Here is a 111,249-nt window from a genome sequence, read left to right as displayed (position 1 = left end):
GTCGACGATCAGGATGTGGGGGGCATCATCTGTGATGCCGGAATCTGCGTTTTCGTTCATTCATCCTCGCTCGCGGCCGTTCCGGTACCTTCCGGTTTCCGGGTCGGACCGGCTTCGCGTTGTGCCGCGGACAGCATGGCGATCTGGGTTTTTGCGTCCTCGGTCGCCATGGCCAGCAGAAACTTCGCGATTTCCTCCTCCGCGCAGCCCGACCGCTCCAATGCCGCCACTATGCGGCGAGACTGTGGCTCCCGCAGTTCGCGGATCAGCGTCTTTCCGGTGTCCGTCAGGTAGAGTTCGCGTTGCCGGCGATCCTCCGGCCCCGGCTTCTGCGCCACGTGGCCGGCATCCACCAACTGCTTGAGAACCCGGGCAAGGCTCTGCTTGGTGATCTTCAGGAGATCGAGAAGTTCGGCGACGGTCAGGCCGGGTTTGCGGTCCACGAAATGCAGCACCCGGTGATGCGCGCGCCCGAAGCCGATTTCGCCGAGGATCGTGTCCGGATCGGAGATGAAGTCCCGATAGGCGAAGAACAGGAGCTCGATCAGTTCGGATGCGGGAAGGGGGTCGGTTTTCGGTTTCATCGCGGAAGTTGGCCGGAGGGAACGGGAAGGCATCGTTATATGTCAGCTATGTTGACATAAATTGCAACGACGAGTAATTTCTTTCAAGGGTGCGGCATGTACCGCGCAGCATTTGAAAAGAACCGCGATCCGGTTTTTCATGGTTGTTGCGCCCAAACGGGTTCATACTGTCCCTCAAAACAAGACGCAAAACAAAAGATCACGGCGGAAGAACGGAGTTTCCCATGGCTGGAGTGCCTTTTGATCAGCTGGACGGCCATATCTGGATGAATGGCGAATTCGTGCCGTGGAAGGACGCCAAGATTCACGTCCTGACCCATGGCCTGCATTATGCGAGCGCGGTGTTCGAGGGCGAACGTGCCTATGGCGGCGAGATTTTCAAGCTGACCGAGCACACAGAGCGGCTGCATGAATCGGCCCGGCTGCTCGGTTTCAAGATTCCCTATTCGGTCGAGGAGATCGACCAGGCCTGTATCGACCTGCTGCACAAGCAGGGCTTTACCGATGCCTATGTTCGTCCGATCGCCTGGCGCGGTTCGGAGATGATGGGCGTGTCGGCGCAGCAGAACCGCATCAATCTGGCGATCGCGATCTGGCAGTGGCCGTCCTATTTCGACCCGGCCCAGAAATTGAAGGGCATCCGCCTCGACCTCGCCGAGTATCGCCGTCCCGACCCGCGCACGGCGCCGTCGAAATCCAAGGCGGCGGGCCTTTACATGATCTGCACGCTGTCCAAGCATGCGGCCGAGGCGAAGGGCTATGCCGATGCGCTGATGCTCGACTGGCGCGGCCAGGTCGCGGAGGCGACGGGCGCCAATGTGTTCTTCGTCAAGGACGGCGTGATCCACACGCCGACACCGGACTGTTTCCTCGACGGGATCACCCGGCGCACGGTGATCGGCCTCGCCAGGAAACGCGGCTACGAGGTGGTGGAACGCGTGATCATGCCGGAAGAGATGGAAGGCTTCGAACAGTGCTTCCTCACCGGCACGGCGGCGGAAGTCACGCCGGTTTCGGAGATCGGGCCGTACTCATTCGAGGTCGGCGAGATCGCGTCCACGTTGATGAACGACTATACCGAAGCGGTTCATCCGCGCGCGGAAGCCGCGGAATAAATCCGACGGATCGGCGGCAAGGTATCAGGGGCGGCTCGAGTGGCCGCCCTTTTCCATTGGCCTTGAAGTTGCGGCGGATAAGTCGCAGGTAGCGGGCACGACAATCCGGAAACGAGGAAATTCCCATGGCGGCGACGCTCAACGCGCTGATCATCCCGGTCACCGCATTCCAGCAGAACTGCACTGTGCTGTTCGATTCGGAGACAAAGCACGGCGTCGTGGTCGATCCGGGCGGGGACGTCGATCATATCCGCGAGGCGCTGGACAAGAACGGCATCACGGTCGATGCGATCTGGCTGACGCATGGCCATATCGACCATGCCGGCGGCGCGATGGATCTCAAGGAGGCTCTGGGTGTCGAGATCATCGGTCCGCACAAGGACGACAAGATGCTGCTTGACGGACTGGAGGCCCAGGCGCGCATGTTCGGCCTCGATGACAAGGTCCGCAACGTGACGCCGGACCGCTGGCTGGAGGAGGGCGAGACGGTCTCTTTCGCCGGGCACGAGTTCGAGGTGCTGCATTGCCCCGGTCACGCGCCGGGCCATGTCGTCTTCTACAACCGGACGGCGGGTTTCGCCCATGTCGGCGACGTGCTGTTTCGCGGTTCGATCGGCCGGACTGACCTGCCGGGCGGCGACCACGCGACGCTGATCGCGTCGATCAAGACCAAGCTGTTTCCGCTGGGCGACAATATCGGATTCATCTGCGGGCACGGGCCGGGCGGCCAGATCGGCGAGGAACGGAAAACCAACCCGTTCCTGACCTGAAGGTCTTCGGTTGCTGGCGCCGTCTTGTGGCGCGGAAGCGGCCGATCCGATAGCCGTCTAATTAATTTTGATATTTGGCATTATTCATGCGCTTTACGTAAAGTAACGTGCTAGCGTCGCCATGTTGGCGGGGGGCTTTCTTCCACATCGTTGCTCCGTCGGTATCGGCGGCTAGGTTCGGGCCAAATCCGGGTTCTAGCCGCCTTTGAAGGCCGGGAGCATGGGCCGTGCGGCGCATTCGCCGCCGAACGCCCAACTCGAATGACAAAGGCCCGGCAGCGGATGCCGGCCGGGCCTTTCCTTTAACGTCCCTGGAGGTCACTTGGGGACGCAGAAATGATCCAGCCCGTCATAGCCGCGATAGGTGCCGGTCTTCGGGTTGAACGAGCGGTAGCGCTCGTCGCACCATTCGTACCAGCCGACCGTCCAGGGCTCGAGCGAGGACTCGTAGGTGATGACGTTCGGTCCGCGGGACGGTGCGGGCGGGTAGGCGTCCGGCGCGACATAGTGATCGCGCGGGGCCGGATTATTGGCTTCCGACAGCGCGCCGGCGATGATCGCGATACCGGCGATGCCGAGGATCGCGGCGGCCGCCGCATCGCCATTGTCGCGATGGACCGGGCGGGGATTGTGCCATCCGCCGCGCGGGCCGCAGATGCGCTTGCCGTGGCGATAAACGCAATTGTTGCCGCGGCGATCGTAATGGCGCGCCGAATTGCCCTTGTGCCAGCCATCGGCAGCGGCGGGCGCTGCGGCGAGCGGCGAAAGCGCGGCGGTCGCGAGCGTTCCCGCGGCGATCAGGGATTTCAGCGCTGATGTCTTGAATGTCCGTTTCATGTTTTCTGCTCCGTTCGCGTCGTTCCCAACCGGGGTGTGCCCATCCTGGCGGCCCGGTTTTCCGGCGGGCGGTCATACGACGCCCGAACACGTGACGCCGATAATGGCGCGGCCAAGCTGAACGCAGCCTGAACGGCCCTTCACGGTTGCTTTCGGCGCGCCGCCGGGACGCGGCCAAGCAAAAGGCGCGAACCGGTGACCGGTCCGCGCCTTGCAAGACTGTTCCGCAAAGACGGCGATTTTACGCCGTCGATGTCGGACTATTCAGCGAGCTGAAGATTGACGGCCTTCGGGCCCTTGCCGCGACGATCCGGCTCGGTGTCGAAGGAAACTTTCTGGTTTTCGGTCAGGGACATCAGGCCCGAGGCCTGCAGAGCGGAGATGTGGACAAAGATGTCCGCGCCGCCGTCGTCCGGCTTGATGAAGCCGAAGCCCTTGTCATTGTTGAAGAATTTCACAGTACCAGTCTGTGCCATTGAATCGGATCCTTTTCCGTTCGCATAAGCGGCTGCCCATTCTGCCGCGTAAAAATCGCCGCACGCATCATGCGGGCGGTCAGGGCAGGCAGTTCTCGAATGCATGGAAAGGAACCAGTTCTCGCGCCGCCCTTTCAGGAGGCGCCCGGCTTGTTCTTCAGCGTGCCGGTGCGCGGTATTTCCGACTTCCGTTGTTCGCAAATTGCCCGAACGGAAAAATCGTTGCGTCATCCGGGTCCGGAAGTAAAGCAAAACTTTTGTGAAGTGGGCCGTGAAACGGTTGCATATTCTCGCATATATGCACGCGTCAGCCGTGACAGAACGGGCGAAGCATCCTAGAGTTCGGTCTCAAATCGGGAGACGGCGATGCGTAATCCGGCGGGCGTTTTGAGGAGTGTGGTCATGGCTGCGGCGGTGGCGACAGCCGCGCTGGCATTGGCCGGATGCGAGGCGACGGTCGCGCCGCAACCCGCCGATCCGCAATATTGCCCGAAGGTCTACCAACCGGTCTGCGCGCGGCGCGGGGCGGAACGCAAAACGTTCCCGAATGCCTGCGTGGCGAGCACCGAGGGCTACGACGCCTTTTCGCCGGGCGCCTGCGAACAGCCCAAGCCGGACCGTATCTGCCCGCAGATCTACCAGCCGGTCTGCGCGGTGCGCGCGGGGCAGTATTCGACCTATTCAAACGACTGCGTTGCCGGCGCCGAGGGCGCGCGGGTGGTGAAGCCCGGCCCGTGCTGACCGGGCAGCGTGGAGGATATCGTGACCGGGAGGACAACATGATCAGGACTCTGCTTTTCGCCGCCGTTGCCATGGTGCTCGGCTATACGGCGCGCGGCCAGGCAGAGGAATTGAAGGTGGGCATCGCGCGCGACATGCCGAGCGTGATGGTGGAGACCGCCGATGGTCCGGTCGAGATCAGCCGCATCCAGGACCAGGATCACGAGATCACCGGCGATTTCGCCAAGACCTCGCGCGCCTGCCCGCCCTTCTGCATCCAGCCGATGACGCCGGCCGAGGGCGTGACGACGATCGGCGAACTCGAACTGATCGCCATGCTGAAGGATCCGGAGGCGCTGGTGGTCGACAGCCGCACGGTCGACTGGTTCGCGGGCGGGTCGATCCCCGGCGCGATCAGCCTGCCCTATACGCAGGTGGGCGACCGGCTTTCCGATCTTGGGTGCGAGCCGGATTTCGACGGCTGGGACTGCACGAACGCCAGGCGCGTTGCGCTGTTCTGCAACGGGCTGTGGTGCGGCCAGTCGCCGACGGCGATCCGGGCGATGATCGCGGCCGGCTATCCCGCCGAGCGGATCTTCTATTATCGCGGCGGCATGCAGAGCTGGCGGGTGCTGGGATTGACGGTGACCGGCGGGGAAGGCTGACGGCGGACAGGCGGGCCGTTTTCAAGCCGACCGCATGGCGCTATGATGGGTTTTCGCCGCCCCCGGAACCCTTGCAGGAGGGACGCATGGTGGAAAGCCCGGTCAAGAACCCGAAAACCACGACAAAGCCCAAGGTCGAGCGGCCGAAGCTGCACAAGGTCATCCTGATCAATGACGACTACACGCCGCGCGACTTCGTCTGCATGGTGCTCAAGGCCGAATTCGGCATGGGCGAGGACCGCGCCTACAAGGTGATGATCACCGCGCACCAGCGCGGCGTCTGCGTCGTCGCGGTTTATCAGCGCGACGTTGCGGAAACCAAGGCGAAGCGGGCCAGCGAATACGGCCAGAAATACGGCTATCCGCTGATGTTCACCACCGAACCGGAAGAGTGAGCGGCTACGGGGCTTATTGGATCAGGTCCAGGATCAGGTGGTGGATGGGCCCGTTGCGGGCCATTTCGGCTTCCTCGAAGGCGCGGTTGCGGGCCTTGTAGCGGGCATAGGCCTGCTTGAGCGGGGTCTGGATCGACTGGCGGATCGCCTTGCAACCGGGATCGTTCTCCTGCCGGAAACCGACGGTCGTGTCGTAGATCTCCTGCGCCATGGCGCGGATGTATTCGCCATGCACGGCCTCGTGGGCGCGAATGCCGGCGATGAAGACGCGCCAGCGCGCGGCGACGGCGGGTGGCAGATTTCCGGAGGGCTGTGGCAGAGTATAGGTGATGGTCAGGAACGGCCGGGCGGCGGCTAGGACGCAGGCGGTTCCCTCGCGGACATAATCGCGGCCCCATTTGAGATCGAAGGTGGTGTGGGCGATGGCGCGGGCAACGCCGACTTTCGGGCCGCGCTCGCCGATGGAAGCGTAGAGCGCGCGACCGGTCGCGCCGGAGACAGCATAGGCGTTCACGACCTCCTTGCCCCGAATATCCGCCTGCGCGGACAGGGCGGGAAGGAGCAGCAATAGAATAAGGCCGAGGCGTTTCGTCATGCAGGGTCTCTCTCGCCGGCGCAAAACCGGCCTTGCTCGCCACCTTTACCGAATGGCGCATGCGGTCAACCCCGGGCGGAATGTCAGGCCGCTCGCGAATTTTTACCGTTGGTTGTTTATTGTGATAGGATGCACGCAGAGCGCGCGATGACGCGCGCCGTTTTCAAAGATTGGATATTCAATGCAGATTCCCGAGTGGATGAAACCCGCGCTGACCGGCGCGGCGGCTGGAGCGATCGCGCTCGCGATTGTCGGCTTCGGCTTTGCCGGCTGGGTTACGGGCGGTACGGCACAGGAAATGTCCGACAAGGCCGCGCGCGACGCCGGCGTGCAGGTGGTCGCATCGATCTGCGTCAACCAGTTCGCCGCCGCACCGAATGCCAACATGCAATTGGCCAAGCTGAAGGAAGCCAAGGCCTGGGACCGCGACGACTTCATCGAAGAGGGCGGATGGTCGACCGTGGCCGGTGTCGACGAGGGTGTCCGGGGTGTCGCGGCCGAATGCGCCAAGCAGCTCGCCGCCATGGACACGCTGCCTTCCGAGGCCCCGATGGTTCCGAACGCCGACAACAGCTGACCCGACGCGGAACTCACAAAAGCCCGGCATCTCGCCGGGCTGTTTTTTTGTCCCATCCTTAAGCTTCGCTTCGCTCGCTGATGGGCCCCTGGTTGTCCCATCCTTAAGCTTCAAGTTTTCTCCTTCGTAAGCGGCAAGCCGCTGTCCGGCAGGTTCGCTGATGGGACGCCCCTCTATTCTTGCCACCTCGATCCGTCAGGCCTGCGGTTTCTCGTCCTCCAGGACGCCATCCTTCTCCCGCATGCCGATCTCGATGCGGTCGGGGGCGTTGGCGAGGAGGGCGAGGAGGAGGTCGCTCATGGTGGAGGCGGGGGCGGTCCCGAAATCGGCCTCGAAGGCATAGCCGGCCTCCGTCACCTCGGGCGTGGTGGCCGTGTGGATGACGTGCTGCAACTCGATATTGTCCTCCGCCTCCTCGTCGCCGAAGGCGCGGCGGTGCCAGTCGGTGAAGAGCCGCGTGGCGAGCGGGTCCCAGTCGCCGGCAACGCGCAGCTCGGCATAATCCCATGCAAAGGGCGCGACGACGATCTCGGTGGGGCCGAGCGTGAAGGAAAATGTGTCAAAGCGGATCTCGCGCGGCGCGGTGAAGGATTCCAGCTTGCCGGTCTCCAGCGAGGCGTAGTCGGCCCGGTAGGGCAGCCGCAGCGGACCCTCGGTCGCGATGTCGCCCTCGGAGTCGAGCAGAACCGGCTCGACCACATGCGTCTCCTCGGAAAAACCGGCCACGGTTTCCGAAAACTGCGCGACATAGATCTCGCGCACGGCTTCCACGATCTCGACGAATTGCGGGGGGAGGGTGTCCATGGAGTGGAAGTAGGTCGATGGAGAGGGGAGTGCAAGGCAGGGCGGCGCGTCCCTTGCGCGCGCCCTTGCCCGCCTGTCCTGTTACTGGACCGTGACCGTGCCCTTCATGCTCGAATGGAAATTGCACGTGTAGTCGATCGCGCCGGCGGACGCGACCGTCACCGAGGCGGAGTCGCCCTTGTTGAGGCGGCCGGTGTCGAAGCTGCCGTCGCCCGCCGTGGCGGTGTGCGGCGCGCCGTCCTCGTTGACGAAGGTGATCGTGTCGCCGGCGGCAACGGTGATCGCGGCCGGCTGGAAGGCGAAGCCGCTGATGGTGACCGTGTGGTCGGCGGCAAGCGCCGCGCCGGCGGGCAGCATGGCGAGGCAGGCGAGAGCGACGGCGAAACTGGCAATGCGGTTTGTCATGGGGGCGTCTCCTGTTGTGACGGCGGCGAGACTACAGCGGAAACGGGCAGGGGTGCCATAGGGGAAACTTTGGCGGGCGGCGGGTGTCCGGACAGGCCGGCGCAGGCGTATAGGCGCGCGTATTCGGCTCCGTGCCCTGGGCGCGAAGACGGATCAAGCGGCAGCGCCATAGGTGCGGGGATCACGACGTGTCGAGCCGCCGGGCATTGAGCGCCATCGTGTGGCACTCACGAAGAATATCGTCGATTTCCTGAGAGGGTCGCCGGCAGTGGCCCGGCGGGCGGCCGAGGCGGAGCGGTCGTCTATGTCTTTGGTACCCGCCCTGTGTCTGCTTTGAAGCCAGGGACGTCAACGCGCGCCGCGCCTCGTGGCGGGCGAGCCGTTTCGCGTGGCCATCGAGATCGTCCAGCGCGCGTTTGAGCGCCAGCACGCGGCGGCAGATGCCGGTGGCGTTCACATCCTCGTCCGGATCGGCCGGGGCGACACCCTCCTCCGGGAAGGGGCGAAGACCCTCCCATCGCAGCGTGTCGAAGCGGCGGGGCGGGTCGGTCAGGCAAAAGGCGGGTCTGCGGGGCATCGCGGCGCGCGGCCTGGCGGCGTCTTCGTCTCGTGGCGCGGGACCCTCTTTTTCCGGGCGGGGCTTCGGGGCCTCGATGTCGAGCCTGCTCGCGGCGACGACGATCAGCCGACGGACGGCGGATTCGGCCGGGCGCAACAGCCGCATGATCCGCCGCCAGACCCGGCGCGGCACCTCATCCGCGCCGCCCCCGTCCAGCCCGGCCATGAAGAACAGCGTCGTCACGATGCGCAGAAGCGCCGTGCGGTTGCGCGTGATCGCCGGGGTCCAGCCGAGGGGTTGCGGGTGCGTCATCCGGGGGAGGGTAAGGGTGGGTGGCGGGCGGTGGATGGGATTTTTGGGTGGAGGGGCGGATCGGTTTCAGGCTATGCCTGATCATATCGGGCAACATTTTGGCGACCGAGTTTGGCATGACCGGTTTAGTTTGCTAATAATACTACAGGGCACCGGCTTATCCCCCGCGGTTTTGAGTTTATTAAGATGGACTACCGATGAGATCACTACGGCAAATGAGGGACGAGGTCGCGATCCTTATAAGTTCCGAGAGGTGTGACAATTCGATAATTGAACTTATGTATAATGGCGATCACTTCTTCCTGCACGAGGATGCTCTCTGGGATTACAAGGGGGAAATCGGGTTAAAGAAATTAAACAAATCTGATGATGACTACAAATATAAAATATGCGATTTAGTAAAAGATATAGTTTCTTTTTTCAACACCGAGGGCGGGTATATTATATTTGGAGTCGATGACTCTAGTAAAAAAATAATTGGTCTTTCTGAAGAATTTCCTCTTGATGATATTTGTTCGCGTTTAAAAACTGACACAAATGAGGAAATTCCATTTACTTACTATAAGCAAACGGTAAAAGATTTTTTGTTAGGTGTACTGTTTATACCTCCAAGGGTTGCTAATCAGGCGCCAATAGCTTTTAAAGCAAATTCTAAAAAATCATCGAAAGGTAGAAATTGTTATAAACAAAATGATATATATTACCGGAATGGCGATTCATCGGAGCCTGCAATTGGTGATGCGCTCATGCGGCTTGTCTCAGGGCAAAAAATTGGATCAATCGCAAAGATAGTAGATCACAATCTTCCAGTTAGAGACAAAAGTTTTACACAGTTTATCGGGCGTAGGGCGGAGTTAGATAAACTTTGGAGATGGTTACTAGACACCTTTAACAATACAAGACTTGTTGCTGGCGTTGGAGGTGTCGGGAAGACGACACTTGTTAGAGAATTTGTAGAAGAAGTAGTAAATCAATCGCCTGGAAATATCGAAAGGATTATTTGGCTAAGTGCAAAAAAGAATAATTTTGACGCTTTTTATAATAGTCTATATTCTATAGAAAGCTCATATGAAAACAGGTTTTCAAGCGAAAATGATCTTTATAAAAAAATACTGATATCATGCGGATATATAGAATCTGATTTCGATGAAGAGTGGAGTAGGTCAAGGTACTTAATTGAACTAAATGCAGCTTTAAATGTTACTCCTAGTCTAGTTGTTGTTGATGATTTGGACTCTCTTGAGCACGATACTCAGCTAGATATATTTTCTAATTTAAGTTTGGTGTTTCATGGTCTTTCTATTTCGGGTGGAAACTCGTCGCGTTGTATTGCGACGGCCAGATTACGTTTGGGGGCGTCTGTATCTCAATATCATGAACTGCGAGGTTTTTCAGAAGGTGATTTTTATGCCTTCTTAAAACATGCGTATAATCAATATAATATTAAATTTGAGCTTACACGGGGATCGAAATTATTTAAGAATTTTCACAGATTTTCTCTTGGATCGCCGTTATTCTCGAGCTCGATATTGCGTTTGGTTGCAGGGGGTGTGGCTTTAGATAAAGCGCTGAATTACTGGGAAAACGCAGAAGGCGAGGATGTAAGAGATTTCGCATTCAAGAAAGAGATAGATCAACTCGCGCCGGGACAATTGAGGGTTCTATATGCGTTATTACTACTTAGCCCCTGTTCTCTAGAAGAGCTTGTAGCGGTGACGGGGATTGCGGAGCGAACAATGGTCACCGAAATAGGTAGGTTGTCTGACTATCACCTTCTCGAAAGAGATCCGAGTGTGACGTCAGGAGGGCGAGAGTTTTCCGCTCCTAGCAACTCAAGCCTCCTCTATGATCTTGTAAAGCCGAAAATCGATGATCCCCGTCGTATCGAAAAAAGATCGAAGGAAATTCGCGCGGAGAAGCGAGCGAGGGTCGAAGAAGTAAGCATTGCCATTGGTAGAATCGTTTCTTTTTGGAAGTTGGAAGAGTATGAGAAAGCGTTCGAATACATTGATAAATTAAAGAGTAAATCGGGGGCGGCCGGTCTTCAGCGCGACCTTGAGTGTATGTATGGGCGTGCTTGCCTTAGGTTATCTCCGCCTGAATTGGACAAAGCCGATGCTGCTTTCCGCCGTGCTCGGGAGAAGTCATGTGACCGAGTAGAATTGCTTCCACTTTGGATCGAGTGCCGACAGCTTAAAGGTGATTGGGCTGGGGTTATCGAACTTTGTGAAAAAGCTCTAGATGAAAAAATAGATGCTCAAAGATTTGCGGATATTGGTCATGCGTATTTCAATCTTGGTACCGACCGGTATTCTGCCGGTGAAATTCAAGGGGCGGTCGATACATACGTGAAAGGCGGCCAAGTTCTGAATGCGGCAATAGGTGCACACGAACTCAGTGACTATTTTCAATCTGTGAATACACGACGAAAAGAATGCTTTATTGAAGCTATTCGTATCGCGCAGGAAAATAGCCATGGCTTAAAAGATGTGCTTAATGTTTATGAGATTGCTTGGTCTGCTTTCGAATGTTTTGTTAGAAATCCTTATGTGCTTAATATATTGGCGGACTCAAGTGTTAAATGGGGTGAGTTTGTTACAAAAATCAGAAAAACATCGAAGGGGGATTTTTCAAAGATAGATACATTGGTTGGGCGTCAAAGTAACGTTTTAGAAATACTAGAGAATCATGATTGGTCATATAGAGATCTTATCTTAAAGACTCGTATTTCGGTTGAAAAGCTTATTGGTTATCGGGAAATCATGCACGATGCCCTGAATGATTCATTGTGAATTATTTAAGCAAAGCATAGTTGCAGTTGCAGAAATATAGACCAACCACGATGTCGTTTCGCTAGTATTTGGGAAAATCCGAGGGCGACTCTGCAGGAGGTTGCTTTTGCGGTCTTCTTGGCTTGCAGGCGCGTTCGTCGGCTTTCGGACCTGAAATCGATTCACTGTATTAATTTGACCCGCTTAGCAAGCCGGTCCTTATCCTCGTAGCAGCCGACGCCGACCCTATAGCGCAGCGCGGCGACGTGCTCTGGTGTGCTCCATTTAATGAAGAGCATCTCCATTCTCCGTCATCCTCGGGCTTGACCCGAGGATCCACGGCCAGGAGGCGCGGAGCCGTATGGCAGGCAACGGCTGCATCATTGACCTAGACAACGATGGCAGGCTGGAACGGTCTTTATCTGGTTCCAGATATGCGAGTCCCTCAGCCGTGGATCCTCGGGTCAAGCCCGAGGATGACGGAGGTAGGGGGCGAGGACCATGGAGGCGGGGAGAGTCGGAGGATGACGACCTAGTTCGATGGCTTGGCTCATCGCGGGCTTCGGGCGAGGGGCGGCTGTTCTGCGCTTATTGCGCATTGCCCCTCTCTTGTGATTTCCAAGGACTTGGCAAGCCAAGCCCAGGAAATCACTTTCTCCCCCACAAGGGGGGAGATAGGGAGCTACCGCCCCGGCCTTCCCGTCTTGCCCGGCTTGCGCTTGCGGGCGCGTTCGTCGGCGGGGTCTTCGTAGGAGCCGACGCCGATCTTGTGGCGCTTGATGGGTTTGGCGTTGTTGTCATCCCCCATTGACGGCACCTCGCCGGGTTTTTGTGGCTGCTTGCCCGTGCCCACGGGCTTCTCGGTGCGGCCGACGGTCATTTCGTCGAGGGTGTTCTTGCGGAAGTAGCTGACGCCGTCCGATCCCATTTCGTCTAGGTCGGGTTTTCGGAAGTTCGAGGGTGGCGCGTCTGTCTCAGGAATGGGTCCCCGGGATGAACCCGGGGATGACGGCGGCGGGGTGGAGGCGCGCTTGCCGCCCTTTGGGCGGGAGGCGGCTTCCTTGCGGGATGCCTTGGTGTTCTCGATGCCGGTGTCGCGCGCCAGGGCGTCGTCCATGACGGCGAGCTCGGTTTCGCGCAGGCGCTTGATCTCGTCGCGGAGGCGCGCGGCGGTTTCGAAGTCGAGGTCGGCGGCGGCGTCGCGCATCTGGGTTTCCAGCGCCTTGATGTGCGCCTCCAGATTGTTGCCGATGAGCGCGCCCTGGTCCTTCGCCCCACCCTTTGCCCCGGTGATGTCGGCGCGGACATGGTCGCGCTCGTAGACCGAGTCGAGAATGTCGGCGATGTTGGCCTTGACCGATTGCGGCGTGATGCCGTGTTCCTCGTTATAGGCGAGCTGCTTCTCGCGGCGGCGCGTGGTCTCCTCCATGGCGCGTTCCATGGAGCCGGTGATGTGGTCGGCATAGAGGATGACCTTGCCGTCGACATTGCGCGCGGCGCGGCCGATGGTCTGCACCAGCGAGGTCTCGGAGCGCAGGAAGCCCTCCTTGTCGGCGTCGAGAATGGCGACGAAGCCGCATTCGGGAATGTCGAGGCCCTCGCGCAGCAGGTTGATGCCGACCAGCACGTCGAAGGCACCGAGGCGCAGGTCGCGGATGATCTCGATGCGCTCCAGCGTGTCGATGTCGGAGTGCATGTAGCGGACCTTGACGCCCTGCTCGTGCAGATATTCCGTCAGGTCCTCGGCCATGCGCTTGGTGAGCACGGTGACCAGCGTGCGGTAGCCGGCCCGGGTGGTCTGGTGGATCTCGTCGAGCACGTCGTCGACCTGGGTCTTGGCGCCGCGCACCTCGACAGGCGGGTCGATCAGGCCGGTGGGGCGGATGACCTGCTCGGCGAAGACGCCGCCGGACTGCTCCAGCTCCCAGTTGCCCGGCGTGGCGGAGACGGCCACAGTTTGCGGGCGCATGGCGTCCCATTCCTCGAAGCGCAGCGGGCGGTTGTCCATGCAGGAGGGCAGGCGGAAGCCGTATTCGGCCAGCGTCGCCTTGCGGCGGAAGTCGCCGCGATACATGCCGCCGATCTGCGGAATGGTGACGTGGCTCTCGTCGATGAAGACGATGGCGTTGTCGGGGACATATTCGAACAGGGTGGGCGGCGGCTCGCCGGGATTGCGGCCGGTCAGGTAGCGCGAATAGTTCTCGATGCCGGCGCAGGAGCCGGTGGCTTCCAGCATTTCGAGGTCGTATTGCGTGCGCTGTTCGAGGCGCTGCGCCTCCAGCAGGCGGCCGGCCTTGTTGAGCTCCTCGAGGCGCTGCTTCAGCTCTTCCTTGATCGACTTGGTCGCCTGGTTGAGCGTCGGGCGCGGGGTGACATAGTGCGAGTTGGCGTAGATCTTCACGCTTTTCAGCGAGTCGTTCTTCTTTCCCGTCAGCGGGTCGAACTCGTCGATCGACTCGATCTCGTCGCCGAACAGCGAGATGCGCCAGGCGCGGTCCTCAAGGTGGGCGGGGAAGATGTCGATCGTGTCGCCCTTCACGCGGAAGGTGCCGCGCACGAAATTGATGTCGGCGCGCTTGTATTGCTGGGCGACGAGATCGGCGAGGAGCTGGCGCTGGTCGATGCGGTCGCCGATCGACATCTGGAAGGTCATCGCCGTGTAGGTCTCGACCGAGCCGATACCGTAGATGCAGGAAACCGAGGCGACGATGATGACGTCGTCGCGTTCGAGAAGGGCGCGCGTCGCCGAGTGGCGCATGCGGTCGATCTGCTCGTTGATCGAGGATTCCTTCTCGATATAGGTGTCCGTGCGCGGGACGTAGGCCTCCGGCTGGTAGTAGTCGTAATAGGAGACGAAATACTCGACCGCGTTGTCCGGGAAGAAGGACTTGAACTCGCCATAGAGCTGGGCGGCCAGCGTCTTGTTGGGCGCGAGGATGAGCGCCGGGCGCTGCGTCTCCTCGATGACCTTCGCCATGGTGAAGGTCTTGCCGGAGCCGGTGACGCCGAGCAGGGTCTGTGTGCGGTCGTCGTCCCTGAGGCCGGAGACGAGATCGCGAATCGCGGTCGGCTGGTCGCCCGCCGGCTCGTAGGCCGACTTCATGACGATCTCGATGCCGCCCTCGGATTTCTCCGGCCGCTCGGGGCGGTGCGGCACCCACATCTGGCCGTCCTTGAACAGCGGATTGCCCGAATCGATCAGCGCCTTGAGGGATTCCACCGTGGCGGTGACGCCGGTGGTGGAGGCGAGCTGCGTGGCTTCCTCCAGGCTGACATCGAGGCCGGCGACCGGGTTGAGGCCGGCCGCGGCGCGCTCGCGCGGATCGTTGGTGCCGCCGATGGAGACGCCGCCGCCGGTGCGCTTGTCGCCGACCGTGTAGGTGCGGTCCTGTTTGTTTTTACCTCGCGAAGGCTCGGACGGCCGGTCGGCCTTGCGGCCCTTCGGGCCGGGACGTTCGCTACCGCCATCCGCCTTTTCGGAGGCTGCCGCATTCTCCGCCCTGCGGCGGTGCTTGCCGGCCTTGGAGCGGATCTCGCGGGTTTCCTGCGCGCGGGCGTCGCGCTCGGCTTCGGCTTCGAGCTGCTTCACCCAGTCCTCGACGCTGCCGCCGAGCGGCGCGCCCTCGAATTCCGCCTGAGGCGCTTCCTCGAAGCCGGAAGGCTTGCCCGTTTTCTTCTCTTGTCTGGCCATGGGGCCAATATGGGAAATGGCGTGCGCGATGGGAAGGGGAAAACGGGAACATCGTGCCGGGATGCTGACAGCAGGGTGTCAGGAGGCGCGGGATTGCGGCTGACGCAAAGGAACCGAACGGCCGCGCCGCCGTTGCGTTCAGGATGACACACACGCAAACCGTCGAAACCGCCCACGGGCGCGAGGCGCGCGCCACGCGCGACGGCCTTCGCAGCCGGCTCGATCCAAATCACACCCATCCGCCGCTCGCCGTGCTCTGGTCGATCGTGGCCGGAAGCGTGCTGGTGTTCGCGCTGACGGCTGTCGCGGTGCGCAATGGCTGGACGGACTCCTTCGACCGGAGCATCCTGCTTTCGCTGCGCGACGCGTCCGATCCCTCAGACGCGTGGGGGCCGGCATGGTTCGAGGAGACGGCCGCGGAGCTGACCGCGCTGGGCGGCTATCCGATCCTCGTGACGGTGTCGGTGCTGACGCTGAGCGTGCTGGCGCTGATGCGCAACTGGGCGGCGGCGCTGTTTCTCGCCATTGGCCTGAGCGGCGGCGCGGCGCTGTCCTCCGTGCTGAAGCTCGGTTTCGAGCGCGCGCGGCCCGACCTCGTCGACCATATGGACCGGACCTTCACGTCGAGCTTCCCCAGCGCGCATGCGATGGTGGGAATGCTGTTCTACCTGACGCTGGCGGCGGTGGCCGTGCGGTTCGTTCCGCGTCATTCCGTGCGCGTCTTCATGGTCTGCGCCGCCTTCGCGATCGCCATCGTCATCGGGTCGAGCCGGGTCTATCTCGGTGTCCACTGGCCGAGCGACGTGCTCGCCGGTTGGTCGCTGGGCGTCGGCTGGGCGAGCCTCTGCTGGCTCGCGGCACATTATCTCTCGCGCAGACGCGGCGACCGCGACGCGCTCGGCCATTCCAGGACATGACAGGAGCGCCCGTGCACAAGGCCAAGCCATGGATCGAACCGCTCGCGCGCATGGGCTATGCGGCGCGGGCGCTCGTCTATCTGATCATCGGCGTTTTCGCCTTCCTTTCGGCCGTCGGCAGCGTCGAGAAGAAAGGGTCGCGGGACGCGTTGCGGACCCTCTTCGAGCAGCCTTTCGGCGAGATCATCGTCTGGCTCATGGTGGCCGGGCTGGCCGGCTATGTCGCGTGGCGGGCGGTGCAGGCGCTTCTCGACACGGACGGACACGGCATCGGGCCGAAGGGGCTGGCGATCCGCGCCGGACTGCTGGTCAGCGCCTTCACCTACGCCACCATCGCGATCTATGCGCTGTCCCTGCTCGGCGTCTTCGCGGGCGGTTCCGGCGGCGGGGGGAGCGGATCGACGGTCGCGGATTTCGTCGATGGCGCGATCGGGCAGAGAAGCGTCTCGCTCGGGCTCGCCATCGTGGTGTTCGGCGTTGCCTGCGCACATTTCTGGAAGGCCTTCAAAAGGAAATATGCCGACCGGTTCGATGCCGGGCCGCAGGCGATGGCGATCATCGATCCGATCTCGATCGTCGGCCTGACGGCGCGGGGTTTCGTGTTCGCGGTGATTTCCTTCCTGTTCCTGCTGCGTTTCGTGAATGCGGAGGATTCCGGGGAGCATCCGGGTCTGGAGGAGGCGCTGTCCTACGTGCAGTCGCTCCCCGGCGGCGCATGGCTGCTCGCCGCGACGGGCGCGGGGCTCGTCGCGTTCGCCGCCTATTCGGCAATCGAGGCGCGCTGGCGGAGAATCCGCATCAATTCGGCGGTCTAGCGCCGTTCAGGATGGATTGAATCAGGCCCTGTATCTCTGCGGCCAGCGGACGCCGGAAATCATCAGCACGGCGAGTGTCGCCAGAAGCAGGCCGGCGAGCTGGATCGGGCCCAGCGTCTCGCCGAACAGAAAGTAGGCAATGACCGAGGTGACGGCGGGGACGAGATAGAACAGGCCCGAAACGCTCGCCACCGCACTCTGGCGGATCAGCAGCATCAGCAGAGAGATCGCGCCGATCGACAGGACCAGAACCAGCCAGGACAGCGCGAAGATGAATTTCGGTGTCCAGTGGATAATGCGCGTTTCCAGCATCAGCGATCCGGCGCCGACCAGCAGCAACGCGCCGGCATATTGCCAGACCGTGCCGACGACGAGATCGGTGCCGGTGGCGAAGCGCTTCTGGTAGATCGTGCCGGCGGTGATGCCGAGCAGGGCACAGGCGCAAGCGGCGACGGTGGCCGGGGTAATGCCGCTGTTAGCCTCCATCGCGCTGGCGAGACCCGGTTCGAGGATGAGCACCGCGCCGGCAAGGCCCAGCGCCAGTCCCGTCCAGTGGCGGGCCGAAAGTTTCTCGCCGAGAAGCGGCGCGGACAAAAGCGATGTCAGGACCGGCTGCAGCGAGACGATCAGCGCGGCGACGCCCGCAGGCATGCCGAGGCGGATCGCCCAGAAGACGCCGCCGAGATAGGCGCCGTGGATCAGCATGCCGACGACGACGGCATGTCCCCGCTCGTTCCATCCGCGCGCCCGGCGGCCCGAGACGACCAGCACCGGGGCCAGCAGGGCAAGGACGATCAGGAAGCGCAGCGCCAGAAAGGTGAACGGCTCGGCATCGTCGGCGCCGAGTTTCGAGCCGATGAAGCCGGTCGACCACAACAGCACGAAGACGACGGGCGCGATGCGCATGAGCATGGGACAGGATCCGGATTCGGGAGCATGCCGGAACGCCGGCGCTGCTGGCGGGTCTATTCGGCGCGACGAGGGGCGTCAATCGGGGGGACAGTCGGCATGCCCCGCATACCCGCTTCCTTGTGGGGCAATTCTTGAGGGGCGGCGTTATATCGGTGTTAAGGATATTCCGAGCGGCGCGGCGGGCGACTACAAGAATTAACACTATGGCAAGCGTCCCGACCCCAATCTGCCCGAAACGAACCGGGGATGTTTATGGACGGAATAGCGGCTTGTTCGGCTTTCCTTCAAGGGCTCGGTGTGGTCGCGTTCGCGGTCAGGCTGCATGAATTGGCCCTTACGCGCTGCACGTCGCAGCGGGCGGAAGTCTTTGCGACGTCCATGACCTTCGCGCTGGGCGCGGCGGTCTCGATGACGTTTCCCCTGCATTTCACGCCCGGCATCACCTTCGATCTTCGCCATGTCTTTCTCGTGCTCGCCGCGCCCTTCGGCGGATGGCCGGCGGTGCTGGCGACGGCCGGAACGGCCGGGTTCCTGCGCTTCCTGCAGGGCGGCATCGGCATGGAGGCGGGATTCGCGGGGATCGCCATTTCCGCGATGGTCAGTCTCGTCATCGCACATTTTCACGCCAAGCGGCGCGGATACAGCTTCGTCGGGCTTTCGGTGATCGGTCTCGCGTCATCGCTTTCCCTGATCAGCCTGTTCCTGCTGCCGATGCCCCTCGCGATCGAGGTGTTCCAGCGCGTGGCGCTGCCGTTTATCGGGGTGAATTTCGTCGGCGTGCTGGTTTCCGCCGAGTCGCTGAACAAGATCCGGCTGCAGCTGCATCGCGAGAAGGCGCTGGTACGCGACACGTCGATCGATCCGCTGACCGGGCTGTCGAACCGCCGTGTCTTCGACGCCAGGGGGCCGGAGCTTGCCGAAAGCGGTATCCAGGACAAGGGCCGCTACGCGATCATGATCATCGACATCGACCGCTTCAAGTCGATCAACGACACGTTCGGCCATGCCAATGGCGACAAGGTTCTCAAGGACGTCTCACGCATCATCTCCGACTATGCCCGCGAGGACGATCTCGTCGTGCGCTATGGCGGCGAGGAGATCGCGCTGGTGCTGCCGGGATGCGACGAACAACGCACGGCGGTGATCGCGGACCGTATCCGGGAAGGGATCGAGAGCAACACGATCGAGGTGAGCGGCATCAATCTCAAGGTGACGGTCAGCATCGGATATGTGGTTGTCGAGGAAACCGGCAAGGGCTTCTGGGCCGCCTTCGAGGAGGCCGATACCGCGCTCTACCGCGCCAAGAACGCCGGCCGAAACCGTGTCGAGCAGGCCAAGGGCAACGAACTGGCCGCCTGAGCGGCCGGTGCCTTTTCAGCGGGCCCGAAGGCGTGAACGGGCGCCAAAGCGGTGCTGTGACGGAGTGCACATCGCCCGGCGGGGCAGGCGGGTAGTTTCATGGTCAAGGAGGCGGTGACAGGGATCACCGTAGAGCACCATGACAAACACCAACGTTACTTTCGGAACTTTCACCTACGAATCCTCAACCCGCCGCTCGGCTGCCGAAGCCAGGGGCCTGCGCCGCGCCGTTGCGCTGGCCGCCGCCGCTGCCACGCTGTTCGCCGCAACGGCGCTGTTCTCGGCGACCCAGCCCTCCGCCATGCCTCTCGAGGCCGAAGCGGACGGCTCCTACCTCGTCGCCTATGCCGAACCGGAGCAGAACCGTTTCGGCGTTCTCGACGGGGTGTTCGGCGACGACAATCACGAGATGAACGATGCCTGGATGGGCATGGAAGTGATCAGCGCGGACGGGATCATGCTTGGCTACGTTTCCGACGCCTTCGTCAATCCGGACGGCTCGATCGACGAACTGGTCGTCACGCCTTCCGGCAACGACAGCCCGTTTTTTGCTCCGGTTTACCTCCCGGCGCGCTACGCCGAACTGGGACCGGACGCCGTCCGCATCTCGCTCGGCACGACCCGCGCCGTGGCCACGCTGACGCCGGCAAACGATCTCGCCTACCTTCCGCTGTAAGCCGGGACCCGGAAAACATCGCCGTTAACCGCGCGTTAACGGCGTTTTCGAAAGGCTTGTTTACCGCCCCCGCTTACCATTCGTTCGGGACAAACCGGATGGATGGACACAATGCGAAGGACCCCTTTGGCGGGACTGGCCGCCTTGACCGTGTGCAGCGCGCTGCTGAGCGGCTGCCTCATGCCCGACCTGCTGGTTCCCTATGCGGACCCGTCGCCGACAGCGGCGGTGCCGGTCGCGCAGGTCGATGCGCCTCAACCGGTGGTGCAGACGCAACAGGCCATGGCGCAGCCGCAGCAGGCGATGGCACAGCCGGTCTTCGGCTTTCCGAATGTCACGAAACCGCTGTTCGGCGGCGGGGCCGGGAACTTCATGCCGGCCGAGGAAGTGCAGTGCCGCCAGCAGTTGAAGCGCCTCGGCGTGAGCTTCCGCGACATCCCGCGTATCCGTGATTCCGAATCCTGCGGCATCGACTATCCCGTCGAGGTGAGGTCGCTCGGCCGTACGATCGCGCTCAAGCCGGCGGCGAAGCTCAATTGCGCCATGGCCGTCGAAGCCGCGCTGTGGGCGCAGCGCGATCTCGCGCCGGCTGCGCGCACGCGCTACCTCTCGGGTATCGCCGAAGTGCGCCAGATGTCCTCCTATTCCTGCCGCAAGATCGCCGGGTCGCGTTCCATGTCGGAACACTCCAAGGGCAATGCGCTGGATATCGGCGCGATCAAGCTGAAGAACGGCAGGCTGATCTCCGTGCACCGGCCGGGGCCCTTCGCCTTCCGCGAGCGCAGCTTCCTGCGCAAGGTGCGCGGCGAGGCCTGCGGGCGTTTCGGCACGGTGCTGGGTCCCGGCTACAACCGCGCCCATGCCGATCATTTCCATCTCGACCTGAAGCAACGCCGCAGCGTGGCCTGCCACTGACAGATCCGGCCACGGGCCGAACCGGAAAAGGCAACATGACGGATTTCGCGCAGCCATATCCCGACGCGGTCGAAGACGAACGGCCGGCGCGGGCCGCGCCGACGGGCGCAATCGGCGCGGACATCGTTCCGGCGCGGCGCTTTCTCTATCCCGCTTTCGCGGCGCTGGTTGTCCTGAAGCTGGTCAATGTGTTCCTCGCCGTGCCGTTGGCCGACGAGGGCTATTACTGGCTGTGGGGCAAGTTTCCGGACTGGTCCTATTACGATCATCCGCCGCTCGGCGGCTGGGTGAACGGGGCGGCCAGCGCGATCTTCGGCGACGGGCTTCTCGGCATCAGGCTGGCGACGCTGGTCAGTTTCGCGGTGACGATGGCGGTTCTGGCCTGGTGGACGCGGCGGCTGACGCCCGCAATGCGCGGCCCGGACGCGCTGCTGGCGGCCGCCTGCGTGTGGCTCGCCTCGCCGTGGCTGATGAATTTCCAGTCGATCGCCTTTCACGACCATTTGCTGATCTGTTTCGGGGTGCTTGCTGCGCATTTCCTCGGCCTTTTCGTGCTGTCGATGGACGCGGCCGAGGGGCCCCGGTTCCGCTGGCTCTATGCGGGCTGTGTGGCGGTCGGGCTGGCAGGGCTGTCGAAATATAGCGGTGTCTTCATCGGACTTTCCTTCGCGGCCTGGGTGATCGCGACGCCGAAAGGGCGCGGGCTTCTGAAAAGCCCGCATCTGTGGGCCGGCGGGGCGCTCGCCGTCGCGATGCAGGCGCCGGTGATCTACTGGAACGAGGTCAATAACTGGCCGTCCTTCCAGTACAATCTGCATGACCGGATCGGCGACACGCATCATGCCACCGCCGCCGAACGCATCTTCTCCTTTTCCAAGAATTACGTGCTGCTGTTCTCGCCGGTGCTGTTCGTGGCGCTGATGCGCTTCGTCTTCGGGCGGCGCGTCGACGGACCGGCGGCGGCGCTGCAGGGGATCGGCCGGTTCGGTTTCGCGATCCCGACCATCGTGTTCCTGGCGCTCGGGTTTTCGACATCCGTCCTCTATTACTGGAACGTCGTGTCGCTGGTCTTCTTCCTGCCGGTGGCGCTGCTGTTCATGCGCTCGGCGATGGAAGTGCGGCTGCATGTGTTCTGGGGCATCGCGTTCTCGGCGATGGCGCTGTTCAACTCCACCTTCTTTCCGCTGACGCTGATCACCGGCCGGTCGGTCAGCGATTTCAACATCTCGCACGGCCTGCCGGAAATCGCGGCGATCGTCGAGGAGGAGGAACAGCGGCTCGGCGCGGATATGGTGCTGACGACGGACTACCGGACCGCGTCGCTGCTGGCGCTGACGACGAAGCGCACCGATATCGCCTCGCTCGGCAAGCGCGAGGACATGTGGGATTTCTGGTGGGACCCGTCTCTCCACAAGGGCGAGGACGCCGTGGTGCTGGCCTATGACCGGTTCCCGGAGACGGAGCTGATCGACAAGGTGTTCGAGCGCACCGAGGTGATCCGCGAATTCACGATCGTCCGCCATGGCTACGAGATCCAGCGCTACTGGCTGGTTCATGCGCAAAACTACTCGGGCGAGGGACCGCAATAGGCATGGCGACGGATATCGGATACGGCAGCGCAGGCGTGCCCCGGCGGCGGGGCGGCGCGGTGTTTGCCAAGCACGACCTGCATGCGGTTCTGCCGCGCGGAGGCGTTCTCGCCGTCGTGCTTGCCGTGCTGATTGCGATGAAGGTGGCCGCACTGCTGTTTGCGATGCCGCTTCCCGACGAAGGCTATTACTGGCTGTGGGGGCAGCATCCCGGCTGGTCCTATTACGACCATCCGCCGCTCGGCGGCTGGCTGCACGCGCTGACAAGCTTCCTGTTCGGCGACGGGATCGTTCCGGCCCGGCTCGCCACGCTGCCGACATTCGCCGGAACGCTCGCCATCCTCTGGTACTGGTGCGGGCGGCTGACGCCGCCCTTCCTGCGGATGCGGGCCTTCCTGACCGGCGTCGCCATCTGGCTCGCCTCGCCGCTGATGCTGGTCTATCAAAGCCTCGCGATCCACGATCACCTGCTGATCGTCTTTTCGCTGGCGGCGCTGCATTTCTTCGTCCTGTTCGCCGAAAGCCGGGACATCGGCCGGCCGCGCTATGCGCTGCTCTATCTTTGCGCCGTCGCGCTCGGTTTCGCGGCGCTGTCGAAATACAACGCCGTCTTCGTGGCGGCGGGACTTGCGGTCTGGATCCTGTCGCGGCGCGACCGGGCGAGATGGCTGGCCGACAAGCACCTCTGGCTGGCGGCGCTGGTGACCGTCGCGATGCTGGCGCCGGTGATCGGGTGGAACTGGAGCCATGGCTGGCCGTCCTTCCGGTTCTACGCGCATGACCGGATCGGCTTCGAGGCGACGACGCCCGGCGCGCATCTCTACCGCTTCACGATGCAGAGCCTGCTCGTGGTTTCGCCGGTGCTGATGTTCGCGATGCTGCGTTTTCTCATACGCGGCGCGGAGGGAATCGGAGCCGCGTTGCGGGGGCCGGCCGTGGCCGTGTTCCTAACCGGCACGCTTGCCTGGTACGCGCTCTGTTTCGTGACGCCGGTGGCGCATTACTGGAACGTGACGTCCTACCTGCTGCCTCTGGCCATCGCGCCGTTCCTGCTGCGCAGCGCGATGGAGTTTCGGCTGCATGTCCTGTGGGGCGTGCTCTATGGCGGCTCTTTGCTGTTCACCTCGACGGTGATGCCGGTCGTAACGCTGACCCAGCCGCCGGGCCGTCACGACGAGAATATCCTGTTCGCCGCGCCGGCGATGCTGGACGAACTGGAGGCGGCGGAGGCGGAATACGCGCCGGACATGCTGGTGACGACGGACTATCTGGCCGCGTCACTCCTGTCGCTGCACGGGCAGCGCACGGATATCGTGCATCTGGGACCGCGCCGCGACATGTGGGATTTCTGGTTCGATCCGGCGGCGCACAAGGGCGAGGACGCGCTGGTGATCGCCTATGACGCCTTTCCGGAAACGGAGCTGATCGACACGGTTTTCGAGCGCACCGAAACGGTGGCGACCTTCGCGGTCGAGCGTTTCGGCACCGAGATCATGCGCTACCGGCTGATCCGTGCCGAGAATTATTCGGGCGCGGGGCCGCAATAGTCATGGGCGAGGCGCGAACCCGGCAGTGGCTCGAAGCCGGCCGTTTCTCCGGCGCGGGCGTGGCGGCGCGGCAACCGGGCCTCGACGCCGTTTTGCCGACGACGCGCTGGCTCGTTGTGCTGCTTCTGCCGCTTCTGGCATTGAAAGGCGTGCAGGTGTTCGCTGCGGCGCCGACTGCCGACGAGGCCTATTACTGGCTCTGGGGCCAGCATCTCGACTGGTCCTATTACGATCATCCGCCGCTGGCCGCATGGCTGCAGGGGCTTTCGGCCTCTCTGTTCGGATGGAACCTGTTCGCCTTGCGTGCGACGACCCTTCTGAGCTTTGCCGGAAGCCTGTGGATCCTGTGGTTCTGGTCGAGGCGGCTCGCCGGCCGCGAAGATGCACCACGCGCCTTCCTCGCCGGCCTGGTCGTGTGGTTGTCGATGCCGATCCTGATGCGCTTCCAGTCGCTTGCGCACCAGGATCACCTGCTGATCTTCTTCGGGCTTGTGGCGGCGCATTTCTGGGCGCTGTTCATCGAGGGGCTTGGCGACGGCAAAAGGATCTGGCGGTTTTATTACGCGGGTTGCGTGGCGCTCGGGCTTGCGGGGCTGACGAAATACAACGCCGTCTTCATCGGGCTCGGCTTCGCCGTCTGGGTGGTGGTTTCTGCGAAAGGCCGCCCGTTGCTGGCTTCGCCGCATCTGTGGGCGGGCGCTGCGCTGTCGATGGCGATGCAGGCGCCGGTGATCGCCTGGAACGTGGCGCATGACTGGCCGAGTTTTCACTACAATCTGGAAAGCCGGATCGGTCAGTCGGTCCATGGCGGTTTCGCCGGCAATCTGCGCGACTTCGTGATCTCCTCTTCCATGATGCTGTCGCCGGTCATCGTCCTGGCGCTGGTACGTTTCGGGACGGGCAGCGGCGCGATCCGCACACCGTTCGAGGCTGTCGGGCGCTGGGTTCTGGTCGTCTCGACGGCGGTGTTCGTGTTGCTGTGCGCCTCCAACACGATCCTGTCCTACTGGAACCTGACGGCCTATCTCTTCGCGCTGCCGGTGATGGTCTTCTTCCTGCGCAGCCGCGCCGAATTCTCCATTCACGCCCTTTTCGGCATCGGCATGAGCGCCTGGATCGTGCTCGGACAGGTCGTCTACCCGTCCTACAAGCTCAATGGCGGTGACTTGCGCGACAACGACATCTCCTTCGGGCTGGAGGAAATCGCGGCGATCGTCGCGGAGGAAGAGCGGTTCATCGGCGTCGACATGGTCATGACGACGGACTACCGCACCGCGTCGCTGCTTTCCTTCGCCGGCAAGCGGACAGACGTCCTGAAGATCGGATTGCGCAACGACCAGTTCGATTTCTGGTGGAACCCGGCCGACTACAAGGGCAGGGACGCGCTGGTTCTGGTCGACGATTATCTGCCGGAAGACGAACTCGTGACCGCCGTCTTCGAGCGGGTGACGACCGTGCGCGAATTCACGATCGAGCGCTTCGGCCTGCCGATCCACAGCTACCGTCTGGTACTGGCGGAGAACTACTCAGGCGAAGGGCCGCACTGACCGCATCGGGTGCCGCCGGGTTACGTTGTCAGGACGCCCGAATCGCGACTATGTCGGGGTGCTTCCAAGGCGCGACCCATTTCGGGGCGCCGATAAACCCAAGAAAGGATCACCCCATGAAGCGCATTTCGCTCGCGCTCGCGTTCCTGCTTTCCGCAGCCGCGCCCGCCTTCGCCCATCTCAATCCCGACGAGCACGGCTCGTTCTCCGCCGGCTTCTCGCATCCGATGTTCGGCGCCGATCACATCCTTGCCATGGTCGCCGTCGGATTGTGGGCGTGGATGATCGGCGGGAGGGCGATCTGGATTGTACCTGCCGCATTCGTCGGCACGATGCTTGTGGGCTTCGCGCTGGCGCTTGCCGGTGTTCCGCTGCCCTTCGTCGAGCCGGCAATCCTCGCCTCGGTCGTCGCGCTTGGACTTCTGGTCGCCGTCGCGGTGAAGCTGCCGGCCGGTCCGGCCGCTGTCGTGGTCGGCGTTTTCGCGTTGTTTCATGGCCATGCGCATGGCGGTGAAATCGGCACGGCGGGCGAATTGGGCTATGCGGCGGGTTTCGCGATCGCCACGGCGATCCTGCATGCGATCGGCCTCGGGCTCGGTTTCGCTTTGTCGCGTATCTTCGGCGAAAGCGACCGCCGCGCCCATTTGCTGGCCCGAGTGCTGGGCGGCCTGACGGCAGTCAGCGGGCTCTATCTGATGGCCGGCTGATCCCGACCGGAGACCTCTCAAAGACGCGCCGGCGGCAATCGCCGGTGCGTTTTAGATTTGAAGGGCGCATTTCAGTTCGCAACGGAATCAGGATGCGCTGCTTCTCGCCTTCGGCTCGAACGCGAAATATCTCGATCCAGACGTGAATTGCGCTACAGGCCGGCGGCCTTGCGGAGCGCCCTGTTGATGCGGTCCTGCCAGCCCGGACCCTGGTCCTGGAAATGTTCCAGCACATCGTGGTCGATGCGCAGGGTTACGCTCTCCCGCGCGGCTGGAACCGCAGTCTTTCGCGGCTCTTCCGTCGCTTCGGAAGGTTTCTTGGTCGCAGCTTTGAACAGCGCCTCCGCCTTGTCTCGGGCGCTGGAAGTGCGGCGCGGTGAATAGGCCATGTCGGTTTGCCCCGTTAGATCGCAACGCGAATCACGCGTCTTATTATTGCATGATTGTCGCGGAATGTTCCGACGCTTCGTCGTCGGCGGCTGTCGATCCACATTGTTTCGCCAAAATGGCGCAATTCCGGCGGGTGGGAAATTTTTCGGCCCGCCGCCTTGACCCTGTCGCAAGGGCGGCCTTAACACCGTCCGCTTCGGGGCCATTGGCCCGCTTCCCTGAAACCGACACGAAGAGCTTCTTTCATGAAGACGACCGCGATTGGCGTGGATTTCGGCACGTCCAACAGCACGGCTGCATTCGTCGATGGCGTGGAGCCGGTTCTTGTGCCGCTCGAGGATGGCCGGTTCGACCTGCCGAGCGCGGTGTTCTTCGATTTCGAGACCGGTTCGCGGAAATACGGCCGTAGCGCCATCGACGGCTATGTGGGCGACGCCGAGGGGCGGTTCATGCGGGCGCTGAAGAGCATCCTTGGAACCAGCCTCGAGGACGACTCGACCTATATCGCGGGCAAGCGCGTCGCCTTTTCCGACATCATCGCCGGTTTCATCCGGTCGATCAAAACCACGGCGGAGGAGTTTCGCGGAACGGAGATCGATACGGTCGTCGCCGGACGGCCGGTCCATTTCGTCGATGACGACAGCAAGGCCGACAGGCAGGCGGAGCAGACGCTCGAACGGATCTTCCATGCCGCCGGGTTCCGGGACGTCGCGTTCCAATACGAGCCGATTGCCGCCGCGCTCGACTACGAGCAGACGGTGGAACGCGAAGAAATCGCGCTGATCGCCGATCTCGGCGGCGGCACGTCGGATTTCTCGGTGGTGCGGATTTCACCGTCCGGACGGACGCGGACAGACAGGGGCGACGACATATTGGCGACCGGCGGTGTCCATGTCGGCGGCACCGATCTGGACCGGCTGGCGAATTTGAGGAAGGTGATGCCGGAACTGGGGCTCGACAGCCGCCTCCGGCGGGATTTCGGCGACGGGCTGATCACCATCCCGCGTCACGTCTTCGTCTCGCTCAGCACATGGCAGCGAATCCATCTCCTCTACGACCGGGCAATCCTGCGCGAGGTGAAGGATTATCTCAGGCTGTCGAACAGCCCGCACCTGATCGAACGTCTGCAGCATGTGCTGGAGGAGCGTCTCGGGCACAAGCTGGCGCTGGAGGTCGAGGCGGCGAAGATCGGGCTGACCGATGCGCCGACAGCGCGGATCGGGCTCGATGTGATCGAGAACGGCTTGGGCGTGGAAATCGACCGGGCCGAGTTCGACGCCATCATTGCCGCCGAAACGCGCGCGATCCGGCGCGCGCTGGACGGGACGCTCGCGGATGCCGGGCTGGGGCCGGAGGCTGTCTCCGCGATCTTCCTGACCGGCGGCACGACGGCGGTGCCGGTCGTGCGGCAAGCCCTGCTCGAAGCGGTGCCGCAGGCGGCGGTCGTCGAGGGCGACCGGTTCGGCAGCGTGGGCATCGGGCTGGCGCTGGAGGCCAGGCGGCGCTTCGGCTAGGAAGTCTCTTCCAGGCGTTTCGATCAGGGCCGGTTCGCCCGAAGGCCATCGTCGAAGAGGCGCAGGACTTCCTTGATCATCGCTTTTTGCCGCTTCGCGGAAATCGCGAACAGGCCGCGATGAAGGATCAACCCGTCGAGCATGGAGGCAAGCGCGCGTCCGAGGCTGGCGGGATCATGATGCGGGGCGATCTCGCCCTTGTCCTGCAGTCCGGCGATCCGGGCCGCGAAATGACGGCCCAGCCGGTCGAAGAAGCTCTCGACCCTGGTGGCGAAGGTCTGCGAAGCGAAGCTCGGGCCGAAAATCTCGAAGAAGACCGGTATGAACTGCGCGTGTTCGGCGGGGATGTCGGCGAGGCTTCGCAACGATTCCAGGAAGTCGTCCAGCGTGGCGCATTCGCCGTCATCCATCCAACGCTGCGACAAGGCGGTGAAATGGCGATCCGCCATCGCCTCGGTCATTGCTTCCTTGCTTTTGAAATAGAGGTAGAGCGTGCCCTTGCCGAGCCCTGCTTCAAGCGCGACGTCGCCAATCGTTGCGGCGTGGTATCCCTTGCGCGCGAAGGTTCGCATCGCCGCATCGAGGATCGTGTCCTGCATAAGCTGGCGGTCGACGATCTTGGGCATCTGCGCTTACCTTTTTTCTCGGCTCACTCAAAGAGCCTTTCGACAAAGGCTTAATTCTGACTTGCGGGTCATGCAAGGATATGTTTATGACCGGCTGGTCAGTCATAATAAAGGAGGCGGCCATGTCGCAAGTTCATTCGATGGCGGGACGCGCATTTGACGAAGGCGCGGGCAAACGTGCCTCGACGCTTCTTCTCATCCTTGTCGCAAGTTTTATTACGCTGGTGCCGGGCGGACCGGTCGAAACCCGCGACTTTTCCCATCTCGGCGGCGCCGTCTTCTGGGGTTTCAACGTCTTCCTGATCGCGCTCGGCCTCGCCGCGATCGGGGCGGGCATTGTGTTGCGCCGGGGCTCCCGGCTGGCGGCGCGGATCGCGATCGCCGTATCGTGGGGCTACATCTTCGTGGTGCTGCTCGATCTCGGGCACGTGTTTCCGGTGTCGCCCGATCCGATACCGCTGCTGCTCGGACTTATCGAGATCCTCGACGCGATCCTCGCCGGCTATGTCATGGTCCTGGCGCATCGCGCGCTCGGCGACATCTGAAGCGGCTCAGGCGGGAAGCCGGGCCTCGGCGTTCTTCCAGAATTCCAGCAGCAGTTCTGCCGTGCGCTCCGGTTCCGAGCGATGCGGCGGGTCGAAATGGTGGCGGTCCTCGAAGATCTCGATGGTGAAATCGGGGAAGATCTTCGCGGCGCGTTCCTGGATACGCAGATACATTGACGGGTTGGAACGGGCGCCGCGCATGTAGAGCACGGGGCAGGCAAGGCTGCGCAGCGCGTCGAGGTCGAGGCTATGGTTCCGGCAGGCCGGGCCGATCGCGAAAATGCCGGCCGGGCGGTGCTCCATCCACGCGGGCGGGTCGCCCTGCGGCGGGGCAGGAAGTTCGACATCATCGGCGACGTTGAGCCGGGCAAATGCGGCAAGCGATTGTGCGTAGGGCAGGTCTTCCGTCGCGCGGATCGCGTCGCGCACGGCGATCTCGTCGTCCGTCTGGCCCTCATTGCCGAGCCAGGCGGGTTCCATCAGGACGAGGCTTGCGAGGCGGTCCGGATGCTGCGCCGCGAAGGCGGTGGAAATCGCGCCGCCGCCGGAAAACCCGCCGAGATGGAAACGGTCCAGCCCGGCATCGTCGGCCGTTCGCAGAATGGCGTCGATCTCCATGTCGAAGCTGTAATCGGGCGGCGGTGCGCCCTTGTCGTAAATGGCGAGGTCGCGCGTGATCACGGATGCCGCGCCGCCGAATGCCGGCAGCAGATACCGGTAGGTGATCTTGGCAGGCGTGATTATGCCGGGCAGGAGGATGGCGGTGTGGTTCATGACCGGCTTCGCCTAGCGTGGGATCGGGGTCGGCTTGCCCTCGGCGTCGAGCGCGACCATGACGAAGCGCGCGTCGGTGACCTTTTCCATGACATGCGACAGGTAGCGCTGCGCCCAGGCCTCGATCAGCAGGATCATCGAGGTGCGGCCGATCTTCTCGACCTCGGTGTAGACGCACAGCGTGTCGCCGACCTTCACCGGCATGGCGAAGGACATCTCGTTGACCGCGGCGGTCACGATACGCCCGCCTGCCACCTCGGCACCGCGAATGCCGGAGGCCAAATCCATCTGCGCCATCACCCAGCCGCCGAAAATGTCGCCGGCGGCGTTGGTGTCGCCCGGCATGGCAAGCGTTCTGAGTGTCAGTTCCCCGCGCGGGGCGGCAGTCTCGTCGACCATGGCGGCGCAATTCCTTTCAGCAAATCCCGAGGGCCACTTGAAGGCCAAAAGCCGCCCGGACGCAACAGCCGGGCCACACGCGGTTTTCACCCCGCGCGCGATGTGATTAGCTTATTACGTTACGTAATTTGGAGGCGTGCATGGCAGATCGGAAAGCGCTCGGCATCGTCGGCGGAACGGGAATGCTCGGAGGCGCGATCGCGCGGCGGCTGCTTTCGAGCGGGTATGTCGCTCCCGATTCGCTCGTGGTGTCCAACCGGTCCGGCCTGCCTGCGGGGCTCGAAACCTGGCCCGGCGTCGGCGCGGTCGCGAGCAATCAGGTTCTGGCCGATGCCTGCGACACGATCCTGCTGGCGGTGCCGCCCGCGCAAGCCGGGTCGCTCGGGATGAATGCCGCCGACACGCTGGTGATATCGGTGATGGCCGGCGTCAGCCGGGCGCAATTGTCCGATTTCACCGGTTCGTCGCGTGTCGTGAGGGCGATGAGCAGCCCCGCGGCGGAACATGGTCTGGCCTATTCGCCCTGGATCGGTTCTGACGCCGTCACGGAAGCGGATCGCGCGACGGTCGGCGGATTGCTGTCCGCTTGCGGCGCCAGCGATGCGGTCGCCGACGAAGGCCAGATCGAGTGCTTCACGGCGTTGACCGGACCGGTGCCGGGATTCGTGGCGCTGTTCGCGGACGCCATGGTCTCCTATGCGGTCCGGTCCGGGATCGAGCCCGACATCGCGCTGAAGGCGATCCGGCAGCTTTTCCTGTCGGGCGGCACGATGCTGCACGATGGCGGAAAGACGCCGCACGATCATGTTCAGGAGATGATCGATTATGCCGGGACGACCGCGGCGGGGCTTGTCGCGATGCGCGACGCCGGCCTGGTGGACCTCGTGCATGACGGTCTCGATATGGCTGTGCGCAAGACCCGATCGATGGCATGATTTTCCGTCAGCATCACAAAGCCGACAGACGATGTCGCCGCAAATAAGGACGGCGGGACCGGGCGGGCACTAGCGTTTCCGGACGTTCAACCGGATTTGCCTCCATGCCAGAGACCATTCGAGCGGCGGTTTGCCGCGACTTCAATGCGCCGCTGTCGATCGAGAGCGTGACGCTCGCCGATCCCGGGCCGGGCGAGGTGAAGGTGGCGGTGAAAGCCTGCGCCATCTGTCATTCCGACATCATCTTCGCCGAGGGCGGCTGGGGCGGCGAATTGCCGATGGTCCTCGGTCACGAGGCGGCCGGTGTCGTGGAAACGGTGGGCGCGGGCGTGAAGGGCGTGCAGCCCGGCGACCACGCCGTGGTGACGCTGATCCGCTCCTGCGGCCAGTGCCCCTATTGCGCGGGCGGCGACCAGGTGTTGTGCGAGGAGGTGTTTCCGCTCGACCGGCGCTCCCCGATTGCGACGCAGGGCGGCGCGCCGCTCGTGCACGGGCTGCGCACCGGCGCGTTCGCCGAAAAGGTGGTGGTGGAAAAAAGCCAGATCGCGGTGATCCCGAAGGATATCGCCTTCGATGCCGCCTCGCTGCTCGCCTGCGGCGTGATCACCGGTTTCGGGGCGGTCACCAACACGGCGCGGATTCCGGCCGGGGCCAATGTCGCGGTGATCGGCTGCGGTGGGGTCGGGCTGAACGCGGTGCAGGGCGCGCTGGCCGCCGGTGCGCGGATCATCGCGGCGATCGATCTTGCCGACGACAAGCTCGACGCCGCGAAGCGCTTCGGCGCGACGCTGGCGCTCAACCCGGCGCATGGCGATGTCCGCGACATCCTGATGACGGCGACGGGCGGGCGCGGCGTCGATTATGTCTTCGTTACGGTCGGCGCGAAATCCGCGATCGACGGCGCGTCGCAATACATCACCAAGAACGGCTCGATCGTCATCGTCGGCATGCCGCCGTCGGGCGTGATGGGCGAATTCGATCCGGGGCTGCTGGCCGCCTGGAACCAGCGCATCATCGGCTCCAAGATGGGCTCTGCGCGGGTATCGCGCGATATCCCCTATCTGGTCTCGCTCTACAAGGCGGGACGCCTGAAGCTGGACGAGCTGGTGACCGGTCGGTTCGCGCTCGACGACATCAACGCGGCGATCGACAGCACGAAGCGTGGCGAAGCGCTGCGCAATGTGGTGGTGTTCTAGTCGGTCGTCATTACCGGCGCATTCGCGCAGCGGAGGATTTCATGCAGATCAAGGACGTCGAGACCTTCATCGTCGGGACGCCGGAGGGCGCGGCGGGCGGGCGGTATTTTCTGTTCGTCAAGCTGACGAGCGACGGTGGCGTGACCGGCTGGGGCGAGGCCTATGGGGCGACCTTCGGGCCGAAGGTGATGGCGGCGGCGATCGAGGATGTCGCCGCGCGGCATCTCGCCGGCCACGATCCGCACGACATCGAAGCGTTCTTCCGGCGCTGCTATTCGTCCGGTTTCACGCAGCGGCCGGACCTTTCGATGATGGCGTGCTATTCGGCGCTGGAGATGGCCTGCTGGGACATCGTCGGCAAGGAGGCGGGCAAGCCGGTCCATGCGCTGATCGGCGGGCGTGTGCACGAGGCGTTGCGCTCCTACACCTATCTCTACCCTGCCGACGGGCCGATCTATCCTGACGAGGCGAGCGGGAAGACTGTCTACAACGATCCGGACCTCGCGGCGGAGAACGCGGTCCATTGGGTGGAGCAGGGCTTCACGGCGGTGAAATTCGATCCGGCCGGGCCGTATACGATCCATGATCCGCACCAGCCGCTGCTGACCGATATCGAGCGCTCCGCCGCGATGATGAAAGCGGTGCGCGAGGCTGTCGGCACGCGGGCCGACATATTGTTCGGCACGCATGGCCAGTTCACTCCGTCGGGCGCGGCGCGGATGGCGAGGGCGATCGAGGCCTGCGATCCGCTGTGGTTCGAGGAGCCGGTGCCCCCGGACATGCCGGAGGCGATGGCGGAATTCGCGGCGAAGACCTCGATCCCGGTGGCGACCGGCGAACGGCTGACGACGAAATACGAATTCCAGCGGCTGCTGGCGCTTGGGGCGGCGCAGATCGTCCAGCCCAATTGCGGCCGGTCCGGCGGTATCTGGGAAACGAAAAAGATCGCGGCCATCGCGGAGGTGCATCACGCTCTTGTCGCGCCGCATTGTTATTGCGGGCCGGTGGTCGCCGCCGCGAATATCCAGCTTGCCGCCTCGACTCCGAATTTCCTGATCCTGGAAGCGATCAAGGACTGGGGCGGGTTTCACGCCGAGTTGCTGAAAGTCCCGCTGAAGGTCGAGAACGGCTACACGGTGATCCCGGACACGCCGGGTCTCGGCGTCGAGATCGACGAGGCGGTCGCGCGCGCCAATCCGTATGAGGGAACGCATCTGCATCTGGGCATGGCGGAGACGCCGGTTCAGCCCTGAGCGTGACAGGGCGGTCGTCCCCGGGCGATATTGACGTAAACGCAAAGGAGCGGACCATGTCCGAACTCATTACGATCGGATACGGCGACGATGCCGGATTCGCGGTGATCGAGGCCGAGAAGATCCCGGGCGTGCCATGTGCGGTGGCGCATGGGGTTGTCGAAGTCTGGCCGCTGGTTCAGGGAGACGAATGATGGTTCCTCCGGTCAATCTCGTGGACAAACTGTCGCAGTTTACCGAGCACTGGTCGCCGAAGATCGTCGGCGGGTTCAACGGCCATGACCTGATGGTGGTGAAGGCGAAGGGCGAGTTCGTCTGGCACTCGCATCCCGACACGGACGATTTCTTCCTCGTCCTGAAAGGGCGGCTTCGCATCGAGATGCGGGACGGTAGCGTAACGCTGGGCCCGGGGGAGCTTTTCGTCGTGCCGAAAGGGGTGGAGCACCGCCCGGTGGCGGAGGAGGAGACCGAAATCCTCATCATCGAACCGGCGGGGACGCCGAATACGGGCGATCCCGAAACAGCGGTAACGAAAACGTCGATCTGAACGAAACGGCCGGACACGGGGTCCGGCCGGTCGTGGCGAAGCGCGGGGTCAGTCCGCGAACACGATCTCGGTGATTTCGCCCGAATTGTCGTCGACGACGATGTTGACGAGATCGCCTTCGGTGATCGAGGAATAGTCGACGCCTTCGGCGACGATCAGGGTCTCGCCGTCATCGAGGGTTACTGCGTTGGCATCATAATCGACGGCTTCGACGACGGCCTGCATTTCGGCGGCATGAAGGGAGACGGTCGCGGCAAGCGTCGCGACCATGGCGATGAGAGCTTTTCTCATTTCGGTTTTCCGTGAAAACAAACCCGGTCTCAGGAGGCACGTCGATGTGGACGGCGCTGCCGGGCCAAAAAGTCACTAGCGCTGTTCGGAGCGCTTTGCAATTGAATTTACGTTTGAAAACAGTGGCTTGAAAAAGTCTCGAATTCGCCGCGAAAACGCCGCGATCGATATCGCGGTCCGGCCGAAGACGGGATGGCGACGCCCGGCAGGAGGCGCGCCATCCCTGCTGGCGGACCGGAGAGGGACCGGCCGGCCGGGCGCCTACATCGCGGTCTTTTCGACCGACGTCAGCACCGTGGTGCCGTCTTCGTAAACGACCTTGATCGCATCGCCGGGCGCCAGCGCGGCGAGATCGACATCATCGGCGGCGGTCCAAGTGGAGCCGTCCTGAAGCACAATGGTGCGGGTCTCGGCGTCGACGCTGGCAATGACGCCCTCGCCTTCGCCGGCGAACGACGCGAATGCTGTCGCCGTCATGGCGACGCCGGCGAGAATGGCTGTGACGATTTTCTTCATGCTCGGGATCCTTTCCCATTTCTGTTGGCTTTGTCGCCGCGACCGATCCGGGCTGGTAGGGAGGGGGGCTTGGATCAAACCGCGGCGACGGGCCGAACTAGACGCCGGAAGTGACCGAATTCAAATCACGAAGCGTGTCGATAAATAACTGAAAACAATGACATAATCGGGCCGTATTGCCCGAATTCAGCCACAGTCGGCGCATCCGCACCGTCCTGTCCCAGAACGAGCGGCACCTGGCGCGGTGAAATTGTGGCGCGCGGGCATCCGTCCTTCCTTCCGACGGGGCTTCGAGCGGTCACGCGGCACACGGCGACCGGTCGATTTGATCGCGGTTACACTTGGTGAGAAGCGCTGTCGCGGCCGGTCTGCGCCACGCAGGCGGGCATCCCGGAGGATCAGGCATGTTCTTCGGAGAAACCGGCAGGCAGTTTCGGCGACGGATCGCTAGCTCCGTACTGTCCCAAGACGACACGTGGACACAGGAGACAAGCATGACCACCGAAACGAAAATCGCCCTGATCACCGGCGGCAGCCGGGGGCTGGGCCGCAACACCGCGATCCATCTCGCCCGCAAGGGTATCGATTGCGTCGTGACCTACAATTCCTCTCGCGAACAGGCCGAGAGCGCCGTCGCGGAGATCGAGGCGCTCGGGCGGAAAGCCGTCGCGCTGCAACTCGACACGTCGGATATTTCCCGTTTTCCCGGTTTCATCGACGCCTTGAAGGCGGCGCTTGGGGAGATCTGGGGCCGCGACACGATCGACATCCTCGTCAACAATGCCGGGACCGGGTCGCACAATCCGATCGCGGAGACGACGGAGGCCGAATTCGACGCGCTGATGAACGTCCATGTGAAGGGTGTCTTCTTTCTCACCCAGGCCCTGCTGCCGCTGATGGTGGATGGCGGACGGATCGTCAATATCTCGTCCGGTCTGGCGCGTTTCGCCCTGCCGGGCTACGGCGCCTATGCAACGATGAAGGGGGCCGTGGAGGTGTTCACGCGCTACCTCGCGCTCGAGCTGGGACCGCGCGGCATCGCCGTCAACACGGTAGCGCCGGGCGCGATCGAGACGGATTTCGGGGGCGGTGCGGTACGCGACAATCCGCAGGTCAACCAGATGGTCGCATCGACGACGGCGATGGGCCGTGCCGGCCTGCCGGACGACATCGGCGGCGCGATATCGAGCCTGATCGCCGCCGAGAATGGCTGGATGACCGGTCAGCGCATCGAGGTGTCCGGCGGGCAGTTGTTGTAATCGCAAAGGGGCGGGCGGCTCAGGCCGCCCGTTTCGGCGTTCGCATCATCGGGACGATTTCGACGGAGAGCATGGCGACGAAGATCAGCGCGCAGCCGGCGAAACCGGCCGGGCCGATGCGCTCGCCGAGAAGAAGCGCGCCGAAGAACGCGGCAAACAGCGCCTCCGAGGACATGAAGATCGCCGCCTGCGGCGCGGTGGTGTGACGCTGGGCGATCGCCTGCAGCGTGAAGGCGAGGCCGCCGGACAGAACGCCGGCAAAGAGAATCTCGCCGGCCGACTCCCGGATCATCGACAGTCCGACCGGTTCGATGGCGAATGCCAGCGCGGTGCCGGCGACACCGCAGACGAAGAACTGGGTGCAGGCAAGCTGCAGCGGCCGCGCGCCGGAGACGAAGCGGCCCAGAAACTGGACATGGCAGGCCCAGAGACCGGCGCACAGGATCGTCCACCAGTCGCCGGCCGTAAGGCCCGTCGGCTTGCCGCCGGACAACAGCCAGATGCCGCCGAGCGCGAGCAGTGCCGCCGGCCAGATCACGGGATGCGGCCAGAAGCGCCACAGAACGACACCGAGTATCGGCGTGAGCACGACATAGAGCCCGGTGAGGAAGCCCGAATTGGTGACGCTTGTCGTCAGAAGCCCGACCTGCTGGGCGGCGAGCGACGAGAACAGCAGCATGCCGAGCAGCGAATAGCGTTTCCACTGGCCAGCGTCCGGCAGGAGTGGCGCCTTCGCACGGCGTGCTTCCAGCGCCGCGAATGGCAGGACCGCGAGCGCGGCGGCGAGGAACCGTATGCCGGTGAACAGCACAGGTCCCATGGTTTCCATCGCGGTCGCCTGCGCGACGAATCCACCGCCCCAGATCGCGCCGGTTATCAGGAGCAGGAGGTTGGCTGTGGCGCGGTTCATGGGATTGTCACGAGATGATGCGGATACGCGCAAACACGCGAATCCGGGCAAGAAACGGTAAACCAGAATTTGCTAGCGTGTGGCGAATGGCGACGCAATTGTCCAAATATATCTCGCGACGGGTGCGGATTCTGATCCTCACCGTGATGCTTGCAGGACTGTTCCTGGCCGCTGCCGATTTCGTTCATCGGCAGATCGCGACCACTTTCAAGCACCAGAGCGTGGCCGCTCTCGCCGAGAGCACGCTGGCCCGCGCCGAGATCGCAACCGATTACGCGGTCATCAGGCTTGGCGAACTTTACGAGAAGGGGCATGTCGACTGCAGCACCGAAGCCATGGTGGCGCTCAACGACGCCGTCTTCCGCTCCGGGTCGATCACGGACATCCTCACGGCGCGCAACGGCAGCGTGTGCTCTGTCGCCACGCACAGCCAGACGCTGACACGCAACTATTTCAATCCGATCGACGGCTTGCAGGCCCGCAATTCGAGTATCGTGCTCAATCCGCTGCGTCTGGACGGTACCCCGGCGCTGGCCGTGTCCTGGTTTTTCGACGAGACGACCTCGGCGGCGGCGCTGGTGAACACCGAGGCGATGTTTTTCGACGTATTGCCGCCGGTCTTGCGCGAGAACGGGGCAGTCCGGCTGTCGTTGAACAACGGGCGAACGATCGGCAAATTCGAAGGCACGCGCTGGGAAATCGGCGGCGCGACCGAGATGTTCGAGGTGCGATCGCAGCGATATCCGTTCACGGTTCGCATTCATGTGCCGATCGTGTTGCTGGAGGCGCTGAACGCACAGCGCAATCCGGCGACGCTGGCCGTGGAATCCGTGCTCGCCATCGTCCTTGCCTATCTGATCGCGCGCGGACTGATGTCGCCCTCCAATATTTCGAGCAGGATCGGGAGCGCTTTGTCGCGTGGCGAGATCGTGCCGCACTTCCAGCCGATCTACGACATCGAAAGCGGCGAAATGACGGGCTTCGAGGTGCTCGCGCGCTGGCCGCAGCCGGACGGCTCCTTCGTGTCACCGTCGGTCTTCGTGCCGATGATCGAGACCGGCGGCCATTCCGACCTTCTGCTCGAAACGCTCGTGTTCCAGACCGCCGAGGCGATGGGAGATCTCATCGAAGAGGCTCCGAACCTGACGTTCTCGTTCAACGCATCGCCTTCGCAGGTCGTCGACGAGGCTTTCGCGAACCGGTTCGCCAATCTGCTGCGCCGGGCGCGACTGGAACCGTCATGCGTGGTGATCGAAATCACCGAACGCGAAGAGATCGGCGACGTGCGCACAGCGCGTCGGCGCATCGAGGCCTTGCGGGTGAATGGCGTGGTCATCGCCATCGACGATGCGGGGACAGGCCATAACGGCCTCGTCGCCATCCAGGGGCTCGGCGCCGCGATCCTGAAGATCGACAAGTTCTTCGTCGACGGTATCGAACTCGACCCGCGCGCCGGTACGATGGTGCGGATGCTGGTGAGCATGGCGCGGGAATACGGCATGAAGGTCGTCGCGGAGGGTATCGAGACGGGCGAACAGCTCAGTGCGCTCAGCAAGATCGGCGTCGACGCCGTTCAGGGTTATTTCCTGTCGCGGCCACTCGATGCAGATGCCGCCAAATCCGAATATGCACGCCACCAGGCGATCCTGCTCGGCACCCGAATGTCGGGTTCCGAACCCGGCGCCGCGCAGGCGGATATGCCGGAGCGCGAGGCGATCTCCGCATAGACAAAACGTCGCTCCGGCCTTTTCCGGGAGCGGGGGCTGCTATAGGTATGGCTCGTCAAACGCGGTTCGAAAAAGGATATCCATGCGAGCGTATTCCCGGAACGGTTTGCGGCCCCGACTTGGGCGCGCGCTGTTTGCCGTTCTTCTTGTCGCCGGATGGGCGGCGATCGCGGGCACGGCATCCGCAAGCCAGTTCAAGCGCATTCGCGACATATCGGTGAGCTGCACGGACGGGCTGACCTGCGACGTGTCGGCCTACAACGCGCAATCGGAAGTCTACACGGTGATTTTCCGGCGCACGGCGCGGCCGGAAGCGCCGGTGCGCCTCGTTCTCGGCGTGCGTGAGACGCTGACCGCAGGGTCGAGCGTCGGCATATCCATTGACGGGCGGACCGTGCTGCAAATCCCGGTATCCGACCTTTCGTACCGGGCAGCCGTCTACGAGTATATTTTCGACGACGAGGAGCAGATATCCGCACTGATCGCGGAGGCGAAAGCCGGGCGCGAATTGCGGGTCACCTATCGTTCGCGCGGCCTCGACACAGGCTCGTCCTTCTCGCTGTCCGGCTTCGTTGCCGGGCTGATTTTCATGGACGAGGTGCAGGGGCGCGTCGGGCGCGAAGACGCCATCCAGGCCGAGGGTGCCGCTCCGGGCGATCAGGGCGCGCCGGTGCGCGCGATCGCGGCGATATCCGATCTCCCGTTCCAGCTGCGCGGCGAGTTCCGCGACAGTCCGGACGCCGCATGCGGCGCGATGGACGATGAGCTTTTCGCAAATCTCGGCGGCTTCGAGGCGCATTCCGGCGGCGATACATGGCTGATCGGCCTGCCCTGCGGCATGGGCGGCGCCTACAACCAGCCCTACGCCTTCTGGGAACGGATCGGTTCGAGCCTGCGCATGGTTCCGTTGCCGGTGATGACGGAGGAAGGCCCCTCGACCGACAACGTGGCCTGGAACATCTCCTGGGATCAGGACAAGCAGGAACTGTCCGGCTTCTTCAAGGGGCGCGGGCTTGGCGATTGCGGCGTCTACAACCGCTGGACATGGCGCGAGTGGACGAAGGGCCATGTCTTCATTCTCACGGAATCGCGCGCAAAGGGCGATTGCGACGGCGACCCGGCGGGCGGACCGGAAAACTGGCCGGCACTCTGGCCGCCGGAGTGACTTAGCGGTCGATCCGCGAGACGATGGCTTCGAGGCGTTTGCGGTTGTTGCCGACGTCCGATTTGCCGAGCTGGGCGCGGGCATAGGCGACGAGGCCGGTGCGCCCGTCGCCGAGCGGGACGGCCTCGAAGGAATTCGTGTCCGGAAAGCGCAGCGCCTCGGTATAGGTGACGAAACGGGCCTGTGCGGGGTCGCCACCATCGTCGACGCGCTCCGCGACAGGGGCGATTTCATCCATCGCCGCCACGATCCTCTCGATCAGTTCACCGGGCGGCATGGCATATTCGGGAAGCTCCCGGTCGACCGGCACGCCTTCGCAAAGGCCGGGGGTGCAGAACAGGGCGTCATTGGGTTGTTCGGAGCGGGCCGGCGCCGAACGGTCGAACTGGCCGAGATCCGGATCGCCGGCGACAAGCCGCCATGTCTCGGCGCGGCCGTAGACAAGGAAGAACGCGACAAGAATGGCGACGAGCGCCGCGAAAGCTATCAGAATGGTCAGCATTATCTTGCGCACGCGTCAGTCGCGGGTGACCCGGACGATCGCGCCCGGATCCTCGTCGGTCAATAGATAGATCGATCCGTCCGGCGCGACGGTGACATCTCGGACGCGGCCGAACGCGCCCTCCAGCAAGCGCTCCTCGCCGGTGATCGCGCCGCTTTCGTCGCGGTCGAGGTGGACGAGCATCCGGTATTTCAGCGCGCCGACCAGAAGGTCGCCATTCCATTCGGGAAACATTTCACCCTGATAGACCGCCATGCCGGACGGCGCGATGGAGGGATCCCAGTAATATTGCGGCTGTTCGTAGCCGGGGGCCTCGGTTCCGACACCGATCTCGGCGCCGGAATAGTGGCGGCCGTAGGAAATCACGGGCCAGCCGTAATTCTTGCCGGCTTCGGGCCGGTTGATCTCGTCGCCGCCACGCGCGCCGTGTTCGACGGTCCACAATGCGCCGGTTTGCGGATCGAGCGCCGCGCCCTGCAGGTTGCGGTGGCCTTTCGACCAGATTTCCGGCGCGGCGGCTTCATCGCCGGCATAGGGGTTGTCTTCGGGTATCGAGCCGTCGCGATTGACGCGGAGTACGGCGCCGGCGTGGTCGGAGAGATCCTGCGCGCGTTCGGACTCGCCGCGGTCGCCGGTCGTCACGAAGACCGTGCCGTCGCCGGCAAAGACGATGCGGGAGCCGAAGTGGTGGCCGGTGCCGGTTTTCTTCGCCATCGAGAAGATCGTCTCGACGCCGGAGAGGCGCGGGGCGGGGCTGTCCCAGTCTTCCAGGACCGCGCGGCCCAATGCGGTGCCGGCGCCACCCGGTCCCGGTTCGGAGAAGGTGAAATAGACCTCGGCGGTATCGGCGAAATCCGGGGCGAGGGCGATATCGAGAAGCCCGCCCTGTCCCTCGGCCGCGATCTCCGGCAGGCCGGTGGCCGGTTCGGACAGTTCGCCGTCGCGTGCGATGCGCAAACGGCCCTCGCGTTCGGTCACGAGCAATGCGCCGTCGGGCAGGATGTCCATGCCCCAGGGATGCGACAGACCGTCGGCGACCACCGTGGCGGAGATATCGACCTTGTCGGTCTTTTCGACGTGGGTGTCAGCGGCGGCCGGAAAGACGGCCACCGCAAGAGCAAAAAGGGTTACTGGCAAACGGTAATGGGTCATACCGGATTACTTAGGTAGGCAATCCGGCGAGCCAAGGGTGGTTTCACCAGGAACGGCGTCTGCGCTCGGTTTCCGATATCTCGCGGGCGAGGCTTCGGAACATCAGCGCGCTGACGCCGGCCATGGTGGCGAGCGCCGCGCTCATCAGCGCAATCAGCAGGAAACGATGATGGCGCTCGGCCGACAGCGCGACCGCTTTCGTGCTCGGCGAGGCCTCGCTGCGGATCTCGACGAAATTGCGTGCCGTCGCTGATGTCGCCGTGCCGATCTCGTCGCGCAGCAATGGGCGGACGGCCGATGCGGCATTCGTTGCGGCGGCGGTTTCGGACTGCGGCGCCTGGTGCATGACCGGCGCCTTCTTCTCCCATGTCATCGGGGCGTAGCGCAGCGCGTCCGGGAAGTCTCCGGCCTGAGCGGCCGCGCCGAGACCGAGAATGGCGACGACATTGGCGAGAACCAGCACCGCCATCAAAAGCGCGGTTGATCTGAGCGAATGGCTCCTGCTCTGGAGGCTCGATTTGCGAAGTGCCGTAAACATGTCGTGTCCTCTCCGGTCCCGCTTGCGAACGCGATTGCGTGCGCCATCGCAAATTCGGCTGGGATTCGGGCCGGTTCACGGAGACAAATGGGCGGCCACCGGGAGATTTTGTGGCAATTTGAAGAAATCGATTAACGAAACCTTTATGCCGCGCCCGGGACGAAGGCGAGCGGCACATGGCCGGGCTCGGCCGCGATCCGGTCCAGCCACGCATTGACGGCGGGAAAGCGCTGCATATCGAAGCCGCCCTTTTCGGCACTGTGCGTGTAGCCGTAGAGCGAGATGTCGGCGACGGTCGGCGCGTCGCCGGTCAGGAACGGCGTTTTCTCGAGTTGGGCTTCCATGATCGACAGGGCGCGGTTTCCGCTTTCAAGCAGCGGGTCGAGCCTGTCCGGCGTGCGCAGATGGGCGCGTTGCGGATAGGTGAGGATGGCGGCCCGAACGGCGATGCTGGTCTCGTGGCTGTTCTGCTCGAAGAACATCCACTGGTGGCAGAGGGCCTGCTCGTAGGCGTCGTCCGGCAGGAAGCGCGTGCCGCGTGCGAGATAGAGGAGAATGGCGTTGGATTCGGCGATCAGGCGGCCGTCTTCCAGCTTCAGCAGCGGCAGCTTGCCGGCCGGGTTGAGTGCGCGGAACGCATCGCTGTCGGTCAGGCCGCTGCCGTATTCGCCGCCGATATGGTCGTAGGGCGTTCCGAGGAAGGCGAGCAGAAGGCGCACCTTGTAAGAGTTGCCGGAGCTCGGCATCGAATAAAGCGTCAGCATCTCTATGTCTTTCAGCGGAAGGTCTTGACCATCCGGACAGCGGGGGCTTCGGGCTGCGGCCGGAACTGGGCGATCCAGTTGGAGAAATCCGTACTCACGATGCGTGGCGCGGCGAGGGCGTAGCCCTGGACCATGGGCGCGCCCGTGCTTTCGGCCGGGCCGATTTCCCACAGGGCCTCAAGGCCTTCGAGGACGGAATGGATGCCTTGCTTGTGGAACTCGGAAACCATCATGCGCAGCGTCGCGGCGCCCGCCGGATTGGACAGAAGTCTTTTGACCATGCGTCCGTCGAACTTGACGATGTCGGGCGCGATGGCCGCGATGCGCTGCTGGCGCGAGGCGCGGGTTCCAAAATCATCGACGGCCAGCATGTAGCCGCGGGCGCGCAGTTCATAGGCGAAATGGGTGAGCGCGGCGTTGTTCTGCGTCTCCGCTTCGGTGATTTCGCAAACGACGTCGGCCGGCGAAATCCCGGCGGCGCGCAATTCCGCGCCGAGGGTGCGCAGGGCCGCCTCGAAGCGGGCGGGATGCTCTGGAATACGCGGGTCGAAATTCAGGAACAGTCGCCGCTCGGAGGACGGGATATGACAGGCGTTGCGGATGTGCAGGCTGCGCAGTTGCGGTTCCAGCGCCTCGAAGGCCGGCTTGTCGAGCGACGTGAAGAAGGTGTCGGTGAGCACCGGGTTGCCATCGCGCGACACGCGCAGCAGCGCTTCGCAGGCGATGGGTGCGAGGCGGCCCTTCTCGAATCGGAAGATCGGCTGAAACGCGGTGCGCAGGACATGACCGGCATAATCGCCGACCCATGTTCCGTCCGGACTTTTCTCGATGCGAAACTCCGGCGTTTCCGGCAAGGCTTCCGTCTCCTTCGTCCACCACGCCCGAAATTGCCCCCGAAGCGATGAATTTATGGTTAACGAAGGGTTAGCGCGTTTGCGAAGCCGCCGCAACGCTTGCGAATTTTCGATCAATAGCGCAGATAGCACGCGCGATGCGGAACCGGACCGCACAACATCCCAGGAGACATCGAAATGGCCTTCCTCGCCGACACCCTTTCCCGCGTGAAACCCTCCGCCACGATCGCCGTGGCCCAAAAGGCACGGGAACTGAAGGCCCAGGGCCGGGACGTGATCAGCCTCGGCGCGGGCGAACCCGATTTCGATACGCCGGACAACATCAAGAAAGCGGCGATCGAGGCGATCAATCGCGGCGAGACGAAATATACGCCGGTCTCGGGCATCCCGGATTTGCGCAAGGCGATCGCGGCGAAGTTCAAGCGCGAGAACGGCCTCGACTACGAGTGGACGCAGACCATCGTCGGCACCGGCGGCAAGCAGATCCTGTTCAACGCGCTGATGGCGACGATGAACCCGGGCGACGAGGTGGTGATCCCGGCGCCGTTCTGGGTTTCCTACCCGGAAATGGTGCTGCTGTGCGGCGGCACGCCGGTCCCTGCGCCGACGACGCTGGAAAACCAGTTCAAGCTGACTGCCGAGGCGCTCGAGGCAGCGATCACGCCGAAGACCAAATGGCTGATCTTCAACTCGCCCTCGAACCCGTCGGGCGCGGCCTATAACCGCGACGAGATGAAGGCGATCACCGACGTTCTGATGCGCCATCCCCATGTCTGGCTGCTGACCGACGACATGTACGAGCACCTCGTCTACGACGATTTCGAGTTCGTCACGCCGGCGCAGGTCGAGCCGGGGCTGATGGACCGCACGCTGACCATGAACGGCGTGTCGAAGGCCTATGCGATGACCGGCTGGCGGATCGGCTATGCGGCCGGGCCGATGGAGATCATCAAGGCGATGGACATGATCCAGAGCCAGCAGACATCGGGCGCCTGCTCGATCGCGCAGTGGGCCTCCGTCGAGGCGCTGAACGGACCGCAGGATTTCATCGCGCGGAACAAGGCGATCTTCCAGGGCCGCCGCGACCTCGTGGTCTCGATGCTCAACCAGGCCTCCGGCATCGAATGCCCGACGCCGGAAGGCGCGTTCTATGTCTATCCGTCGGTTGCCGGCCTGATGGGCAAGGAAGCGCCGTCGGGCAAGGTGATGCAGAACGACCAGGACTTCGTGACGGAACTGCTGGAAAGCGAAGGCGTGGCGGCCGTGCATGGCGAGCCGTTCGGCCTCGGCCCGAATTTCCGAATCTCCTATGCGACGTCGGAAGAGCTGCTCGAGGACGCCTGCGGCCGCATCCAGCGATTCTGCGCGAACTGCCGTTAATTTGTGCAATTCGCCGGCGTAACTGCGCGCCGGCGTATTTTTCGTGCCTTTTTCTTGCCGTTGAGGAACGATTGTTGCCGATTTGCACTGGAGTCTTTGCGATTTAACCGTTTATAAACTCGCAGGTCATGCATGCGAGAGGGCGGATGCGACGTATGAGGCGGGTACGAAACAGTGTGGCGGCGGGACGATTGGTCCTGCTTTTGACGCCGGCCGTCCTTGCAGGCGCACCTGCCGCGGCCGACGAAGCGTCCTATAACAATGCATTCGACCTGCGGGTCACCGACATCGGCAGCCGGACGGCGCTCGACCGGTTCGTGGTCGAAGCGGTCAATCAGGGGCAGTACGACCAGGCGCTATCGACGCTGGAAGAAGTGATTCTGCGCAATCCCGCCGATATCGGCGCGCGTATCGCGCTGGCCCGGATCTACTACCAGATTTCCTCTTACGATCTCGCCGCGGCCCATATCGAGCAGGCATTGCTGACGGCCGGCTGGGAAGCTTTCGAGAAGGAGATCGAGGCGCTCAAGGCCAAGATCGACCGCGCGCAGTCGGGCTGGGAGTATATTTTCACGATTTCGGGCGGTGTCGATTACAAGAATGTCACCGAAACGGTCGACACGTTTCTCGGTCCGGACAAGAACGATGGGTCTGGAACCGTCCCCTATGGTTCGATCAGCGGCGTCGTGATCCGGGATCTGTACACCGCATCGAGCGACGAGATCCGGTTCGGCGGCATGATCCGGTACATCCGCAATGTCGGCGATCCCGATTTCGACAACAATTACGACCAGTTCGATCAGTTCAAGGGACGCGCCTACACGACCTATTCGAAGGGCCTGCCGGATATCGTCGATACGTTGAGGGTGGACCTGACGGCCTATGCCGAATTCGACCGGCAGAACAGTATCCGCCAGATCAACACCTACGGGGCCAAGGCTCAGATATCGGTGCGGCCCAGCGTGGAAAGCCAGTTGTGGGCGTTCGTCGATTACGGCTGGCTCGGCAGTTCGCAGAATTATTACACCGATCATCGCCTGACCTATGGTGTGCAGGGCGAATATCGCATCGCCGCCGGCATCGCGCTCGGCCTCTATGCGAACGGTTATTACGAATGGGGGACATCGCCGGAAGCCTTCGATTTCATAAGCGATTTCGACTTCGAAACCAGCGGCTATGAAGTCGGCGCTTCCGTGTCGCATCTTTTGTGGGTGTTCGAGGACGGGCGTAGCTGGGTGCATGAGGGCGGTGTGCGCTACACCAACGGCGAGGTTCTCGACTACGCTTCGCTTGTCGACTTCTTCGCCAATGCGAGCCTCGTCGACCGGGAGGCCTGGGAGGTGTTCTGGAATCACACCGTGCAGGTTCGCACAGACACGATCCTCGATTTCGGCGTCTATTACGGCGAGGCGGACTACACGAACTCGACGGTTAGCTTCGATCGCAGTAGCGCGTATTGGGGCGTCAAGGGCGGTCTGACCTTCCAGATCAATTGAGGGCGAACAGATGCTCGGAACAACCAAATATCTTCTGGCCGGCGCGGTCTGCATGGTCTCGGTCGCGAGCGCGCAGGCCCAGGACGTCGGAACCATGACGATGGAACAGTCCACGGTCATGCGCGGCGGCGCGCGGGTCACCGATGGTACGGGCATTGCGCTCGGCGACCAGCTGGCGGCAAACGCCACCGGTTCCGGCGTTATCGTTTTCAAGGACGAATCGACGGCCCGGATGGGCCCGAACGCGGTTCTGACCATCGATGAGTTCGTCTACGATCCGTCGCGCCGCAACGGTACGATCCGGTTGCGGCAGACGAACGGTCTCGCGCGCATCTATGGCGGGCAGATCTCCAAGCGCGGACGCTCCGAGGTCCGCACTCCGCATATCGTTCTCGTCGTGCGCGGCGGTATCGTCGACACCTATGTCGACGAGGGCGACGGCAATGGCAACAATGGCGAGACGATCACTACGCTGCGTGGTGGTATCATGAAATGCACGGTCGGCGACGAGACGCGTACGGTGACCAATCCCGGCATGTCCTGCGTCAGCGACGGAGAGACACTGACCATCACGCGCAACACACAGTCGGGCGGGCAATTGGTGCCGCCGGCCGGACAGGGCGGCGGGACCTCTTCGGGCGGCAACTACGACCAGGCGAATTGTGCCAGCGCGAATGCAAGCGCCTCATGCAAATCGGATAATGGGGGGCTTCCGCGACCGGGCACAAACACCCAGGGCAGAGATCCGCTGGGGGGAGGCGCGTCGGGCGGCGGCAGGGACGATTGCGACCCCGAATATGACGAGTGTTATATCATTACTTACTGATCGAGAAACACGGCTGGTCGGTCCTGTTTCAGGTTGGCCCGTCGACTCCGAACGCGTGGCATGGCTGAAAGAAAATCCACACGGCCCCGAAATGCCACGCTGAGCCGGCTTCTTGCGTCCTTTGCAGCCTTGTCAGCGATCATGGTTGCGGGGCATGTCGCGCTCAACGACACGTTTTCCACGCTTCGCGAAAAAACCTACGATCTTTATCAGGCGTCCGCGCCAATCCCTCTCGATTTCTCTCAGGTCGCTGTGGTGACAATCGACGAGGCGAGCCTGCGCGCTTACGGGCGATGGCCGTGGCCGCGCCGGCAGGTGGCAGAAGTGGTCGATGCGATCACGCAGAGCGGTGTCGCGGCGGTCGGTCTCGACCTCTTCTTCTCGGAACCGCAGGGCGGGCCGGATGGTGACGCCAGCGACGCGGCGCTTGCCGAGGCGCTGCTGCGCGCACCGTCGGTGCTCGCCATGTCGCTCGACCCGAATGCCGGGCCGCTCGACATCGAGAGCAAGGCGGGGTGGACGGTGGTCGGGCTCGATCCGAATGCGGCGGCCGCGGTGCAGGGCGGCATCGCGCCGCTGCCGGCATTTGCCGACGCATCGGCCGGTCTCGGCATCGTGCGCACGCTTCCCGGGCGTGACGGCGTGATCCGCCACGTGCCGCTGGTCTGGGCGGAGACACGTGACGGAACCGACGTGAGGCTGTGGCCGACGCTTGCCCTGGATCTGCTGCGGGTCGCGCAGGGCGAGGCGAGCTACACGCTGCGGCTGGAGGGCGTGGCGACCGACGCGGTGCGCGCGGGCGGTGCCACCGTGCCGCTCGGCGAGGACGGACGCATTCGCATCGTCGATACGACTGTGCGCGTGCCGCATGTCTCGGCGAAGGACCTGCTCGAAAACGGCCCGTCGGACGCGCTTGCCGGACGGGTCGTAGTGCTTGCGGTCGATGTCGCCGGCGTCGACCAATATCACCTGACCGCACGCGGCGGGCACCGGCTTGGCGCCGACATCCATGCCCTGCTGCTGGCGCAAATGCTGAACGGCCGCTACCTGTTCGAGGCGCCGCATGCCCGCTGGATCGAGCGTGGCCTGTTTGTGGGCGGGGCGCTGGCGCTGCTGATCATCCTGACCGCCTTTTCGCGGCGGCCGTTCCTCGCCGTTTTGTTTTCCGGCCCTGTCATTCTTGCGCCGGTGGCCGTCGGGGCGGTCGCTTACGCTTCGCGCAACCTGCTGCTCGACGGTGTCCAGCCGGCGGCCGGATTGCTGATCATGGGCGCGGCGGGCGGATATATGCTCTACCGCGAGGCCGAGCGGCGGCGCGGCGTGCTGCAGAAACAGTTCTCGCAGTTCCTGTCGCCGGAAGTGGTCAAGCGCCTTGCCGAGACCGATACGGCCGCGGCCCTGAAGGTCGAGGACCGCGAGATCACGGCCATGCTCGTCGACATGCGCGGCTTCACGGCGATGTCCGGCCAGCTCGGCGCGGAAAAGGCCGTCACCGTGGTAAACCACTTCCTCGCAATCGCCAGCCGCGAGATCTTCGCGCGGGAAGGCACCGTGGACAAGTTCATGGGCGATGCGGTGCTGGCCTTCTGGAACGCACCGCTGGAGGTGTCCGACCATGCCGACCGGGCGATCGATTGCGCGCAGGCGATCATCGCGTCCGTCGCGGCCTCCAACCCGCAACTCGAGGCGCAGGGCCTGCCGGCGATCGAATGCGTTGCGGCGATCGAGTCCGGCGTCTGCTCCGTCGGCAATATGGGGACCGAACAGCGTGTCGACTACACCGCGATCGGCCCGACCATCAACACGACCTCCCGGCTGGAGGGCGAGACAAAGAAAATGGGCCAGAAAATGCTGATCGGCCCGACGGCGGCGGGGCTTTCGAAACGCGGGCTCACGGCGCTGGGCGAGGTGGAGCTGCGCGGCGTGGAAGGTCCGGTAACCGTCTATGGCCCGACCGCCGCCTGACTGGTCATGCCTGCCGCACAAGGGTCTGGCGGGCGGTCCGTTTCATTGCTTCGACATAGTCTTTCTGCGTCCAGCCGCACTGGCGAACGAGCTGTTCCCAGTTGCGCACCGACAGAAGCGTCCACAGCAGGTCCGTCGCGCGTTCGCCCGGATGGTCCGGTGACAGAACGCCATCGCGTTCGAGCGCCCTGACGGCGGCCTCGCATCCTTCGCGCACGGCCTGCATGCGGCTTTCCCAGGCGTGGCGGGCTTCCGCGTCGGTCTCCTGCATGGCCATCAGCGCCCTTCCGACACCGTAGATCTCGGGGATGTAGTTACCCCAGGCCTCGATGAACGCGTCGAGGCGTTCGACGCCGCCGGTTGCGGCGCGGCTCGCGGCGAGCCGGGCATCGACGTTCTTGACCGCATCGACATGCAGGGTCGTCGCGACCAGCAGTTCGGCCCTTTTTGGAAAATGGAGATACAGCGCCTGGCGGCTGATGCCGGCGGCGCGGGCGATATCCGACATACGGACCTCGCCGCCAGTGCCGGATTCCAGAAGTTTCCAGGCGGAATCGAGGATGCGGGTTCTCGTATCGGGTTTTTCACTTGACATGGTGTCAAGGTAACTCTAATTGACGCCATGTCAACTTGACACGGTGTCAAGCTTGGAAAAATCCGGAAAGGACAGGATCATGAAAGTCATCGTCTTCGGAGCCACCGGCACGATCGGAAGGCTCGCCGTCGAAACCATGTTGAAGGAGGGGCACGAGGTCACGGCCTTTGCCCGTCGGCCGGGATCGCTTGGGATCGACGATCCGAAACTGGGGTTGTTCGCGGGCAACGCGCTGGATCCGGCCTCGGTATCGGATGCGGTGCGCGGTCATGATGCGGTGGTGATCACGCTGGGCGCGGGAATGTCGCGCAGAAGCGTGATCCGTTCGCAGGGCACGATGAACGTCATTCAGGCGATGCATGCGCATGGCGTGCGCCGGCTGATCTGCCAGTCGACGCTGGGCGCGCATGAGAGCTGGAGCAACCTGAACTTCTTCTGGAAACGGATCATGTTCGGCCTGCTGCTGCGGCCGGTCTTCCTCGATCACGAACTGCAGGAAAAGCTGGTGCGCGCCAGCGGGCTCGACTGGACCATCGTGCGCCCGAGCGCTTTCGCGGACGGTCCGGCGCGAGGCGGTTTCCGGGAGAATTTCGGCCCGGAGCTGCGCTCGCTGAAACTGACGATCCCGCGCGCCGATATCGCTGCATTCCTCACCCGGCAGCTTTGCGACGCGACCTATATGCGCCGCGCCGTCGGCATCTCCAACTGACGTCAACCACAGGAAAGGACAGAACAATGTTCGAACAGATCATTCCCTGGGTGCTCGCGGCGGCGTCGGTCGCCACGGGGCTCGTCGCGGGCGTCTTCCTGACGTTTTCGGACTTCGTGATGCGTTCGCTTGTCGCTTCGGCACCAGTGGCCGGCATGGAGGCGATGCAGGAGATCAACCGCAAGGTCTACCGCTCGGTTTTCATGGTGCTGCTGCTCGGCATGGTGCCGGTCTCGCTCGCCATCGCGGCTTATGGCGCGGTTTCGGCCACCGGCGCGGCGGGTGCCTGGCTGGTCGCCGGCGCGGCGCTTTACATTCTCGGCGTTTTCGCAGTGACCGCGGCCGGCAATGTGCCGATGAACAAGCGTCTCGACGCGCTGGAACTGACGGAGAGTGCGGGGTTTGGATACTGGGCCCATTACGGGCAGCGCTGGACGGCTCTGAACCATTTTCGCACCGCAGGGTCCGCAGGCGCCGCGATTTGCTACCTCGTTGGAGCGATGCTGCTTGCAGGCAATGCCGCATGATCCCTGCCTCATCGACGATGAAAAAGGCGCCTCTTCGGTTTCGAATGGGCGCTTTGTTTCGTTGAATGGACGCTAGGTCGGTCGCCGAATTTCCGCTACGCTCATCAGCCAACCAAGGAGTTCCATGATGACCACAGAAAACGGCCGTTGCCTGTGCGGAATGGTTTCTTATGCCGTCTCAACCGAACCGATGCGGGTGACCTTTTGTCATTGCAGGTTCTGTCAGCGGGGCACGGGAGGCGCCTATCTCGTCGAACCGATCTTCGACAAGGACGCATTTGCCGTGACCTCCGGAAAGCCGAGGACCTATGATCATCGTTCCGAGGGCAGCGGCAAGATAGTCCATATCCATTTCTGCGAGAATTGCGGGACGAAGCTGTTCATGACCTTCGAGCGGTTTCCCGCTGTCGCCGGCGTGTTTGGCGGCACATTCGACAATCCGAACTGGTTCGAGCGCTCACCCGAAAATGCCAAGCACATATTCCTCGACGTGGCGCAGGTCGGCACCGTCATACCGGCCGGCTTCAACACATTCGGCGAACACGCGGCGACCAATGACGGATCACCGATCGAGCCATTGGTCTTCGAATGCCATCACGTGATCGGCGAGGCGTGACCGCGCTCTATCGCAGATAGAGCGTCGAGCCCTCGACCTTCGAAATCTTCGGCCGGTAATTTTCCGGATCATACATCGATGCGACATTGACCCGGTGTTCGCCCTGCGTGGAGATGTTGGCGGGCTGGGTTGTGTAGTGGCCGTCGCGGATGGACATCATCAGGCCGGTGCGGCCTTCCTCGATCAGGTGGACGGCCATGGTGCCGAAATTCTTGGCGACGGTCAGGTCAACGGCGTCCGGCGGGCCGGAGCGCAGCAGATAACCGAGATTCTGGATCATCATGTCGGTGCCGGTCAGATCCTTGAGGCTGACGCCGATATGTTCACCGATGCCGCCGAGTTTCTTGTGGCCATAGGCGTCGGCCTCGCCCTTCTCGATGATACGGCCGCCGCTCTCCATCGCGCCTTCGGAGACGATGCAGACCGTGTAATTGGAGGGGTTGGCCGCGCGGTCGCGCGACAGCAATTCGGCCAGCCGCTCCATCTCGAACGGAACCTCGGCGATGAGCGTGCGGTCCGCGTCGGAGAGGTAACCGGCGCCGAGCGCCGACATGCCGCAATTGCGGCCGAACATCTCGACGATCAGGAAACGCTCATGGCTTCCCGCCGTGGTGCGCAGATTGGCGATCATCTCGACGGAGCGGGTGACGCAGGTGGAAAAGCCGATGCAGTAGTCGGTGCCGAAGACGTCATTGTCCATGGTCTTCGGGATGCACATGGTCGGCGCGCCGCGCTCGTGCAGTTCGGCGGCGTAGGAGAGCGTGTCGTCGCCGCCGATCGCGATCAGGACATCGATCTTCAGCGCATCGATCACCGACAGGACATGATCGGTCGCGTCGACATAGCCCTCATCGGCGTGCGGGGCCGTCTTCTTCACGTGGCCGGGCAGATCGGCGGCCTTCATGCGCGACGGACGGGTGCGCGACGAATGCAGGATCGTGCCGCCCGAGCGGTTGATCGACCGCACGAATTCCGGCGTCAGTTCCTGCCGGTGGGCGGCGGTGGCTTCGAGATCGAGCGGATCGGTCTCGACGGGACCGGCCCAGCCGCAGCGGAAGCCGGTGACTGTCCAGCCGCGGGCGAACGCCTCGTTCACCACGGCCTTGATGGCGGAGTTCAAGCCCGGAACGTCTCCGCCGCCGGTCAGGATACCCAGATGCATGTCGACCTCCTCGTTTCGTGACCGCAATGTTAGAGCAAGTCAGGTTGTCTTTAAATCGATTTGTTTTGCCTTTTTCAAACCGCTCTTGCGTTCGAGGTCAAAATCAGGGCACGATGGATTTTTGTGCAGTGCGACACCAGGGTTTGCGGGACGGATGATCGCTGTCAATTCGCAGTTGCGGGCGCGATTGGTGTCGCTCGTCAAGGAAATCTATCCGGACGAGGATGCCGCGCATCTGGCGCGGAGGATCATCGAGGCCTTCTGGCCCGACGGTCGCGGGCCGCGTCAACGCGTCCGTCCGCCGGGCAACACGTTGTGGTCGCAGAAGGACTCCGTGGTCATCACCTATGGCAACACGGTGATCGACGGCCAGCACAAGCCGCTCGACCTGCTGCACGATTTCCTTCGCCGCTATCTCGCCGACGCGATCACCGGCGTTCACATCCTGCCGTTCTTTCCCTTCACCTCGGATGACGGCTTCGCGGTCACCGATTACGAGCAGGTGAATTCTGCGCTCGGCGACTGGGCCGACGTGAACCGCATCGGCGAGCATTTCCGGCTGATGTCGGATCTCGTGCTCAACCACATGTCGGCGCAGTCGAAGTGGTTCAACGAATATCTGCAGGGCCACGAGCCCTATGACCGCTATTTCTTCGAGGCGTCGCCCGAGGACGATCTCCGCAGCGTGGTGCGTCCGCGCGCCCATGACCTGCTGCGCGAGGTCGAAACGCCGAACGGCAAGCGCCATGTCTGGTGCACCTTCTCCTATGACCAGATCGACCTGAATTACGCCAACCCGGACGTGCTGGTCGACATGATCCGGATCATGCGCCTGCATGTGGCCAATGGCGTGCGCATCGTTCGGCTCGATGCTGTCGCCTTCGTCTGGAAGGAAATCGGCACGAGTTGCATCCATCTGCCGCAGACCCATGCCATCGTGCGGCTGATGCGGCTGTTGTGCGACTATGCCGAGGAACGCATCGTGCTCCTGACGGAGACGAATGTGCCGAATGCCGAGAACCTCTCCTATTTCGGCAACCGCAACGAGGCGCATGCGATCTACAATTTCTCGCTGCCGCCTTTGATGCTGCATGCGCTGCTGAACGGCACCTCGCGCTATCTCAACACCTGGCAGATGGCGATGCCGCCGGCGCAGCTTGGCTGTGCCTATCTGAATTTCAGCGCCTCGCATGACGGGATCGGCATGCGGCCGGCGGAGGGCCTGTTGTCCGAGGACGAGATCGACAGCGTGATCGCCACGGTGCAGCGTTTCGGCGGTCTGGTCTCGATGCGCGCCATGCCTGACGGGACGCGCCGGGCCTACGAACTCAACATCGCCTATTACGAGGCGATGAAGGGAACGGTCGACGGGCCCGACGAATGGCAGTTCGAACGGTTCATCGCCAGCCAGACCATCATGATGGGATTGGAAGGCATTCCGGCATTCTACGTGCATTCGCTGCTGGGCACCGGCAACGACCACGAGGGCGTGGAAAAGACCGGGCACAATAGGGCGATCAACCGGAAGCGCTGGGATTACGAGGAATTGCGCGGCCTGCTGGACGATCCGGACACGACGCATGCGCGCGTGCTGGCGGAACTGAAGCGCCGGATTATCCTGCGCGCGGGCCAGTCGGCGTTCCATCCGAATGCGACGCAGTTCACGCTGCAATTCGGTGACAAGCTGTTCGGCTTCTGGCGCCAGAGCCTCGACCGCGACCAGTCGATCTTCGCGATCCACAATGTCACCAACGAGGAAATCTCCATCCCGGCGGTGTCGATCAACCTGATCACCGGCATGGCATGGAAGGACCTGCTGTCGGGCGAGGCGATCGACCCCGCGCGCGGTGACATCATCTTCGCGCCCTATCAGTGCCGGTGGATCTCGAACCGGGGATAGGCCTCAGGCGAGAACCGCGAAGGCTTCCCACGGCGCGAGATGCATCGTGCCCGCGACCCGGTCGCGTGGCGTGTGGTTGAAAACGACACATTCTCCCGAAGTCTCCAGGTCCGGCGGAACCGCAAACTCCGTCGGTTCGCCGGAGAAATTGCAGACGACGACAAGGCGCGTGTCATCAAGACGCCGCTCGAAGACGAACAATCGAGGATCGTCTTCGAGGAAGGGGATGTAGTCGCCCAGAGATATGACCTTGTGGCTCTGCCGAAGAGCGATCAGCGTGCGGTAGTGCGCCAGAACGGATTTCTCGTCGCCGATCTGCGCCTCGACATTGATCGTCGCGTGGTTCGCGTTCACCTCGATCCACGGAACACCGGCCGTGAAGCCGGCGTTCTTTGCCGCGGTCCATTGCATCGGCGTGCGGGCGTTGTCGCGGCCATTGGCGGCGGCGCCGGCCAGAAAGGCCTTCGGGTCTCCGCCTGCCGCAACCGTTTCCTCGTAGTGATTCAACGTTTCGACATCGCGATACTGGTCGATCGCGGTGAAACCGGCATTCGTCATGCCGATTTCCTCGCCCTGATAGACATAGGGTGTGCCGCGCATCAGGTGGTTGACCGTGGCGAGCGCCGTGGCCGACTCGCGCCAGTGGTCCGTGGCATCGCCGTAGCGCGATACGGCACGGGGCAGGTCGTGGTTCGAGATGAACAGCGAGTTCCAGCCATCGGATGCGAGTGCGCGCTGCCAATCGTTCAGGGCCTTCTTGAAGACCACGAGATCGAAGGGTTTCGGATCCCATTTGCCCGCTTCGCCCCAGAAGCAGGTGACATGCTGGAACTGGAAGACCATGGACAATTCGTTGCTGGAGCGGCCCGAAAAGAGGACGCCCATTTCAGGTGTCGCTTCCCAGGTCTCTCCGACGGCGAGCACGTTGCGACCCGCCAGCGTTTCCCGGTGCATTTCCTTCAGATAGTCGTGCAGGCGCGGGCCGTTGTTGAGGATCTGACGGTCGGGCTCCTTGCCGATCAGGTCGATCACGTCCATCCGAAAGCCGGCGATGCCGCGGTCGAGCCACCAGTTCATCATGGCGTATATCTCGGCGCGCAGGTCCGGATTTTCCCAGTTGAGATCCGGCTGGCCCGGCGCGAACAGATGCAGATAGTACTGGCCGGTCGCTTCGTCCAACGCCCAGGCGGACCCTCCGAAATAGGAGCGTAGCGTGTTGGGCGGGCCGCCATCGGGGGCGGGGTCGCGCCAGATATAGTAGTCGCGTTTCGGGCTTTCGCGGGAGGACCGCGCCTCGGCAAACCATTCGTGGTCGCTGGAGGTGTGATTGACCACGAGATCCATGACGATGCCGATACGGCGCTGAGCGGCCGCGGCGATCAGCCTGTCCATGTCGGCCAGCGTGCCGAATTCCGGCGCTATGTCGCGATAATCGGCGATGTCATAGCCATTGTCCTCCATCGGCGATGTGTAGACCGGGGACAGCCAGATCGCGCCGATGCCGAGATCCGCGAGATAATCGAGTTTCGAGATGATGCCCGGGATGTCGCCGATCCCGTCTGCGTTCGAGTCGCAGAAGCTGCGCGGATAGATCTGATAGATGGCGGATGACTTCCACCAATCCGGATCGTCGCGGTAGGGTTTGCGTGTCATGAGGGTCCTTTGGCGATGCCGGGGACGAAACGCGTCGGTCTGGAACTGTGTCGGCGGCCTCAGCCGAATTCCGCGTCGTCCGCCTTCACAGCCTCGACGAGGTCGCGCATCAGGTCGGGGTCGGCGGCCTGGACGCGGCTCCAGTTGGGAATGAAGGGCGTTTCCATCGGATTGTCGAGGAAGGTCTGGCCGGCCTCGACGATGTTGGAGGCAAAGAGCTCGACGGCGCGTTCCTCCGTATGGCGGTCGATGTGGAGACCGTTCATGCGGGCGTCGTTGTAATAGGCCTCGATCATGTCCAGCGCCTCGCGGTAGTAGGTCGCCTTGATGGTGCGGAAGGTCTCCTGGCTGAAGATCGTGCCGTCGGTGGCGAGCTTGCGGTACAGCGCCTTGCAGATGTCGATCGACATGCGCGACAGGCCCTTTTGCGGGTCTTCCTGCGACAGCGGCTGGTGCTTGTGATCGTAGGCGTCGGCGATCTCCACCTGGCAGACGAGGCGGGTCGACAGATTGCGCCAGACTTCCGACAGGACGCCGATCTCCAGCCCCCAGTCGGATGGAATGCGGATATCCGGCAGGATCGCCGTGCGCATGGCGAACTCGCCGGCGAGCGGGTAACGGAAGGCGGCGAGATAGGTCAGGTAGTCGCGATGGCCGACGGTCTTGGCCAGCGACAGCAGCAGCGGTGTGACCAGCAGCCGGTTGACCCGGCCGTTCATCTTGCCGCCGGCATAGCGCGCGTAGAAACCCTTGCAGAAGAGGTAGGAAAAGGCCGGGTTGGCGACGGGATAGATCAGCCGCGCCAGCATTTCGCGCGAATAGGTGACGATGTCGCAGTCATGCAGCGCGACAACGTCGGAATCGCGCCGCGCGAGCGTGTAGCCGATGCAGTACCAGACATTGCGTCCCTTGCCGGGCTCCTCCGGCGAAAGGCCGGCTTCCTTGAGCCTTGTGTCGATCGCCTTGAGGCGCGGGCCGTCGTTCCAAAGGATTGAATGCGGCTGCGGCAGGACCGAGAAGAACTCGCGGGCGTGGCGGTATTCCGCCTCGTTGGCGCGGTCGAGGCCGATGACGATGTTGGAGATGAAGCGCGCGCCGGAGAGTTCCTCGACAATATTGGCAAGCGCCGGGCCTTCCAGTTCAGAAAACAGGGACGGCAGGATCAGGGTGATCTTGCGGTGTGCCGACAGAACCTCCAGTTCGCGTTCCAGCGTGCCGGTATTGTCGGCGCGAAGATTGTGAAGCGTGGCCACGTGGCCGTTCTGGTGAAAGTCCGCCATGTCGTTATCGCGCTCCGCTGGATGTCCGCATCTCATCAATTATCCGCAGAACGGATTCGTTCCAACCGGTCGGACCGGATTTTGCGGTGCGGCGAATTCGTCCTTCGGCCTCGCCCGACAGCGCGGGAAGCGCCGCGCCGTGCGGATTTGTTACGATCACGCCGATATCCGCCGTTTCGAGCATTTCGATGTCGTTCGGCGCATCGCCCAGCGCGATCATGCGCGGGAGGTCGCCGTCCGATGCGTAGCGGCTCGCGATCTCGCGCATGCGCGCGGCCTTGGTGGCGCCGAAGGAGAGGGTGAGGTAGCGGCCGCCCTGACGCGCCGTGATGCCGCTTTTTTCAAGTTCGGCCTCGAACCGGGCGCGCCCGGCCTCGGTGCCCGTCCACAGGCCCGGTTCGGAGAAGCGCCGTGCGGCGGCCTTTTTCGCGGCGTCGGGCGCGAGCCCCGTCCGCGCGGCCACGTCTTCGACGGACCAGTCGGAAAAGCCGGTATAGGCGTCGCGCAGATCGGCGGGCAGGGCGTCGAGCGCGGTGCGCAGCCGGCGATGGACAGTGTCGTCGTCCTCTCCTCCATCCTGTCCTTCGGGTTCGAGGATGCCGGCGCCGTTTTCGACGATCGCGGGGCAATGCGCGAAGCCCATCTCTGCGCGCAGATCGGCGATTTCGGCAGCGGTCTTCGAACTGGCGAGGACAAGCGGGATGCCGAGATTTGCGAGTTCGCTGAGCGCGGGGCGGGCGGGATCGAAGGAATAGGTCTCGTGGTCGAGCAGCGTGCCGTCGAGATCGGAAAAAACGATAAGCTGCGGTGCGGAGTGGGCAGGCATGCGCCGTGGACCGGTCATGCTTCTTGTTACCGTGCCGCCGAATGACGGGAAAGCGCTTATTCGCGAAACGCAGACGAAAGGGAACCGTCAGGCCTCTCGCCGTGTTATGCGTGGCGTGTGGACCGCATGGCGGTGACCGACGCAAGGCCGGACCATCCGGGTCCGGCGACAGGAGAACGATCTTGAAAATCCATAATTGCCCTGTCTGCGGGGAATTGATCGCCTTCGAGAGCCTTTTTTGCGGCTGTGGAGCGGCGGTCGCCTTCGATCCCGACGCCGACCTCTTCGTGCCGCTGTCGGCGGGTTGCGCCAACAGGGACAAGATCTCTTGCAATTGGGCGGTTCCCTCCGACGGCGCGCTTTGCCGGTCCTGCGAGATGACGACGGTGATCCCGGACACGTTCCAAGGCGAGAACAGCGCATTGTGGGCCGAAAGCGAACATGCGAAGCGCTGGGTGCTTGCCAATCTCGCGCGCTGGGGCTGGTTCACCTCGTCGGATGACGGCCCGAGACCGGAGTTTCATCTTCTTTCGGAAAGCACCACGCATGGCAGCGTTCCCGTCACGATGGGACATGCGGACGGGGTGGTGACGATCAATGTCGCGGAGGCCGACGAAGTCGAGCGCTCGCAAAGGCGCTCCGATCTCGGCGAAAGGCTGCGCACGATGATCGGCCATTACCGCCACGAACTCGGTCATTTCTTCTTCTTCAAGCGGCTCGCCCCGCAATATGGCTTCACCGAGCGGTTCCGAATGCTGTTCGGCGACGAAACGATGGACTATTCGGAGGCGCTCGAGCGGCATTATCGCGATGGGCCGCCGTCGGACTGGAACCAGAACCATGTCAGCCCCTATGCGTCGAGCCATCCCCACGAGGACTGGGCCGAGACCTTTGCGCATCTGCTGCATCTGACCGACATCACCGACAGTTTCGCGGCTGCGGGCCTCTCGAACCGGGACGTCACGGGCCCGGATTACGACGCCTATGATGAGTCCGATTCCGAGCGGCTGATCACGATTGGCGCGGGGCTCGGCATCGCGCTCAATCACGTCAATCGCTCGATAGGGCTCCAGGATATCTATCCCTTCGTGCTCACACCGGTCATCCGCGAGAAACTGGCCTTCGTCCACCGCTGGATGCGGGGCAACGCGGCCTAGAGCCTGCCGTCTGCGCCAGGGCGATCAAAGGTTGCGCGTCCGGTCAGTCCGCTTCCTTGTCCGGGGCCGTCTCCGGCTCGCGCGGGTTGAAGGCGATGAACAGTCCGTGGAACGCCAGGGCCGAGATGGCGAGAAACAGAACGCCCCAGAAGGTCTGGCCGGTCATCAGTTCGACCCCGGCCCAGAGCGCCGGCGCGACGACCACCGCGATCCTGATCCAGAGCGGCTTGAAAAACGGGTCGTTGAAATCGAAAAACTTCAGAATGCTTTTTCTCCTTGCGGACGGCGAATGACTCATCGCGGTACGTCGCGCAACCATAATGGTCTTCGGCGATCCTTGAAACCGGCGTTTGGTTCCGTGGCGGCAAATCGCTGCCCAAAGCTTGGCAGTATCGAGATCGGCCGCTTTTTCGAAGAATTTCGTGGACTTGGGCAAGGAACATGGCCGTAATGACTTGCCGAACCGGGCGACTCACCTAATCTGGCCGTCCGAAATTCATTGAGGAGAAATGCATGCCCCACAAGTTCAAGATCGTGGAACGCAAAGGGGGCCAGTTCGGCGTCCAGTTCCTGTACAACTCCGAGATCATGGTCTGGTCTGAGAGCTACAAGTCGAAGTCGAGCGCCCAGAACTGCATCGACTCGATGAAGAAGAACACGCCGGGCGCACCGATCGTCGACCTGACGAAAGAGGAGGAAGGCTCCGGCTATCGTTGGGAAATCGCCGGCTCGAAGGACGGGCAGTTCTACAACCGCTTCGTTGCCTCGAATGGCGAAACGATGGTGCGGTCGGAAACCTATACCGACAAGCGCAACGCGATTGGCTGCGCGGAAAGCGTCTCGAAGAACAGCCCGGATGCGGCTGTCGAAGACGAGAGCTGAGCGGAACCGTTTGCGGCCCGGTTTAGCCGGGCCGCTCCTCCTTTAGCGCAGGGCCGCTTCGATATTGCCGCCATCGACCGTCATGACATGCGCGGTGGTCCGCTCTGCGCGGGCCAGTGCGACGAAGGCGTCTGCCACGTGGCGCGCCTCGACCTCGGCGTGAAGCAGGTTCCCGGCCATATAGTCGTCCACGCTCACGCCGCGCGCCTCGGCGCGCTTGACGATGAAATCGTCGGTCAGGAGACCGGAGCGGATCCTGTCAGCATTGACGCCGTTGACCCGGACGCCTTCCGATCCCAGTTCCAAAGCGAGTTGCCGCACCAGAAAGAAGGTCGCGGCCTTCGGCAGACCGTAGGCGCCGAAGCCCTTTCCCGGATTGACCGCCTGCTTGGAGACGTTGAACAGCAACTGCCCGCCCGCGCCCTGCGTGCGAAACACATCGACGGCGGCGCGCGCGAGCGCGAAGTGCGAGAAGAAATTGAGTTCGAAGCTGCGCCGGAACTCCGCCTCGTCGAGATCGCAGATCATGCCCTGAAGCGCCGCGCCGGCATTGGACACGACGATATCGAGCCCGCCGAACCGCCCGGCCGTGCGGGCAACCGCATCGGCAGGCCCGTTCGTCGATGTCAGGTCAACCTGGACGGGGAAGGCGGAGCCGCCGAGCGTGGCGACGGCCTTGTCCAGCGCCTCGGCGCTGTAGTCCACGAGGGCGATGTCGGCACCGAGATCGGCAAAGGCCTTCGCCGTGGCGAGGCCGATAGCGCCGCCGCCGCCCGTAACCATCACGACCCGTCCGCCGAAGGCTTTCGGTTTCGATTTCGCCAGCTTGGCCTGTTCCAGCGACCAGTATTCCATGTCGAAGAGGTCGTCCGTCTCGATCGGGTGGAAACCTCCTGCCGCCTCGCCAAGCGTCATGACCTCGACGGTCTGCTCGGCGATGTCGGCGGCCGCGGCGGCCGCGGCCGCATCCTTTCCGATGCCCGCGATGCCGGCGCCTTCGATCCAGGCGACGTTGGGCGAGGGGTCGAGCATGGTCTTGCCGCCGCCGATGCGCTTCGACTGGCTGGAGAAATAGGCCTTGTAGGCGTCCGTGTATTCGGCCACCGCCGCCGCGATGGCGATGGCGTTGGCGTCGAGCCGGTCCTGCCTGAGAACCAGCGGGCGGCCCTTGGTGCGGATGACATGGTCGGGCGACGCGACGCCGCGCCCGGACAGTTCGGCCAGATCGCCGCGTTCCAGGAACTCGGCGATCGTGGCGCTCGTGCGCAAATCGACCACCGGCAGGGCGGTGCCCGCGCCGGCATGGTCGCGCCGCGCCGCGCCGATCGCGCCGCGCAGCGTGGGCAGGACGTCCGCCGTCGCCGGACGATTGCGTCCGACCGTGCAGGAAAAGGTGCGTCCGCCGGTCCGCCCGGCGAGCCATTCCTCGACCCGGTTGGTGTGGTCGATGACCCGGTCGTAGCTTTCCTTCGCCGTCTCGCCAAAGGTGAAATGGCCGTGGTTGAGCAGCACCATGCATTCGACGGACGGATCGGCCTCGAAGATTTCGGCGGCCTTCTTCGCCAGTGCGAAGCCCGGCATGATGTAGGGAACGATGGCAGCCTTTTCGCCGAAGATCTCGCGGATGGCGTCCTCGGCTTCGGGAAGGTTGGCGAGGGCGAGAAAGGCGGTGGCGTGGGTGTGATCGACGAAGGTATGCGGCAGATAGGCATGCAGAAGCGTTTCGACGGACGGATTGGGCGCGGAGGAATCGAGCAGGTTCGAGCGCTGGATATTGACCATGTCCTCGTCGGAGAGGCTGTCGAGGGTGCGCAGCCGCATCAGCGGGTCCATCGCGACGCCCGGCAGGCCGGGGGCCTCGATTGTGTCGAGATCCCAGCCGCTTCCCTTGACGTGGAGGACCCGGATTTCATCGCCGTGGATGTTGCGGCGGGTCACCTTGACCGAGGTGTTGCCGCCGCCATGCATGACGAGATCGGGGTCGGAGCCGATGAGGCGGGAGGAATAGACCCTGAGGGCAAGCGCCTGGTCGGCGGGCGTATCGCTCGCGACCGCCGTGAATTGCGATGCCTTTTCGTCATTCCACAGATTGTGCCGCATGATGTTTCGTCCTCCTCGGTCAGCGATCCTTTTTGACAAATGTCAGCGCCATATGTCAAATATTGAAAAAGCGAGGTTTTGACGATGCCGTCGATATCGACAAGAAGGGCTTCGGGGCAGATCAGCGGCGAGGATATCGTGGTCGAGGCCGCATGGCTCTACTACCATGACGGCCTGAACCAGAACGAGATCGCCAACCGCCTCAAAGTGTCGCGCGCGACGGTGGTCAACTACCTGCAGGAAGCGCGCGAGCGCGGCTTCATCCACATCTCGCTTGCGCCGGAAGCCTTCACCAATCATCGCCTGGCCTGCGAATTGTGCAGCGTCTTCGGGCTGCGCGCGGCCTATGTCCTGCCGGACGGAACCGGCGGGCCTGACGAGCAGTTCGCGCGGGTGACGCGCGGCGCCGCCGACTGGCTGCCCTCCCTCGTCGCGCCGGGGGATCGGCTCGGTGTCGCCTGGGGCAAGACCATCTACGACATCGCCGAGAATATCGAGGAAGTGGTCATTCCCGGCCTGACGGTGCTGCAGCTGGTCGGATCGATGTCGACGCCCTACGGCTTTTCCGCCGAGGTGTGTTCCTCCAATGTCGCGCGCAAGCTTGGCGCGAAATGCCTCAACCTGCATGTGCCGGCCGTGTTGAGCGCGGCGGAGGTGGCGACGGTGCTGCGCAAGGAGCCGATCATCGCGGCGCAGCTCGAGGCGACGCGGACCTGCAACAAGTCGCTGTTCGCGGTCGGGTCCTGCGACCATGACAGCCATATCGTCTCCAGCGGGGTCTCCACGCCGGAGGAACTGGACTGGTATGTCGATCACGGCGCGGCCGGGGTTTTGTGCGGCCGGTTCATCGATGCGGCGGGCAATCCGCTGCCCGGCCCTCTCGACGAGCGTATGATGGGCGTCGACCTCGAAGACCTGCGCGGCAAGGAAATGGGTATGCTCGTGTCGCTCGGCGAGGAAAAGGTTGTGCCGATGATCTCCGCGATCCGTGGCGGCTATGTCACGCATCTGGTGACTGGGCAGAGCGCGGCGCGCCGCCTGCTCGACATGGCGGCGGCCGAAGCCGCCTGACGCGCGATCAGGCGGCCGTCGTCTGACGTTCCGGGAACAGGCCGAGGAGACCTTCGCGGCTTGCCGCCGCAACGCCGCGCTCTGTGATCAGCCCGGTTACGAGGCGCGCGGGCGTGACGTCGAAGGCCGGGTTCTCGCCCGGCGTGCCGTCGGGCGAAATCTGCACCGAGGTGACCGAGCCGTCCTCCAGCTTGCCGAAGACCCGGGTGACCTCGCTTTCGTGGCGGTTCTCGATCGGGATTTCCTTGACGCCGTCATCCACGGTCCAGTCGATCGTGGTCGAGGGCAGGGCGACGTAGAAGGGGATGCCGTTGTCCCGGGCGGCAAGCGCCTTCAGATAGGTGCCGATCTTGTTGCAGACGTCGCCGCGCGCGGTGGTCCGGTCGGTGCCCACGATGACGAGATCGACCTGGCCGTGCTGCATCAGGTGGCCGCCGGCATTGTCGACCACGAGATGGTGCGGGATGCCGTGGCTGTTGAGTTCCCACGCGGTCAATTGGGCACCCTGGTTGCGCGGGCGCGTCTCGTCCACCCAGACATGAACCGGAATACCCGCCTCGACGGCATGGTAGATCGGCGAGGTCGCGGTGCCCCAGTCGACGGTCGCAACCCAGCCGGCGTTGCAGTGGGTGAGGATGTTGACGGGCTCGCCCGGTTTCTTGGTCTTCGCGATCTCGCGGATGATCTCGAGACCGTGCACGCCGATCATGCGGTTCGTCTCGACATCCTCGTCGGCGATTTCGCCCGCGCGCTTCATGGCGAGCGCGGGCCGATCGGCTTCGGGCGTGCCGCGCAGCCTTTCGCGCATGTCGTCGAGCGCCCAGCGCAGGTTGATGGCGGTCGGGCGGGTCTCGTGCAGCACGTCCCACGCATTGTCGAGCGAGGCGTCGGAAGCGTCGCGCGCCATCTCGACCGCCACGCCATAGGCGGCCGTCGCGCCGATCAGCGGCGCGCCGCGCACCCACATGTCGCGGATGGCGACCGCGAATTCGTCCAGCGATTTCAGCGGCACGACGTGGAAGTTGTGCGGCAGCCAGCGCTGATCGAGGATCATCACCTCGCCCGTGTCGGCGTCGCGCCAGATCGCGCGGTAATGCGTGCCGTCAACCTTCATCGTCCGTCTCCCTCGTCGATTGCGCGCGCCATGGCGATCACCGCGTCCATGCCGGCGAAGCCGGCCCGGTTCACGGCCAGGTGCCGTCCGAGCCTCAGCGCCTTCGTTTCGCATGCGGCGCGCAGCGCCGTGTCCTCGATCTCGTCAAGCTCGGCGATATGCGCGAGCCCGAGGATGCGGCGGTGCATTTCAACACCGGCGAAGCCAAGCAGGTCGCAGAAAATCTCGTGCAGGAGTTCCTGCAGCGCCTGTTCGGCGGCGAAGCCCTGGCCCTGATCCTCGTAGAGCGCCGCGGGATAGAGCATGCCGTTGCGTTCGGTGCGCCACAGGGTCGAGAACTCCTCGCGGAACGTCTCCCAGGTCTCCGCGACGACGTCGAGAAGCCAGTCCTTGTAGTCGGACCGCGCCGCCTCGTCGGCGATATGGCCGGGCATGGCGTAATAGGCCATCAGGTAGTTGCCGATCAGCATCCCGACATCGAAGCCCAGCGGTCCGTAGAAGGCGAATTCCGGGTCGATCACCCGCACCTCGTCGGCGGTCACCATTGCCGAGCCGGTATGCAGGTCGCCGTGGCAAAGCGTTTCCGAGCGCGCGGCAAAGGCGCGCTTGAGATGCTGGGCGGCGATTTTCAGGTCGATGTCGGCGCGCAGTTCCGCGACGATTCCGTCGAGTTCCGGGGTATGGCGGTTCAGTTCCGCGTCGAAATAGGGATCGGTGAAAACGAGGTTCTCGGTGATGTCGCAGAGTTCGACATTGCCGGCGAAGAGCGCGACATCAGCCTTGCGGTCGGGCGCCGACATGGAAAGGTCGGAGCCGCGAAAGGCGGTGCGCGCGGCGAAAGCGCCGAGCACCTTGCCGAGATCCTTCACCTTCTCGCCGGCCATCATCTGCTGGCGCAGGATGATGTGCGGGTGAAGGCGCTCCATGACGATGAGCGCCTGCTCCTCGTCGAAGTGGAAGATTTCCGGCACGCTGCCCGGGTCGCGCGCGGCCTGGCGGGTCAGCGCGTGATATTCGAAGAAGGCGCGCTTCAACGGCAGCGGCCAGCTGTCGCCGACGAGGCGCACATAGGGCAGGGCCTGCTTGACGATGACGCTGTCGCCGCCGCCCTCGACGATGAAGACGAGGTTGAGATTGCCGTCGCCAACCTCGCGGACGGTCCATGATGACGGGTCGGTTCCGAGCCGGTCCGTAATCGCTCCGATCTGCGCCAGCCTGCCGCCAAGCGTCTCGGGTGTGAGGGGTTCGTATTGCGAGCCCATCGCGTGCATTCCTCCCATTTCCCGGCGGCCGAAGCGCGCCTTTTGACCACAGCGTGAAGTCAATTCATGCAGTTGTCAATATCCATTGACTTTTGTCATGTAGCCTGTTTTCATCGTCTCGGGAGGAGACAATGCAAGAAGCCGCATGCCGTATCGACAGGGTCGAGAAAGCCTTTGGGGACAACCGCGTCCTGAAAGATATCACGCTCGATCTGCCGGCAGGAACCGTGACCGTGCTCATGGGCGCGAACGGCGCCGGCAAGTCGACCCTCGTCAAGATTCTCAGCGGCGTGCATTCCAAGGACAGCGGGACGATCCGGCTGAGCGGTTCGGAATTCCGCCCGGAGACACCTGCCGATGCGATCCGCGCCGGCATCGTCACAGTGCATCAGAACATCAATGACGGCGTGATCCCCGACCTCGATGTCGCCTCCAATCTCATGATCGACCGGCTGGCCGAGAATTCCTACGGTTTCCTGCTGAAACGGTCGAAACTGTTCAAGGCGGCGGAGGACATTGCGCGGCGCATGGACCTGCCGGTCAATGTGCGCCGACCGGTTTCCGACTACAGCATCGCGGACCGGCAGTTGATCGCCATCGCGCGCGCGCTGTCGCATGATCCCAAGCTTCTGATCCTCGACGAGCCGACCTCGTCGCTCTCCGCCTCGGAGGCGGAAAGGCTGTTCAGCTATATCGAGCGGATGCGCGCCGAGGGCGTGGCCGTGCTCTACATCTCGCACCGCATGTCCGACATCCGCCGCATCGCGGACCGGATCGTCTCGATGCGCGACGGCGAGATCTCCGGCGTGTTCGAGGGCGAGAACCTGGACTATGAAGGCGCGGTGAACGCGATGCTGGGGCATCGCATGACCGATGTCGGCATCGTCGTCCCCGAGCAAGGAAAGGCCGTTGCCGAACTGAGCGATATCCGGCTTATCCCGACGGCGAAGAGTTTCTCGCTGACGCTGCGCGAAAACGAGATCGTCGTGGTCACCGGGCTGCTCGGCAGCGGCAAGACGGCGCTGGCGCAGGCGCTTTTCGGCCTGCATCCGGTCCATGCCGGGTCAATTCGCCTCGACGGGCAGGCGTATCGGCCGAAATCGCCGGGCGAGGCGGTCGCGCGGGGCGTATTCATGTCGCCGAAGGATCGCGCCAACAACGCGGTCATCCGCGACTTCGACATCACCCGCAACATGACGGTGCCTTTCCTGCGCCGCTATGCCGGGCTGTCCTTCGTCAATCGCGGCGCGGAGCGGGCGAAGGCGCGGGATATGATCGACGCGCTGTCGATCGTCTGCCAGAGCGAGCGCGACGACATCTCGACGCTTTCCGGCGGCAACCAGCAGAAGGTGATGCTGGCGCGCTGGCTCGCGCAGCAATGCCGGCTGCTGGTGCTCGACGAACCGTTTCAGGGCGTCGACATTCGCGCCCGGCGCGACATCGGCCACAAGATCCGAGAGACGGCGGGCAATCGCGCGACGCTGGTGATGGTGGCCGAGTTGGACGAGGCTCTGGAAATCGCCGACCGCATCATCGTGTTCTCCGAACACGCCGTCGTGGCGGAGTTCCGCAACGAGAACGTCAACCCGAACGACATCCTGACCGCGGTCGCCGGTTTCGCGGCCGCAAACCAGACTGTGCAGGCCGCATGACCATGACATTGAACGAGAAGGACGCAACCGTGGCGCAGGAGGGCAAGCCGGCCCGCAAGGACGGCGCACAGTCGAGGAACGCCATCGATTTCGCCATCCGTTTCGGCTTCATCGGTCTGCTGGTCGGGCTGGTGATCTTCTTCAGCCTTGCCGCCGACGGCTTCTCGAGCCCGCGCAGCGCGGTCTTCATCTTCCAGTCGGTGGCGATCACCGGCATCCTCGCGCTTGGCGTGACGTTTACGCTGGTCGTCGGCGGGTTCGACCTGTCCATCGGTTCGGTCGCCACCTCGTCGATGATGCTGTCGGCCTATGTGATGGTGGTGCTCGAACAGTCGGCCTTTGTCGCCATCGTCGCCTGTCTCGTCATGGGCGCGGTCATCGGCTTCATCAACGGCGTGCTGATCGTCAAGACGAAGGTGCCGGACCTGCTGGCGACGCTCGGCATGATGTTCCTGCTGGTCGGGTTGCAGCGCATTCCGACCGAAGGCCGCTCCATCGCGACCGGCATGACGCTGCCGGACGGCTCGACGGCCAACGGCACCTTCTCGCCCTTCTTCCTGCAGATGGGCCGGCACCGCTTCGATCTCGTGCTGGAAAATCTCCTGCCGATCTCGGTCGTGTTCCTGCTGGTCATCGGGGTCCTCGTGTGGGGCTTCCTCGAACTGACCCGGCATGGGCGACTGATGTATGCGATCGGCTCGAACGAACGCGCGGCGAGCCTGACGGGCACCAATGTCAACGCCTACAAGATCGTCGCCTACATGTTTTCCGGCGTGCTCGCCTCGGTGGGCGGCATGCTGCTTGCCGCGCGGCTCGGCCGCGGCGACATCGCGTCGGGCACGAACCTGCTGCTGGACGCGGTGGCGGCGGCGCTGATCGGTTTCGCGGTGCTGGGCGCGGCCAAGCCGAACGCCTTCGGAACCGCGATGGGCGCGCTGTTCGTCGGGATCCTGCTGCAGGGCCTGACCATGATGAATGCGCCTTATTACACGCAGGATTTCGTCAAGGGCGCGGTGCTCGTGGTCGCCCTGGTCTTCACCTTTTCGCTGTCCGGCCGGAAAGCCGGAGGGCACTAACACGCAGTCAAATATCAACGGGAGGAAATGACATGAAAATCATCCGCAGAACCGCCATGGCCATGATGGCCGGGCTGACTGTCGCCGCGACCGGGCTTTCGGTCCGCGCGGCGGACATGCCCGCGCCGCTCGACAATCCGGGCGAGGTGAAGATCGCGCTGGTGCGTTATCTTTCGACCGGCGACTTCTTCCAGGCTTATCTGTCGGGCGTCGAGTCCCAGGCCGAGGCGCTGGGTGTCGATCTGCGCGTCTTCGACAGCCGCCAGGACGCAGCACTCCAGGCCGACATGGTCGACCAGGCAATCGCGCTCGGCGTTGACGGCATCGTCATCCAGCACGGCCTGACCGAATCCATGAAGGAAGCGGCTCAGCGCGCCGTCGATGCGGGCATCAAGGTCGTCGCCTTCGACGTGAATGTCGAGAACGAGGCGATCCCGCAGATCGAGCAGTCGGACTACCTGCTCGGCAAGCTGGCGCTGGAGCAGGCCATCAAGGACAACGGCACCGAGTGGGAAGCCGGCTATGTCTATGTTCCGGGTATCGCGCCGCTCGACCGTCGCCACGTCGCCTGGGAAGAAGTGAAGGAAGCCAATCCGGGTATCGTCGAAGTCGCCCAGATGGGGACCCTGGACAACCCGATCGCCAACTCCAACGCCAACCAGGCTCGCTCCGTGCTGCAGGCCAATCCGGGCATCTCGGTGTTTTTCGCGCCTTATGACGAGTTCGCCAAGGGCGTGAAGATCGCCGTCGACGAGGCGGGTCTCTCGCAGGACGTGAAAATCTATTCGGCAGACGTCTCGACCGCCGACATCTCCGCGATGCGCGAGCCGGACAGCGCCTGGGCCGCGACCGTGGCGACGAACCCCGCCGTCGTGGGCGAGGTTTCCGTGCGCGCGCTCGCCATCATGCTGACGGGCGGCGATCCGGGCGCACAGGTCGTGGTTCCGCCGACGCTGATCACGCAGGATTTCCTCAACGAGAACGACATCAAGAACATGCAGGATCTTTCGGCCAAGATGCCGCAGTTCGCCCATGCGGATGTCGCCATGACCGACTGGATGCCGCTGCCGGCGCGCTGAGCCGGCAAAGGCACCGAGGACGAAAAGAAAAGGGGCCGCCATCGTGCGGCCCTTTGCACGAAGGAGGCGAGACACATGCTGAAAACCATCGATCCGCGCATCACGCCCGATCTCATGGATTGCCTGATGCGGATGGGACATGGCGACGAAATCGTCATCGTCGATGCGAACTACCCGGCCGAGTCCACGGCGGTGCATACCGTCCATGGCGCGGTGGTGCGGTTGCCCGCCATCGATGCGCCGGAGGCGATACGGCTGATCACCGGGCTGATGCCGCTGGACGGCTTTACCGATTATTGCGCGCTGCGCATGGAGATCGACAATTCACCCGACGAGCTTGGCGACGTGCATCGCGAGGCGCTGGCGGTCATCGACAGCGAGAAGCCGGAGGGCTCGGCGGTCAAGGGAATCGAGCGGCAGGATTTCTACCAGCATGCGCGCACGGCCTATGCCGTCGTCGCCACGACCGAGGCGCGCCCGTTTGGCTGTTTCGTGCTGCGCAAGGGCGTGATTTTCTAGGCCGCGTCCACGGCTTCGCGCATGGCGCGTACGCCCTCGGCGATACGGTCGCCGTAGCGGAGAAGACTCCCGCCAAGCAGGTAGACGACGTCTTCGCCATACATGGACACCATGTCGCCGGCCCGTTCGACGCTCATGCCGCCGCCCGGGCTCGGGAACATCGGCTTGCCGATGCCGTCCGGCGCGCGGCAGGCTTCCGCGATCGAGCGGCATTCGTCGGCGGAAAAGCCGAAACGGCCGCCGACATTGGGGAAGACCGAGATATCGGAGCCGGCGAGGCGCTGCAGGACGCCGAACATCATGGCGTGGGTGAAGCCAGTGTCTTCCGACAACACATAGGGGCCGAGGAAGCTCGGATGGGTCATGACGGGCAGGCCGAAATCCGCGTCGCCTGCCAGTTCATGAACCGCGCCGAAGCCGTGAAGGCCCGGCATCAGCAGCACGCCACCGGCGCCGCATTGTTTCGCGAAGCGCGCATTGGCGACAATGTCGCTGCCGGGACCCGCGAGGTTCGGGAAATAGAGTGACGAGCCTCCGGTCTCGTTGTTGGCTTTCGCGACGGCGGCGGAGACCTTCTCGACGCGCTCGCGAAACGGCGCCATCGCCTGGTTGGCGAGGCCGTGGTCGTCCTTGACGATATCGGCGCCGCCGAACGCGCATCGATAGGCGATTTCGGCGAGTTCGTCGGCGGTCGAGCCCATCGGCTTGATGACCGGCGAGATCAGGCCGCCCTTCGGCCGGTTGGCGAGGCGGCGGACGCCCTCGATGCCGAAGCGCGGTCCGGAAAACCGTTCGGCGATCGTCGCGCCGGGGGCAAAACCGGTGACCTTGATGCCCTTCTGGATCGACGAATTGCCGAAGATCACGTTGAGCAATTGGACGATATCATTCCCCGCGCTGTCCGGGCTATAGGATATCGCCGTGTCGTATATGCCGGGCCCGGCGTCCTCGATGCGCTCGATCCGGCCGACGATCTCCTCGCGGATATAACCCTCGGGCACGATGTCGCCCGGGATTTCGACGGTCTGTTCGAGGGCGATGCCTTCGGCGCGTTCGCGGGCCTCCTTCTCGGACCCGGCGAAGATCCGGTAGCTGACGGTGAAGCGCTCCATGGCGTCAGAGCGCCTCGGCCTTGACGGCGGAGTGGACCGCATCGACGCGGGCGACGGCCAGCGCGTCTTCGGTAATGCCGGTCTTGGCGCCGATGATCTTCTCGATACCGGCAACGAGCGCGGCGGCGTCGAGCCCGTAATGCTTCATCAGGTAGGCTCGCGAACCGCCATGGGCGTAGGTGTCGCGCAGGCCGAGGCGCACGAGCGGCTTTCCGACGGCGTTTTCCGCCATGATCTCGGCGACGAGCGAACCGACGCCGCCGTCGATGACGTGGTTCTCAAGGACCACGACACCCTTCTTCACCGAGGCGATGTGATCGAGCAGCGGCTGCGGATCGAACGGCTTTATAGTGTTGATGTGCAGATGGCGGATCGAGACGCCCGCGCCGGACAGGGCGTCGCGTGCACGCAGCGCCTCTTCGGTCGCGATGCCGGAGGTCACGACGAGGACGTCTTCGCCCATGGCCAGTTCGCGCATCCGGCCGACCTCGATCGGCGTGTCGAAAAGGCGCGGCACGGAGCCCCGCAGGACGCGGCAATAGACCGGTCCGTCGATGGAATCGGCGGCCTCGCAAATGCTCTCGACCTCTGTCGCGTCACCGGTTTCCAGGATCGTCATGTTCGGAATCGAACGCATGACCGCGACATCCTCGATCGCCTGATGGGTCATGCCGCCGGGCGTGGTGATGCCGGGCAGGAAGCCCATGAGGCGGACCTTGCGGCGCGGATAGGCGACCGACGCCATGAGCTGGTCATAAGGGCGCCGGTAGAGGAAGACGCCGAAGGAGTGAAGGAAAGGCCGGAAGCCGGCGAGGCCGAGGCCGCCGGCAAAGCTCATCATGTTCTGTTCCGCCATGCCGAGCGACAGGAACTGCTCCGGATGGCGGTCGCGGAACCCGTCGATCTCGCAGGAGGATGTCAGGTCGGCCGACAGGCAGAGCACATCCGGATTGGCGACGGCGAATTTCTCGAAGGCACCGGCATAGGGGCGGTTGACCATCTCGACCATGTCAGTGCGCCTCCAGTTCGACCGGCTGGATGCCGAGTTCTTCGGCGATCGCCGCATTCATTTCGTCGCGTTCCTCGGTCGTCTTGAAGCGGACGTAATGAAGACGGGGGAAGCGTCGCTGCAGGAAGGACATGCCGTGTGTGGGCGAAGACCGCGCCAATATGATCAGGGGCTGGCCCTCATGCGGCTCGGCCTTGGCCTGGCGCAGTGCGTCGAGATCGTGGGCATCCACCTCGACACAGACCGCGCCGAAGGTCCGGAACTTGGCGGCGATGTCGCGCACATCCATCACGCTGTCCATCGCGCCGTCGCATTGCTGGTCGTTGACGTCCATCAGGGCCCAGAGATTGTCGATGCCGTGGTGGGCGGCGGCCTGCACGGCTTCCCAAGTCTGGCCTTCCTGGACTTCGCCGTCCGACATGAACACGCAGACCTTTCCGGTTTCGCCGCGGCGCTTGCGGCCCCAGGCGAGGCCGGCTCCGGTCGACAGGCCGATGCCGAGCGTGCCGTTGTGGACTTCCATGCCCGGCGAATGTTCCGCGCCGATCATCTCGACGGAGGAGCCGTCCCGGTTGAACATCTCGAGGCCCTCCGGCGCCATGCGCCCGGTCTCGATCAGGGTGGCGTAGGCGACGAGCGCATAATGGGCGGGCGCGATGAACAGGCGGTCGTATTGCGGCTCGAAAGGACCGTTGTAGCCGGCGCCGGTGACATATTCGTCATTGCCCGCGCGCGGAACGCCCGCGAAGGGTTTCGGGATCGCCGGCAGTGTCGGGTCGCCGAGATTGAGCGCCTCGTTATAGAGAAAGGCGAGCTGTTCGGCGGCCGAGCAGGCCTGGCTCAGATAGCCACCATTGTTGCGCATCGAATGCTCGAAAACGCGACGGCGTATGCCCAGCGCGACGTCCTGTGTCGATTTGCGATTGTCCACCTGCCTCACTCCCTTCGATCACCGACCATAGGAGGGGGATTATACAAATGTCAAGGTGATTGGCTTTTGTATATAAAGAGTGGAAATCAGGTGGAGGGGATTGTGTTTCTCAAGTTGCGATCCGGGGCGCGGATGATCACAGAATTCGAGCGCAGCATACGCTTTGCAATCATCTTGTGTTCGAGGGTTGTGCGACAAGGCCGTGAACGTGACGATCAGTGCCTGGCTGAGCTCGCCCGGCGAAGCAGGTTTCCTTCACTCATGACGTTCCGGCGGGTTGGCCGGAGGCGGCTTGGCGCATGGGCATTTGGCGAAGGCCGCCTGCCGGTTCCCGATTTCCATCGCCCCGATGGACCCGATGCCGGCTATGCACTAACAAGCGTTCCTGACCCGTGAAATGAGGCCGCTCGCCGATGAGTCGGCTCGCTACCAGTTGGAAGCAACAATCAATGAAGAATGCAATTCTGAGCTTTGCCATGTTGCCTTCCGAAGAGCTCGTCCGTCTTCGAGGCGCTCTGGATGGATATGACATCGCAGTGCCCGCCATTGCGTCGCATCTCTCTCAGCGGGGCACTATCCGAAAGACGTTCGAACAGGCCGAACACTACGCCTGGGCATCCTACAGATACGACATAACCTGGGACGAAAAACTCGATCTGAAGCGGTTCACCGAGATCGCCGGGGATCCCGCGACCTATCTGCCGGTTTTCGACCGGTACGGCCCGTATGAAGGGGGAAGCATCGCGACGATGACGCGGGCGCTTCACGATTTCTCGCGCGCGGAGCAGATCATCGCGAAGCACCGGCCGGATATCGTCATGTTCGTGAACCAACCCGAATCCGGTCTGGAGTACATGCTGTACCGGATCGCGTTGCACGAGAACATCCCGATCATGCTGACCCGGAACGGCGCGTTCTTCCATGCCCGGATCGCCGCAACGCGCTATGACGGTCCGATCATCGGCGAGGATGGCTTGCCCGCACCGGCCATCATTCCGCTGCACATGGCGGGCGGCGAAGGGACGTTGTCCACCGCGTCGCAGGCCGAAGTGGACAAGGTCATCCACGGGACCCGGACCTACAAACCGGGCTATCTGAAATACCGGCCCAACTTCAGGAAAAAGCTGAGAAGACTAAGAACCGAGGGGCATCCGTTCAGGCCGGAAAAGCTGAAGAAGATTGCGGATATTTCGCAGAGCGGTTTCGTTTTCAAGCGGCTGCTGAAGAGCCGCTACAAACGCTATTGCACGCCGCTGGATCCCGCTCCGGTCAACGGGGTTTCGGTTTTTTTCCCGCTTCACTATCAGCCCGAACTGACCACGATGCCGCTTGGCGGCCGCTATGTGAACCAGATTCACGCGGTCAAGGCGCTTTCCGACACGCTTCCCGAAGGCTCGGCGATCTATGTCAAGGAACACACGAGCATGTTCTCGGCCGGGACGCGGGCGAACACGAATTTCAGGCCGAAAGATTATTACAAGTGGCTGGCGAGCATCCCGAAAGTGCAACTGGTCGGGCTGGACGTTCCCTCACGCGAATTGCAGGAGATGACCGACTGCACGGCGTGCATCACGGGCACGGCAGGGTTCGAGGCGCTTCTTCGCGGCCGCAAGGCGATCCATTTCGGGACCGCCGCCTATGCCAATGCGCCCAATTCGGTGGCGTTCGATGCGCTTGCGGCTTCGGGCGTGGAAGACTTCCTCGCACACAGCGAACCGGTGGATCGGGTTTTGGACTTCGCGGTCAAGGTCGAGGAACTGTCATATGTTCCGGACGAATTCGAGCGCCTGGAGGATATCTTCGCCTTCGGTATGCCGCGGCTCCGGGTCGAGACACTCCTGAAGGGTATCGGTGCGTCCGCCTGAGCGCATTCTCCGGCGATTATGCGAAATCGTTTCGTCCCGGCTCGGCCGTTGCGAGATACGCCCCGAGGGCTGCCGGCATCGTTTCGCGGAACTTGATCTCGGCAAGGTGGAAGTCGTCCGGTCCGTCGATATCGATCGCCGTTTCCAACGGCAGGTGCAGCGCGTGAATGTTCGCGCCGGTCATCGATCCGCCGAGAAGCGTCTCGGTGCGAATGACGTCGATCTGGCCGGTATGCCAGAGGATTTCCGGCAGTGACTGGCGCGGAAGATTATAGGCCTCGTTTACGCCCGGGAGTTCCATCGCGGGCATGAGCCGGTCACCATCGGCGCTGCGCCACATCTTGTAGGGCGTTATCGGCGTCGGCGTGACGGAGCGCATGCATGTGATGCTTCTGTCCGCCTTCATCCGGGCAATCGCGCGGTCGATCCATTCCGGCTCGCGGAACGGTGTCGTCGGGCGCAATTGCACGAAGAATTCGGGCAGATCGGCGCCGCGTTCGGCATGCCATTCGATGAGGTGAGAGAAAACGTCCATATCCGTGGCGGCGCTGCCCGCCGCGCTGGAAGGGCGGCGAAACGGCACGTCGGCTCCCGCGTCGGCGGCGGCCCGTGCGATTTCGGCATCGTCGGTGGAGCAGAGAACGCGGTCAACGCCGCCGGCGAGCTTGCCGACCGCAACGGCCCAGGCGATCAGCGGATGGCCGCCCAGTTCCCGGACATTCTTGCGGGGCAGGCCCCTCGATCCTCCGCGGCCGAGAGTGAGCCCCCAGCAAAGATCGGGGACGATGCGCATGGTCACGACCCGGAATCCGCCGATTGGCCGAGCCATGGCTCAAGCTTGTTCAGTGCGTACCAGAAGCCGGCGCCATTGTTCTTGTGGCCCTGCCAGACCTCGGGGACGAAACTCGCCTCGGCGCAGGTTTCATTGAGCACGTCGCAAATGGGCTTCAGATCCATCGTGCCGTCGCCCACCTGCAGACCTTCGCCGTCGATCCCCTTCGCATCGGCGATGTGGAGATGCGCCGTATGCGGACCGACCTTACGGGTGAAGTCGATCATCGACCATTTGAAATGGTTGCAGGCGAGTTGCGAGTGAGAGATGTCGAAGCAGACCCGCATGCCGGTGCGCGCGCAGAAGTCGGCGATCTCATCCGGATCGACGAACAGATTGTGATGGCTCTGTCCGCCGAAATGCCAGGGAAAGGGCGGCATGGTCTGCGGGATGATCTCGACGCCGGTGGCGTCGATCTGGGCGAGGCTTTCCTCGATGAGCGCGTAAAGGCGGGTGCGCTCGGACAGGGGGCGAAAGCCGCTCGTGGTGAAGCCGCCAAGATTGGCGATGATGAGCGGAGTGCCGGATTTCCCGTGCCAGGCCGCCAGCTTGCGGGTGAGGTCGCACACACGCTGAAGTTCACGGATCGAGCGGGACCGATACGCCTCGTCCTCGGAGGCGAGGTCGAGGATATGGTCACCGGAGAACAGTTCCGGTGCGTGGACCGTCAGGTCGATGTCGAGAACGTCGTCGAACCAGTTTTCCAACGATTCCTCCATGTCCTTGTAGGACAGGTGGTACTCGAGAAGGTCGGGGTTCGAGACTTCAAGGATTTCCCGGTAATCGTGCCAGCGGACGGGGATGCCCCAAGGCCTGTCGAAATGGAAATCGCGGGCGGAAACATCGACGTCCTCGAGGTCGGTCCTGAAGAACGGCGTTCCCGGCGCAATCGCCCGGTTCGCCCTGCGGCCGATCAGGTCGGCGCGGTAGTTGGGCTGTAGGCCCTGGCCGGGGCTTCGAACCTCGATCAGGTCGTCGGTGATGACGGTCCCGGCCTCGATGGCGCTGCTCGCATAGAGCGATTTCGCCAGGACCTCGCGGTTCATCATTTCGCCCTGGGTCAGTTCGCGCTCGGCGGGCTGGCCGGTTGCTTCCTCGATCGCCCGTATGGAGCGAACCATCTCGGCGAGTTCGTCGGGCAGGAGCGACACCTTGTGATCGTTGCCTTCCATGGAGCGGTCGACCGAGATGTGTTTCTCGATGATGCGCGCGCCGAAGGCGATCGCGGCGAGCGGAACGATCCATCCCCTTTCGTGCCCGGAATAGCCGACCGTGCAGTCGCCGATCTTCGCCAGCCGGGGAATATATCGCAGATTCACATCCTTGTAGGGCGTGGGGTAGGTCGAATTGCAGTGCAGCAGCGCATAGGACGCGCTGTTTGCACGGAGCAGCCGGACGGTGTCGACGATCTCGATCTCGGTCGCCATGCCGGTCGAGCAGATCAGCGGCTTTCCGGTTTCGGCCAGCACAGTCAGGAAGCCGTGATTGGTGAGGTCGGCCGAGGCGACCTTGTAGCCTTCGAGCCCGTAGCTCTCCAGCGCGTCCAGGCTCGGCTCGTCCCAGGGCGTGCAGAGCGGTTCGATGCCGACCGCGCGGCAGTGATCGAAGAGCCGGAACATGTCGTCACGGCTCAGATTGTATTTCGCGAGCAGGTCGAGCGTGTATTGCGCGCCCAGATCGTGCGAGGCGCCCGCCGTGCCGCGGCCCGAGCCGTAGAGGGCCTCCATGTCGCGCATCTGGAACTTGGCGCAATCCGCGCCCGCGCTCACCGCGATATCGACCAGCCGCTTCGCCAGTTCGACGTCGCCATTATGATTGTTGCCGATCTCGGCGATGATATAGGCGGGTTCGGCATCGCCGATCTTCCGCGCGCCGATGCGGAACTGGTCCTGTCCCTGCCGGGCGATCGCGATCAGGTGTCCGGCCTCGTCGGTCAGCGGAATGACGCGGACGCGACTGTCCAGCCTGGCCGCGATCTCCTCCGGGCTTGCCGTGACGGGCAGGGTGACGAATTCCCGGTTGGCGACGAGGCCGACGGGGACGTTCAGGTCGAGCTTGTCAGCGCTGGACAGCCAGCGCCGCACGTCGCCGTCGGTCAGCACGCCAATCGCGCGGCCCTTCTCCGAAACGGCGACGACGAAGCCGCTCTTGTTCTCCGATATCTTCTGCAGGGCGAGGATCAGCGGATCCTCGCTGTAGATCAGAAATGGAGAGGTTTTCCTGTCGATGATCATTCGTCTTCGCCGTAACCGCGCATATGCATTTAAACCGGTGGGTGCGCCGGTTCACCCCTTCGGGACCCGGGCAATGCCGACGGCACTTGCACCCTTGTCAGGATTGTCGCGCGCCTCGGGCATCGACAACGCGGCTGCTTACTACGCACTCGACGCGATGTTGTCGATGGCGGGATGTTCCGGGGGGCTTCGACCGGTCATTCGGAAGAGCCGGTGATGGACAAGCGACAGGAACCGGAGGTCAATTTCCGGCGGAGGGCCCGAATTCGACCGTGCAGCGCTGGCCGGCGAGGATGGCGCCGTCGGGATTGTCGAGCGTGAGCCGGACACCGAATGTCCCGGTGGCGCCGTCGAGGAACGGGTCGATCACGGTGACCCTGGCGCTGGCCTCGCCACCGGTTTCCAGCAGGACCGAAACGGTTTCGCCCGGCTCCACCTCGGTCAGTTGCTCGGACGGCAGGAAAGTCTCGATATCGAGCGGATCGATGCTGGCGAGCGTCAGGATCGGCTCCTGTTCGTTGTAGAGTTCGCCTTCGGCCATCAGCCTTTCCGTGACCACGCCGTCGAACGGGCTGCGCACCATCTTTCGTTCGAGCGCCGCTGACTGACGTCAGTGATAACGATCGCCGCGCATGAGGACACTACGGGCTTTCCCCGCCATCGGTCGGACCGCGATCGACGACGCCACGCGGAGCGTAAGCCTTTGATAGTCAACAGATTTCAATGGGATCGGAATGGTGCTGCCGGAGAGATTCGAACTCTCGGCCTCTCCCTTACCAAGGGAGTGCTCTACCCCTGAGCTACGGCAGCGTATCCGGAAAATCGTGAGCGGCTTCTGCCACAAGCGTTTTGCGAGTGCAAGGCGTAATCACCGGCAATATTGGTTGTCCGGGTTACGCATGTCCGGGCCTTGCGGGGGCTTTGCCGGGGCGGCGTTTTGCGCCATATGGGATGGATGACGCAAAATCCGCCGAATGATCCGAAGAAGGACCGTCTCGCAAAACAGCTTCGCGCCAATCTGGCGCGGCGCAAGGCGCAGGCGCGCGCCAAGCGGGCGGGCGATGCGGATGACCGCGCCGAGGGGATCGATGCGGCGGGACAGGGGCCTGTCGAAAAGGCGTCGCCGGAAGATGGCGCGCCGGGTGGCGGTGGAAAAAGCGACTGAAAGTGTCCCGCGGACACGGTCAGGGCATGTCCGCGCAATAATTGGACAATTTTCCCACTTGATCAAAAATTGATCATGCGCTTCGATGTGCGCCGCAGCATCAATCACGATGCAAGGGAGATTGACGTGTTCAAGAAGATGTTCATCGCGGCGGCGCTGCTCGCAGCCGCCGTTTCGCAGGCCGGCGCGCAGGAGAAGGCTCCGTTCGCGCTCGACTGGAAATTCGAGGGGCCGGCGGCGCCTTATCTGATCGCCATCGACAAGGGCTATTTCGGCGACGAAGGCCTCGCGGTGGAGATTTCCGAGGGCAAGGGCTCGCTCGACGCCATTCCGAAAGTCGCCACCGGCGCGTTCCCGTTCGGCCTCGCCGATATCAATTCGCTGATGCGCTTCCTCGACCAGAACCCGGGCGCTCCGGTCACGGCGATCATGATGATCTACGACAAGCCGCCCTTCGCTGTGGTCGGCCGCAAGGACATGGGCGTCGAGACGCCGAAGGACCTGGAAGGCAAGGTTCTGGGCGCGCCGCCGCCGGATGGCGCATGGGCGCAGTTCCCGATCTTCGCCGCAGAGAACGATCTCGACATGTCGAAGATCACCGTCGAGCCGGTCGGCTTCCCGACCCGCGAGCCGATGCTCGCCGAAGGCAAGGTGGCGGCCGTGACCGGCTATTCCTTCACCTCGACGCTCAATGTCATGCGCCTCGGCGTGCCGATGGAAGACCAGACCGTGCTGCTGATGTCGGATTACGGCGTGTCGCTTTACGGTAACGCGATCCTGGTCAACACCGATTACGCGGCGGAGAACCCGGAACTCGTGAAGGGCTTCGTGAAGGCCGTCGCCATGGGCTGGAAGGACGCCATCGCCGACCCGGCCGCCGCCGTGAAGCCGCTGATGTCGCGCAACCCGGCCGCCGACGAGGCGCTGGAGACCGAGCGCCTGTCGCTCTCGATCAGGGACAATGTCTTGACCGACTGGGTCAAGGAAAACGGCTTCGGCGGCATCGACGCCGACCGCATGGCCAAGTCGATCGAACAGACCAAGTCGGTCTACGAGTTCGTCAACGAACCGGATGCAGCGCTCTATTTCGACAGTTCGTACCTGCCGGAAGAGCCCTTCATGCTGCAGTAATGCCTTGTCCGCCCGCCGACCCGGCGGGCGGACTTTTCCCTGGGGGCGCGGGTGACCAATCTCATCGAAATCAAAGGCGTGACGCACGCCTACAAAACGCCGCTCGGGCCGCTCCCGGTGCTGGACAATCTCGATATCGCCGTGCCGGAGGGCGAGTTCTGCGCCGTCGTGGGGCCGTCGGGTTGCGGCAAGTCCACGCTGACGCGCCTGATCGCCGGGCTGATGAAGCCGGACAAGGGCGAGGTCTGGCTGCATGGCGAACTGGTCAAGGGGCCGCGCAAGACCGTCGGCATGGCGTTCCAGAACCCGGTGCTGCTGGAATGGCGCACCATCCTGCACAATGTGATCCTGCCGCTGGAAATCGTCGCGCCGTCGATGCCGAAGAAGGATCGCGAAGCCCGCGCACACGAGTTGCTGACGCTGGTCGGGCTCGAGGGGTTCGAGGACAAGCGCCCGTCGGAACTGTCGGGCGGCATGCGCCAGCGCGCATCGCTGTGCCGCGCCATCGTCCACAAGCCGGACGTGCTGATCATGGACGAGCCGTTTGGCGCGCTCGACGCGTTTACCCGCGAGGATCTGTGGCAGACCATGCACCAGCTGCGCGAGAAGGAACCCTTCACCTGCGTGCTGATCACGCATGATTTGCGCGAGAGCGTCTTTCTCGGCGATCAGGTGATCGTGCTGTCCGGCAGGCCGGCGACGACGCAATATGTGCTCGACGTGCAATATCCCGGCGAGCGGGTGCTGGACGGGCTCTATACACCGGAATGTTCCGACATGCTGCACACGCTGCGTGACCAGATTCGCATCGCGCAGGGGCGCGCCGGGGAGGACGCGGCATGAAAACCGCCCTGCACAAGATCGGCGTGCCGATTGCCGCCATCGTCATCTTCCTCGCGCTGTGGGAACTGCTGGTCTGGGCCAATGGCTGGCCGGACTACGTGATGGCCTCGCCGTCGGATCTGCCCAAGGCGTATTCGCGATTCTGGGAACTGTTCCTGATCGGCAGCTGGCAGACGCTGTGGCGCACGGTCGCCGGCCTCATCATCGCGGTTCTCGCCGGCACCCTGCTCGGCATGGTCATGGGCTTTTCGCGGATCGCGCGCGACGCGCTCTATCCGCTGCTGGTCGGCTTCAACGCCATTCCTAAGGCGACGCTTGTGCCGGTGCTGGCGCTGCTGTTCATCGGGCAGCACAATTTCAACACCGTGATGATGGCTTTCATGATCTCGTTCTTCCCGATCGCCGTTTCGGTGGGCATCGGCCTGTCGACACTGGAGCCGGAATATCGCGACATCCTGCGTTCGCTCGGCGCGTCGCGCTACACGATCTTCACCAAGATCGCTTTGCCGAAGACGCTGCCGGAGTTCTTCGGCGCGTTGAAGGTGGCGGTGACGCTGGCCTTCATCGGCACGAACCTGGTCGAGATCGTCTCGCCGCACGGGCGCGGCCTTGGCGCGCTGTTCCTGTCGGCGCAAACCAACTCGAACTATCCGCTGATGTTCGCGGTGCTGATCGCGCTCGCCGTCCTGGGCATCGTTCTTTATTACGCCGTCGTCTATCTGGAGCGCATCTTCGCCGGCTGGGCGGAGCGACCGGCGACCTGACGGCCCGCCGCCTTGAAGCGGCCATGACGATGCGTTAAACGCTCGCCACCGCATAATCGGCCACGACGTGCCGTCCCGCCCGGGGACGGCAGCCGCCCGAGGGGATTGGGAACAGCAGACATGGACCAGATCAGGATCAGGGGCGGCAATGCGCTCAACGGCGTCATTCCGATTTCCGGAGCCAAGAATGCGAGCTTGCCGCTGATGATCGCGAGCCTGCTCACCGACGACACGCTGACGCTGGAAAACGTGCCGCATCTGGCCGATGTGGAATCGCTGATCCGCATCCTGTCGAACCATGGCGTCGATTATTCCGTAACCGGCCGCCGCCAGGCGGAGGCGTCGGATTACGCGCGGACCGTGCATTTCACGGCGCGCAACATCGTCGATATCACCGCGCCCTACGAACTCGTCTCCAAGATGCGGGCCAGCTTCTGGGTGATCGGGCCGCTTCTGGCGCGCATGGGCGAGGCGCGGGTTTCGCTGCCGGGCGGCTGCGCCATCGGCACGCGCCCTGTCGATCTCTTCATCGATTCGCTGGAGGCGCTTGGCGCCGATATCGAGATCGAGAACGGCTATGTCCACGCCAAGGCGAAGAACGGCCTGATCGGCGCGCGCTACCGGTTCCCGAAGGTTTCGGTCGGCGCAACGCATGTGGCGCTGATGGCGGCATCGCTCGCCAAGGGCGACACGATCATCGAAAACCCGGCCCGCGAGCCGGAAGTCGTCAATCTGGCCGATTGCCTGAACGCGATGGGCGCGAAGATCGAGGGTGCGGGAACCGATGAAATCCGCATCACCGGCGTCACTTCGCTGTCGGGCGCGCGCCACCGCGTGATCCCGGACCGTATCGAGACCGGCACCTATGCGATGGCGGTCGGCATGACCGGCGGCGACGTGGTGCTGAAAGGCGCGCGGGCGGACCTTCTGGAAAGCGCGCTGGACGCCTTGCGCAAGGCAGGCATCGAGATCACGGACACGGAAGAGGGCGTCCGCGTCTATCGCAACGGCAACGGGCTGATGCCGGTCAATGTGCGCACCGATCCCTATCCGGGCTTCCCGACGGACCTTCAGGCGCAGCTCATGGGGCTGATGACCATGGCCAACGGCACCTCCCACATCACCGAGACGATTTTCGAGAACCGTTTCATGCATGTGCAGGAACTGGCCCGTCTCGGCGCGGATATTTCGCTCGACGGCCAGACCGCGACGATCCGCGGCGTGCCGGTGCTCAAGGGCGCTCCGGTCATGGCGACCGACCTGCGGGCCTCGGTGTCGCTGGTGATCGCCGGGCTTGCTGCGCAGGGCGAAACGACGGTCAATCGCGTCTACCATCTCGACAGGGGTTTCGAGCGGCTGGAAGCCAAGCTGCAGGCCTGCGGCGCGGATATCGACCGCATTTCGAGCTGACGGACGCCACAAGGCGAGAAACGCCTGTCCGGTCCGGTTGCGTTGCACCATGGAAAGCCGTATCAGCACTGCGATATGGCGGCGCGCGCCTGTTGAAAAACCCTGGTTGCAAGGACGATGGACCGGCTCAGACTGATGGCCCTGGATGCGGAAGACCTCGCCGTCGTTTCGGCGCAGGTTCAGGATTCCGTGACGAAATTCGAAGCACTGGACTATCGGCCCCGCGAAAAGCGGTTCACGCTGGTCGTCAACCGTTTCGCGTGGGATGCGGCAGGACGGCAATCGGGCGGCAAGGACAGCTATGAACGCCGCCAGTCGGTGCTGTCGTTTGCGCGTGTCCTGAAAGTCCGCACATCCGGCATAAAGCGGAATGACCCCGACCAGGTGCTGTCGCTGCTGGCCATCCAATTCGCCGAAACCGACGCGCCGGCCGGAACCATCGAACTCGTCTTCGCGGACGGCCCGCTGATCCAGCTCGACGTCGAATGCGTCGAGGCGCAACTCGAGGACCTCGGCGCCGCATGGGAGACGCGTTTCAAACCGCGCCATCCCGCGAACTGACCCGGCGGAGAACCAAAGTGCCGCTCTTTCTCAAATCAGGCGACCCGGATTTCGAATCCCGTTTCAAGGCGCTTCTCGCAACCAAGCGGGAAGTGTCCGAAGACGTCGATGCGACCGTTCGCGCCATCCTGGACGACGTTCGCGCGCGCGGCGACGCGGCTGTCATCGAATACACCGCCAAGTTCGACCGGCTCGATCTGACTGAGACGTCGATGCGAGTCGGCGAGGATGAGATTTCGGCGGCGCTTGAGTTGGCCGATCCCTCGGTGGTCGAGGCGCTGCGTCTGGCGCGCGACCGCATCCGTTCGCATCACGAGCGCCAGATGCCGAAGGACGATGTCTATGTCGATCCGATCGGCGTGAAGCTCGGCTCGCGCTGGACTGCTGTGGAGGCCGTCGGCCTCTATGTGCCGGGCGGTACGGCGTCTTATCCGAGTTCCGTACTGATGAACGCCATTCCGGCGGTTGTCGCGGGGGTGGAGCGCATCGCGATGGTGGTGCCGTCGCCGAACGGCACGCTCAACCCGCTTGTTCTGGTCGCCGCGCATCTGGCCGGGGTGAGCGAGATCTATCGTATTGGCGGAGCGCAGGCCGTGGCCGCGCTCGCCTATGGCACGGAAACGATCGCGCCGGTGGCGAAGATCGTCGGGCCGGGCAACGCCTTTGTCGCTGCCGCCAAACGGCGGGTTTTTGGCACGGTCGGCATCGACATGATCGCCGGGCCGTCGGAAGTGCTTGTCATGGCCGATGGCGAGAACGATCCGGACTGGATCGCCGCCGACCTTCTGGCGCAGGCCGAACACGACACCTCGGCGCAGTCGATCCTGATCACGGACGACGCGGATTTCGGCACGCGGGTGGCCGAGGCCGTGGACAACCAGTTGAAGACCCTGCCGCGTGCTGAGACGGCGGCGGCGAGCTGGCGCGATTTCGGCGCGGTGATCGAAGTCGACCGGATCGACGGCGACACGGCCTTCTCCATTGCCAACCGGATCGCGCCGGAGCATCTCGAACTGGCTTTCGAGACAGCGGAAGCCGCGGTCGACAAGGTGCGCAACGCAGGCGCGATCTTCATCGGACGCTACACGCCGGAGGTCATCGGAGACTATGTCGGCGGATCGAACCACGTCCTGCCGACGGCCCGCTCGGCGCGGTTCTCGTCCGGGCTTTCGGTTCTGGATTTCGTCAAGCGGACCTCGTTGCTGCAACTGGGTCCTGACCAGTTGCGCGAACTGGCGCCGGCTGCGATCGCGTTGGCCGAAGCCGAGGGGCTGGACGCGCATGGCCGCTCGGTCTCCATCCGGCTCAATCTCTGAGGATCGTGTTGCAGCGATGGCGAGCGACGAAACATTCGGGTCAAATTCGCGACTGGTCGATGTCGTCCTCGACGAATCGATCGGACGGTCGACGCCGGATGTCGAGCATGAGCGCGCCGTCGCGATCTTCGACCTGCTGGAGGAAAACAGGTTCCAGCCGGTCGGTGACGAGACCGGCGGTCCCTACAAGCTTTCGCTCTCGATCATGGAAGGGCGCCTGGTCTTCGACGTGACGCGCGAGGACGGCGACAAAGTCGCGACGCATATTCTTGCGCTTGGTCCGTTCCGGCGGATCATCAAGGATTATTACATGATCTGCGACAGCTATTACGAGGCGATCAAGATGTCGACGCCGGGGCAGATCGAGACGATCGACATGGCGCGGCGCGGCGTTCACAACGACGGATCGCAGACGCTGATGGACCGCCTGGCCGGCAAGCTGGACATGGATTTCGATACGGCGCGGCGGCTTTTCACCCTCGTCTGCGTGCTGCACTGGCGCGGATAGGCGCGGAACCACCGGGGTTTGCGGGCATTAAACGGTTGTCGGTTTCCGATCGACACGATAAGAGATGGCCGAACAACAGGCTGCGCCCGAACGCCAGCCTTTTTTGCATTGGAAGAAAAGAGACCGAATGGCGAAAGAAGAAGTTCTTGAATTTCCCGGCGTGGTGACGGAATTGCTGCCGAATGCCACGTTCCGCGTGAAACTGGAAAACGAACACGAAATCATTGCCCACACGGCTGGCAAGATGCGCAAGAACCGCATCCGCGTGCTCGCCGGCGACAAGGTCCTCGTCGAAATGACACCCTACGACCTGACCAAGGGCCGTATCACCTATCGTTTCAAGTAACGTCCGTCCGGCGCCCGCGCGCGGCAAGACCGGCGGCGTTGCGGAACAGGGTATTCCGAGACCATGAGCGTGCAACAGAAACTTGTTCTGGCATCGGGATCGCCTCGGCGGGTCGAACTGCTGAACCAGGCGGGCATCGAGCCCGACCGGCTTCTGCCGACCAATATCGACGAAACGCCGCTCAAGTCGGAACATCCGCGATCGTTGGCGCGCCGCCTGAGCCGCACGAAGGCCGAAAAGGCGTTCGAGCACCTGCGCGAAAATGACAGCCACCACGACTGTTTCGTGCTTGCCGCCGACACGGTTGTGGCGGTCGGCCGGCTGATCCTGCCGAAAGCGGAACTGGCCGAAGACGCGCGTCAGTGTCTTCGCCTGCTCTCCGGCCGAAACCACAAGGTCTATACCGGGCTCTGCCTGATCACGCCGAAAGGCAAGATCCGCCAGAAGATCGTCGAGACGCGGGTGCGCTTCAAGCGGCTCTCCTCTGAGGAGCGCGAGGCCTACCAGTCGTCGGGCGAATGGCGCGACAAGGCGGGCGGATACGCCATTCAGGGCCTTGCCGGGACTTTCGTTGTGCGGCTCGTCGGCTCCTACACCAATGTTGTCGGCCTGCCGCTCTACGAGACCTCCGCCCTGCTTGGCGGAGAAGGCTACAAGCTGCATCTGCGCTGGCAGCAGAGCGGGGCCTGACCGAGCGATGAGTGCCAAGATCGAACCGCTCCGGCCAAAGCGCAAATGCCCGGAATGCGGCAAGGAATCGAAGCGCGAGACCTATCCCTTCTGCTCGCAGCGCTGCAAGGATATCGACCTCAACCGTTGGCTGTCGGGCGCCTATGCGATCCCGGTGACCGAGGCCGAGGACAATCTCGACGACGAATGACGCGCGGCGCGATCGCGCCGGATTCCGGCGCGGATTGTGGCGGAGGGCTATCCCGAAGGGCTACACTGGCCCCGGGAGGTTCGCCATGAATCACGATGACGACAATCCGGCCACATTCGCCTCACCGCCCTGCATGGCGCATGAACTGGCGGAAGGGTATGACGGCGGCTTCACTCCGGTCGATGCGGAACAGCGCCGGGACGTCGCGCGCTGGCGCAAGTCGGAACGGGAACGGCTGATCGCGGCGCGGCTTGCGTGTTCGGCGGATGAGCGGCGGCAATGGTCCGCGACCATCGCCGAGCGCGTGGCGGAACTCGCCGGAGATTTTTCCGGCCGTATCGTCAGCTTCTACTGGCCGTTTCGCGGCGAACCGGATCTGCGGCCGCTGATGGATCGCGTCCGGACGCAAGGCGGCGAGGCCGCTCTTCCCGTCGTGATCGCCAAGGGACAACCGCTCGTCTTCCGAAGCTGGAAGCCAGGCGAGGCACTGGAAAAGGGTGTCTGGAACATCCCGGTTCCGAATGCGGGACGTGAGGTCGTGCCGGATATCGTGCTCGCGCCGGTCGTCGGTTTCGATGACGACCTGTTTCGCCTCGGCTATGGAGGCGGCTTCTTCGACCGCACATTTGCCGCGATGGCGCGAAAGCCGCTGGCGATCGGTGTCGGCTACGCCTGCGCGCGCATCGCAACCATCTTTCCGCAACCGCATGACGTTCCGATGGATGCGATCGTCACGCCCGAGGGCGTGCGCATGCCGAAAGCGGGCTGACAGGCGGGCGCAGTTGACGCGCTGCTCAAGAAGGTGTGATTCCCGCGCCGGAACATGTGAAACCGGCCCCAGAAGCCGCGTGATATAGCAAGCATATGCCAATCATGCCGTGAGGAGGCACAGTTGCCCGCATATCGTTTCCCCGTTCCGCCGGCGTCCGAGATCACGCCAAAACATGCCATTCTCAACCGCCGCGCCTTCATGGCCGGCGCGGCCGGTCTGGCCGTTGCCGCAGCCGGCGCTCCTGTCCGGGCACAGGCGGGAGAGATGCTGAAGACCGTCGCCGGTCCGTTTTCGACCGACGAGACGCCCAATTCGCTCGACGACATTTCGGGCTACTGCAATTTCTACGAATTCGGCACCGGCAAGGGCGACCCGGCGAAATATGCGGACAAGCTGACGACGCGCCCGTGGACGATCGAGGTCGGCGGGATGGTCAACAATCCCGGCGCGATCGATATCGAGGACCTGCTGACGCAATATACGCTGGAAGACCGCATCTACCGGCTGCGCTGCGTCGAGGCGTGGTCGATGGTGGTGCCCTGGGTCGGCATTCCGCTTTCCAGCGTGCTGGAGAAATTCGACGTGCAGGGAAGCGCGAAATATGTCGCGTTCGAGACCCTGGTGCGGCCGGAGGAAATGCGCGGGCAAAGCTCCACCTTCCCGATCCTGCCATGGCCCTATGTCGAGGGTTTGCGCCTTGACGAGGCGATGCATCCCCTGACGATCCTTGCGGTGGGCCTGCATGGCGAGGTGCTGCCGAACCAGAACGGCGCGCCGGTGCGGCTGGTCGTGCCGTGGAAATACGGCTTCAAGAGCATCAAGTCGATCGTCTCGATCAAGTTCACCGAGGAGGAGCCGCCGGCGACCTGGAACCTCCAGAATCCGCGCGAATACGGCTTCTACTCCAATGTGAACCCGACCGTGGACCATCCGCGCTGGAGCCAGGCAAGCGAACGCCGCATCGGCGGTGGCCTGTTTTCCTCGCGCATCGAGACGCAGATGTTCAACGGCTATGGCGAACAGGTTGCGTCGCTCTATGACGGCATGGACTTGAAGAAATACTTCTGACCCGATGGCGCAATCGAAACTCTGGACCGCGGCGCCCGAATGGGCCGTCTATCCGCTCGGCCTCCTGCCGGCCGTCGATCTTTTCGTGCGGGCATTTTCCAATGCGCTCGGCGCGGACCCGCTGCGCGTGCTCGAAAACGGGCTCGGCGAGTGGGCGCTGCGCTTCCTGATCCTCGGCCTCGCGGTGACGCCATTGCTGCGCTTCGGACGGATCAATCTGGTCAAGTACCGCCGCGCCTTCGGTCTCGTCGCCTTCATCTATGTGGTGCTGCATCTCTCGGTCTATCTGGCGCTCGACAAGCAGTTCTTCTGGAGCGAGATCGGCAAGGACATCATCAAGCGGCCCTATATCACCATCGGCATGGCTGCCTTCCTGATGTTGGTGCCGCTCGCGGCGACGTCGAACCGCTTCTCGATCCGCAAGCTCGGTTCCATGGGCTGGCGCAAGCTGCACCGGCTTGTCTATCCGGCCGTGCTCGCAGGCGCGTTGCATTACCTTCTGCTGGTCAAGGCATGGCCGCCGGAACCGATCATCTATCTGGCCATCGTCGTCGCGTTGCTCGCCGTGCGGCGGATCAAGCCGGCGCGCCGGGCAAGACAGGCTGCGTAGACGGTCGCGCCTTGCCAAGCGCCGCTTTCGCCAATAGACGGGGCGGACCAGCCGGCCGGACGGCCGCGCCCGACCAATGCCGAAAGGCGGCGGGCGAGGAAAGTCCGGGCTCCATGGAGACACGGTGCCGGATAACGTCCGGCGGGGGCGACCCTAGGGAAAGTGCCACAGAAAGCAAACCGCCCCGTCTGCCTTTTTCGCCGTAACCGGGCGCAAAAACAGGCGGGGCAAGGGTGAAAGGGTGGGGTAAGAGCCCACCGCATGGCTGGTGACAGGCATGGCATGGCAAACCCCACCGGGAGCAAGACCGAATAGGGATGGCACAGGGCTTCGGCCCGGCTCTGTTTCCGGAGCGCCGTCCGGGTAGGTTGCTTGAGGCGGACAGCAATGTCCGTCCCAGAGGAATGGCCGTCACGGCTCACGCCGTACAGAACCCGGCTTACAGGCCGGCTGGTATTTTACTTCGGCGTCGGAGCATCCTCACGCGGAGCGGTCCCCGGCGGACAGGGAATATGGCGTTGCAGACCGCGCTGCCGATAGCGCCGATGTCCACCACTCCAGTCGGTTAAGCATGACAGCGAACGCCTGATCCGCCATTTCTCCGTCCGCGAGTTCGCCGGTCTCGCTCATGCGCTGGAACGGCATTGCCATGCTGACGGTGTCGCGCAATGTCACCGCATGCAATTCGGCGAACACCAGCCTGAGGGCTTCGACCGACCGAAGACCACCGGAAACCCCGCCATAGGAAACAAACGCGACAGGCTTTGCTTCCCACTCGGTCTTCCCGGCATCTATCAGCGATTTCACTGCCGCGGGGAAGCTGTGATTGTACTCGGCGGCGATAACGACAAAAGCCTCGCAGGCTTCGAGCGTGAGCTTCAGCCGCGACATGTCCTCGGCTTGCATGTCGCCATGCCACAGCGTGACCCGGTATTCGAGCGGATCGATGATCTCAATCTCGAACCGACCGTCCGCATCAAGGCGTTTTCTGACCCATGCGAGCATCTTGTCGGCGAAACGTCCCTCGCGTGCGGAGGACACGATTACGCCCAGCTTGGGCCTGTCGGTCATGCTCGGTCTCCCGTTTGCGGGAGATTGGCCATGATGTACTCAACGGCCCAACCGACGCCGCCACCATGCGCCAGCGTGATCGGATACATTCGCTGATATTCCGGCGCGGTGTTGTCAGGGCACCATTCGGCGGCTGTCGCGAACCAGGTCATCGGTACCGCGCCGGCCTGGATCATCCGCTGGCAGGCCCGTTCATGCGCCTCCGGGCTCAAGCCGCCGGAGGCGTCCGACACGAAAAAGACCTCATAGCCGGCCGCAAGTGCGGAGATCGCAGTCTGCGCCAGGCAGACCTCGGTCCAGAGACCGGCCATAACAAGTTTCTTGCGTCCGGTTTTCTCCACTGCGGACACAAATGCCGGGTCTGACCACGCATTCGTATTGGTCCTGTCGATTGGCAGCGTGTCCGGCCAAAGCGCGCCGATGCCCTGCAGCAGCGGGTCCCTCAACGGACCGTTTTCGCCGTTTATCGTCGTCAGGATTGTCGGTATTTCCAGGGCCTTGGCCGCCTTCGCCAAGGCGAGGACATTGTTGGTGAGGTGCTCTGGGCTGATCGAATTTATCGGAAACGCCACCCAGGGTTGATGGTCGATGAGACACAAGGCGCTGTTTTGGGGCGTAAGGGTGTTGATTGAGTGCATGACAATAACTCCACTTCGGTTTCGGCGAAAAATCCGGATAGTTCGGGAATGAGAAATTGAGGTGCTTCCGCAGCAGGAAGGTGGCCCGCTCATTGACTGTTGAGTGGAAGATGCCATCCTGAATTCCGAATTCCATAGGCTAATATTGAAGTCACAATCCGGAAATCCGGCCAATGTACCGCAATCTCAATCATCTGGTGACCTTCGCCGCCTTGGCGGAAACCGGCAGTTTCGCGGGCGCGGCGAGGCGGCTGAACCTGCCATCTTCCACCGTTAGCGAGCACATCGCGGCTTTGGAAAAAAATCTCGGGCTCCAGCTTGTCGTGCGCAACACGCGCAAGAGCCGTTTGACCGAGAGCGGCCGACGTCTGGCTGTCGACGCTTCGCGGATGGTCGCAGTGGTGGAAGAAGCGATGGCGGCGATAGACACCGACCGGGAACACCCGCAAGGCAAACTGCGGATCAGCCTGCCATTTGCTTTCGCCGCCGAACTGATCGGCCCGGCCGTTGGCCGTTTCGCGCGCCGCCACCCGGGTATCGAACTGGAATTCGTCGTCTCAAACGATGTGCAGGACCTGATCGCCGGCGGTTTCGACATGGCCGTCCGGATCGGAAAATTAACGGACAGCAGCCTCGTTCGCCGCTCGCTGGGGGTCGAGCCGCAATTGCTTGTCGCTGCCCGCAGTTATCTCGAAACAAAGGGAAGCCCTGACAGCCTCGAGACTCTGGGCGCCCATTGCTTCGTCGGATACCCAAAGCATCAAACCCGAAGGTTTGACGGGCCGGACGGGGCCGTTGCCCTCCAGGTCGAGTGCCGAATAGTCGCCAATGATCCAAAGACAATACATGCCATTGTTCTTGGCGGCGGCGGAATTGCCCTGCTGCCTCGGTTTCTCGTCGAAGGCGGACTGGCCGATGGCAGCCTTGAGATCGTTCTGCCTGCCTATCGCGCCGAAGCGGTCGAGATGTCGATCGTCCATTACGGTCCTTCGTCCGCAAATCCCCGCGTCGAGCTTTTCGCGGCTTTCGTCCAGTCAGAAATCGCCGCGCGGGGACGGCGGGCGCTGACGGATTGATCTTCTCCGATACGGAAGACAGCGGGGAGGCCGGCTTCACGCGCTTCAGACATTTCAACCGTTCCTTAAGGTTAATCCCAGCATAATGACCAATGCCCGCATTGCGCGCGCAATTGGCTGCGAATGCGGAATGTGTCCCTTGATCCCATTGATTCCCAAGTTGACCCATGTTATCCCATAAGCACAAATTTCGAGCCGGGCAGGAACGCCTTCCTCACCAGGAATTGCACGCCGCTCGCAAGGGGCGGGCGAAACGGGGACTGTCGTCTCCGGCAGCGCCATTTGCCCTTTACACGGCACTTCTGGACGGTCGGCGCGAGGTCAAACCGCCTTGCGCGGCTCGGTGAACGGAAAGTCTTTGTCGATGGCTTTGGGACGGGCCTTCAGCGGGACGGAAGCGGCGGGTGTTTCGCGTGGACCGGTTTCTGTCAAATGCAGTGAACAGGGTGGACTCCAAGGGGCGCGTCTCCGTGCCCGCCCTGTTTCGCACGGTTCTGCAGCGGCGTGGCTTGGGGGAGCTTTACGCACTGCAGGCCATCGACATGCCGGCGATCGACACCGGCGGAACAGACCTGCTGGAACGCTACGAGGAGCGGCTGGCGCAGGACGATCCGTTTCTGCGCTCATCCGACGACATGTCGATCTTCTTTCACGGGGATGGCGCGTTCCTGAAACCCGACGGGGAGGGCCGGATCAGCGTGACGGACTTCATTCGCGAGCATACCGGGATCACGGACGAGGTCGCCTTCGTGGGACGCGGACATTTCTTCCAGATGTGGAAGCCGGAAACCTTCCGCGCGTATCGCGAGGAAGTGCGGGCACGGCTGCGCGCGCAGCGCGAGGCGCAGGCTTGACCGCCGAGGCGCCTCATATTCCTGTCATGCTCGACGAGGTCGTCGCCGCGCTGGCGCCGGCCGACGGCGAACATATTATCGACGGCACGTTCGGTGCGGGCGGCTATTCCCGCGCACTGCTTGACCGTGGCGCGCGCGTCACCGGTTTCGACCGGGACCCGGACGTCATCCGGGACGCGGCCGCGATGCTTGGCGAGTACGAAGGGCGGCTGGAGCTGATCCACGCGCCGTTCTCGCAGATGGGCGAACATTTCGCCGCGGCGAGCGTCGATGGCGTCGTGCTCGATATCGGCGTTTCCTCCATGCAGATCGACCAGGCGGAGCGCGGCTTTTCCTTCCGGAAGGACGGGCCGCTCGACATGCGCATGGCGCAGTCGGGTGTGAGCGCGGCCGACGTAGTCAACACATTCGCGGTTTCCGACCTGATCCGGATTGTCGGCATTCTTGGCGAGGAACGCCATGCCAGCCGCGTGGCGCGCGCCATCGAACGGGAGCGGGAGGCCGGCCCGATCGAGACGACGGCGCATCTCGCAAGAATTGTCGAAAAGGCGGTCGGTCGCGGACCGAAGGACAAGATCCATCCGGCGACGCGGACGTTCCAGGGATTGCGCATCTTCGTCAATGACGAACTCGGCGAACTCGGGCGTGCGCTGTTTGCGGCGGAAGGCATTCTGAAGCCGGGCGGACGGCTTGCGGTCGTCACTTTCCACTCGCTGGAAGACCGCATCGTAAAGCGCTTCTTCCAGGAGCGGACGGGCGGCTCCGGCGGATCGCGCCACATGCCCGAAGTCTCGGCGAAACCGGAAACGTTCCGCGTCGCGGGCCGGGCGATGGTCAAGGCGTCGGAGACCGAGGCGGAGCGCAACCCGCGGGCCCGCTCGGCGAAACTGCGCGCCGGCATTCGCACGGATGCGCCGGCTCCGATGGCAGACATGGCGCTGTTCGCCCTGCCCAACCTTCCCTGGCCTTCGGGCGAAAGCGAGACACGGAGACGGACATCATGATGCGGATCGTCAACATCGTTCTCGTGGTGGTGATGCTGGGCGCGGCGACGTGGACCTATGCGGTCAAGCACAGCGCCGAACGCAATGTCGCGCAGATCGAGGAACTGGAGCGGCGGATCACGCTGGAACAGGAGACGATCGACCTGCTGGAGGCGGACTGGGCCTATCTGAGCCAGCCCTCGCGGCTGAAAAAGCTTTCTGACCTCTATGCCGAGGAACTGCAGCTCCTGCAGACCCAGCCGCGGCAGATCGTGCATCCCCAGGAACTTCCGGCGGCCCCGGAAATACCGGCAGGCGACGGAATCGCCGACATCATCGCGGGCGAGATGCCCGACACGATGACGACCGGCAGCGTGGGGGGCAACTGACATGGCGTTATCGCTTGCCGGCCTGAAGCCGCGTCCCAGGGACAGCGCCGCGCAGGTGCGCTCGCGCACCGGGATCGCGATCGCGTGTTTCCTCGCCGTCTACGGCGCGATCGGCGCGCGGCTGGTGCAGTACGGGCTGGCGGATGTGGAGAGCGGGCGTCACTACGCGGTGACGGACCGCAGCCTCGCCTCGCGCCCGGACATCGTCGACGTCAATGGCGACGTTCTGGCGACGGATATCCATGTCGCCTCGCTGTTTGGCGAGCCGCGCCGCATCGTCGATGCGGACGAGGCCGTCGAAGCGCTGTCGTCGGTGCTGCCCGACGTGGATTACCGCGATTGGCATCGCAAATTGTCGTCGGGCGCGGGTTTCGTATGGCTGCGCCGGGAACTGACGCCGCGCCAGCAGGCCGATGTGCTGGCGCTCGGTATCCCCGGCCTCGGCTTCCGCACCGAGAAACGCCGTTTTTATCCGGGCGGGCCGCTGGCCTCGCATATTCTCGGTCTCGTCAATATCGACAATGCGGGGATCGCGGGGCTCGAGAAATATGTCGATGACCAGGGTCTCGGCACAATGCAGGATCTCGGCCTCGACATCACGACGGATCTGCCGCCGGTCAAGCTCTCGCTGGATGCGCGTGTGCAATATGCGGTGCGCGACGAGCTGAACCAGGCGCTCGAACGCTATCAGGCGATCGCGGCCGGCGCGGTGGTGCTCAATGCACGCACCGGCGAGGTGGTGGCGATGGCGTCGCTGCCGGATTACGACCCGAACAATCCCTACAACGCGCTCGACAAGGACCGGCTGAACCGCATGTCGGGCGGCGTGTTCGAGATGGGATCGACCTTCAAGAGCTTCACGACCGCCATGGCGCTGGACACCGGCGTGGTGAATATCGACTCGCGGGTCGACACAAGGCCGTTCCGGGTCAGCGGCTATACGATCAAGGAATTCCACAACAAGGGCAGCTCGCTGACCGTGCCCGAAATCTTCAAATATTCGTCGAATGTCGGCTCGGCGCGCGAGGCCGACATGGTTGGCATCGAGGGGCACAGGGAATTCCTGACACGGCTCGGCCTGTTGAGCCGACTCGAAACCGAACTGCCGGAAGTCGCGACGCCGACCCAGCCGAATGAATGGAAGAAGATCAACTCGATGACGATCTCCTTCGGCCACGGCGTCGCCACGACGCCGCTCAACACGGCCGTGGCTGCGGCCGCGCTGATGAATGGCGGCTGGCTCATCCCGCCGACTTTCCTGCCGCGCAGCGAGGAGCAGGCGGCCGCGATCGCCAAGCGCGTGATCTCGGAGCAGACGAGCCGGTACATGCGCGAGCTTTACGATCTCAACGGCGCGCACGGCTCGGGCCGGCAGGCGCTGGTGGAAGGCTATGGAGTTGGCGGCAAGACCGGTACGGCGGAGAAGGTCATCAACGGCCGCTATGTCGGCAACAAGCGGTTCAACGCCTATCTCGCCTCCTTCCCCATCAACGATCCGAAATATGTCGTGCTGGTGGTGGTGGACGAGCCGAAACCCGTGCCAGGTTCCGGGCAAGGGGCGACGGCGGCGTCTAACGCGGCACCGACCGCCGGCGCGATTATTCGCCGTTCCGCACCGCTTCTCGGCATCACGCCGGAATTCGGCGATGGCAAAGACGCCTTGCTCGTGTCGTATTGACGTTTAAACAGGCAAGGGAAACGAATCGGGGAAGATCAGGGCGACCCATGCGATTGCAGGAACTGGACGGGGTAACATTCGCGAACCCGGCAGCGTCGCCGATCGATGTCGAGATTACGGGTGTGACCGCGGATTCGCGCAAGGTTGCGCCGGGTGACCTGTTCGTCGCCGTCACCGGCGTCAAGGCCGACGGCGCGGCCTATGCGAAATCGGCGGCGGACGCAGGGGCCGTGGCGGTGCTGTGCGGACCGGATGCCGATGTCGGCGTTCTCGGCATTCCCGTCATCCGAGCGGACGATCCGCGCCGCGCGCTGGCGCTGATCGCCGCGCAACTCCATGCACCGCAGCCGGAAACAGTCGTTGCGGTGACCGGCACCGCCGGCAAGACCTCCGTCGCCTCCTTCACTCGTCAGATCTACGCCCATGCCGGTCACAGTGCTGCGAGCCTTGGCACGACAGGCGTCGCCTCCCCGAAAGTGACCATCGATGCGTCGCTGACGACGCCGGACCCGGTGGTACTACACACGATCCTGCACGATCTCGCGGAAGCCGGAACGACCCATGTGGCGATGGAAGCATCGAGCCACGGTCTGGTGCAGCGCAGGCTGGACGGCGTGACGCTCGCCGCCGGCGCGTTCACGAATCTCGGCCGCGATCACATGGACTACCATCCCACGGTCGAGGATTATCTCGCCGCCAAGATGCGGCTGTTCGATACGCTCCTGGCCAAGGGCAGCCCGGCCGTGATCTTCGCGGACGATGCGTTCTCGCAGGCGGCATGCGATGCGGCGGCCGGAGCCGGGCTCGAGGTTCTCACCGTCGGGCGCAAGGGCGCGTTCATTTCCCTCAAGCGGGTCGAACACGAGCGCTACCGGCAGGTGATCGAGGTCACGCATGCCGGGGAGACCTATCGGGTCGAGCTGCCGCTGGCGGGCGATTTCCAGGTTTCCAACGCGCTGGTTTCGGCCGGTCTCGCGATTGCGACCGGCGTTGCGCCGGCCGTCGCCTTCGAGGCGCTGGAAAAGCTCGAAGGCGCGCCGGGCCGGCTCGAACTCGTCGCCAACACCGGCAACGGCGCGCTGATCTATGTGGATTATGCGCATAAGCCGGAGGCGCTCGAACAGGTGCTGCTGTCGGTCCGCCCGTTCACCTCGGGCGAGGTGGTGGTCGTGTTCGGCGCGGGCGGCGACCGCGATGCGGGCAAGCGTCCCATCATGGGCGAAATCGCCAGCCGGCTGGCGGACCGGGTCTATGTCACGGACGACAATCCGCGTTCCGAGGTTCCGGCCACGATCCGCGCGCAGATCATGGCGGCGGCGCCCGGCGCCATCGAGATCGGCGACCGGCGCGAGGCGATCCGCACGGCGGTGGCGTCTCTGAAACGCGGCGACACGCTGATCATCGCCGGCAAGGGCCACGAGACCGGCCAGGACGTGAACGGCGTGAAGACCCACTTCTCCGATCATGAGGAAGCGCGGGCGGCTATCGATGGAGCTGCGGCGTGAGCGAAGCGGCGGACCTCATCGCGGACGAACCGTTGTGGACGGGACAGGACATGGTCGATGCCATGGGCGCGCGCCCGGTGCACGAGATGCCGGCGGCCGTCACGGGGATTTCCATCGACAGCCGGACGCTGAAGCCCGGCGATGCGTTCTTCGCCATCAAGGGCGACAATTTCGACGGGCACAATTTCGCCACGGCTGCGGCTGCGGCGGGCGCATCGGTGCTGGTGATCTCGGAGAACAAGCTTCCGGCGCTCGGCCGGCTGACCGTGCCGATGATGGTGGTCGGCGACGTGCTGGAGGCGCTGGGGCGGCTCGGCATGGCCGCGCGGGCGCGCACCAAGGCGCGGATCATCGCGGTGACCGGCTCGGCGGGAAAGACGACGACAAAGGAAGCGCTTCGCCACGTGCTTGCGCCTTCGGGCACGGTGCATGCGTCGGCGGCCTCGTTCAACAATCACTGGGGCGTGCCCCTGACTTTGGCGCGCATGCCGGCGGCGACGGATTTCGGCGTGTTCGAGATCGGCATGAACCATCCCGGCGAGATCACGCCTTTGGTGAAGATGGTGCGTCCGCATATCGCTATCATCACACTGATCGCGGCGGCGCATCTCGGTCATTTCAAGGACCTCAAGGAGATCGCGCATGCCAAGGCGGAGATCTTTGCCGGCTTGACCTCGGACGGCCACGCGCTGCTCAATCGCGACGACGCGCATTTCGGGCTGCTGCAGAAGCTCGCAAAGCAGGCCGGCGTGCCCAATGTGCATGGATTCGGGGCGCATGACCGCGCCAATGTCCGGCTCATCAACGCGAAATATTCCGATGGTGGCACGGCGGTGACGGCCAAGGTTTTCAAAGACGAAGTATCGTTTCAGCTTCCCGTTCCGGGCCGGCACATGGTCCAGAACGTTCTGGCCGTGCTCGGCGCGGCGAAGCTGGCCGGTGCGGACCTGGGAACGGTCTGCGAGGCGCTCGGGACGCTGCAGTCGGAAAAGGGGCGCGGGCAGCGCCACCGGCTGCAGGTCGGCGCCGGATATTTTACGCTGATCGACGAGAGCTACAACGCCAACCCGGCCTCGATGCAGGCGGCGCTGGACGTGCTGGCTTCCGCGCCGGTCGAGGATGGCGGCCGGCGTATCGCGGTTCTCGGCGACATGCTCGAACTGGGCGACCATTCGCGCGACCTGCATGCCGGCCTCGCGGACGCGGTCTCGGCGGCTGCCATCGATCGGCTCTATCTGGCCGGGCCGGAGATCAGGGTGCTGGCGGACGCATTGCCGAACGACATGCATTGCGAATACGAGGCGTCCGCGGATGATCTGACCGGCGCGCTCGTCGCGTCGCCGCAGCCCGGCGACGTGATCATGGTCAAGTCGTCGAACGGGATCGGGTTTTCGCGTATCGTGAAGGCATTTCTGGAGAAATACCCGCAAGCGGCGGGTTAGGGGATATCGTCCGGCAGGCCGGGAGAGGGATTGGCGACATGTTTTACTGGCTGACGGAATTCTCCGATCACTTTCAGATATTCAACCTGTTCCGGTACCTGACATTCAGGACCGGCGGTTCGCTGATCACCTCGGCCTTCATCGTCTTCCTGTTCGGGCCGCGGATCATAGCGTCACTGCGTATCCGCCAGGGCAAGGGCCAGCCGATCCGCGCCGACGGGCCGCAGACCCATTTCAAGAAGGCGGGTACGCCGACCATGGGCGGGCTGATGATGCTGTGCGGCATCGTCGGATCGACGCTTCTGTGGGGCAACCTGACCAGCCTCTATGTCTGGGTCGTGTTGCTGGTCACGCTGGGATTCGGCCTGATCGGCCTTTACGACGACTATCTCAAGGTCACCAAACAGAGCGACAAGGGCTTTTCCGGCAAGGCGCGTCTCGCGCTCGAGTTCGTGATCGCGGGCGCGGCGACCTTCCTGATCATGAAGACCGGCGATTCGCCGTTCTCGTCGAGCCTGACCTTTCCCTTCTTCAAGGACTGGATCATCAATCTCGGCTGGTTCTTCATTCCGTTCGGCGCCTTCGTGGTCGTGGGCGCGGGCAATGCGGTCAACCTGACGGACGGGCTCGACGGACTGGCCATCGTGCCGATCATGATCGCGGCGTCCTCCTTCGGCGTGATCGCCTATCTGTCGGGTAACGCCATCTTCGCCGAATATCTCCAGATCCATTTCGTGCCGGGCACCGGCGAATTGTCCGTCATTCTCGGCGCGGTTATCGGGGCCGGGCTGGGCTTCCTGTGGTTCAATGCGCCGCCGGCGGCGATCTTCATGGGCGACACCGGTTCGCTGGCGCTGGGTGGCTTGATCGGCACCGTGGCCGTCGCCACCAAGCACGAGATCGTCATGGCGATCATCGGCGGGCTGTTCGTGGTCGAGGCGATGTCGGTGATCGTCCAGGTCGCCTATTTCAAGGCGACGGGCCGGCGCGTCTTCCTGATGGCGCCGATCCACCACCACTACGAGAAGAAGGGGTGGACGGAGAGCCAGATCGTCATCCGTTTCTGGATCATCGCGGTTATTCTCGCGCTGATCGGCCTGTCGACGTTGAAGCTCAGATGATCCCGGTCACCACAGCCAAAGGCAAGCGTATCGCGCTGTTCGGCCTCGGCGGCTCGGGGCTCTCGACCGCCCGCGCACTGATCGCCGGCGGAGGCGAGGTGACCTGCTGGGACGACAATCCGGGCACGGTGGAAAAGGCCGAGGCGGACGGGATACCGGTCGGCGATCTGCATGCGCTGGACTGGGCGTCGGTCGACAGCCTCGTTCTCGCGCCGGGTGTGCCGCTGACCCATCCCAAGCCGCACTGGTCGGTCGATCTGGCGCATGCGTCGAATACGGAAGTGATCGGCGATGTCGAGCTGTTCTGTCGCGAACGCCGCGCGCTGGCGCCGAAATCGCCTTTCGTCGCGATCACGGGCACCAACGGCAAGTCGACGACGACGGCGCTGATCGCGCATATCCTTCGCGAGGCGGGCCGCGACGTCCAGCTTGGCGGCAATATCGGCACGCCGATCCTCGAACTGGAGCCGCCGGCGGCGCATCGTCACCACGTCGTGGAGTGTTCGTCTTACCAGATCGATCTCGCGCCTTCGCTCGATCCGAGCATCGGTATCCTGCTCAATCTCTCGCCGGATCATCTCGACCGCCATGGCACGATGGAGCGCTATGCCGCGATCAAGGCGCGGCTGTTGCAGGCAAGCGATTATGCGGTTTGCGGCATCGACGATGACTGGTGTCGGCGGATCGCGATCGGGCTTGAGGACGACCAGGCGCGCATCGAGACGATTTCGGTGACCAACGGCGCATCGCTCGATCTGTCCGACGCGCCGTCGCTGCGCGGCGACCACAATTTGCAGAACGCGCTGGCCGCCGCTGCGGCATGCCGGGCGCTGGGGCTCGGCGAAAGCGAGATCAAGGCCGGGCTCGACAGTTTTCCGGGGCTGGCGCACCGGATGCAGATCGTGGCGCGGCGGGGCCAAGTCAGCTTCGTCAACGATTCCAAGGCGACCAATGCGGATGCCGCCGCAAAGTCGCTTTCGAGCTTCAACGGGATCCACTGGATCGCCGGCGGCCTGCCCAAGGAAGGCGGGATCGAGTCGCTTCGGCCATTGTTCGGGCGGATCGCCAAGGCCTATCTGATCGGCGACGCCGCGCCGCAATTCGCGGCAACGCTGGGCGAGGCCGTGCCCTACGAGATATCGGGCACGATGGATGTCGCGGTGGCCCATGCTTCCGCCGACGCGGCCGATGCGCTGGAGGGCGAGCCGGTGGTGTTGCTCGCGCCCGCGGCGGCCAGCTTCGACCAGTTCAGGAACTTCGAAAAACGTGGTGAAGCCTTTGTTAATGCCGTCATGGCATTGAAGGGGATGGGTACTTTACCGACAGGGCAAACGGGGGACGATGCATAATGTATAATCGCAGCGACCGCAGCGCCGTGGCGGAATGGTGGTGGACGATCGACCGCTGGTTCCTCGCCGCGTTCATCGTGTTGATCGGCTTCGGTGTCGTCCTGTCCTTTGCGGCCAGCCCGGCCGTTGCCGAACGTATCGGGCTCGACGCCTATCACTTCGTGGAGCGGCACGCGCTGTTCCTCGCGCCCGCGGTCGCGCTGATGATCGGGGTCTCCTTCCTCGATCCGCGCCAGATCCGGCGGCTGGCGCTCGTCGTGCTCATCATCTCGGTGGCGCTGATGGTGATGGCGCTGTTCTTCGGTGTCGAGGTCAAGGGATCGCGGCGCTGGGTGCGTATCGCCGGGTTGTCGCTGCAGCCTTCGGAGTTCATGAAACCGGCCTTCGTCATTCTGTGCGCGTGGCTGTTCGCGGAATCCAAGCGCCGGCCGGAAATTCCGGGAAGCCTGATCGCCATGATCCTGTTCGCGGCGATGTCGGTTCTCCTGATCGCACAACCCGACCTCGGCCAGACGGTCCTTCTGGCGGGAACCTGGGGCGCGATGTTCTTCATCGCCGGCCTGTCGTGGCTGTGGATCGTGGTGCTTGGCGGCGTTGCCGCATCGGGCATGGTGGGCGCCTATTTCGTCTTCCCGCACGTGGCCGCGCGCATCAACCGGTTCCTGACCGGCGAGGGCGACACATACCAGGTCGATACCGGCCGCGAGGCGATCATCCGCGGTGGATGGTTCGGCCAGGGGCCGGGCGAGGGCACCGTCAAGCGCATCCTGCCGGACAGCCACACCGACTTCGTTTTCTCCGTGCTGGCCGAGGAATTCGGCATCCTCTTGTGCGCCGTACTGGTCGGGGTCTTTGCCTTCATCGTGCTGCGCGCGCTGTCGCGGGCGATGCGCGACCAGGACCCGTTCCAGCGTTTCGCCGTGAGCGGGCTGGCCGTGCTGATCGGCTTCCAGTCGACGATCAATATCGCGGTGAACCTGCAACTGATGCCCGCCAAGGGTATGACGCTGCCCTTCGTTTCCTATGGCGGTTCGTCGATGCTCGCGGTCGCGCTGACGGCGGGCATGCTGCTGGCGTTGACACGTCGCCGTCCGGAAAGCCGGGCAGGGCGCGTGCAGTTCCACGCCTCATCGCATTTCCAGCCGGCGGCGTAGGTCGGGCAATGGCGAAATCACGAGGCACGATCCTGATCTCGGCCGGCGGGACCGGCGGCCATCTGTTTCCGGCGGAAGCGCTGGCGCATGAATTGAAGGCGCGCGGCTGGTCCGTGCCGCTGGCGACGGATTCGCGCGCGACGCGCTATGCGGACCGCTTTCCCGAGGACAAGCTGCACGTCATCCATTCGGCGACGCCGTCGGGCAAGAACCCGGTCCGGTTGATCGGCGCGGCGTGGACGCTGTTCAAGGGCATGCGCCAGTCGAGCGCGTTGCTGAAATTCCTCAAGCCGAAGGCCGTGGTCGGGTTCGGAGGTTATCCGACCGTGCCGCCGCTATGGTCGGCGACAGGGGCGTTTCCCACCGTGATCCACGAACAGAACGCGGTGATGGGCCGGGCCAACAAGATGCTGTCGCGCCGGGTGACGGCGATTGCCGGCGGCTTCCTGAAAGCCGAAGGGCCTTTGGCGGACAGGATCGTCGAGACGGGCAATCCGGTGCGTCCGGCGGTTATCGCCGCGTCTCAGACACCGTTCGAGACGCCGCAGCGCGGGGGTAAGCTTCGGCTCGTTGTCTTCGGCGGCAGCCAGGGCGCGCGGTTCTTTTCCGATACGCTGCCGGAAGCGGTGGCCCTGATGGGCGAGGACATCCGGTCGCGTCTCGAGGTAACCCAGCAGGCACGGCCGGAAGACGAGGAACGCGCAAGGGCGCGCTACGCGGAACTCGGCGTCAAGGCGGAGGTTTCTTCCTTCTTCTCCGATCTGCCGGAGCGGATCGCCGGCGCGCATCTCGTCATGTCGCGGTCCGGCGCATCCACCGTCTCCGAGATCGCGGCCATCGGCCGGCCGGCGGTCTTCGTTCCCTATCCGCATGCGCTCGACCACGATCAGGCCGCCAACGCGGCGGCGCTGGAGGCTGCCGGCGGAGCGCTTGTGCGCCGCGAACAGGATCTGGACGCCGCCTCCGTCGCGGCGCTGCTGGAGGAGCTTCTGGACGATCCGGACCGGCTCGACGCCATGGCGGAAGCCGCCCGCAAGGCCGGCAAGCCGGAGGCCACCGCCTTGCTTGCGGACCTTGTAGAGGCTATTGCCTCGGGCCGGACAGCGGCTGAATTCAAGGCCGGCTAAGACAGCAAAGCAGGACAGTTTCCCATGAAGATGCCGCAGAATATCGGCCTTGTGCATTTCGTCGGAATTGGCGGCATCGGCATGAGCGGTATCGCGGAGGTGCTGCACAATCTCGGTTACGAGGTGCAGGGTTCCGACCAGTCCGACAACGCCAATGTGCAGCGGCTCAAAGCGAAGGGTATCGAGGTCTTCATCGGGCATTCCGCCGACAATCTCGGCGCGGCGGAAGTGGTCGTGGTCTCGACGGCGATCAAGCCGGACAATGCCGAACTGGTCGCGGCGCGCGAGCGGGTGCTGCCCATCGTGAGGCGCGCCGAGATGCTGGCCGAGATCATGCGGTTCCGCAACGCGGTCGCGATCGGCGGCACGCATGGCAAGACGACGACCACCTCCATGGTGGCGACGCTGCTGGAGGCGGGCGGGCTCGATCCGACCGTGATCAATGGCGGTATCATCAACGCCTATGGCACCAATGCCCGCATGGGCGAAGGCGAGTGGATGGTGGTCGAAGCCGACGAGAGCGACGGCACCTTCCTGAAGCTTCCCGCCGACGTCGCGGTGGTCACCAATATCGATCCGGAGCATCTCGACCATTACGGTTCGTTCGACAAGGTGCGCGACGCGTTTAGGCAGTTCGTCGAGAACGTGCCTTTCTACGGCTATGGCGTGATGTGCATCGATCATCCCGAGGTGCAGGCGCTGACCTCGCGCATCGTCGACCGGCGTATCGTGACCTATGGCGAGAATCCGCAGGCGGATGTGCGCTTTTCGGGCCATCGCATGGATGGCGCGGTTTCCGTGTTCGACGTGACGATCCGCGACCGCAAGACCGGCGCGGTAACGGAAATCGACGAGTTGCGGCTGCCGATGCCGGGCCGGCACAATGTTTCCAACGCGACGGCGGCGATCGCCGTGGCGCACGAACTCGGCATGGACGCCGAGGCGATCAAGCGCGGGCTGCTGTCGTTTGGCGGGGTCAAGCGGCGCTTCACGCCGACGGGAACGTGGGACGGCGTGCGCATCTTCGACGATTACGGTCACCATCCGGTCGAGATCAAGGCCGTGCTGCATGCGGCGCGCGACGCCGCCGGCGAGGGCCGGGTAGTCGCGGTCATGCAGCCGCACCGCTACACGCGCCTGCGCGACCTGTTCGACGATTTCGCGTCCTGTTTCAACGAGGCCGACACGGTGCTCGTCGCACCGGTCTATGCGGCGGGCGAACAGCCGATCGACGGGATCGGCTCGGCCGAACTGGTGTCGCGCATGAAGGCGGGCGGACACCGCGACGCGCGTGCCATCGACGGACCGGAGGCCATCGCGCCGATCATTCGCGATGTCGCGAAGGCCGGTGATTTCGTGATCTTCCTCGGCGCCGGCAACATCACACAGTGGGCCTACGCGCTTCCGAAGGAGCTTGGAGGCGAACCGGTCTCATGACGGCGATCGACGGAAATCTCCTGCTCGAGCGCCTTTCGGACCGTCTCGACGGTATTCGCGGCCGGCTGACGCCGAATGCGCCGATGGACCAGATTACATGGTTTCGCACCGGCGGGCCCGCCGAGCTGCTGTTCCAGCCTGCGGATGCGGACGATCTGGCGGAATTCCTCAAGGTGCTGCCCGCCGACGTGCCGTTCACCGTCGTCGGTGTTGGCTCGAACCTGCTCGTGCGCGACGGCGGTATCCCGGGTGTCGTGATCCGGCTTTCGGCGAAAGGTTTCGGGCAGGTCGCTTTGCAGGATGGCAATCGGATACTGGCCGGCGCGGCGCTCCCGGATAAAAGGCTCGCCGCGTTCGCGCTGTCGCAGTCGCTTTCGGGTTTCTCGTTCTACCACGGAATTCCGGGCTCCATCGGCGGTGCGTTGCGCATGAATGCCGGTGCAAATGGCGGCGAGACGCGAGAGCGTGTCGTCGAGGTTTATGCGGTCGACCGCCAGGGCAACAGGCATACGCTGTCGAATGAGGCGATGGGTTATTCCTACCGCCATTCCGGTGCGCCGAAGGATCTGATCTTCACCGGTGCGCTTTTCGAAGGCTATCCGGAAGACGAGGCCGTCATAAAGGCGGAGATGGACGCGGTTCAGCACCACCGCGAGACAGTGCAGCCGGTCAAGGAGAAGACGGGCGGATCGACCTTCAAGAATCCGGAAGGCACCTCGGCCTGGAAGGAAGTCGACAAGGCGGGTTGCCGCGGGCTGATGATCGGCGGCGCCCAGATGAGCCCGATGCATTGCAACTTCATGATCAATACCGGCACGGCGACGAGCCACGATCTCGAAACGCTGGGCGAGACGGTGCGCGCGGAAGTCCTGGAGACCTCGGGCATCCGTCTGGAATGGGAGATCAAGCGGATCGGCCTGTTCAGGCCGGGACAGGAAGTCCAGGAATTCATGGGCCGGATGCTCTAGGGCGCATTTCGGTTGCCCCATATGCAAGAAGGCGGTGACCTCGGTCGCCGCCTCCCTGCATCAGCTCGGGTATTCCGGTCAAAAACGCTGGCCCGAAGGCATCACAACGTCATTCACCGACGTCCCGACCGATGTTTGTCCCTGAGGTCCGCAAGGAACCTATCGGGCCCGCTGTCCAAAAGCCCGAAGGCTTCCCGACCGCGTTGGCGTTACGGTACAAACCGCCGTTCGCCACCTTACCGGCCGCACCGGCTCCGGCCGAAACCGTCTCCGATACGCCCCACCGCTACGACCTGAAGATCGCCCTTGCGGGCCTTCGCGGCTTCACGATTGGGCTGCGGCTGGATCCGGTCCGGATTTCGCTGCTCGGCAGGTAATTTCCTTGTCCGGGCCGCAGTAAAGACAGTCTTCTCCCGATCGCGCGACGTGTCGAGCGGCGAATCGTGCTTATCCCCGGTGTCCCCGGAGTTCACAGGCAGGAATGTCGGAAAAGGGTCAGGAGTCGCAGACGATGCGGTTGCGGCCCGATTTCTTGGCTTCGTAGAGCTTTTCGTCGGCGCGCGTCAACAGCTGCTCCGGATCGTCGCCCGCGCGGAATGTCGCAACGCCAAAGGAGGCGGTGAGCTTGCCGATCGGCTTCTTGCCCTGGGAGAGGACGAGGCGCGATTTGTCGAGCTGGTGCATGATGTGCTTGCAGAGCGTGCGAGCACTGTCGGCCTGTCTCGCCGGCAAGATCAGCGCGAATTCCTCGCCGCCATAGCGCGCCGCGAGATCGCGTCCCTTGACGTTGGCCATCAGGATCGTGGCGAAATAGCGCAGCACGTCGTCGCCCACGAGATGGCCATGCGTATCGTTGATGACCTTGAAATGGTCGATGTCGAGCAGAACGAGGCACATGGGCGCCTTGCTTTTCTCCGCTTCGACCACCTCCTGGGCGAGGCGCGTTTCGAAGAAGCGCCGGTTGGCGAGATTGGTCATCGGATCGCGCAATTCCTTCTCGCGCGATTTCTCGAGGCTGGAGCGCAGTCTTCGAACTTGCGCGCGCGACTTGGTGAGGCATTCGTTGAGCGCCGACGTTTCGGACCGCATCCGGGCGTTTTCACGAAGCAGGAGTTCGATTGCGCTCCGGACCTGCGAAGGCGATGAATTCGCCGACAGGTTGCCGGCCATCTTCGTCAATGAACCGGAATAGCTGTCGCTGGACGAAAGATGCGCCTGCACCAGCTTCGCGATCTCGTCCATTTCGCGGTCGAGATGGTAGCTAACGGCATCCTGATGCCGGCGTTCCTGCTCGGTCGCGGAAAGATGTTCCAGGTGAACCTGGTCGAGTTCATAGGTCCCGAGCGAGCCGCCTTTTTCGAGGATCTTGTTGATCTTGCGGGCGACCGCCTCCGGAATGCCGGAGGCGTAGGAGTACCAGACCTCGTAGGTCTTCGGCACCGGCGGCGTCTGATAGGTGTTGGCGAGCAGCATCGCCTTGGCGGCGAGAGCCTCCGCCGCCTTGAACTCGGCGTTCTCCGACTTCGGTGTGTCCGGTTTCACCGGCGCCGGTCTCATGAAATCGAGCATCGGATCACCCCGTTCGGCGCATTGTCGCGGAAGATCGTCACGCGGCCGGAATCCCGCCAGCCGCCCTTTCGGCGCGCGGTGCCCGTCTCTTTCCGCAGATCGATATCGCCTGACATTCCAACCCCTTTTCCCCACGTGACCCGTTTCGCCCGTTTCCGTCAGGAGATCCGGACATCGCGCATGCAGATGCGCGGTCGAACGGGTCTCGCTTGAAGGAAAACATCCCGGATCGATGCCGGGCCACAGGGCGGTATCATGCCGCCGGAAGGCGCTAGGTCGCGTATCGACGGTTGTAAACGAGGCGGCTTAAGAAAGCTCGAAGCGGGATGGTTAACCGTCCGGAACTTCGGACATGTTGCGCCGGCGGCGAGGATTTGCGTGGCGCCGTCGTCCGAAATCGGGCATAGCGCGGCGATGACCCTTACTGTCGATTCCAAACCGTCTGGCGGCGAACTCCGGAGCGAGACCGCTGCGCCCATGGGGCGCATCGGGCATTTGCGCGCGACGCTTGCGCTGGGCGTTCCGCTGGTCGGGTCGCAGATCGGGCTGATGCTGATCAATACAACCGACACGATCATGCTCGGCTGGTATTCGGTGGAAGCGCTTGCGGCCAGCGTGCTGGCGACGCCGTTCTTCTTCGTGGTGATGATTTTCGGTTCGGGCTTCAGCCAGGCGGTGCTGCCGATCGCCGCTCAGGCGGAGGGCAAGGGCGACACGCGCGGCGTGCGACGCGCCGTGCGTATGGGCCTGTGGGTGGCCATCGCCTATTCGGCGCTGGTCATGCCGCTGCTCTGGTATGCCGAGGCGATCCTTCTGGCGCTAGGGCAGGAGGCCGACGTCGCGGCGCTGGCGGGGGATTACATGCGAATCGCCCAATGGGCGATGCTTCCGGCGCTGGCCGCGCAGGGGCTGCGCGCATTCCTGTCGGCGGTCGAGCGGCCGCGTATCATCTTCTGGTCGACGGTCGCCGGCGCGCTGTTGAACGGGTTTCTCAACTGGCTGCTGATCTTCGGCAACTGGGGCGCGCCGGAAATGGGCGTGCGCGGCGCTGCGATCGCCTCGCTCGGCACCACCGCGCTGACCTTCGCGGTGCTCGCCGCGCATGTCGTCACCGACCGGAAAGCGGCCGAGTACGAGATATTCGCCCGTTTCTGGCGGCCGGACTGGCCGGATCTCCGGGACGTGCTGCGCATGGGCGTTCCAATCTCGATCACCATTCTCGCGGAGGTGATGCTGTTCGTCTTTACCTCGGTGATGATGGGCTGGCTCGGCGTCGTGGCGCTGGCGGCGCACGGCATCGCCATGCAGCTTTCCTCCATCGCCTTCATGGTGCCGCTTGGCATGTCGCAGGCGGCGACCGTGCGGATCGGGCGGGCGTTCGGGCGCGGCGACGCGCTCGGGCTCAATCGCGCGGCCGTTTCGGCGATGGGCATATGCCTGGCCTTCGCGACGATGAGCGGGCTGGTGTTCTGGACGCTTCCGGCGCCACTGATTTCGCTGTTCCTCGACAATACCGAAGCGAAGGCGGCGGACGTGATCGCCTATGCCGTGCCGCTGCTGGTCATCGCGGGCGTATTCCAGCTCTTCGACAATGCCCAGGCCGTCGGCACGGGGCTGTTGCGCGGGCTGAAGGACACGCGCGTGCCGATGCTGCTGGCGATCCTGTGCTACTGGGGCATCGGGTTTCCGTTGGCCTACGTGCTCGGTTTCGTGTTCGATCTAGGCGGCGCCGGGGTGTGGACCGGTCTTGCCGGCGGGCTGGCTTTTGCGGCCGTTTCGATGAATTTGCGCTTCCTCATGCTGCGCCCGAAACCGCCAGAACAGACTGCGGTCACATCAAGCTGACTCTCGGTTTTTTGGCCGCTGCTCTTGCCAGCGAATCAAACCTCTGATTCTTTTCGGTTCAGTCCCATGATCGGCTGATTCGGACGCTGTGCGCGTCCATCTGTTCGCGTAATCCCGGCACGCGACGCCGTGCGGATTCATGCCGTCGCCGAGCGGGAAGGAAAGGGAAACATGAACGATCGCAAGCCGAAGCACGTCGCAGTCCTGATGGGTGGGTTCTCGTCCGAACGACCCGTCAGCCTGATGTCCGGCACGGCCTGCGCCGACGAGCTGGAGAGGTGCGGCTATACGGTCACCCGCGTCGATGTCGACCGCGACGTCGCCACGCGTCTTGCGGAACTCAGGCCGGACGTCGCCTTCAACGCGCTACACGGTCCCTTCGGTGAAGACGGCAAGATCCAGGGCATCCTCGAATATCTGGAAATTCCCTACACCCATTCCGGCGTCCTTTCGGCAGCCGTGACGATGGACAAGGAGATGGCCAAGCGGGTGGCGAAATCCGTCGGCATCCCGTTGGCCGAATCGAAGGTCATGAACCGGCACGACTTCGCGTCGACCCATCCGCTCAAACCGCCCTATGTGGTCAAGCCGGTTTCGGAAGGGTCCAGTTTCGGGGTCGTGATCGTCAAGGAGGACCAGCCGCATCCGCCACAGATCCTTACCTCACCGGAGTGGAAATACGGCGACCGGGTGATGGTGGAACGGTACGTTCACGGGCGCGA

At 63.6% G+C, this 111,249-nt stretch carries 113 protein-coding genes, 1 tRNA gene and 1 other RNA gene (2 of these 115 cut by a window edge); 73 read left to right on the top strand and 42 right to left on the bottom strand.

The genetic code is table 11. The features are described from left to right. On the bottom strand, window positions 1-60 hold the 5' end (the start) of the coding sequence (locus tag LC343_RS04030) for a response regulator (RefSeq protein WP_223475800.1). Its footprint begins 651 nt before the window's first position; 60 of the gene's 711 nt are visible here — the first part of the coding sequence; its start codon is at window positions 58-60; the stop codon falls past the left edge of the window. Next, complete coding sequence (locus LC343_RS04025) at window positions 57-584, bottom strand: MarR family winged helix-turn-helix transcriptional regulator (RefSeq protein WP_223475799.1); 528 nt, start codon at window positions 582-584, stop codon at window positions 57-59. The genes LC343_RS04030 and LC343_RS04025 overlap by 4 nt, the downstream gene beginning before the upstream one ends. Window positions 585-808: 224 nt before the next feature. On the opposite strand from LC343_RS04025, the gene LC343_RS04020 reads away from it, so the two are divergent. Together LC343_RS04020 and LC343_RS04015 are read left to right on the top strand one after the other, a co-directional pair. Further along, window positions 809-1,699 (top strand): branched-chain amino acid aminotransferase, encoded by an 891-nt coding sequence (locus LC343_RS04020; protein ID WP_223475798.1) that lies wholly within the window; start codon window positions 809-811, stop codon window positions 1,697-1,699. A 125-nt stretch (window positions 1,700-1,824) separates the two neighbouring features. Next, window positions 1,825-2,469 (top strand): MBL fold metallo-hydrolase, encoded by a 645-nt coding sequence (locus tag LC343_RS04015; RefSeq protein WP_223475797.1) that lies wholly within the window; start codon window positions 1,825-1,827, stop codon window positions 2,467-2,469. Between the two features lie 318 nt (window positions 2,470-2,787). Here the strand turns inward: LC343_RS04015 and LC343_RS04010 are convergent, their stop codons facing one another. Together LC343_RS04010 and LC343_RS04005 are read right to left on the bottom strand one after the other, a co-directional pair. Continuing rightward, window positions 2,788-3,306: a BA14K family protein gene (locus LC343_RS04010; protein ID WP_223475796.1), complete on the bottom strand. Its 519-nt coding sequence runs from the start codon at window positions 3,304-3,306 to the stop codon at window positions 2,788-2,790. Window positions 3,307-3,566: 260 nt separating this feature from the next. Further along, entirely contained in the window at window positions 3,567-3,782 is a 216-nt protein-coding gene (locus tag LC343_RS04005; protein WP_223475795.1) for a cold-shock protein, read from the bottom strand. 366 nt (window positions 3,783-4,148) lie between these two features. Here LC343_RS04005 and LC343_RS04000 point away from each other — a divergent pair, with 366 nt between their 5' ends. The 3 genes from LC343_RS04000 to clpS all read left to right on the top strand — a co-directional run bounded on the left by LC343_RS04000 (window position 4,149) and on the right by clpS (window position 5,562). Continuing rightward, window positions 4,149-4,523 carry a Kazal-type serine protease inhibitor domain-containing protein gene (locus tag LC343_RS04000; RefSeq protein ID WP_223475794.1) on the top strand — a complete coding sequence of 125 codons (375 nt, stop codon included), beginning with the start codon at window positions 4,149-4,151 and terminating at the stop codon, window positions 4,521-4,523. A 38-nt stretch (window positions 4,524-4,561) separates the two neighbouring features. After that, complete coding sequence (locus tag LC343_RS03995; RefSeq protein ID WP_223475793.1) at window positions 4,562-5,167, top strand: rhodanese-like domain-containing protein; 606 nt, start codon at window positions 4,562-4,564, stop codon at window positions 5,165-5,167. An 86-nt stretch (window positions 5,168-5,253) separates the two neighbouring features. Further along, window positions 5,254-5,562 (top strand): ATP-dependent Clp protease adapter ClpS, encoded by a 309-nt coding sequence (clpS, locus tag LC343_RS03990; protein WP_223475792.1) that lies wholly within the window; start codon window positions 5,254-5,256, stop codon window positions 5,560-5,562. Window positions 5,563-5,575: 13 nt separating this feature from the next. On the opposite strand, the gene LC343_RS03985 is transcribed toward clpS, so the two are convergent. Further along, window positions 5,576-6,157, bottom strand: coding sequence for a DUF922 domain-containing protein (locus LC343_RS03985; protein WP_223475791.1), 582 nt, complete (start codon window positions 6,155-6,157; stop codon window positions 5,576-5,578). Between the two features lie 181 nt (window positions 6,158-6,338). Between LC343_RS03985 and LC343_RS03980 the strand changes: the two genes are divergently transcribed. After that, on the top strand, window positions 6,339-6,734 hold the full coding sequence (locus LC343_RS03980; RefSeq protein ID WP_223475790.1) for a hypothetical protein: 396 nt from the start codon (window positions 6,339-6,341) through the stop codon (window positions 6,732-6,734). Between the two features lie 195 nt (window positions 6,735-6,929). On the opposite strand, the gene LC343_RS03975 is transcribed toward LC343_RS03980, so the two are convergent. The 3 genes from LC343_RS03975 to LC343_RS03965 all read right to left on the bottom strand — a co-directional run bounded on the left by LC343_RS03975 (window position 6,930) and on the right by LC343_RS03965 (window position 8,814). Continuing rightward, window positions 6,930-7,538 carry a hypothetical protein gene (locus LC343_RS03975; RefSeq protein ID WP_223475789.1) on the bottom strand — a complete coding sequence of 203 codons (609 nt, stop codon included), beginning with the start codon at window positions 7,536-7,538 and terminating at the stop codon, window positions 6,930-6,932. An 81-nt stretch (window positions 7,539-7,619) separates the two neighbouring features. Then, window positions 7,620-7,943 (bottom strand): cupredoxin domain-containing protein, encoded by a 324-nt coding sequence (locus LC343_RS03970; RefSeq protein WP_223475788.1) that lies wholly within the window; start codon window positions 7,941-7,943, stop codon window positions 7,620-7,622. Window positions 7,944-8,124: 181 nt separating this feature from the next. Beyond that, window positions 8,125-8,814: a hypothetical protein gene (locus LC343_RS03965; protein ID WP_223475787.1), complete on the bottom strand. Its 690-nt coding sequence runs from the start codon at window positions 8,812-8,814 to the stop codon at window positions 8,125-8,127. Window positions 8,815-9,092: 278 nt separating this feature from the next. Between LC343_RS03965 and LC343_RS03960 the strand changes: the two genes are divergently transcribed. Beyond that, window positions 9,093-11,606, top strand: a complete 2,514-nt coding sequence (locus LC343_RS03960) for an RNA-binding domain-containing protein (protein WP_223475786.1) — start codon at window positions 9,093-9,095, stop codon at window positions 11,604-11,606. A gap of 661 nt (window positions 11,607-12,267) precedes the next feature. Here the strand turns inward: LC343_RS03960 and uvrB are convergent. After that, window positions 12,268-15,276, bottom strand: coding sequence for an excinuclease ABC subunit UvrB (gene uvrB, locus LC343_RS03955; RefSeq protein ID WP_223475785.1), 3,009 nt, complete (start codon window positions 15,274-15,276; stop codon window positions 12,268-12,270). Between the two features lie 143 nt (window positions 15,277-15,419). Here uvrB and LC343_RS03950 point away from each other — a divergent pair, with 143 nt between their 5' ends. Continuing rightward, complete coding sequence (locus LC343_RS03950) at window positions 15,420-16,193, top strand: phosphatase PAP2 family protein (RefSeq protein WP_223475784.1); 774 nt, start codon at window positions 15,420-15,422, stop codon at window positions 16,191-16,193. An 11-nt stretch (window positions 16,194-16,204) separates the two neighbouring features. Continuing rightward, on the top strand, window positions 16,205-17,008 hold the full coding sequence (locus LC343_RS03945; RefSeq protein WP_223475783.1) for a DUF1206 domain-containing protein: 804 nt from the start codon (window positions 16,205-16,207) through the stop codon (window positions 17,006-17,008). 21 nt (window positions 17,009-17,029) lie between these two features. Here the strand turns inward: LC343_RS03945 and LC343_RS03940 are convergent, their stop codons facing one another. Next, window positions 17,030-17,920, bottom strand: coding sequence for a DMT family transporter (locus LC343_RS03940; protein WP_223475782.1), 891 nt, complete (start codon window positions 17,918-17,920; stop codon window positions 17,030-17,032). 246 nt (window positions 17,921-18,166) lie between these two features. On the opposite strand from LC343_RS03940, the gene LC343_RS03935 reads away from it, so the two are divergent. From LC343_RS03935 to LC343_RS03905, 7 genes are all read left to right on the top strand, one after another. After that, on the top strand, window positions 18,167-19,279 hold the full coding sequence (locus LC343_RS03935; protein WP_338018565.1) for a GGDEF domain-containing protein: 1,113 nt from the start codon (window positions 18,167-18,169) through the stop codon (window positions 19,277-19,279). A 139-nt stretch (window positions 19,280-19,418) separates the two neighbouring features. Continuing rightward, complete coding sequence (locus LC343_RS03930; RefSeq protein ID WP_223475780.1) at window positions 19,419-19,955, top strand: PRC-barrel domain-containing protein; 537 nt, start codon at window positions 19,419-19,421, stop codon at window positions 19,953-19,955. A gap of 111 nt (window positions 19,956-20,066) precedes the next feature. Then, on the top strand, window positions 20,067-20,870 hold the full coding sequence (locus tag LC343_RS03925; RefSeq protein WP_223475779.1) for an extensin-like domain-containing protein: 804 nt from the start codon (window positions 20,067-20,069) through the stop codon (window positions 20,868-20,870). A gap of 35 nt (window positions 20,871-20,905) precedes the next feature. Next, complete coding sequence (locus tag LC343_RS03920; protein ID WP_223475778.1) at window positions 20,906-22,459, top strand: ArnT family glycosyltransferase; 1,554 nt, start codon at window positions 20,906-20,908, stop codon at window positions 22,457-22,459. 2 nt (window positions 22,460-22,461) lie between these two features. After that, the gene (locus LC343_RS03915; protein ID WP_223475777.1) at window positions 22,462-24,006 is read left to right on the top strand and encodes an ArnT family glycosyltransferase; all 1,545 of its coding nucleotides are present in this window, start codon (window positions 22,462-22,464) and stop codon (window positions 24,004-24,006) included. 2 nt (window positions 24,007-24,008) lie between these two features. Next, a complete protein-coding gene (locus LC343_RS03910) occupies window positions 24,009-25,553 on the top strand; it encodes an ArnT family glycosyltransferase (RefSeq protein WP_223475776.1) in 1,545 nt (514 codons plus the stop codon). A gap of 116 nt (window positions 25,554-25,669) precedes the next feature. Continuing rightward, window positions 25,670-26,260, top strand: a complete 591-nt coding sequence (locus LC343_RS03905) for a HupE/UreJ family protein (protein WP_223475775.1) — start codon at window positions 25,670-25,672, stop codon at window positions 26,258-26,260. A 152-nt stretch (window positions 26,261-26,412) separates the two neighbouring features. Here the strand turns inward: LC343_RS03905 and LC343_RS03900 are convergent, their stop codons facing one another. Further along, entirely contained in the window at window positions 26,413-26,649 is a 237-nt protein-coding gene (locus LC343_RS03900) for a BrnA antitoxin family protein (RefSeq protein WP_223475774.1), read from the bottom strand. A 246-nt stretch (window positions 26,650-26,895) separates the two neighbouring features. Between LC343_RS03900 and LC343_RS03895 the strand changes: the two genes are divergently transcribed. Next, window positions 26,896-28,164, top strand: a complete 1,269-nt coding sequence (locus tag LC343_RS03895) for an Hsp70 family protein (RefSeq protein ID WP_223475773.1) — start codon at window positions 26,896-26,898, stop codon at window positions 28,162-28,164. 23 nt (window positions 28,165-28,187) lie between these two features. On the opposite strand, the gene LC343_RS03890 is transcribed toward LC343_RS03895, so the two are convergent. Beyond that, window positions 28,188-28,790 (bottom strand): TetR/AcrR family transcriptional regulator, encoded by a 603-nt coding sequence (locus LC343_RS03890; protein ID WP_223475772.1) that lies wholly within the window; start codon window positions 28,788-28,790, stop codon window positions 28,188-28,190. A gap of 122 nt (window positions 28,791-28,912) precedes the next feature. Between LC343_RS03890 and LC343_RS03885 the strand changes: the two genes are divergently transcribed. After that, a complete protein-coding gene (locus LC343_RS03885; protein ID WP_223475771.1) occupies window positions 28,913-29,335 on the top strand; it encodes a DUF8051 family protein in 423 nt (140 codons plus the stop codon). 6 nt (window positions 29,336-29,341) lie between these two features. Here the strand turns inward: LC343_RS03885 and LC343_RS03880 are convergent, their stop codons facing one another. Further along, window positions 29,342-30,109, bottom strand: a complete 768-nt coding sequence (locus LC343_RS03880) for an alpha/beta fold hydrolase (RefSeq protein WP_223475770.1) — start codon at window positions 30,107-30,109, stop codon at window positions 29,342-29,344. A 12-nt stretch (window positions 30,110-30,121) separates the two neighbouring features. Then, a complete protein-coding gene (locus LC343_RS03875) occupies window positions 30,122-30,508 on the bottom strand; it encodes an acyl-CoA thioesterase (RefSeq protein WP_223475769.1) in 387 nt (128 codons plus the stop codon). Window positions 30,509-30,648: 140 nt separating this feature from the next. Here LC343_RS03875 and LC343_RS03870 point away from each other — a divergent pair, with 140 nt between their 5' ends. The 5 genes from LC343_RS03870 (at window position 30,649) to LC343_RS03850 (ending at window position 34,439) form a co-directional block, all read left to right on the top strand. Then, window positions 30,649-31,443 carry a pyrroline-5-carboxylate reductase family protein gene (locus LC343_RS03870; RefSeq protein ID WP_223475768.1) on the top strand — a complete coding sequence of 265 codons (795 nt, stop codon included), beginning with the start codon at window positions 30,649-30,651 and terminating at the stop codon, window positions 31,441-31,443. 104 nt (window positions 31,444-31,547) lie between these two features. After that, window positions 31,548-32,639, top strand: a complete 1,092-nt coding sequence (locus tag LC343_RS03865) for a Zn-dependent alcohol dehydrogenase (RefSeq protein WP_223475767.1) — start codon at window positions 31,548-31,550, stop codon at window positions 32,637-32,639. Between the two features lie 41 nt (window positions 32,640-32,680). Continuing rightward, the gene (locus LC343_RS03860) at window positions 32,681-33,892 is read left to right on the top strand and encodes a mandelate racemase/muconate lactonizing enzyme family protein (RefSeq protein ID WP_223475766.1); all 1,212 of its coding nucleotides are present in this window, start codon (window positions 32,681-32,683) and stop codon (window positions 33,890-33,892) included. A gap of 56 nt (window positions 33,893-33,948) precedes the next feature. Then, entirely contained in the window at window positions 33,949-34,086 is a 138-nt protein-coding gene (locus LC343_RS03855) for a hypothetical protein (protein ID WP_223475765.1), read from the top strand. Beyond that, window positions 34,086-34,439 (top strand): cupin domain-containing protein, encoded by a 354-nt coding sequence (locus LC343_RS03850; RefSeq protein WP_223476106.1) that lies wholly within the window; start codon window positions 34,086-34,088, stop codon window positions 34,437-34,439. The genes LC343_RS03855 and LC343_RS03850 overlap by 1 nt, the downstream gene beginning before the upstream one ends. A 48-nt stretch (window positions 34,440-34,487) precedes the next feature. On the opposite strand, the gene LC343_RS03845 is transcribed toward LC343_RS03850, so the two are convergent. Both LC343_RS03845 and LC343_RS03840 read right to left on the bottom strand, forming a co-directional pair. Continuing rightward, window positions 34,488-34,730, bottom strand: coding sequence for a DUF1344 domain-containing protein (locus tag LC343_RS03845; RefSeq protein ID WP_223475764.1), 243 nt, complete (start codon window positions 34,728-34,730; stop codon window positions 34,488-34,490). 261 nt (window positions 34,731-34,991) lie between these two features. Continuing rightward, entirely contained in the window at window positions 34,992-35,246 is a 255-nt protein-coding gene (locus tag LC343_RS03840) for a DUF1344 domain-containing protein (RefSeq protein WP_223475763.1), read from the bottom strand. A 494-nt stretch (window positions 35,247-35,740) separates the two neighbouring features. On the opposite strand from LC343_RS03840, the gene LC343_RS03835 reads away from it, so the two are divergent. Continuing rightward, window positions 35,741-36,505, top strand: coding sequence for an SDR family NAD(P)-dependent oxidoreductase (locus LC343_RS03835; RefSeq protein WP_223475762.1), 765 nt, complete (start codon window positions 35,741-35,743; stop codon window positions 36,503-36,505). A 19-nt stretch (window positions 36,506-36,524) separates the two neighbouring features. Here the strand turns inward: LC343_RS03835 and LC343_RS03830 are convergent, their stop codons facing one another. Then, window positions 36,525-37,415 (bottom strand): DMT family transporter, encoded by an 891-nt coding sequence (locus LC343_RS03830; RefSeq protein WP_223475761.1) that lies wholly within the window; start codon window positions 37,413-37,415, stop codon window positions 36,525-36,527. A gap of 98 nt (window positions 37,416-37,513) precedes the next feature. Here LC343_RS03830 and LC343_RS03825 point away from each other — a divergent pair, with 98 nt between their 5' ends. Both LC343_RS03825 and LC343_RS03820 read left to right on the top strand, forming a co-directional pair. Further along, on the top strand, window positions 37,514-39,142 hold the full coding sequence (locus LC343_RS03825) for an EAL domain-containing protein (RefSeq protein ID WP_223475760.1): 1,629 nt from the start codon (window positions 37,514-37,516) through the stop codon (window positions 39,140-39,142). An 82-nt stretch (window positions 39,143-39,224) separates the two neighbouring features. After that, window positions 39,225-40,307, top strand: a complete 1,083-nt coding sequence (locus LC343_RS03820; protein WP_223475759.1) for a DUF1176 domain-containing protein — start codon at window positions 39,225-39,227, stop codon at window positions 40,305-40,307. Window position 40,308: 1 nt separating this feature from the next. On the opposite strand, the gene LC343_RS25215 is transcribed toward LC343_RS03820, so the two are convergent. The 5 genes from LC343_RS25215 to LC343_RS03795 form a co-directional block, all read right to left on the bottom strand. Then, on the bottom strand, window positions 40,309-40,821 hold the full coding sequence (locus tag LC343_RS25215; protein ID WP_223475758.1) for a DUF1499 domain-containing protein: 513 nt from the start codon (window positions 40,819-40,821) through the stop codon (window positions 40,309-40,311). A gap of 3 nt (window positions 40,822-40,824) precedes the next feature. Beyond that, complete coding sequence (locus tag LC343_RS03810; protein ID WP_223475757.1) at window positions 40,825-41,961, bottom strand: PQQ-dependent sugar dehydrogenase; 1,137 nt, start codon at window positions 41,959-41,961, stop codon at window positions 40,825-40,827. A gap of 43 nt (window positions 41,962-42,004) precedes the next feature. Beyond that, window positions 42,005-42,499: a hypothetical protein gene (locus LC343_RS03805; RefSeq protein ID WP_223475756.1), complete on the bottom strand. Its 495-nt coding sequence runs from the start codon at window positions 42,497-42,499 to the stop codon at window positions 42,005-42,007. A 143-nt stretch (window positions 42,500-42,642) separates the two neighbouring features. Then, a complete protein-coding gene (locus LC343_RS03800) occupies window positions 42,643-43,263 on the bottom strand; it encodes a glutathione S-transferase family protein (RefSeq protein ID WP_223475755.1) in 621 nt (206 codons plus the stop codon). A gap of 11 nt (window positions 43,264-43,274) precedes the next feature. Beyond that, window positions 43,275-44,117 (bottom strand): EAL domain-containing protein, encoded by an 843-nt coding sequence (locus tag LC343_RS03795; protein WP_223475754.1) that lies wholly within the window; start codon window positions 44,115-44,117, stop codon window positions 43,275-43,277. 177 nt (window positions 44,118-44,294) lie between these two features. Here LC343_RS03795 and LC343_RS03790 point away from each other — a divergent pair, with 177 nt between their 5' ends. The 4 genes from LC343_RS03790 to LC343_RS03775 all read left to right on the top strand — a co-directional run bounded on the left by LC343_RS03790 (window position 44,295) and on the right by LC343_RS03775 (window position 49,784). Further along, complete coding sequence (locus LC343_RS03790) at window positions 44,295-45,497, top strand: pyridoxal phosphate-dependent aminotransferase (protein ID WP_223475753.1); 1,203 nt, start codon at window positions 44,295-44,297, stop codon at window positions 45,495-45,497. Between the two features lie 191 nt (window positions 45,498-45,688). Beyond that, window positions 45,689-46,993 carry a tetratricopeptide repeat protein gene (locus LC343_RS03785; RefSeq protein WP_223475752.1) on the top strand — a complete coding sequence of 435 codons (1,305 nt, stop codon included), beginning with the start codon at window positions 45,689-45,691 and terminating at the stop codon, window positions 46,991-46,993. Window positions 46,994-47,003: 10 nt separating this feature from the next. Next, the gene (locus LC343_RS03780; RefSeq protein WP_223475751.1) at window positions 47,004-47,819 is read left to right on the top strand and encodes a FecR family protein; all 816 of its coding nucleotides are present in this window, start codon (window positions 47,004-47,006) and stop codon (window positions 47,817-47,819) included. A gap of 60 nt (window positions 47,820-47,879) precedes the next feature. Next, entirely contained in the window at window positions 47,880-49,784 is a 1,905-nt protein-coding gene (locus LC343_RS03775) for a CHASE2 domain-containing protein (RefSeq protein WP_223475750.1), read from the top strand. Between the two features lie 4 nt (window positions 49,785-49,788). Here the strand turns inward: LC343_RS03775 and LC343_RS03770 are convergent, their stop codons facing one another. Further along, window positions 49,789-50,379 carry a TetR/AcrR family transcriptional regulator gene (locus tag LC343_RS03770; protein ID WP_223475749.1) on the bottom strand — a complete coding sequence of 197 codons (591 nt, stop codon included), beginning with the start codon at window positions 50,377-50,379 and terminating at the stop codon, window positions 49,789-49,791. A 79-nt stretch (window positions 50,380-50,458) separates the two neighbouring features. On the opposite strand from LC343_RS03770, the gene LC343_RS03765 reads away from it, so the two are divergent. The 3 genes from LC343_RS03765 (at window position 50,459) to LC343_RS03755 (ending at window position 52,231) form a co-directional block, all read left to right on the top strand. Next, a complete protein-coding gene (locus tag LC343_RS03765; RefSeq protein ID WP_223475748.1) occupies window positions 50,459-51,088 on the top strand; it encodes an NAD(P)-dependent oxidoreductase in 630 nt (209 codons plus the stop codon). A gap of 26 nt (window positions 51,089-51,114) precedes the next feature. Then, the gene (locus tag LC343_RS03760) at window positions 51,115-51,615 is read left to right on the top strand and encodes an anthrone oxygenase family protein (protein WP_223475747.1); all 501 of its coding nucleotides are present in this window, start codon (window positions 51,115-51,117) and stop codon (window positions 51,613-51,615) included. Between the two features lie 127 nt (window positions 51,616-51,742). Next, a complete protein-coding gene (locus LC343_RS03755; protein WP_223475746.1) occupies window positions 51,743-52,231 on the top strand; it encodes a GFA family protein in 489 nt (162 codons plus the stop codon). Between the two features lie 7 nt (window positions 52,232-52,238). Here LC343_RS03755 and LC343_RS03750 read toward each other — a convergent pair whose 3' ends face one another. After that, window positions 52,239-53,393 (bottom strand): 6-phosphofructokinase, encoded by a 1,155-nt coding sequence (locus LC343_RS03750; RefSeq protein WP_223475745.1) that lies wholly within the window; start codon window positions 53,391-53,393, stop codon window positions 52,239-52,241. A 154-nt stretch (window positions 53,394-53,547) separates the two neighbouring features. On the opposite strand from LC343_RS03750, the gene LC343_RS03745 reads away from it, so the two are divergent. Further along, window positions 53,548-55,293, top strand: coding sequence for a sugar phosphorylase (locus LC343_RS03745; RefSeq protein ID WP_223475744.1), 1,746 nt, complete (start codon window positions 53,548-53,550; stop codon window positions 55,291-55,293). 3 nt (window positions 55,294-55,296) lie between these two features. Here LC343_RS03745 and LC343_RS03740 read toward each other — a convergent pair whose 3' ends face one another. Genes LC343_RS03740 through LC343_RS03730 form a run of 3 tightly spaced genes read right to left on the bottom strand, consistent with a single transcriptional unit; the run spans window position 55,297 to window position 59,070 of the window. Then, the gene (locus LC343_RS03740; RefSeq protein WP_223475743.1) at window positions 55,297-56,946 is read right to left on the bottom strand and encodes an alpha-glucosidase; all 1,650 of its coding nucleotides are present in this window, start codon (window positions 56,944-56,946) and stop codon (window positions 55,297-55,299) included. A 59-nt stretch (window positions 56,947-57,005) separates the two neighbouring features. After that, window positions 57,006-58,226, bottom strand: coding sequence for a glycosyltransferase family protein (locus LC343_RS03735; protein WP_223475742.1), 1,221 nt, complete (start codon window positions 58,224-58,226; stop codon window positions 57,006-57,008). Window positions 58,227-58,230: 4 nt separating this feature from the next. Then, complete coding sequence (locus LC343_RS03730; RefSeq protein WP_223475741.1) at window positions 58,231-59,070, bottom strand: HAD-IIB family hydrolase; 840 nt, start codon at window positions 59,068-59,070, stop codon at window positions 58,231-58,233. A gap of 164 nt (window positions 59,071-59,234) precedes the next feature. On the opposite strand from LC343_RS03730, the gene LC343_RS03725 reads away from it, so the two are divergent. Next, window positions 59,235-60,209, top strand: coding sequence for a zinc-binding metallopeptidase family protein (locus LC343_RS03725; protein ID WP_223475740.1), 975 nt, complete (start codon window positions 59,235-59,237; stop codon window positions 60,207-60,209). Window positions 60,210-60,252: 43 nt separating this feature from the next. Here the strand turns inward: LC343_RS03725 and LC343_RS03720 are convergent, their stop codons facing one another. Continuing rightward, window positions 60,253-60,507, bottom strand: a complete 255-nt coding sequence (locus tag LC343_RS03720) for a hypothetical protein (RefSeq protein ID WP_223475739.1) — start codon at window positions 60,505-60,507, stop codon at window positions 60,253-60,255. A 215-nt stretch (window positions 60,508-60,722) separates the two neighbouring features. On the opposite strand from LC343_RS03720, the gene LC343_RS25305 reads away from it, so the two are divergent. Further along, the gene (locus tag LC343_RS25305) at window positions 60,723-61,091 is read left to right on the top strand and encodes a YegP family protein (protein WP_425417469.1); all 369 of its coding nucleotides are present in this window, start codon (window positions 60,723-60,725) and stop codon (window positions 61,089-61,091) included. 42 nt (window positions 61,092-61,133) lie between these two features. Here LC343_RS25305 and LC343_RS03705 read toward each other — a convergent pair whose 3' ends face one another. Beyond that, window positions 61,134-63,191 carry a bifunctional aldolase/short-chain dehydrogenase gene (locus tag LC343_RS03705; RefSeq protein WP_223475738.1) on the bottom strand — a complete coding sequence of 686 codons (2,058 nt, stop codon included), beginning with the start codon at window positions 63,189-63,191 and terminating at the stop codon, window positions 61,134-61,136. Window positions 63,192-63,275: 84 nt separating this feature from the next. On the opposite strand from LC343_RS03705, the gene LC343_RS03700 reads away from it, so the two are divergent. After that, window positions 63,276-64,262, top strand: coding sequence for a sugar-binding transcriptional regulator (locus tag LC343_RS03700; RefSeq protein WP_223475737.1), 987 nt, complete (start codon window positions 63,276-63,278; stop codon window positions 64,260-64,262). 7 nt (window positions 64,263-64,269) lie between these two features. Here LC343_RS03700 and mtnA read toward each other — a convergent pair whose 3' ends face one another. Together mtnA and mtnK are read right to left on the bottom strand one after the other, a co-directional pair. Then, a complete protein-coding gene (gene mtnA / locus LC343_RS03695; RefSeq protein ID WP_223475736.1) occupies window positions 64,270-65,376 on the bottom strand; it encodes an S-methyl-5-thioribose-1-phosphate isomerase in 1,107 nt (368 codons plus the stop codon). Then, on the bottom strand, window positions 65,373-66,638 hold the full coding sequence (mtnK, locus tag LC343_RS03690) for an S-methyl-5-thioribose kinase (RefSeq protein ID WP_223476104.1): 1,266 nt from the start codon (window positions 66,636-66,638) through the stop codon (window positions 65,373-65,375). Before mtnK ends, mtnA begins: the two co-directional genes overlap by 4 nt. 131 nt (window positions 66,639-66,769) lie before the next feature. On the opposite strand from mtnK, the gene LC343_RS03685 reads away from it, so the two are divergent. From LC343_RS03685 to LC343_RS03670, 4 genes are all read left to right on the top strand, one after another. Beyond that, the gene (locus LC343_RS03685) at window positions 66,770-68,290 is read left to right on the top strand and encodes a sugar ABC transporter ATP-binding protein (protein WP_223475735.1); all 1,521 of its coding nucleotides are present in this window, start codon (window positions 66,770-66,772) and stop codon (window positions 68,288-68,290) included. Continuing rightward, window positions 68,287-69,366, top strand: coding sequence for an ABC transporter permease (locus LC343_RS03680; protein WP_223475734.1), 1,080 nt, complete (start codon window positions 68,287-68,289; stop codon window positions 69,364-69,366). The genes LC343_RS03685 and LC343_RS03680 overlap by 4 nt, the downstream gene beginning before the upstream one ends. A 32-nt stretch (window positions 69,367-69,398) precedes the next feature. Continuing rightward, window positions 69,399-70,445, top strand: coding sequence for a substrate-binding domain-containing protein (locus tag LC343_RS03675; protein WP_425417475.1), 1,047 nt, complete (start codon window positions 69,399-69,401; stop codon window positions 70,443-70,445). A 75-nt stretch (window positions 70,446-70,520) separates the two neighbouring features. After that, window positions 70,521-70,964: an RbsD/FucU family protein gene (locus tag LC343_RS03670; protein ID WP_223475733.1), complete on the top strand. Its 444-nt coding sequence runs from the start codon at window positions 70,521-70,523 to the stop codon at window positions 70,962-70,964. Here the strand turns inward: LC343_RS03670 and LC343_RS03665 are convergent. Genes LC343_RS03665 through LC343_RS03655 form a run of 3 tightly spaced genes read right to left on the bottom strand, consistent with a single transcriptional unit; the run spans window position 70,961 to window position 74,016 of the window. Further along, the gene (locus LC343_RS03665) at window positions 70,961-72,076 is read right to left on the bottom strand and encodes a RuBisCO large subunit C-terminal-like domain-containing protein (RefSeq protein WP_223475732.1); all 1,116 of its coding nucleotides are present in this window, start codon (window positions 72,074-72,076) and stop codon (window positions 70,961-70,963) included. The genes LC343_RS03670 and LC343_RS03665 overlap by 4 nt on opposite strands. A 4-nt stretch (window positions 72,077-72,080) precedes the next feature. Further along, on the bottom strand, window positions 72,081-73,085 hold the full coding sequence (locus tag LC343_RS03660; protein ID WP_223475731.1) for a transketolase family protein: 1,005 nt from the start codon (window positions 73,083-73,085) through the stop codon (window positions 72,081-72,083). A gap of 1 nt (window position 73,086) precedes the next feature. Then, window positions 73,087-74,016, bottom strand: coding sequence for a transketolase (locus tag LC343_RS03655; RefSeq protein WP_223475730.1), 930 nt, complete (start codon window positions 74,014-74,016; stop codon window positions 73,087-73,089). A gap of 449 nt (window positions 74,017-74,465) precedes the next feature. On the opposite strand from LC343_RS03655, the gene LC343_RS03650 reads away from it, so the two are divergent. Continuing rightward, window positions 74,466-75,881: a capsular polysaccharide export protein, LipB/KpsS family gene (locus LC343_RS03650; RefSeq protein WP_223475729.1), complete on the top strand. Its 1,416-nt coding sequence runs from the start codon at window positions 74,466-74,468 to the stop codon at window positions 75,879-75,881. Window positions 75,882-75,897: 16 nt separating this feature from the next. Here the strand turns inward: LC343_RS03650 and LC343_RS03645 are convergent, their stop codons facing one another. The 4 genes from LC343_RS03645 to LC343_RS03630 form a co-directional block, all read right to left on the bottom strand. After that, the gene (locus LC343_RS03645; protein WP_223476102.1) at window positions 75,898-76,674 is read right to left on the bottom strand and encodes an acylneuraminate cytidylyltransferase family protein; all 777 of its coding nucleotides are present in this window, start codon (window positions 76,672-76,674) and stop codon (window positions 75,898-75,900) included. 2 nt (window positions 76,675-76,676) lie between these two features. Beyond that, window positions 76,677-78,947, bottom strand: a complete 2,271-nt coding sequence (locus LC343_RS03640; protein ID WP_223475728.1) for an N-acetylneuraminate synthase family protein — start codon at window positions 78,945-78,947, stop codon at window positions 76,677-76,679. A 241-nt stretch (window positions 78,948-79,188) separates the two neighbouring features. Further along, window positions 79,189-79,530 carry an efflux RND transporter periplasmic adaptor subunit gene (locus LC343_RS03635; protein ID WP_223475727.1) on the bottom strand — a complete coding sequence of 114 codons (342 nt, stop codon included), beginning with the start codon at window positions 79,528-79,530 and terminating at the stop codon, window positions 79,189-79,191. Between the two features lie 152 nt (window positions 79,531-79,682). Then, window positions 79,683-79,757: transfer RNA gene (locus LC343_RS03630), tRNA-Thr, on the bottom strand. Window positions 79,758-79,893: 136 nt separating this feature from the next. Here LC343_RS03630 and LC343_RS03625 point away from each other — a divergent pair. From LC343_RS03625 to rnpB, 15 genes are all read left to right on the top strand, one after another. Further along, a complete protein-coding gene (locus LC343_RS03625; protein ID WP_223475726.1) occupies window positions 79,894-80,112 on the top strand; it encodes a hypothetical protein in 219 nt (72 codons plus the stop codon). Between the two features lie 126 nt (window positions 80,113-80,238). Next, window positions 80,239-81,243: an ABC transporter substrate-binding protein gene (locus LC343_RS03620; RefSeq protein WP_223475725.1), complete on the top strand. Its 1,005-nt coding sequence runs from the start codon at window positions 80,239-80,241 to the stop codon at window positions 81,241-81,243. Window positions 81,244-81,294: 51 nt separating this feature from the next. Beyond that, entirely contained in the window at window positions 81,295-82,086 is a 792-nt protein-coding gene (locus tag LC343_RS03615) for an ABC transporter ATP-binding protein (RefSeq protein WP_223475724.1), read from the top strand. Continuing rightward, window positions 82,083-82,850, top strand: a complete 768-nt coding sequence (locus LC343_RS03610) for an ABC transporter permease (protein WP_223475723.1) — start codon at window positions 82,083-82,085, stop codon at window positions 82,848-82,850. The genes LC343_RS03615 and LC343_RS03610 overlap by 4 nt, the downstream gene beginning before the upstream one ends. Window positions 82,851-82,970: 120 nt before the next feature. Next, a complete protein-coding gene (gene murA, locus LC343_RS03605; protein ID WP_223475722.1) occupies window positions 82,971-84,260 on the top strand; it encodes a UDP-N-acetylglucosamine 1-carboxyvinyltransferase in 1,290 nt (429 codons plus the stop codon). 117 nt (window positions 84,261-84,377) lie between these two features. Further along, entirely contained in the window at window positions 84,378-84,821 is a 444-nt protein-coding gene (locus LC343_RS03600; protein ID WP_223475721.1) for a DUF2948 family protein, read from the top strand. A 17-nt stretch (window positions 84,822-84,838) separates the two neighbouring features. Next, a complete protein-coding gene (gene hisD, locus LC343_RS03595; RefSeq protein WP_223475720.1) occupies window positions 84,839-86,137 on the top strand; it encodes a histidinol dehydrogenase in 1,299 nt (432 codons plus the stop codon). Window positions 86,138-86,153: 16 nt separating this feature from the next. Then, window positions 86,154-86,645, top strand: coding sequence for a UPF0262 family protein (locus tag LC343_RS03590; protein ID WP_223475719.1), 492 nt, complete (start codon window positions 86,154-86,156; stop codon window positions 86,643-86,645). 127 nt (window positions 86,646-86,772) lie between these two features. Beyond that, the gene (infA, locus tag LC343_RS03585; protein WP_131567658.1) at window positions 86,773-86,991 is read left to right on the top strand and encodes a translation initiation factor IF-1; all 219 of its coding nucleotides are present in this window, start codon (window positions 86,773-86,775) and stop codon (window positions 86,989-86,991) included. A 63-nt stretch (window positions 86,992-87,054) separates the two neighbouring features. Continuing rightward, a complete protein-coding gene (locus LC343_RS03580) occupies window positions 87,055-87,681 on the top strand; it encodes a Maf-like protein (protein ID WP_223475718.1) in 627 nt (208 codons plus the stop codon). A 7-nt stretch (window positions 87,682-87,688) separates the two neighbouring features. Next, complete coding sequence (gene yacG / locus LC343_RS03575) at window positions 87,689-87,871, top strand: DNA gyrase inhibitor YacG (RefSeq protein WP_223475717.1); 183 nt, start codon at window positions 87,689-87,691, stop codon at window positions 87,869-87,871. A gap of 85 nt (window positions 87,872-87,956) precedes the next feature. Further along, window positions 87,957-88,640, top strand: coding sequence for a 5-formyltetrahydrofolate cyclo-ligase (locus tag LC343_RS03570; RefSeq protein WP_223475716.1), 684 nt, complete (start codon window positions 87,957-87,959; stop codon window positions 88,638-88,640). 123 nt (window positions 88,641-88,763) lie between these two features. Continuing rightward, complete coding sequence (gene msrP / locus LC343_RS03565; protein ID WP_223475715.1) at window positions 88,764-89,711, top strand: protein-methionine-sulfoxide reductase catalytic subunit MsrP; 948 nt, start codon at window positions 88,764-88,766, stop codon at window positions 89,709-89,711. Window positions 89,712-89,715: 4 nt separating this feature from the next. Beyond that, window positions 89,716-90,321 carry a protein-methionine-sulfoxide reductase heme-binding subunit MsrQ gene (msrQ, locus tag LC343_RS03560; protein WP_223475714.1) on the top strand — a complete coding sequence of 202 codons (606 nt, stop codon included), beginning with the start codon at window positions 89,716-89,718 and terminating at the stop codon, window positions 90,319-90,321. Between the two features lie 47 nt (window positions 90,322-90,368). Further along, an RNA gene (gene rnpB / locus LC343_RS03555) (RNase P RNA component class A) lies at window positions 90,369-90,779 on the top strand. 22 nt (window positions 90,780-90,801) lie between these two features. On the opposite strand, the gene LC343_RS03550 is transcribed toward rnpB, so the two are convergent. Together LC343_RS03550 and LC343_RS03545 are read right to left on the bottom strand one after the other, a co-directional pair. Continuing rightward, window positions 90,802-91,392, bottom strand: a complete 591-nt coding sequence (locus tag LC343_RS03550; RefSeq protein WP_223475713.1) for an NADPH-dependent FMN reductase — start codon at window positions 91,390-91,392, stop codon at window positions 90,802-90,804. Continuing rightward, window positions 91,389-92,030 (bottom strand): isochorismatase family protein, encoded by a 642-nt coding sequence (locus LC343_RS03545; protein WP_223475712.1) that lies wholly within the window; start codon window positions 92,028-92,030, stop codon window positions 91,389-91,391. The genes LC343_RS03550 and LC343_RS03545 overlap by 4 nt, the downstream gene beginning before the upstream one ends. Before the next feature lie 173 nt (window positions 92,031-92,203). On the opposite strand from LC343_RS03545, the gene LC343_RS03540 reads away from it, so the two are divergent. From LC343_RS03540 to LC343_RS03475, 14 genes are all read left to right on the top strand, one after another. Continuing rightward, window positions 92,204-93,106 (top strand): LysR family transcriptional regulator, encoded by a 903-nt coding sequence (locus LC343_RS03540; protein WP_223475711.1) that lies wholly within the window; start codon window positions 92,204-92,206, stop codon window positions 93,104-93,106. A 413-nt stretch (window positions 93,107-93,519) separates the two neighbouring features. Continuing rightward, complete coding sequence (gene mraZ / locus LC343_RS03535) at window positions 93,520-93,960, top strand: division/cell wall cluster transcriptional repressor MraZ (RefSeq protein WP_223475710.1); 441 nt, start codon at window positions 93,520-93,522, stop codon at window positions 93,958-93,960. A gap of 26 nt (window positions 93,961-93,986) precedes the next feature. Beyond that, entirely contained in the window at window positions 93,987-94,964 is a 978-nt protein-coding gene (gene rsmH, locus LC343_RS03530; RefSeq protein ID WP_238484164.1) for a 16S rRNA (cytosine(1402)-N(4))-methyltransferase RsmH, read from the top strand. Then, complete coding sequence (gene ftsL, locus LC343_RS03525; RefSeq protein ID WP_223475708.1) at window positions 94,961-95,332, top strand: cell division protein FtsL; 372 nt, start codon at window positions 94,961-94,963, stop codon at window positions 95,330-95,332. Before rsmH ends, ftsL begins: the two co-directional genes overlap by 4 nt. 1 nt (window position 95,333) lies before the next feature. Continuing rightward, window positions 95,334-97,010: a peptidoglycan D,D-transpeptidase FtsI family protein gene (locus LC343_RS03520; protein ID WP_223475707.1), complete on the top strand. Its 1,677-nt coding sequence runs from the start codon at window positions 95,334-95,336 to the stop codon at window positions 97,008-97,010. 47 nt (window positions 97,011-97,057) lie between these two features. Beyond that, window positions 97,058-98,515, top strand: a complete 1,458-nt coding sequence (locus LC343_RS03515) for a UDP-N-acetylmuramoyl-L-alanyl-D-glutamate--2,6-diaminopimelate ligase (protein ID WP_223475706.1) — start codon at window positions 97,058-97,060, stop codon at window positions 98,513-98,515. Further along, window positions 98,512-99,957, top strand: coding sequence for a UDP-N-acetylmuramoylalanyl-D-glutamyl-2,6-diaminopimelate--D-alanyl-D-alanine ligase (locus tag LC343_RS03510; protein ID WP_223475705.1), 1,446 nt, complete (start codon window positions 98,512-98,514; stop codon window positions 99,955-99,957). Before LC343_RS03515 ends, LC343_RS03510 begins: the two co-directional genes overlap by 4 nt. A gap of 38 nt (window positions 99,958-99,995) precedes the next feature. Continuing rightward, the gene (gene mraY / locus LC343_RS03505) at window positions 99,996-101,078 is read left to right on the top strand and encodes a phospho-N-acetylmuramoyl-pentapeptide-transferase (protein WP_223475704.1); all 1,083 of its coding nucleotides are present in this window, start codon (window positions 99,996-99,998) and stop codon (window positions 101,076-101,078) included. Further along, on the top strand, window positions 101,075-102,427 hold the full coding sequence (murD, locus tag LC343_RS03500) for a UDP-N-acetylmuramoyl-L-alanine--D-glutamate ligase (protein ID WP_223475703.1): 1,353 nt from the start codon (window positions 101,075-101,077) through the stop codon (window positions 102,425-102,427). The genes mraY and murD overlap by 4 nt, the downstream gene beginning before the upstream one ends. Further along, entirely contained in the window at window positions 102,427-103,581 is a 1,155-nt protein-coding gene (ftsW, locus tag LC343_RS03495; RefSeq protein ID WP_223475702.1) for a putative lipid II flippase FtsW, read from the top strand. Before murD ends, ftsW begins: the two co-directional genes overlap by 1 nt. A gap of 8 nt (window positions 103,582-103,589) precedes the next feature. Beyond that, the gene (murG, locus tag LC343_RS03490; RefSeq protein ID WP_223475701.1) at window positions 103,590-104,708 is read left to right on the top strand and encodes an undecaprenyldiphospho-muramoylpentapeptide beta-N-acetylglucosaminyltransferase; all 1,119 of its coding nucleotides are present in this window, start codon (window positions 103,590-103,592) and stop codon (window positions 104,706-104,708) included. A gap of 24 nt (window positions 104,709-104,732) precedes the next feature. After that, complete coding sequence (gene murC, locus LC343_RS03485) at window positions 104,733-106,145, top strand: UDP-N-acetylmuramate--L-alanine ligase (protein ID WP_223475700.1); 1,413 nt, start codon at window positions 104,733-104,735, stop codon at window positions 106,143-106,145. Then, window positions 106,142-107,113 carry a UDP-N-acetylmuramate dehydrogenase gene (murB, locus tag LC343_RS03480; protein ID WP_223475699.1) on the top strand — a complete coding sequence of 324 codons (972 nt, stop codon included), beginning with the start codon at window positions 106,142-106,144 and terminating at the stop codon, window positions 107,111-107,113. The genes murC and murB overlap by 4 nt, the downstream gene beginning before the upstream one ends. Window positions 107,114-107,244: 131 nt before the next feature. Further along, window positions 107,245-107,490 (top strand): hypothetical protein, encoded by a 246-nt coding sequence (locus tag LC343_RS03475; protein WP_223475698.1) that lies wholly within the window; start codon window positions 107,245-107,247, stop codon window positions 107,488-107,490. Window positions 107,491-107,608: 118 nt separating this feature from the next. Here the strand turns inward: LC343_RS03475 and LC343_RS25210 are convergent, their stop codons facing one another. Together LC343_RS25210 and LC343_RS25100 are read right to left on the bottom strand one after the other, a co-directional pair. Beyond that, window positions 107,609-108,655 carry a GGDEF domain-containing protein gene (locus tag LC343_RS25210; protein ID WP_223475697.1) on the bottom strand — a complete coding sequence of 349 codons (1,047 nt, stop codon included), beginning with the start codon at window positions 108,653-108,655 and terminating at the stop codon, window positions 107,609-107,611. An 11-nt stretch (window positions 108,656-108,666) separates the two neighbouring features. After that, the gene (locus tag LC343_RS25100) at window positions 108,667-108,798 is read right to left on the bottom strand and encodes a hypothetical protein (protein ID WP_274384719.1); all 132 of its coding nucleotides are present in this window, start codon (window positions 108,796-108,798) and stop codon (window positions 108,667-108,669) included. A 298-nt stretch (window positions 108,799-109,096) separates the two neighbouring features. Between LC343_RS25100 and LC343_RS03465 the strand changes: the two genes are divergently transcribed. Beyond that, a complete protein-coding gene (locus tag LC343_RS03465; RefSeq protein ID WP_223475696.1) occupies window positions 109,097-110,527 on the top strand; it encodes an MATE family efflux transporter in 1,431 nt (476 codons plus the stop codon). A gap of 171 nt (window positions 110,528-110,698) precedes the next feature. Continuing rightward, a protein-coding gene (locus LC343_RS03460) for a D-alanine--D-alanine ligase (RefSeq protein ID WP_223475695.1) crosses the window boundary here: on the top strand, window positions 110,699-111,249 show its 5' portion. 385 nt of this gene lie beyond the right edge of the window; only the first 551 of its 936 coding nucleotides appear in the window; the start codon lies at window positions 110,699-110,701; its stop codon lies beyond the right edge, outside the window.

Source organism: Oricola indica (assembly GCF_019966595.1).
Taxonomy (GTDB): Bacteria; Pseudomonadota; Alphaproteobacteria; order Rhizobiales; family Rhizobiaceae; genus Oricola; species Oricola indica.
This window is presented reverse-complemented; position numbering and strand designations above follow the sequence as displayed.

What these genes read in the sequence shown, in the direction of transcription:
- LC343_RS03720 (WP_223475739.1), bottom strand. Translation starts at nt 60,507, where the DNA reads ATGAGTCATTCGCCGTCCGCAAGGAGAAAAAGCATTCTGAAGTTTTTC.
- LC343_RS03985 (WP_223475791.1), bottom strand. Translation starts at nt 6,157, where the DNA reads ATGACGAAACGCCTCGGCCTTATTCTATTGCTGCTCCTTCCCGCCCTG.
- LC343_RS03845 (WP_223475764.1), bottom strand. Translation starts at nt 34,730, where the DNA reads ATGAGAAAAGCTCTCATCGCCATGGTCGCGACGCTTGCCGCGACCGTC.
- murA (WP_223475722.1), top strand. Translation starts at nt 82,971, where the DNA reads ATGGACCAGATCAGGATCAGGGGCGGCAATGCGCTCAACGGCGTCATT.
- LC343_RS03975 (WP_223475789.1), bottom strand. Translation starts at nt 7,538, where the DNA reads ATGGACACCCTCCCCCCGCAATTCGTCGAGATCGTGGAAGCCGTGCGC.
- LC343_RS03995 (WP_223475793.1), top strand. Translation starts at nt 4,562, where the DNA reads ATGATCAGGACTCTGCTTTTCGCCGCCGTTGCCATGGTGCTCGGCTAT.
- LC343_RS25100 (WP_274384719.1), bottom strand. Translation starts at nt 108,798, where the DNA reads ATGTCAGGCGATATCGATCTGCGGAAAGAGACGGGCACCGCGCGCCGA.
- LC343_RS03925 (WP_223475779.1), top strand. Translation starts at nt 20,067, where the DNA reads ATGCGAAGGACCCCTTTGGCGGGACTGGCCGCCTTGACCGTGTGCAGC.
- LC343_RS03850 (WP_223476106.1), top strand. Translation starts at nt 34,086, where the DNA reads ATGGTTCCTCCGGTCAATCTCGTGGACAAACTGTCGCAGTTTACCGAG.
- LC343_RS03465 (WP_223475696.1), top strand. Translation starts at nt 109,097, where the DNA reads ATGACCCTTACTGTCGATTCCAAACCGTCTGGCGGCGAACTCCGGAGC.
- LC343_RS03675 (WP_425417475.1), top strand. Translation starts at nt 69,399, where the DNA reads ATGAAAATCATCCGCAGAACCGCCATGGCCATGATGGCCGGGCTGACT.
- LC343_RS03550 (WP_223475713.1), bottom strand. Translation starts at nt 91,392, where the DNA reads ATGACCGACAGGCCCAAGCTGGGCGTAATCGTGTCCTCCGCACGCGAG.
- LC343_RS03745 (WP_223475744.1), top strand. Translation starts at nt 53,548, where the DNA reads ATGATCGCTGTCAATTCGCAGTTGCGGGCGCGATTGGTGTCGCTCGTC.
- ftsL (WP_223475708.1), top strand. Translation starts at nt 94,961, where the DNA reads ATGATGCGGATCGTCAACATCGTTCTCGTGGTGGTGATGCTGGGCGCG.
- clpS (WP_223475792.1), top strand. Translation starts at nt 5,254, where the DNA reads ATGGTGGAAAGCCCGGTCAAGAACCCGAAAACCACGACAAAGCCCAAG.
- ftsW (WP_223475702.1), top strand. Translation starts at nt 102,427, where the DNA reads ATGTATAATCGCAGCGACCGCAGCGCCGTGGCGGAATGGTGGTGGACG.
- LC343_RS03685 (WP_223475735.1), top strand. Translation starts at nt 66,770, where the DNA reads ATGCAAGAAGCCGCATGCCGTATCGACAGGGTCGAGAAAGCCTTTGGG.
- LC343_RS04025 (WP_223475799.1), bottom strand. Translation starts at nt 584, where the DNA reads ATGAAACCGAAAACCGACCCCCTTCCCGCATCCGAACTGATCGAGCTC.
- LC343_RS03895 (WP_223475773.1), top strand. Translation starts at nt 26,896, where the DNA reads ATGAAGACGACCGCGATTGGCGTGGATTTCGGCACGTCCAACAGCACG.
- LC343_RS03790 (WP_223475753.1), top strand. Translation starts at nt 44,295, where the DNA reads ATGGCCTTCCTCGCCGACACCCTTTCCCGCGTGAAACCCTCCGCCACG.
- LC343_RS03980 (WP_223475790.1), top strand. Translation starts at nt 6,339, where the DNA reads ATGCAGATTCCCGAGTGGATGAAACCCGCGCTGACCGGCGCGGCGGCT.
- LC343_RS03680 (WP_223475734.1), top strand. Translation starts at nt 68,287, where the DNA reads ATGACCATGACATTGAACGAGAAGGACGCAACCGTGGCGCAGGAGGGC.
- LC343_RS03780 (WP_223475751.1), top strand. Translation starts at nt 47,004, where the DNA reads ATGCTCGGAACAACCAAATATCTTCTGGCCGGCGCGGTCTGCATGGTC.
- LC343_RS03875 (WP_223475769.1), bottom strand. Translation starts at nt 30,508, where the DNA reads ATGGTCGACGAGACTGCCGCCCCGCGCGGGGAACTGACACTCAGAACG.
- LC343_RS03740 (WP_223475743.1), bottom strand. Translation starts at nt 56,946, where the DNA reads ATGACACGCAAACCCTACCGCGACGATCCGGATTGGTGGAAGTCATCC.
- LC343_RS03730 (WP_223475741.1), bottom strand. Translation starts at nt 59,070, where the DNA reads ATGACCGGTCCACGGCGCATGCCTGCCCACTCCGCACCGCAGCTTATC.
- LC343_RS03545 (WP_223475712.1), bottom strand. Translation starts at nt 92,030, where the DNA reads ATGCACTCAATCAACACCCTTACGCCCCAAAACAGCGCCTTGTGTCTC.
- LC343_RS03700 (WP_223475737.1), top strand. Translation starts at nt 63,276, where the DNA reads ATGCCGTCGATATCGACAAGAAGGGCTTCGGGGCAGATCAGCGGCGAG.
- yacG (WP_223475717.1), top strand. Translation starts at nt 87,689, where the DNA reads ATGAGTGCCAAGATCGAACCGCTCCGGCCAAAGCGCAAATGCCCGGAA.
- LC343_RS03770 (WP_223475749.1), bottom strand. Translation starts at nt 50,379, where the DNA reads ATGTCAAGTGAAAAACCCGATACGAGAACCCGCATCCTCGATTCCGCC.
- LC343_RS04000 (WP_223475794.1), top strand. Translation starts at nt 4,149, where the DNA reads ATGCGTAATCCGGCGGGCGTTTTGAGGAGTGTGGTCATGGCTGCGGCG.
- mtnA (WP_223475736.1), bottom strand. Translation starts at nt 65,376, where the DNA reads ATGAAGGTTGACGGCACGCATTACCGCGCGATCTGGCGCGACGCCGAC.
- uvrB (WP_223475785.1), bottom strand. Translation starts at nt 15,276, where the DNA reads ATGGCCAGACAAGAGAAGAAAACGGGCAAGCCTTCCGGCTTCGAGGAA.
- LC343_RS04010 (WP_223475796.1), bottom strand. Translation starts at nt 3,306, where the DNA reads ATGAAACGGACATTCAAGACATCAGCGCTGAAATCCCTGATCGCCGCG.
- LC343_RS03600 (WP_223475721.1), top strand. Translation starts at nt 84,378, where the DNA reads ATGGACCGGCTCAGACTGATGGCCCTGGATGCGGAAGACCTCGCCGTC.
- LC343_RS03810 (WP_223475757.1), bottom strand. Translation starts at nt 41,961, where the DNA reads ATGACCCATTACCGTTTGCCAGTAACCCTTTTTGCTCTTGCGGTGGCC.
- infA (WP_131567658.1), top strand. Translation starts at nt 86,773, where the DNA reads ATGGCGAAAGAAGAAGTTCTTGAATTTCCCGGCGTGGTGACGGAATTG.
- LC343_RS03805 (WP_223475756.1), bottom strand. Translation starts at nt 42,499, where the DNA reads ATGTTTACGGCACTTCGCAAATCGAGCCTCCAGAGCAGGAGCCATTCG.
- LC343_RS03905 (WP_223475775.1), top strand. Translation starts at nt 25,670, where the DNA reads ATGAAGCGCATTTCGCTCGCGCTCGCGTTCCTGCTTTCCGCAGCCGCG.
- LC343_RS03870 (WP_223475768.1), top strand. Translation starts at nt 30,649, where the DNA reads ATGGCAGATCGGAAAGCGCTCGGCATCGTCGGCGGAACGGGAATGCTC.
- LC343_RS03915 (WP_223475777.1), top strand. Translation starts at nt 22,462, where the DNA reads ATGGCGACGGATATCGGATACGGCAGCGCAGGCGTGCCCCGGCGGCGG.
- LC343_RS03800 (WP_223475755.1), bottom strand. Translation starts at nt 43,263, where the DNA reads ATGCTGACGCTTTATTCGATGCCGAGCTCCGGCAACTCTTACAAGGTG.
- LC343_RS03625 (WP_223475726.1), top strand. Translation starts at nt 79,894, where the DNA reads ATGGGATGGATGACGCAAAATCCGCCGAATGATCCGAAGAAGGACCGT.
- LC343_RS03540 (WP_223475711.1), top strand. Translation starts at nt 92,204, where the DNA reads ATGTACCGCAATCTCAATCATCTGGTGACCTTCGCCGCCTTGGCGGAA.
- LC343_RS03475 (WP_223475698.1), top strand. Translation starts at nt 107,245, where the DNA reads ATGTTTGTCCCTGAGGTCCGCAAGGAACCTATCGGGCCCGCTGTCCAA.
- LC343_RS03820 (WP_223475759.1), top strand. Translation starts at nt 39,225, where the DNA reads ATGCGAGCGTATTCCCGGAACGGTTTGCGGCCCCGACTTGGGCGCGCG.
- LC343_RS03670 (WP_223475733.1), top strand. Translation starts at nt 70,521, where the DNA reads ATGCTGAAAACCATCGATCCGCGCATCACGCCCGATCTCATGGATTGC.
- LC343_RS03830 (WP_223475761.1), bottom strand. Translation starts at nt 37,415, where the DNA reads ATGAACCGCGCCACAGCCAACCTCCTGCTCCTGATAACCGGCGCGATC.
- LC343_RS03935 (WP_338018565.1), top strand. Translation starts at nt 18,167, where the DNA reads ATGTTTATGGACGGAATAGCGGCTTGTTCGGCTTTCCTTCAAGGGCTC.
- msrQ (WP_223475714.1), top strand. Translation starts at nt 89,716, where the DNA reads ATGGCGCAATCGAAACTCTGGACCGCGGCGCCCGAATGGGCCGTCTAT.
- LC343_RS03515 (WP_223475706.1), top strand. Translation starts at nt 97,058, where the DNA reads ATGCGATTGCAGGAACTGGACGGGGTAACATTCGCGAACCCGGCAGCG.
- LC343_RS03885 (WP_223475771.1), top strand. Translation starts at nt 28,913, where the DNA reads ATGTCGCAAGTTCATTCGATGGCGGGACGCGCATTTGACGAAGGCGCG.
- LC343_RS03640 (WP_223475728.1), bottom strand. Translation starts at nt 78,947, where the DNA reads ATGATCATCGACAGGAAAACCTCTCCATTTCTGATCTACAGCGAGGAT.
- LC343_RS03930 (WP_223475780.1), top strand. Translation starts at nt 19,419, where the DNA reads ATGACAAACACCAACGTTACTTTCGGAACTTTCACCTACGAATCCTCA.
- LC343_RS03965 (WP_223475787.1), bottom strand. Translation starts at nt 8,814, where the DNA reads ATGACGCACCCGCAACCCCTCGGCTGGACCCCGGCGATCACGCGCAAC.
- LC343_RS04020 (WP_223475798.1), top strand. Translation starts at nt 809, where the DNA reads ATGGCTGGAGTGCCTTTTGATCAGCTGGACGGCCATATCTGGATGAAT.
- murD (WP_223475703.1), top strand. Translation starts at nt 101,075, where the DNA reads ATGATCCCGGTCACCACAGCCAAAGGCAAGCGTATCGCGCTGTTCGGC.
- LC343_RS03840 (WP_223475763.1), bottom strand. Translation starts at nt 35,246, where the DNA reads ATGAAGAAAATCGTCACAGCCATTCTCGCCGGCGTCGCCATGACGGCG.
- murG (WP_223475701.1), top strand. Translation starts at nt 103,590, where the DNA reads ATGGCGAAATCACGAGGCACGATCCTGATCTCGGCCGGCGGGACCGGC.
- rsmH (WP_238484164.1), top strand. Translation starts at nt 93,987, where the DNA reads ATGCTCGACGAGGTCGTCGCCGCGCTGGCGCCGGCCGACGGCGAACAT.
- mraY (WP_223475704.1), top strand. Translation starts at nt 99,996, where the DNA reads ATGTTTTACTGGCTGACGGAATTCTCCGATCACTTTCAGATATTCAAC.
- LC343_RS03860 (WP_223475766.1), top strand. Translation starts at nt 32,681, where the DNA reads ATGCAGATCAAGGACGTCGAGACCTTCATCGTCGGGACGCCGGAGGGC.
- LC343_RS03580 (WP_223475718.1), top strand. Translation starts at nt 87,055, where the DNA reads ATGAGCGTGCAACAGAAACTTGTTCTGGCATCGGGATCGCCTCGGCGG.
- LC343_RS03880 (WP_223475770.1), bottom strand. Translation starts at nt 30,109, where the DNA reads ATGAACCACACCGCCATCCTCCTGCCCGGCATAATCACGCCTGCCAAG.
- mtnK (WP_223476104.1), bottom strand. Translation starts at nt 66,638, where the DNA reads ATGGGCTCGCAATACGAACCCCTCACACCCGAGACGCTTGGCGGCAGG.
- LC343_RS03910 (WP_223475776.1), top strand. Translation starts at nt 24,009, where the DNA reads ATGGGCGAGGCGCGAACCCGGCAGTGGCTCGAAGCCGGCCGTTTCTCC.
- LC343_RS03855 (WP_223475765.1), top strand. Translation starts at nt 33,949, where the DNA reads ATGTCCGAACTCATTACGATCGGATACGGCGACGATGCCGGATTCGCG.
- LC343_RS03775 (WP_223475750.1), top strand. Translation starts at nt 47,880, where the DNA reads ATGGCTGAAAGAAAATCCACACGGCCCCGAAATGCCACGCTGAGCCGG.
- LC343_RS03660 (WP_223475731.1), bottom strand. Translation starts at nt 73,085, where the DNA reads ATGGTCGAGATGGTCAACCGCCCCTATGCCGGTGCCTTCGAGAAATTC.
- LC343_RS25305 (WP_425417469.1), top strand. Translation starts at nt 60,723, where the DNA reads ATGCCCCACAAGTTCAAGATCGTGGAACGCAAAGGGGGCCAGTTCGGC.
- LC343_RS03900 (WP_223475774.1), bottom strand. Translation starts at nt 26,649, where the DNA reads ATGGCCTATTCACCGCGCCGCACTTCCAGCGCCCGAGACAAGGCGGAG.
- LC343_RS03940 (WP_223475782.1), bottom strand. Translation starts at nt 17,920, where the DNA reads ATGCTCATGCGCATCGCGCCCGTCGTCTTCGTGCTGTTGTGGTCGACC.
- LC343_RS03570 (WP_223475716.1), top strand. Translation starts at nt 87,957, where the DNA reads ATGAATCACGATGACGACAATCCGGCCACATTCGCCTCACCGCCCTGC.
- LC343_RS03645 (WP_223476102.1), bottom strand. Translation starts at nt 76,674, where the DNA reads ATGCGCATCGTCCCCGATCTTTGCTGGGGGCTCACTCTCGGCCGCGGA.
- LC343_RS03750 (WP_223475745.1), bottom strand. Translation starts at nt 53,393, where the DNA reads ATGCATCTGGGTATCCTGACCGGCGGCGGAGACGTTCCGGGCTTGAAC.
- LC343_RS03970 (WP_223475788.1), bottom strand. Translation starts at nt 7,943, where the DNA reads ATGACAAACCGCATTGCCAGTTTCGCCGTCGCTCTCGCCTGCCTCGCC.
- LC343_RS03865 (WP_223475767.1), top strand. Translation starts at nt 31,548, where the DNA reads ATGCCAGAGACCATTCGAGCGGCGGTTTGCCGCGACTTCAATGCGCCG.
- LC343_RS03705 (WP_223475738.1), bottom strand. Translation starts at nt 63,191, where the DNA reads ATGCGGCACAATCTGTGGAATGACGAAAAGGCATCGCAATTCACGGCG.
- LC343_RS03650 (WP_223475729.1), top strand. Translation starts at nt 74,466, where the DNA reads ATGAAGAATGCAATTCTGAGCTTTGCCATGTTGCCTTCCGAAGAGCTC.
- LC343_RS03890 (WP_223475772.1), bottom strand. Translation starts at nt 28,790, where the DNA reads ATGCCCAAGATCGTCGACCGCCAGCTTATGCAGGACACGATCCTCGAT.
- LC343_RS04005 (WP_223475795.1), bottom strand. Translation starts at nt 3,782, where the DNA reads ATGGCACAGACTGGTACTGTGAAATTCTTCAACAATGACAAGGGCTTC.
- LC343_RS03835 (WP_223475762.1), top strand. Translation starts at nt 35,741, where the DNA reads ATGACCACCGAAACGAAAATCGCCCTGATCACCGGCGGCAGCCGGGGG.
- LC343_RS03590 (WP_223475719.1), top strand. Translation starts at nt 86,154, where the DNA reads ATGGCGAGCGACGAAACATTCGGGTCAAATTCGCGACTGGTCGATGTC.
- LC343_RS03950 (WP_223475784.1), top strand. Translation starts at nt 15,420, where the DNA reads ATGACACACACGCAAACCGTCGAAACCGCCCACGGGCGCGAGGCGCGC.
- LC343_RS03635 (WP_223475727.1), bottom strand. Translation starts at nt 79,530, where the DNA reads ATGGTGCGCAGCCCGTTCGACGGCGTGGTCACGGAAAGGCTGATGGCC.
- LC343_RS03665 (WP_223475732.1), bottom strand. Translation starts at nt 72,076, where the DNA reads ATGGAGCGCTTCACCGTCAGCTACCGGATCTTCGCCGGGTCCGAGAAG.
- LC343_RS03755 (WP_223475746.1), top strand. Translation starts at nt 51,743, where the DNA reads ATGACCACAGAAAACGGCCGTTGCCTGTGCGGAATGGTTTCTTATGCC.
- LC343_RS04015 (WP_223475797.1), top strand. Translation starts at nt 1,825, where the DNA reads ATGGCGGCGACGCTCAACGCGCTGATCATCCCGGTCACCGCATTCCAG.
- LC343_RS03520 (WP_223475707.1), top strand. Translation starts at nt 95,334, where the DNA reads ATGGCGTTATCGCTTGCCGGCCTGAAGCCGCGTCCCAGGGACAGCGCC.
- LC343_RS03610 (WP_223475723.1), top strand. Translation starts at nt 82,083, where the DNA reads ATGAAAACCGCCCTGCACAAGATCGGCGTGCCGATTGCCGCCATCGTC.
- LC343_RS03920 (WP_223475778.1), top strand. Translation starts at nt 20,906, where the DNA reads ATGACGGATTTCGCGCAGCCATATCCCGACGCGGTCGAAGACGAACGG.
- murB (WP_223475699.1), top strand. Translation starts at nt 106,142, where the DNA reads ATGACGGCGATCGACGGAAATCTCCTGCTCGAGCGCCTTTCGGACCGT.
- murC (WP_223475700.1), top strand. Translation starts at nt 104,733, where the DNA reads ATGAAGATGCCGCAGAATATCGGCCTTGTGCATTTCGTCGGAATTGGC.
- LC343_RS03960 (WP_223475786.1), top strand. Translation starts at nt 9,093, where the DNA reads ATGTATAATGGCGATCACTTCTTCCTGCACGAGGATGCTCTCTGGGAT.
- LC343_RS03735 (WP_223475742.1), bottom strand. Translation starts at nt 58,226, where the DNA reads ATGGCGGACTTTCACCAGAACGGCCACGTGGCCACGCTTCACAATCTT.
- LC343_RS03765 (WP_223475748.1), top strand. Translation starts at nt 50,459, where the DNA reads ATGAAAGTCATCGTCTTCGGAGCCACCGGCACGATCGGAAGGCTCGCC.
- LC343_RS03760 (WP_223475747.1), top strand. Translation starts at nt 51,115, where the DNA reads ATGTTCGAACAGATCATTCCCTGGGTGCTCGCGGCGGCGTCGGTCGCC.